Source organism: Janthinobacterium sp. GMG2 (genome assembly GCF_033949445.1).
Lineage (GTDB): Bacteria > Pseudomonadota > Gammaproteobacteria > Burkholderiales > Burkholderiaceae_D > Janthinobacterium > Janthinobacterium aestuarii.
Genome location: NZ_JAXAWA010000007.1, coordinates 57,672 through 170,477, shown reverse-complemented (window position 1 = coordinate 170,477; position 112,806 = coordinate 57,672). Strand labels below are relative to the sequence as shown.

The 112,806-nt window shown below is 62.6% G+C and carries 108 protein-coding genes and 2 riboswitches (2 of these 110 running past the window's edge); of the genes, 69 read left to right on the top strand and 39 right to left on the bottom strand.

Annotated features, from left to right (window positions below; translation table 11 throughout):
- From galU to SKZ59_RS23065, 6 genes are all read right to left on the bottom strand, one after another.
- A protein-coding gene (gene galU, locus SKZ59_RS23090; RefSeq protein ID WP_034752268.1) for a UTP--glucose-1-phosphate uridylyltransferase GalU crosses the window boundary here: on the bottom strand, positions 1-870 show its 5' portion. It extends 24 nt beyond the left edge of the window; 870 of the gene's 894 nt are visible here — the first part of the coding sequence; it begins with the start codon at positions 868-870; its stop codon lies beyond the left edge, outside the window.
- Positions 871-894: 24 nt separating this feature from the next.
- Entirely contained in the window at positions 895-3,246 is a 2,352-nt protein-coding gene (gene ligA / locus SKZ59_RS23085) for an NAD-dependent DNA ligase LigA (protein WP_319993053.1), read from the bottom strand.
- A 14-nt stretch (positions 3,247-3,260) separates the two neighbouring features.
- Positions 3,261-4,430 (bottom strand): cell division protein ZipA C-terminal FtsZ-binding domain-containing protein, encoded by a 1,170-nt coding sequence (locus SKZ59_RS23080; protein WP_219328422.1) that lies wholly within the window; start codon positions 4,428-4,430, stop codon positions 3,261-3,263.
- Complete coding sequence (gene smc / locus SKZ59_RS23075; RefSeq protein WP_319993052.1) at positions 4,427-7,954, bottom strand: chromosome segregation protein SMC; 3,528 nt, start codon at positions 7,952-7,954, stop codon at positions 4,427-4,429. Before smc ends, SKZ59_RS23080 begins: the two co-directional genes overlap by 4 nt.
- 184 nt (positions 7,955-8,138) lie before the next feature.
- Positions 8,139-8,774, bottom strand: coding sequence for a phosphatase PAP2 family protein (locus tag SKZ59_RS23070; protein WP_235194236.1), 636 nt, complete (start codon positions 8,772-8,774; stop codon positions 8,139-8,141).
- Between the two features lie 134 nt (positions 8,775-8,908).
- Positions 8,909-9,481, bottom strand: coding sequence for an ATP-dependent Clp protease proteolytic subunit (locus SKZ59_RS23065; protein WP_034752378.1), 573 nt, complete (start codon positions 9,479-9,481; stop codon positions 8,909-8,911).
- 169 nt (positions 9,482-9,650) lie between these two features.
- Positions 9,651-9,737, top strand: a riboswitch (glycine riboswitch).
- A gap of 27 nt (positions 9,738-9,764) precedes the next feature.
- Positions 9,765-9,870: riboswitch (glycine riboswitch) on the top strand.
- A gap of 74 nt (positions 9,871-9,944) precedes the next feature.
- On the opposite strand from SKZ59_RS23065, the gene gcvT reads away from it, so the two are divergent.
- From gcvT to gcvP, 3 genes are all read left to right on the top strand, one after another.
- The gene (gene gcvT / locus SKZ59_RS23060) at positions 9,945-11,066 is read left to right on the top strand and encodes a glycine cleavage system aminomethyltransferase GcvT (protein WP_319993051.1); all 1,122 of its coding nucleotides are present in this window, start codon (positions 9,945-9,947) and stop codon (positions 11,064-11,066) included.
- 73 nt (positions 11,067-11,139) lie between these two features.
- Complete coding sequence (gene gcvH / locus SKZ59_RS23055) at positions 11,140-11,520, top strand: glycine cleavage system protein GcvH (protein ID WP_034752282.1); 381 nt, start codon at positions 11,140-11,142, stop codon at positions 11,518-11,520.
- Between the two features lie 118 nt (positions 11,521-11,638).
- Positions 11,639-14,539 (top strand): aminomethyl-transferring glycine dehydrogenase, encoded by a 2,901-nt coding sequence (gene gcvP / locus SKZ59_RS23050; protein WP_319993050.1) that lies wholly within the window; start codon positions 11,639-11,641, stop codon positions 14,537-14,539.
- Positions 14,540-14,850: 311 nt separating this feature from the next.
- Here the strand turns inward: gcvP and SKZ59_RS23045 are convergent, their stop codons facing one another.
- The gene (locus SKZ59_RS23045) at positions 14,851-15,018 is read right to left on the bottom strand and encodes a hypothetical protein (RefSeq protein ID WP_319993049.1); all 168 of its coding nucleotides are present in this window, start codon (positions 15,016-15,018) and stop codon (positions 14,851-14,853) included.
- Between the two features lie 144 nt (positions 15,019-15,162).
- Here SKZ59_RS23045 and SKZ59_RS23040 point away from each other — a divergent pair, with 144 nt between their 5' ends.
- The 6 genes from SKZ59_RS23040 (at position 15,163) to SKZ59_RS23015 (ending at position 21,684) form a co-directional block, all read left to right on the top strand.
- Complete coding sequence (locus tag SKZ59_RS23040) at positions 15,163-16,380, top strand: Bcr/CflA family efflux MFS transporter (protein ID WP_070304004.1); 1,218 nt, start codon at positions 15,163-15,165, stop codon at positions 16,378-16,380.
- Positions 16,381-16,405: 25 nt separating this feature from the next.
- On the top strand, positions 16,406-17,023 hold the full coding sequence (locus SKZ59_RS23035; protein WP_319993048.1) for a helix-turn-helix domain-containing protein: 618 nt from the start codon (positions 16,406-16,408) through the stop codon (positions 17,021-17,023).
- Positions 17,020-17,679, top strand: a complete 660-nt coding sequence (locus SKZ59_RS23030; protein ID WP_070304002.1) for an Asp/Glu/hydantoin racemase — start codon at positions 17,020-17,022, stop codon at positions 17,677-17,679. The genes SKZ59_RS23035 and SKZ59_RS23030 overlap by 4 nt, the downstream gene beginning before the upstream one ends.
- 379 nt (positions 17,680-18,058) lie before the next feature.
- On the top strand, positions 18,059-20,743 hold the full coding sequence (gene mgtA / locus SKZ59_RS23025) for a magnesium-translocating P-type ATPase (protein ID WP_319993047.1): 2,685 nt from the start codon (positions 18,059-18,061) through the stop codon (positions 20,741-20,743).
- A 36-nt stretch (positions 20,744-20,779) separates the two neighbouring features.
- Entirely contained in the window at positions 20,780-21,121 is a 342-nt protein-coding gene (locus SKZ59_RS23020; protein ID WP_319993046.1) for a hypothetical protein, read from the top strand.
- Complete coding sequence (locus tag SKZ59_RS23015; protein ID WP_319993045.1) at positions 21,118-21,684, top strand: ribonuclease HI family protein; 567 nt, start codon at positions 21,118-21,120, stop codon at positions 21,682-21,684. The genes SKZ59_RS23020 and SKZ59_RS23015 overlap by 4 nt, the downstream gene beginning before the upstream one ends.
- Here the strand turns inward: SKZ59_RS23015 and SKZ59_RS23010 are convergent.
- The 3 genes from SKZ59_RS23010 to SKZ59_RS23000 all read right to left on the bottom strand — a co-directional run bounded on the left by SKZ59_RS23010 (position 21,681) and on the right by SKZ59_RS23000 (position 25,739).
- Positions 21,681-23,318, bottom strand: coding sequence for a methyl-accepting chemotaxis protein (locus tag SKZ59_RS23010; protein ID WP_319993044.1), 1,638 nt, complete (start codon positions 23,316-23,318; stop codon positions 21,681-21,683). The two genes, SKZ59_RS23015 and SKZ59_RS23010, sit on opposite strands and share 4 nt — an antisense overlap.
- An 83-nt stretch (positions 23,319-23,401) precedes the next feature.
- On the bottom strand, positions 23,402-25,009 hold the full coding sequence (locus tag SKZ59_RS23005; protein ID WP_319993043.1) for a methyl-accepting chemotaxis protein: 1,608 nt from the start codon (positions 25,007-25,009) through the stop codon (positions 23,402-23,404).
- Positions 25,010-25,247: 238 nt separating this feature from the next.
- On the bottom strand, positions 25,248-25,739 hold the full coding sequence (locus SKZ59_RS23000; protein WP_034752308.1) for a chemotaxis protein CheW: 492 nt from the start codon (positions 25,737-25,739) through the stop codon (positions 25,248-25,250).
- Between the two features lie 48 nt (positions 25,740-25,787).
- Here SKZ59_RS23000 and SKZ59_RS22995 point away from each other — a divergent pair, with 48 nt between their 5' ends.
- The 5 genes from SKZ59_RS22995 (at position 25,788) to SKZ59_RS22975 (ending at position 29,910) form a co-directional block, all read left to right on the top strand.
- The gene (locus SKZ59_RS22995; RefSeq protein ID WP_139143373.1) at positions 25,788-26,066 is read left to right on the top strand and encodes a hypothetical protein; all 279 of its coding nucleotides are present in this window, start codon (positions 25,788-25,790) and stop codon (positions 26,064-26,066) included.
- A 3-nt stretch (positions 26,067-26,069) separates the two neighbouring features.
- The gene (locus SKZ59_RS22990; protein WP_070303118.1) at positions 26,070-26,720 is read left to right on the top strand and encodes an HD domain-containing protein; all 651 of its coding nucleotides are present in this window, start codon (positions 26,070-26,072) and stop codon (positions 26,718-26,720) included.
- A 119-nt stretch (positions 26,721-26,839) separates the two neighbouring features.
- Positions 26,840-28,123, top strand: a complete 1,284-nt coding sequence (locus SKZ59_RS22985; protein ID WP_070303117.1) for a TCR/Tet family MFS transporter — start codon at positions 26,840-26,842, stop codon at positions 28,121-28,123.
- 100 nt (positions 28,124-28,223) lie between these two features.
- Positions 28,224-29,045, top strand: coding sequence for a substrate-binding periplasmic protein (locus SKZ59_RS22980; RefSeq protein ID WP_319993041.1), 822 nt, complete (start codon positions 28,224-28,226; stop codon positions 29,043-29,045).
- Positions 29,046-29,052: 7 nt separating this feature from the next.
- A complete protein-coding gene (locus SKZ59_RS22975) occupies positions 29,053-29,910 on the top strand; it encodes a DMT family transporter (protein ID WP_319993040.1) in 858 nt (285 codons plus the stop codon).
- Here the strand turns inward: SKZ59_RS22975 and SKZ59_RS22970 are convergent.
- Entirely contained in the window at positions 29,907-31,850 is a 1,944-nt protein-coding gene (locus SKZ59_RS22970) for a CocE/NonD family hydrolase (RefSeq protein WP_319993039.1), read from the bottom strand. The two genes, SKZ59_RS22975 and SKZ59_RS22970, sit on opposite strands and share 4 nt — an antisense overlap.
- 318 nt (positions 31,851-32,168) lie before the next feature.
- Between SKZ59_RS22970 and trpS the strand changes: the two genes are divergently transcribed.
- The 4 genes from trpS to SKZ59_RS22950 all read left to right on the top strand — a co-directional run bounded on the left by trpS (position 32,169) and on the right by SKZ59_RS22950 (position 36,960).
- Positions 32,169-33,245: a tryptophan--tRNA ligase gene (gene trpS / locus SKZ59_RS22965; protein ID WP_217494627.1), complete on the top strand. Its 1,077-nt coding sequence runs from the start codon at positions 32,169-32,171 to the stop codon at positions 33,243-33,245.
- Positions 33,246-33,364: 119 nt separating this feature from the next.
- Positions 33,365-34,954, top strand: coding sequence for a pyridoxal-dependent decarboxylase (locus SKZ59_RS22960; protein WP_319993038.1), 1,590 nt, complete (start codon positions 33,365-33,367; stop codon positions 34,952-34,954).
- 36 nt (positions 34,955-34,990) lie between these two features.
- Positions 34,991-36,232: a voltage-gated chloride channel family protein gene (locus SKZ59_RS22955; protein WP_319993037.1), complete on the top strand. Its 1,242-nt coding sequence runs from the start codon at positions 34,991-34,993 to the stop codon at positions 36,230-36,232.
- Positions 36,229-36,960, top strand: a complete 732-nt coding sequence (locus SKZ59_RS22950; RefSeq protein ID WP_319993036.1) for a class I SAM-dependent methyltransferase — start codon at positions 36,229-36,231, stop codon at positions 36,958-36,960. Before SKZ59_RS22955 ends, SKZ59_RS22950 begins: the two co-directional genes overlap by 4 nt.
- 8 nt (positions 36,961-36,968) lie before the next feature.
- Here SKZ59_RS22950 and SKZ59_RS22945 read toward each other — a convergent pair whose 3' ends face one another.
- Positions 36,969-37,526 carry an XRE family transcriptional regulator gene (locus tag SKZ59_RS22945; RefSeq protein ID WP_319993035.1) on the bottom strand — a complete coding sequence of 186 codons (558 nt, stop codon included), beginning with the start codon at positions 37,524-37,526 and terminating at the stop codon, positions 36,969-36,971.
- A gap of 51 nt (positions 37,527-37,577) precedes the next feature.
- On the opposite strand from SKZ59_RS22945, the gene SKZ59_RS22940 reads away from it, so the two are divergent.
- Positions 37,578-38,489, top strand: coding sequence for a DMT family transporter (locus SKZ59_RS22940; RefSeq protein WP_319993034.1), 912 nt, complete (start codon positions 37,578-37,580; stop codon positions 38,487-38,489).
- On the opposite strand, the gene SKZ59_RS22935 is transcribed toward SKZ59_RS22940, so the two are convergent.
- The 6 genes from SKZ59_RS22935 to SKZ59_RS22910 all read right to left on the bottom strand — a co-directional run bounded on the left by SKZ59_RS22935 (position 38,486) and on the right by SKZ59_RS22910 (position 45,887).
- Positions 38,486-39,433, bottom strand: coding sequence for a cupin-like domain-containing protein (locus SKZ59_RS22935; protein ID WP_319993033.1), 948 nt, complete (start codon positions 39,431-39,433; stop codon positions 38,486-38,488). The genes SKZ59_RS22940 and SKZ59_RS22935 overlap by 4 nt on opposite strands.
- Positions 39,434-39,485: 52 nt before the next feature.
- Complete coding sequence (locus SKZ59_RS22930; RefSeq protein ID WP_072454017.1) at positions 39,486-40,478, bottom strand: chemotaxis protein CheB; 993 nt, start codon at positions 40,476-40,478, stop codon at positions 39,486-39,488.
- Positions 40,479-40,724: 246 nt separating this feature from the next.
- Entirely contained in the window at positions 40,725-41,468 is a 744-nt protein-coding gene (locus SKZ59_RS22925; protein ID WP_034752328.1) for a DNA-binding protein, read from the bottom strand.
- Positions 41,469-41,610: 142 nt separating this feature from the next.
- Complete coding sequence (locus SKZ59_RS22920; RefSeq protein ID WP_083292699.1) at positions 41,611-42,228, bottom strand: LON peptidase substrate-binding domain-containing protein; 618 nt, start codon at positions 42,226-42,228, stop codon at positions 41,611-41,613.
- 66 nt (positions 42,229-42,294) lie between these two features.
- Entirely contained in the window at positions 42,295-43,533 is a 1,239-nt protein-coding gene (locus SKZ59_RS22915) for a DEAD/DEAH box helicase (RefSeq protein ID WP_070303106.1), read from the bottom strand.
- Positions 43,534-43,652: 119 nt separating this feature from the next.
- Entirely contained in the window at positions 43,653-45,887 is a 2,235-nt protein-coding gene (locus tag SKZ59_RS22910) for a TonB-dependent receptor (RefSeq protein ID WP_319993032.1), read from the bottom strand.
- Positions 45,888-46,127: 240 nt separating this feature from the next.
- On the opposite strand from SKZ59_RS22910, the gene asd reads away from it, so the two are divergent.
- Entirely contained in the window at positions 46,128-46,976 is an 849-nt protein-coding gene (gene asd, locus SKZ59_RS22905) for an archaetidylserine decarboxylase (RefSeq protein ID WP_319993031.1), read from the top strand.
- Between the two features lie 17 nt (positions 46,977-46,993).
- Here asd and SKZ59_RS22900 read toward each other — a convergent pair whose 3' ends face one another.
- Positions 46,994-47,899 (bottom strand): LysR family transcriptional regulator, encoded by a 906-nt coding sequence (locus tag SKZ59_RS22900; RefSeq protein WP_072454020.1) that lies wholly within the window; start codon positions 47,897-47,899, stop codon positions 46,994-46,996.
- A gap of 115 nt (positions 47,900-48,014) precedes the next feature.
- Here SKZ59_RS22900 and SKZ59_RS22895 point away from each other — a divergent pair, with 115 nt between their 5' ends.
- The 3 genes from SKZ59_RS22895 to SKZ59_RS22885 all read left to right on the top strand — a co-directional run bounded on the left by SKZ59_RS22895 (position 48,015) and on the right by SKZ59_RS22885 (position 50,640).
- On the top strand, positions 48,015-48,614 hold the full coding sequence (locus SKZ59_RS22895) for an FMN-dependent NADH-azoreductase (RefSeq protein ID WP_102294713.1): 600 nt from the start codon (positions 48,015-48,017) through the stop codon (positions 48,612-48,614).
- Positions 48,615-48,689: 75 nt separating this feature from the next.
- The gene (locus SKZ59_RS22890; protein WP_319993030.1) at positions 48,690-49,565 is read left to right on the top strand and encodes a pirin family protein; all 876 of its coding nucleotides are present in this window, start codon (positions 48,690-48,692) and stop codon (positions 49,563-49,565) included.
- Between the two features lie 118 nt (positions 49,566-49,683).
- On the top strand, positions 49,684-50,640 hold the full coding sequence (locus SKZ59_RS22885; RefSeq protein ID WP_072454023.1) for a cation diffusion facilitator family transporter: 957 nt from the start codon (positions 49,684-49,686) through the stop codon (positions 50,638-50,640).
- Positions 50,641-50,713: 73 nt separating this feature from the next.
- On the opposite strand, the gene SKZ59_RS22880 is transcribed toward SKZ59_RS22885, so the two are convergent.
- The 3 genes from SKZ59_RS22880 to SKZ59_RS22870 are packed head-to-tail and all read right to left on the bottom strand — an operon-like array spanning position 50,714 to position 54,285.
- The gene (locus SKZ59_RS22880; RefSeq protein ID WP_034752338.1) at positions 50,714-52,966 is read right to left on the bottom strand and encodes a RelA/SpoT family protein; all 2,253 of its coding nucleotides are present in this window, start codon (positions 52,964-52,966) and stop codon (positions 50,714-50,716) included.
- Positions 52,967-53,005: 39 nt separating this feature from the next.
- A complete protein-coding gene (locus SKZ59_RS22875) occupies positions 53,006-53,356 on the bottom strand; it encodes a RidA family protein (RefSeq protein WP_034752339.1) in 351 nt (116 codons plus the stop codon).
- Positions 53,357-53,403: 47 nt separating this feature from the next.
- Entirely contained in the window at positions 53,404-54,285 is an 882-nt protein-coding gene (locus SKZ59_RS22870) for an alpha/beta fold hydrolase (RefSeq protein WP_219328396.1), read from the bottom strand.
- A 248-nt stretch (positions 54,286-54,533) separates the two neighbouring features.
- On the opposite strand from SKZ59_RS22870, the gene SKZ59_RS22865 reads away from it, so the two are divergent.
- Entirely contained in the window at positions 54,534-55,871 is a 1,338-nt protein-coding gene (locus SKZ59_RS22865) for a dicarboxylate/amino acid:cation symporter (protein WP_235194238.1), read from the top strand.
- Positions 55,872-56,107: 236 nt separating this feature from the next.
- A complete protein-coding gene (locus SKZ59_RS22860) occupies positions 56,108-56,518 on the top strand; it encodes a DoxX family protein (RefSeq protein ID WP_070303099.1) in 411 nt (136 codons plus the stop codon).
- A gap of 53 nt (positions 56,519-56,571) precedes the next feature.
- Here the strand turns inward: SKZ59_RS22860 and SKZ59_RS22855 are convergent, their stop codons facing one another.
- On the bottom strand, positions 56,572-57,222 hold the full coding sequence (locus tag SKZ59_RS22855; protein ID WP_072454554.1) for a CoA transferase subunit B: 651 nt from the start codon (positions 57,220-57,222) through the stop codon (positions 56,572-56,574).
- Positions 57,223-57,243: 21 nt separating this feature from the next.
- A complete protein-coding gene (locus SKZ59_RS22850) occupies positions 57,244-57,942 on the bottom strand; it encodes a CoA transferase subunit A (RefSeq protein ID WP_034752348.1) in 699 nt (232 codons plus the stop codon).
- A 147-nt stretch (positions 57,943-58,089) separates the two neighbouring features.
- Between SKZ59_RS22850 and SKZ59_RS22845 the strand changes: the two genes are divergently transcribed.
- Positions 58,090-58,656 (top strand): PAS and helix-turn-helix domain-containing protein, encoded by a 567-nt coding sequence (locus tag SKZ59_RS22845; protein WP_034752350.1) that lies wholly within the window; start codon positions 58,090-58,092, stop codon positions 58,654-58,656.
- Here SKZ59_RS22845 and SKZ59_RS22840 read toward each other — a convergent pair.
- Positions 58,653-59,429 carry an SDR family oxidoreductase gene (locus SKZ59_RS22840; protein ID WP_034752351.1) on the bottom strand — a complete coding sequence of 259 codons (777 nt, stop codon included), beginning with the start codon at positions 59,427-59,429 and terminating at the stop codon, positions 58,653-58,655. The two genes, SKZ59_RS22845 and SKZ59_RS22840, sit on opposite strands and share 4 nt — an antisense overlap.
- A gap of 264 nt (positions 59,430-59,693) precedes the next feature.
- On the opposite strand from SKZ59_RS22840, the gene SKZ59_RS22835 reads away from it, so the two are divergent.
- The 9 genes from SKZ59_RS22835 (at position 59,694) to SKZ59_RS22795 (ending at position 71,750) form a co-directional block, all read left to right on the top strand.
- The gene (locus tag SKZ59_RS22835; RefSeq protein WP_175444538.1) at positions 59,694-61,370 is read left to right on the top strand and encodes an electron transfer flavoprotein-ubiquinone oxidoreductase; all 1,677 of its coding nucleotides are present in this window, start codon (positions 59,694-59,696) and stop codon (positions 61,368-61,370) included.
- A 240-nt stretch (positions 61,371-61,610) separates the two neighbouring features.
- The gene (locus SKZ59_RS22830) at positions 61,611-64,820 is read left to right on the top strand and encodes a tetratricopeptide repeat protein (protein ID WP_319993029.1); all 3,210 of its coding nucleotides are present in this window, start codon (positions 61,611-61,613) and stop codon (positions 64,818-64,820) included.
- Positions 64,820-65,971, top strand: a complete 1,152-nt coding sequence (locus SKZ59_RS22825) for a DegT/DnrJ/EryC1/StrS family aminotransferase (protein ID WP_319993028.1) — start codon at positions 64,820-64,822, stop codon at positions 65,969-65,971. The genes SKZ59_RS22830 and SKZ59_RS22825 overlap by 1 nt, the downstream gene beginning before the upstream one ends.
- Positions 65,971-66,699 carry an acetyltransferase gene (locus SKZ59_RS22820; protein ID WP_319993027.1) on the top strand — a complete coding sequence of 243 codons (729 nt, stop codon included), beginning with the start codon at positions 65,971-65,973 and terminating at the stop codon, positions 66,697-66,699. The genes SKZ59_RS22825 and SKZ59_RS22820 overlap by 1 nt, the downstream gene beginning before the upstream one ends.
- Positions 66,700-66,747: 48 nt before the next feature.
- Positions 66,748-67,347: an acyltransferase gene (locus tag SKZ59_RS22815; RefSeq protein ID WP_319993147.1), complete on the top strand. Its 600-nt coding sequence runs from the start codon at positions 66,748-66,750 to the stop codon at positions 67,345-67,347.
- A 192-nt stretch (positions 67,348-67,539) separates the two neighbouring features.
- Entirely contained in the window at positions 67,540-68,415 is an 876-nt protein-coding gene (locus SKZ59_RS22810; RefSeq protein WP_319993026.1) for a flagellin, read from the top strand.
- 243 nt (positions 68,416-68,658) lie between these two features.
- Positions 68,659-69,534 carry a flagellin gene (locus tag SKZ59_RS22805; protein WP_319993026.1) on the top strand — a complete coding sequence of 292 codons (876 nt, stop codon included), beginning with the start codon at positions 68,659-68,661 and terminating at the stop codon, positions 69,532-69,534.
- Positions 69,535-69,716: 182 nt separating this feature from the next.
- Positions 69,717-70,592, top strand: coding sequence for a flagellin (locus SKZ59_RS22800; protein WP_034757885.1), 876 nt, complete (start codon positions 69,717-69,719; stop codon positions 70,590-70,592).
- 57 nt (positions 70,593-70,649) lie between these two features.
- Positions 70,650-71,750, top strand: coding sequence for a hypothetical protein (locus SKZ59_RS22795; protein WP_319993025.1), 1,101 nt, complete (start codon positions 70,650-70,652; stop codon positions 71,748-71,750).
- Positions 71,751-71,802: 52 nt separating this feature from the next.
- On the opposite strand, the gene SKZ59_RS22790 is transcribed toward SKZ59_RS22795, so the two are convergent.
- The 7 genes from SKZ59_RS22790 to SKZ59_RS22760 are packed head-to-tail and all read right to left on the bottom strand — an operon-like array spanning position 71,803 to position 78,114.
- Positions 71,803-73,890 (bottom strand): flagellar biosynthesis protein FlhA, encoded by a 2,088-nt coding sequence (locus SKZ59_RS22790; RefSeq protein ID WP_034757882.1) that lies wholly within the window; start codon positions 73,888-73,890, stop codon positions 71,803-71,805.
- Positions 73,887-75,026: a flagellar biosynthesis protein FlhB gene (locus tag SKZ59_RS22785; RefSeq protein ID WP_034757880.1), complete on the bottom strand. Its 1,140-nt coding sequence runs from the start codon at positions 75,024-75,026 to the stop codon at positions 73,887-73,889. The genes SKZ59_RS22790 and SKZ59_RS22785 overlap by 4 nt, the downstream gene beginning before the upstream one ends.
- Positions 75,016-75,816, bottom strand: a complete 801-nt coding sequence (locus tag SKZ59_RS22780; protein WP_034757878.1) for a flagellar biosynthetic protein FliR — start codon at positions 75,814-75,816, stop codon at positions 75,016-75,018. The genes SKZ59_RS22785 and SKZ59_RS22780 overlap by 11 nt, the downstream gene beginning before the upstream one ends.
- Positions 75,817-75,825: 9 nt before the next feature.
- On the bottom strand, positions 75,826-76,098 hold the full coding sequence (locus SKZ59_RS22775; RefSeq protein WP_034757874.1) for a flagellar biosynthetic protein FliQ: 273 nt from the start codon (positions 76,096-76,098) through the stop codon (positions 75,826-75,828).
- Positions 76,099-76,101: 3 nt separating this feature from the next.
- On the bottom strand, positions 76,102-76,872 hold the full coding sequence (gene fliP / locus SKZ59_RS22770) for a flagellar type III secretion system pore protein FliP (RefSeq protein ID WP_070303090.1): 771 nt from the start codon (positions 76,870-76,872) through the stop codon (positions 76,102-76,104).
- Positions 76,869-77,234, bottom strand: coding sequence for a FliM/FliN family flagellar motor switch protein (locus SKZ59_RS22765; protein WP_034757866.1), 366 nt, complete (start codon positions 77,232-77,234; stop codon positions 76,869-76,871). Before SKZ59_RS22765 ends, fliP begins: the two co-directional genes overlap by 4 nt.
- A gap of 1 nt (position 77,235) precedes the next feature.
- Positions 77,236-78,114: a FliM/FliN family flagellar motor switch protein gene (locus SKZ59_RS22760; protein WP_070303089.1), complete on the bottom strand. Its 879-nt coding sequence runs from the start codon at positions 78,112-78,114 to the stop codon at positions 77,236-77,238.
- A gap of 552 nt (positions 78,115-78,666) precedes the next feature.
- Here SKZ59_RS22760 and SKZ59_RS22755 point away from each other — a divergent pair.
- The 17 genes from SKZ59_RS22755 (at position 78,667) to SKZ59_RS22675 (ending at position 92,363) form a co-directional block, all read left to right on the top strand.
- Entirely contained in the window at positions 78,667-79,005 is a 339-nt protein-coding gene (locus SKZ59_RS22755) for a flagellar hook-basal body complex protein FliE (RefSeq protein WP_034757853.1), read from the top strand.
- A gap of 60 nt (positions 79,006-79,065) precedes the next feature.
- Complete coding sequence (gene fliF / locus SKZ59_RS22750; protein ID WP_319993024.1) at positions 79,066-80,799, top strand: flagellar basal-body MS-ring/collar protein FliF; 1,734 nt, start codon at positions 79,066-79,068, stop codon at positions 80,797-80,799.
- Positions 80,777-81,817, top strand: a complete 1,041-nt coding sequence (locus SKZ59_RS22745) for a flagellar motor switch protein FliG (protein WP_034757846.1) — start codon at positions 80,777-80,779, stop codon at positions 81,815-81,817. The genes fliF and SKZ59_RS22745 overlap by 23 nt, the downstream gene beginning before the upstream one ends.
- Positions 81,814-82,503, top strand: a complete 690-nt coding sequence (gene fliH / locus SKZ59_RS22740) for a flagellar assembly protein FliH (RefSeq protein ID WP_319993023.1) — start codon at positions 81,814-81,816, stop codon at positions 82,501-82,503. Before SKZ59_RS22745 ends, fliH begins: the two co-directional genes overlap by 4 nt.
- A complete protein-coding gene (gene fliI, locus SKZ59_RS22735; RefSeq protein WP_230518675.1) occupies positions 82,500-83,810 on the top strand; it encodes a flagellar protein export ATPase FliI in 1,311 nt (436 codons plus the stop codon). The genes fliH and fliI overlap by 4 nt, the downstream gene beginning before the upstream one ends.
- A gap of 8 nt (positions 83,811-83,818) precedes the next feature.
- Positions 83,819-84,256 carry a flagellar export protein FliJ gene (locus tag SKZ59_RS22730; RefSeq protein WP_051991901.1) on the top strand — a complete coding sequence of 146 codons (438 nt, stop codon included), beginning with the start codon at positions 83,819-83,821 and terminating at the stop codon, positions 84,254-84,256.
- A gap of 88 nt (positions 84,257-84,344) precedes the next feature.
- Positions 84,345-85,757 carry a flagellar filament capping protein FliD gene (gene fliD / locus SKZ59_RS22725; protein ID WP_034757833.1) on the top strand — a complete coding sequence of 471 codons (1,413 nt, stop codon included), beginning with the start codon at positions 84,345-84,347 and terminating at the stop codon, positions 85,755-85,757.
- Between the two features lie 51 nt (positions 85,758-85,808).
- Positions 85,809-86,198 carry a flagellar export chaperone FliS gene (gene fliS, locus SKZ59_RS22720; RefSeq protein ID WP_034757830.1) on the top strand — a complete coding sequence of 130 codons (390 nt, stop codon included), beginning with the start codon at positions 85,809-85,811 and terminating at the stop codon, positions 86,196-86,198.
- A 67-nt stretch (positions 86,199-86,265) separates the two neighbouring features.
- On the top strand, positions 86,266-86,508 hold the full coding sequence (locus SKZ59_RS22715) for a hypothetical protein (protein WP_235194329.1): 243 nt from the start codon (positions 86,266-86,268) through the stop codon (positions 86,506-86,508).
- The gene (locus tag SKZ59_RS22710) at positions 86,505-87,668 is read left to right on the top strand and encodes a flagellar hook-length control protein FliK (protein WP_319993022.1); all 1,164 of its coding nucleotides are present in this window, start codon (positions 86,505-86,507) and stop codon (positions 87,666-87,668) included. Before SKZ59_RS22715 ends, SKZ59_RS22710 begins: the two co-directional genes overlap by 4 nt.
- Positions 87,669-87,679: 11 nt before the next feature.
- The gene (locus SKZ59_RS22705) at positions 87,680-88,144 is read left to right on the top strand and encodes a flagellar basal body-associated FliL family protein (protein ID WP_319993021.1); all 465 of its coding nucleotides are present in this window, start codon (positions 87,680-87,682) and stop codon (positions 88,142-88,144) included.
- Positions 88,145-88,177: 33 nt separating this feature from the next.
- Complete coding sequence (locus tag SKZ59_RS22700; protein WP_034757822.1) at positions 88,178-88,921, top strand: FliA/WhiG family RNA polymerase sigma factor; 744 nt, start codon at positions 88,178-88,180, stop codon at positions 88,919-88,921.
- Between the two features lie 56 nt (positions 88,922-88,977).
- Complete coding sequence (gene motA / locus SKZ59_RS22695; RefSeq protein WP_034757817.1) at positions 88,978-89,892, top strand: flagellar motor stator protein MotA; 915 nt, start codon at positions 88,978-88,980, stop codon at positions 89,890-89,892.
- Positions 89,819-90,880, top strand: coding sequence for a flagellar motor protein MotB (locus SKZ59_RS22690; RefSeq protein ID WP_051991897.1), 1,062 nt, complete (start codon positions 89,819-89,821; stop codon positions 90,878-90,880). The genes motA and SKZ59_RS22690 overlap by 74 nt, the downstream gene beginning before the upstream one ends.
- A gap of 16 nt (positions 90,881-90,896) precedes the next feature.
- Positions 90,897-91,187: a flagellar biosynthesis anti-sigma factor FlgM gene (gene flgM, locus SKZ59_RS22685; protein WP_034757812.1), complete on the top strand. Its 291-nt coding sequence runs from the start codon at positions 90,897-90,899 to the stop codon at positions 91,185-91,187.
- Complete coding sequence (gene flgN / locus SKZ59_RS22680) at positions 91,184-91,624, top strand: flagellar export chaperone FlgN (RefSeq protein ID WP_083292696.1); 441 nt, start codon at positions 91,184-91,186, stop codon at positions 91,622-91,624. The genes flgM and flgN overlap by 4 nt, the downstream gene beginning before the upstream one ends.
- Positions 91,611-92,363, top strand: a complete 753-nt coding sequence (locus tag SKZ59_RS22675) for a glycoside hydrolase family 73 protein (RefSeq protein WP_319993020.1) — start codon at positions 91,611-91,613, stop codon at positions 92,361-92,363. Before flgN ends, SKZ59_RS22675 begins: the two co-directional genes overlap by 14 nt.
- A 5-nt stretch (positions 92,364-92,368) precedes the next feature.
- Here the strand turns inward: SKZ59_RS22675 and flgA are convergent, their stop codons facing one another.
- Positions 92,369-92,989, bottom strand: a complete 621-nt coding sequence (gene flgA / locus SKZ59_RS22670) for a flagellar basal body P-ring formation chaperone FlgA (RefSeq protein ID WP_319993146.1) — start codon at positions 92,987-92,989, stop codon at positions 92,369-92,371.
- Between the two features lie 281 nt (positions 92,990-93,270).
- Between flgA and flgB the strand changes: the two genes are divergently transcribed.
- From flgB to SKZ59_RS22605, 13 genes are all read left to right on the top strand, one after another.
- A complete protein-coding gene (flgB, locus tag SKZ59_RS22665) occupies positions 93,271-93,633 on the top strand; it encodes a flagellar basal body rod protein FlgB (RefSeq protein ID WP_034758109.1) in 363 nt (120 codons plus the stop codon).
- 8 nt (positions 93,634-93,641) lie between these two features.
- Positions 93,642-94,058, top strand: coding sequence for a flagellar basal body rod protein FlgC (gene flgC, locus SKZ59_RS22660; RefSeq protein WP_034757795.1), 417 nt, complete (start codon positions 93,642-93,644; stop codon positions 94,056-94,058).
- 3 nt (positions 94,059-94,061) lie between these two features.
- The gene (locus tag SKZ59_RS22655; protein WP_034757790.1) at positions 94,062-94,715 is read left to right on the top strand and encodes a flagellar hook capping FlgD N-terminal domain-containing protein; all 654 of its coding nucleotides are present in this window, start codon (positions 94,062-94,064) and stop codon (positions 94,713-94,715) included.
- A 58-nt stretch (positions 94,716-94,773) separates the two neighbouring features.
- A complete protein-coding gene (locus SKZ59_RS22650; protein WP_034757786.1) occupies positions 94,774-95,952 on the top strand; it encodes a flagellar hook protein FlgE in 1,179 nt (392 codons plus the stop codon).
- A 26-nt stretch (positions 95,953-95,978) separates the two neighbouring features.
- Positions 95,979-96,707, top strand: a complete 729-nt coding sequence (locus tag SKZ59_RS22645; protein WP_034757782.1) for a flagellar basal body rod protein FlgF — start codon at positions 95,979-95,981, stop codon at positions 96,705-96,707.
- Between the two features lie 32 nt (positions 96,708-96,739).
- Positions 96,740-97,528 (top strand): flagellar basal-body rod protein FlgG, encoded by a 789-nt coding sequence (gene flgG, locus SKZ59_RS22640; RefSeq protein ID WP_167468652.1) that lies wholly within the window; start codon positions 96,740-96,742, stop codon positions 97,526-97,528.
- 11 nt (positions 97,529-97,539) lie between these two features.
- Positions 97,540-98,202, top strand: coding sequence for a flagellar basal body L-ring protein FlgH (gene flgH, locus SKZ59_RS22635; RefSeq protein ID WP_235194328.1), 663 nt, complete (start codon positions 97,540-97,542; stop codon positions 98,200-98,202).
- Positions 98,203-98,211: 9 nt separating this feature from the next.
- Positions 98,212-99,324 carry a flagellar basal body P-ring protein FlgI gene (locus SKZ59_RS22630; RefSeq protein ID WP_034757769.1) on the top strand — a complete coding sequence of 371 codons (1,113 nt, stop codon included), beginning with the start codon at positions 98,212-98,214 and terminating at the stop codon, positions 99,322-99,324.
- Positions 99,321-99,713, top strand: a complete 393-nt coding sequence (locus SKZ59_RS22625) for a flagellar biosynthesis protein FlgJ (RefSeq protein WP_413774590.1) — start codon at positions 99,321-99,323, stop codon at positions 99,711-99,713. Before SKZ59_RS22630 ends, SKZ59_RS22625 begins: the two co-directional genes overlap by 4 nt.
- An 81-nt stretch (positions 99,714-99,794) precedes the next feature.
- A complete protein-coding gene (gene flgK, locus SKZ59_RS22620; RefSeq protein ID WP_319993019.1) occupies positions 99,795-101,156 on the top strand; it encodes a flagellar hook-associated protein FlgK in 1,362 nt (453 codons plus the stop codon).
- Positions 101,157-101,166: 10 nt separating this feature from the next.
- Positions 101,167-102,078, top strand: a complete 912-nt coding sequence (gene flgL / locus SKZ59_RS22615) for a flagellar hook-associated protein FlgL (RefSeq protein ID WP_070303083.1) — start codon at positions 101,167-101,169, stop codon at positions 102,076-102,078.
- A 5-nt stretch (positions 102,079-102,083) separates the two neighbouring features.
- A complete protein-coding gene (locus SKZ59_RS22610; RefSeq protein ID WP_070303082.1) occupies positions 102,084-103,127 on the top strand; it encodes a hypothetical protein in 1,044 nt (347 codons plus the stop codon).
- Positions 103,128-103,277: 150 nt separating this feature from the next.
- Positions 103,278-104,378 carry a glycosyltransferase family 9 protein gene (locus SKZ59_RS22605; RefSeq protein WP_319993018.1) on the top strand — a complete coding sequence of 367 codons (1,101 nt, stop codon included), beginning with the start codon at positions 103,278-103,280 and terminating at the stop codon, positions 104,376-104,378.
- Here SKZ59_RS22605 and SKZ59_RS22600 read toward each other — a convergent pair.
- The gene (locus tag SKZ59_RS22600; protein WP_319993017.1) at positions 104,363-106,537 is read right to left on the bottom strand and encodes a putative bifunctional diguanylate cyclase/phosphodiesterase; all 2,175 of its coding nucleotides are present in this window, start codon (positions 106,535-106,537) and stop codon (positions 104,363-104,365) included. The two genes, SKZ59_RS22605 and SKZ59_RS22600, sit on opposite strands and share 16 nt — an antisense overlap.
- A gap of 108 nt (positions 106,538-106,645) precedes the next feature.
- On the bottom strand, positions 106,646-107,104 hold the full coding sequence (locus SKZ59_RS22595; RefSeq protein ID WP_034757746.1) for a hypothetical protein: 459 nt from the start codon (positions 107,102-107,104) through the stop codon (positions 106,646-106,648).
- Positions 107,105-107,286: 182 nt separating this feature from the next.
- On the opposite strand from SKZ59_RS22595, the gene SKZ59_RS22590 reads away from it, so the two are divergent.
- Entirely contained in the window at positions 107,287-107,754 is a 468-nt protein-coding gene (locus tag SKZ59_RS22590) for a PACE efflux transporter (protein ID WP_319993016.1), read from the top strand.
- Here SKZ59_RS22590 and SKZ59_RS22585 read toward each other — a convergent pair.
- Positions 107,730-108,611: a LysR family transcriptional regulator gene (locus SKZ59_RS22585; RefSeq protein WP_319993015.1), complete on the bottom strand. Its 882-nt coding sequence runs from the start codon at positions 108,609-108,611 to the stop codon at positions 107,730-107,732. The genes SKZ59_RS22590 and SKZ59_RS22585 overlap by 25 nt on opposite strands.
- 82 nt (positions 108,612-108,693) lie before the next feature.
- On the opposite strand from SKZ59_RS22585, the gene SKZ59_RS22580 reads away from it, so the two are divergent.
- Positions 108,694-108,897 (top strand): DUF3460 family protein, encoded by a 204-nt coding sequence (locus SKZ59_RS22580; protein ID WP_070303076.1) that lies wholly within the window; start codon positions 108,694-108,696, stop codon positions 108,895-108,897.
- Positions 108,898-109,029: 132 nt separating this feature from the next.
- Here SKZ59_RS22580 and SKZ59_RS22575 read toward each other — a convergent pair whose 3' ends face one another.
- A complete protein-coding gene (locus tag SKZ59_RS22575; protein ID WP_374106846.1) occupies positions 109,030-109,779 on the bottom strand; it encodes a YcbK family protein in 750 nt (249 codons plus the stop codon).
- A 99-nt stretch (positions 109,780-109,878) separates the two neighbouring features.
- Entirely contained in the window at positions 109,879-110,715 is an 837-nt protein-coding gene (locus tag SKZ59_RS22570; RefSeq protein WP_319993014.1) for an EAL domain-containing protein, read from the bottom strand.
- A 232-nt stretch (positions 110,716-110,947) separates the two neighbouring features.
- Here SKZ59_RS22570 and SKZ59_RS22565 point away from each other — a divergent pair, with 232 nt between their 5' ends.
- Positions 110,948-111,760, top strand: coding sequence for a class II glutamine amidotransferase (locus tag SKZ59_RS22565; RefSeq protein ID WP_319993013.1), 813 nt, complete (start codon positions 110,948-110,950; stop codon positions 111,758-111,760).
- A gap of 65 nt (positions 111,761-111,825) precedes the next feature.
- Here SKZ59_RS22565 and SKZ59_RS22560 read toward each other — a convergent pair whose 3' ends face one another.
- Positions 111,826-112,356, bottom strand: a complete 531-nt coding sequence (locus SKZ59_RS22560) for a GNAT family N-acetyltransferase (protein ID WP_034757728.1) — start codon at positions 112,354-112,356, stop codon at positions 111,826-111,828.
- A 301-nt stretch (positions 112,357-112,657) separates the two neighbouring features.
- Here SKZ59_RS22560 and SKZ59_RS22555 point away from each other — a divergent pair, with 301 nt between their 5' ends.
- Positions 112,658-112,806, top strand: the 5' portion of a protein-coding gene (locus SKZ59_RS22555; RefSeq protein WP_319993012.1) for a sulfate ABC transporter substrate-binding protein. The gene runs 907 nt beyond the window's last position; only the first 149 of its 1,056 coding nucleotides appear in the window; the start codon lies at positions 112,658-112,660; its stop codon lies off the right edge, out of view.

Genomic DNA, 112,806 nt, shown 5'->3' with positions numbered 1-112,806 from the left:
CAGTTCTTGCAAGTAAGTGCGGAAGGCCGCACCGGTTTCCGGATGTTTCATGCCCATTGCCGTCGTTGCCTTCAGATAACCCAGCTTGGAGCCGCAATCATAACGCTGCCCCTGGTAGCGGTAAGCCAGCACGCGCTCTTCGCGCATCAGGGCGGCGATGCCGTCCGTCAACTGGATTTCACCGCCGGCGCCCGTGCCGATATTTTCCAGGTGATTAAAGACACGGCTGGTCAGCACATAACGGCCCACCACGGCCAGGGTCGATGGCGCCTCTTCCGGCGAGGGCTTTTCCACGATGGCCGAGACCAGTTCCAGATCGGGCTGATAATTCTTTGCCGACACGATACCGTACTGCTTGGTTTCCGCGCGCGGCACGTCCTGCACCGCCAGCAGCGAGCAATTTTCATACTGGAAGACATCGGTCATCTGCGCCAGCACGGGGCGCACGCCCTCTTCCACGTCCATGAAGTCGTCGGCCAGCAAGACGGCAAACGGCTCGTCGCCGATCACGGGACGGGCGCACAGCACGGCATGCCCCAGGCCCAGCGGCGCCGACTGGCGGATGTAAATGCAGTTGATATGCTTGGGAATGACGTTTTGCACCATCTCGAGCAACTGGCGCTTGCCGGCAGCTTCCAGTTCCGACTCGAGCTCATAGGCCGTATCGAAATGGTCTTCGATGGCGCGCTTGTTGCGGCCCGTGATGAAGATCATTTCCGTGATGCCCGCCGCCACGGCTTCTTCCACCGCGTACTGGATCAATGGCTTATCAACGATGGGCAACATTTCCTTCGGTTGCGCCTTGGTCGCAGGCAAGAAACGGCTGCCCAGGCCGGCGACGGGAAAGACTGCTTTTCTGATTTTTTTCATGGGTCTTCTGTAATATTTAAATGATTAGTCTTGCGCGAGCAAGGCCAGCAAACCAGCCTCGTCGAGTATGGCCACGCCCAGTTCCTGGGCCTTGGCCAGCTTGCTGCCAGCATCCGATCCGGCCACGACATAACCGGTTTTCTTCGACACGGAACCGCTGACCTTGCCGCCGGCAGCCTCGATCAGCTCCGCAGCTTCGTCGCGGCTCATGTTGGGCAACGTGCCCGTCAAGACGAAGGTTTTGCCGTCCAGCTTGCCGCCAGCGGCTGGCATTTCAGGCAATTGTGACATTAATTCATTTCGCAGGGCGTCCAGTTGACCAAGCAGCTTGACATTGCTCTCATCGGCCAACCACTGCGCCAGCGCTTCGGCCACGGCAGCCGGCAAGCCCGCGTGGAAGCTGGCGCCTTGCGCCGCCAGGCTGGCCAAGGTGACGCCCCGCTCCACCAGTTGCTTGCTGCGCGGCTCCGTCAGTTTCGGGATGCCGATGGCCGCCAGCAATTTGGTTTCCTCAAGCTGCATGCGCAGCTTGGCGCTGGGCGCGTGTTCGCCCTGCGGCGTGACGCCAGCGTCCAGCAATGCCTGCAGCGCCTGCTGGTTCTTTTCTTCGGCAAAGAAATCGGCAATCGATTCCGCCACCGTGCCGCCGATATCGGGCAGCACGCGCAGCAAGGCCGCTGGCGCTTGGCGCACATAGGCCAGGCTGCCCAGCCACTCGGCCAGGGTCTTCGCCGTCGATTCTCCCACGTGACGGATGCCCAGCGCGAACAGGAAACGTTCGAGCGGCGGGCGCTTGCTCGCCTCGATGCCCGCCAGCAGGTTTTCCGCCCACTTGGTGGGAATCTTGCCTTGTTGCACAGTTTCTGGCGTCGAACCGTCACGTTCGTCGGCACGCAACTTCATTTCCAGCAATTTATCGAGGGTCAGGCTATACAGGTCAGCCAGGCCATGCACGTATTCGAGTTCGACCAGGGTATCGATATAACGTTCCCCCAAGCCTTCGATGTCCATCATGCGGCGGCCCGCGAAATGACGGAACGCTTCCTTGCGCTGCGCCGAGCAGAACAAGCCGCCCGAGCAGCGGGCGATCGCTTCGCCCTCTTCGCGCACCACGTGCGAGCCGCAGACGGGGCATGCTTCGAGCATCTTGAACGGCAGCGGCGCAGGTTCCGGGCGTTTTTCCAGTACCACGCTCAGCACTTCAGGAATGACGTCGCCGGCACGACGCACGACGACGGTATCGCCCACGCGCACATCCTTGCGCAGCACTTCATCTTCATTGTGCAAGGTGGCGTTCGTCACCGTCACGCCGCCCACGGAGACGGGCGCCAGGCGCGCCACGGGCGTCATGGCGCCCGTGCGGCCCACCTGGATATCGATGCCCAGCACCTGTGTCAGCGCCTCTTCGGCGGGAAACTTGTGCGCCAGCGCAAAACGCGGTGCGCGCGAGACAAAACCCAGCTCCTGCTGGTCTTCCGTCGCGTTCACCTTGTAGACGACGCCGTCGATTTCATACGGCAAGGCGGGGCGGCGCGCGCCGATATCGGCGTAGTAGGCCAGCAAGCCGTGCGCACCCCGCACCACCTTGCGCTCTTTTGACACGGGGATGCCCAGGGTCTCGTACCAGTCCAGCAAGGCCGAATGCGAGGCCGGCATGGCGGCGCCATCGAGGGCGCCGATGCCGTAGGCATAGAAACGCAGCTTGCGCTGCGCCGTGATGCGCGAATCGAGCTGGCGCAGGCTGCCGGCGGCCGCATTGCGCGGGTTGGCAAATTCCTTCTGCCCTGCCTCGCGCTGGCGTTCGTTCAGGCGGGCAAAATCGCCCTTGAACATCATGACTTCGCCGCGCACGTCGAGCAAGGCTGGAATCTTGTCGCCATGCAGGCGCAGCGGGATGCCGGAAATCGTGCGGATATTCGCCGTCACGTCCTCGCCCGTGGCGCCGTCGCCGCGCGTGGCCGCCTGCACGAACAGGCCGTTTTCATAGCGCAGGTTGATGGCTAGGCCATCGAATTTCACTTCGGCAGCATACGCGACGTCCTGCGCATCAAGGCCCAGGCCTTCGCGCACGCGGCGGTCGAAATTGACGATATCGTCATCGGAAAAACCATTGTTCAGCGACAGCATCGGCACCGTGTGCGTGACTTGCTCGAATTGCGGCAACGGCGCCGCGCCCACGCGCAAGGTGGGCGAGTCGGGTGTGCGCAAGTCGGGATGGGTCGCTTCCAGCACCTGCAGTTCGACAAACAGCTTGTCGTACTCGGCGTCGGGGATGATGGGATTGTCGAGCACGTGGTAGGCGTGCAGATGCCGATTGAGTTCGGCCGTGAGTGCCAGGACGCGGGCGGCGGCGTCCTGGTTGATCGGATCAGTCATTGTTGCGGGATTCTTCAGCTAAATAAACGCAGGGCGCGGGTGGAACCGGCCGGAATGTCGGCCGCGTCCATTTCCTGGTAAAACTCTTGCACCTGGCCCGCGATCTCGGCCAGCGCCGCATCGGACAGGGCCTGGTTGTAATCGTCGACGATGGTGGCGTCGAGGCGGCCTACCAGTGCCTTGGCGCAAGCGACCATGGCGCCGAAACCGTCGCGCGCGGGCGCCACGCAGGGCACGTCCAGCAGCAGCGTCAAACGGGGCGTCGTTTCCTCGGCCAGGGTGACATTCGTCGACAGCGAGAACAGATAGCCGCCTTCGCCGTCCGGCATGACGAAGCGGCCGTCCGGACGCACGTCAAAGCCCTGTTTTTCCAGCGCGAACAGCAAGGTGGAAATGGCCCATGGTGCGCCATTCGTGTGCAGGTTCACGCCCAGCTGGGCATCGTGACCGGCAACGAAACGGTGCAGATTGCGCGCTTCGGCCATCACTTCCATCATGTCCGGCACTTCCGGCTCGGCGCCGATCTCGTCCGCCACGCCACGCAGGCGCGTGACCAGTTCCGAGTATTCGAGTTCATTCAAGGCCGTGCTGCGGCTGGCCAGCTGCACGCCGCCCTGCATCTTGGTGTAGACACCGCCATGCGTGATCGGTTCCCAGTCGCCATTCACGTGCAAGCCGATGAAGTGGACGGGCTTGTTGCCCACCAGGCGCAGGGTTTGCAGCACGGGCAGGATCTTGTCGCCGCGCACGGGCGCTTCCAGCGACAAAGGCAGCAGGCAATCGATGAGCGGGTCGACCAGGCTGGTCGCCTGTTCGCTGGCGGCGCTGACTTCTTGCTGTACCGGCGCGGCAGGGGCCGCGGCAGGCGCTTCGATGCCGGCACCACCCAATGATGGTTCCGCATGCACGGGTGCGTCGGGCACGGGCGCCGCTGGCGGTGCGCCGAACGACGGTTCGGCCTTGGCGGCGGGCGCGGCGTCAAAGCGCGGCTCCTGGCGCAGCACGGGCTCCTGGGCTTCCACCGCAGGCGCATCGCCTTCGCGCATCAGCACGTCGTCATGGTCGGTGGAAAAAGCCCGTTCCACGCTTTTCTTGGCCTTGTATTCCTGCCATTTGTTGTACGAGAAAACGCCGACGATAAAGACGCCGCCGGCGCCGAACAAGGTAATTTGAAGGTCTGTCATGCTGCTTGTGCCTCGGTTGCAAAATTTGCGGCGGACTCCATGTCCACCGCCACGATGCGCGATACGCCCTGCTCCTGCATCGTCACACCGATCAATTGATGGGCCATTTCCATCGCAATCTTGTTATGCGAAATGAAAAGGAATTGGGTCTGGTCGGACATGCGCTTGACCATGCGGCAGAAGCGTTCCGTGTTCGAATCGTCCAGCGGTGCATCGACTTCGTCGAGCAGGCAGAACGGCGCCGGATTCAGGCGGAACATGGAAAACACCAATGCGGTCGCGGTCAGCGCCTTCTCTCCACCTGACAACAGGTGGATGGTGGCATTTTTCTTGCCGGGAGGCTGCGCCATGACTTGTACACCGGAATCGAGAATCTCGTCGCCCGTCATGGTCAGTTTCGCCTGGCCGCCGCCGAACAGGATCGGGAACAGCTCGGAAAAGTGATGGTTGACCTTGTCGAACGTGTCTTGCAGCAAGTCGCGCGTTTCCTTGTCGATCTTGTGGATTGCGTCTTCCAGCGTGTTGATCGCTTCCGTCAGGTCGGCATTCTGGGCGTCGAGGAAATTCTTGCGCTCGGATGCCTGTGCCAGCTCGTCCAGCGCGGCCAGGTTGACGGCGCCCAGGGCCGTGATCGCATTGGTCAGACGCGTGACTTCGCCCTGCAGATACGATGGGCGCATGTCCGGATGCAGTTTTTCCGTCAGGGCCGCTTCATCGGCGCCCGATTCCAGCAATTGCTGGGCGAATTGCTCCTGGTTCAGGCGCGCGGCCTGTTCCTTGAGCTGCATTTCCATGATCTTGTCGCGCTGCGGCTGCAAGCTGCGTTCCGATTGCGTGCGCGCATCTTCGGACAGGCGCAGCTGCTGCGTAATTTGATCGAGTTCGTGGCGCGCGTCGGCCAGCGCCCGCTCCTGCGTGGTGCGGCGTTCTAACAGATCCTGCAAGCCGTCGGCGGCCGCGCCGCTTTCCAGGTTGGCCAGTTCCAGTTCGCCCGCCTGCAGGCTGGCCGTCACTTGCTGGGCCTGCGTACTGGCCGTGGCGATATTGCGGCGCAACTCCTCAATCTTCGCGCGGTGGGCTTTTTCCGCGTATTCCGTATCCTTGGCGGCCCGCTCCAGGTCGCGCAAGGCTTCGCGCGCTTCGGCCAGGCGCTGTTCCTTTTGCAGGAAGTCCGTATGGCCGTCTTCGTGGGCTTCCTGCAAGTTGCCCAGTTCCATGTCCAGCTGTTCGAATTTCTCTTCCGATTCCGCCTTGATCTGCTGCTGTTCCGCTTCCTGTGCGGCAATCTCCGCCAGGTCGGCGCCGATCTGCGTGCTGCGCTGGTTGAAGCGCGCTTCCACTTCCGACAGTTTCACCACGTCCAGCTGCAAGGTATGCACGGAGGAAGTGAGCTGCTGTATGCGCAGGCGCAAGTCGGACAGGTTGCGCGTCAAGGTGGCGACGGCCGCGTCGGCCCGCACGGAACGGGCGCGCGCCTCTTCGGCCAGCAATTGCTGGGCGCGCAACTGTTTGCCGATATTCTCGATTTCCTGCTGGCGGCCCAGCATGCCTTCCTGCTCCGAATCGGCCGCATAGAAGCGCACGCTGGTGGCCGTGACCACGTGACCGGCGCGCGTGACGAAATAGCCGCCCGGCGGCAATTTACTACGTTCGGCCAGCGCTTCGGCCGCGTCTTCCACGGCATAGGCGTTGTACAGCCAATCCTGCAGCAAGCCGCGCAAGCCCGGATCGTTGAGTTTGAGCAAATTCAGGAAAGGCTTGAGGCCCGGCACTTCCGGTTGCGGCAGCGGCGCCACGGTCGACGGCGCGTACAGGGCCAGCTTGGCCGGCGGCGCATCGGCAAAGAAGGCCTTGGCCCAGTCGATGTTCGACAGTTGCAGAGCCGACGTACGCTCGCGCAAGATCGATTCCATGGCCGCTTCCCAGCCCGCTTCGATCTGCAGCTTTTGCCACAAACGCGGCAAGGTGTCGAGTTCGTGCTTTTTCAGCCATGGCTGAACCTTGCCCTGGGTTTGTACCCGTTCCTGCAATTGTTTCAAGGCGGAAAGACGCGCTTCCAGCTGGGCGTTGGCAGCCGTTTCGGCATTCACCTGCGCCTGCGCCTCCATCCGTTCCTGCTCAAGCTTCGGCTGCTGCTCCAGCGCTTCTTCCAGATAGAAACCCTGCTCTTCCAGGGTTTGCTGCTTTTCTTCCAGCTGCAGTTTCAGGTTTTCCAGGTGACTGCTGTCGGGCAAGCTCAGGCTGTTCTTTTCCTGCTGCAGGCGCTCGCGGCGCGTCAACAGGCTGGCCAGGATATTCGAGGCGTTGCGCTGGTGCGCCGATTCCAGTTCCAGCTGCTGCTGTGCCTGCATGATCCGCGCGCGCGATTCCGTGCTCTTGTTTTGCGCGGCGCGCCAGGCGGCGTCCAGTTCGGGCAATTGCTCGCCCTTCTGCTCGGCCATCATTTGCGACTGTTCCACCTTGGCAGCCAGTTCCTCGAGGTGGAATTCCGCCTCTTCGATCTGTTCCTGGTATTCGCTACCCTGCTGCGTCCACTGGTCGCGCTGGGCCGTCAGGGTGGCCAGCTGCGCCTGCAGGCGGGCGCGCGATTCGATGACGAACTTGATCTGCGCCTCCAGGCTGCCGATTTCCGCATTCGTCTGGTACAGATGGCCTTGCGCCGTATGCAGGCGGTCGCCCACGGCAAAGTGCGCCTGGCGCATCTGCTCGAGGGTCAATTCCACGTTGCGCAGCTTGGCCGTCTGCTCTTCCAGGTCCGTCTGCGCCTGTTCCACTTCGCGGAAATAGCGCGTCTGTTCGTTTTGGGCCTCGTTCTTGCGCAGCAGCCACAACAGTTTCTGCTTTTCTTCCTGGTCCGCCTGCAAGGCGTGGAAACGGGTGGCCACGGCCGCCTGCGCTTCCAGCTTTTCCAGGTTGGCGTTGAGTTCGCGCAAGATGTCTTCCACGCGCAGCAAATTCTCGCGCGTGTCCTGCAGGCGGTTTTCCGTCTCGCGGCGGCGTTCCTTGTATTTGGAGACACCGGCCGCTTCTTCGAGGAAAACGCGCAATTCTTCCGGGCGCGATTCGATGATGCGCGAAATCATGCCCTGGCCGATGATGGCGTAGGCGCGCGGACCGAGGCCCGTGCCGAGGAAGATATCCTGGATGTCGCGCCGGCGCACGGGCTGGCCATTGATGTAATAGGTGGACGTACCGTCGCGCGTCAGCGTGCGCTTGACGGCGATCTCGGCGTACTGGCCCCACTGGCCGGACGCCTTGCCATCGTTATTATCGAACACCAGTTCCACGGAAGCGCGCCCGGCCGGCTTGCGGTGGGTGGAGCCGTTGAAAATGACGTCCTGCATCGATTCGCCGCGCAATTCCGACGCTTTCGATTCGCCCAGCACCCAGCGCACGGCGTCGATGATGTTCGACTTGCCGCAGCCATTCGGCCCGACCACGCCCACGAGCTGGCCTGGCACCTGGAAATTGGTGGGATCGACGAAAGACTTAAATCCCGACAACTTGATGGAAGAGAGACGCACGTGTTTTAGAGTTCCTGGCCTATGCTGGCGGTTATATTATGGGTGAACCCGGTTCATATTCAGTTCAGATGCAGCATCGCGACGACTGTCTGGCCATGCACCGCAAAAAAAGTGGTTCATCATACCATTTCCTGATGCTTTTCTGGCCAAAAAACAGCGGCGCCAGGCGCCGGTTGGCAGCGGATCAGCGGGCAGGACGGCCATCCTGCGCCAGTTTCCAGTCCGCACGCGAAAAAACGCGCTCGTGCCCGGACAGCACCAGGGCCAGTTTTTGCAGCCATTGTTCGGTCGGCATGGGTTCGGCCTTGAAGCTCAGCACCACCATCAGCGCCAAGCTGGCCAGGGCCAGCGCATGGCTGACGGCGAAATTGACGGCGCCGCGGGCATTCCACATGAAGCCCAGCGCCACCGCCAGGCCCAGCACGCAGCCGCTGACGGCTTCCGACACGCTGTGCGCATGCACGACCACGCGGGAAATGGCCACCAGCACGGCAAAGGCCACGCCGACGAGCACGCCGGCATGGCGCCAGCGCGGCTCGGCCCGCTGCAACAGCACATACATCAGCACGGGAAACACAGCGCCGGCGCGCATGGCGTGGCCGCTGAAACCCGTAAAATCGAGCGTGCTGCTGCCCACGCCCCAGCTCATGAAGGCCAGCTTCGACAGCACCACGAGGGCCAGGCCGCCGCCGTACCACAAGCTCCAGCTGAGCACCAAACGCCACTGGCGCGACACGAGCAGCCACAGGGCAATCGCCACGCCAGCCGGCCCCATCACGGACATGTCGGCCGCAAAAGAAATCCCATTCCACCAAGTCATCGTGCATGCGCTTATTTCATGATCAGCTTGCACTATGCCACGACTCTGCCCTGTTCCGCGCGGCTTTTGCTGTGCTGCAGCGAAGAATTACATTCGATTACAAAATTTCCTCGTCAAGACCAGCCGCCTGGGCGTCAGATATTCGTCAGGCGCTTGCCCTTGGGCGGCGCAAAGTCGCGGATCGAGTCGATCATGCCCACGTCCAGCGCCTGGTCGGCCGTCAGGTGCAGGTCGGAATACGCATGCACCTGCCACTGCTCTTGCGTCAGGTTGACGTGGCCGCGCAGGATGCGCTCGGTGCGCATGTCGTCGGCGCGCAAGCCCTCGACGATGATGCTGAGCGCATCGGGACGCGAACCGGGCGACGCCGTCGCATGCGACTTGTGCACCATGAAGCGGGCCGTGTCGCTGGCGTGGCGCTGCCGCCCCGCCAGGAACAGGGTGACGGCGATGGACGCCACGGCGCCTGCGTTGTAGGTAATGATGTCGAGCGGCAACTTGCTGAGGAAGTTGTACAGACAGATGCCATCGCTGACATAGCCGCCGTTGGACTGGATCAAAATGTGCGCGGTGGTGAGCTTGTCTTCCGTGATGTCGGCCACGGCGTTGAAGACGCGCCGCACCATGTCACTGTTGACATCGCCCGAGAGGGTAAAGTAACCGTGCTGCTCGGTGTTGTTTTGTGTCTCGCTTTGTGTCGTGTTCATGGCAGGCACCCGCAAGAAAGCCAGGATTTCATCATAGCGCATTCCCGCGCGGCCGGGCGCCCTTTTGCACCGGGCCAGCGCCCCTCCCAGCCCCGCAAACCGGGGCTTTTGCTGCAATTTGGCAACGTCTTTTCAGATTGACAGAAACACCCTGCTGGCATATATTCCTCCCACTTGATCGGGAGAGGGCAACCCAGCGTTGCCGCCGAAGGGGCACTACCCAAAAACTCTCAGGCAAAAGGACCGATCAGGCGGACTGAAGCTGTTGCTTTGGCAACATCTTTAGCTCAACTCTGGAGAGCGGCCGCGGCTATTGCCGGCGGCCCACCGAAGGGGCGCACGGGGCAAGCCCCCGTAATCTCTCAGGTACAAAGGACAGGGGGGTCAGTGATCACGCTGGAAAGCCGTGTTTGGCTATTCTATGTTTTGTTAACTCCCCCTTTACCTTCGTCCCGAGGAATCCATGACGCTCAAAGCGACCCCACTCAACAACGCCCACCGTGCCCTCGGCGCCCGCATGGTCGATTTCGGCGGCTGGGACATGCCTGTCAACTACGGCTCGCAAATCGAAGAACACAACGCCGTGCGCGGCGACGCCGGCATGTTCGACGTGTCCCATATGTGCGTGGTCGATATCGAAGGTCCGAACGTGCGCGCCTTCCTGCGCGGCTTGCTGGCCAATAACGTCGACAAGCTGCAAGTGTCGGGCAAGGCCCTGTACTCGTGCATGTTGAATGCCGAAGGCACCGTCATCGATGACCTGATCGTCTACTTCTTCAATGAAAACTGGTTCCGCCTCGTCGTCAACGCGGGCACGGCTGAAAAAGACGTGGCCTGGATGCGGCAGCAAAATACTGGCACCAACAGCGGCCTGACGATCACGCAGCGCCGCGACGGCAATGACGCCATGGCCCTGGTGGCCGTGCAAGGCCCGAACGCGCGCGCCAAGGTGTGGCAAGTGCTGCCAGAAACGCAAGCCGCGTCCGAAGCCATCAAGCCGTTCAACGTCGTCATCGTCAAGGACACGGCTTTCGGCGAAGTCATGCTGGCGCGCACCGGCTACACGGGCGAAGACGGTTTTGAAATCGGCGTGGCCGCCACCCAGGTGGAAGCGCTGTGGAATGCATTGATCGCCGCTGGCGTCAAGCCGGCCGGCCTCGGTGCGCGCGACACCCTGCGTCTGGAAGCGGGCATGAATCTGTACGGCCAGGACATGGATGAAAGCGTCAACCCGCTCGACGCGGGCCTCGCATGGACCATCGACCTGGTCAGCGAGCGTGACTTCATCGGCAAGGCCGCCCTGCTGGCCAAAGGCCAGAACGCGCAATTCGTCGGCCTGATCCTGCGTGAAAAAGGCGGCGTGCTGCGCGCCCATCAAAAAGTCATCATCGCCGGTAACGAGCAAACAGGCGAAATCACGAGCGGCACCTTCAGCCCGACCATGCAGGAAGCAATCGCCCTGGCGCGCGTGCCCAACGGCGTCAACGTGGGCGACACCGTGCACGTGGAAATCCGCGGCAAGCAGCTGGCCGCCTCGGTAGTCAAGCTGCCTTTCGTGCGTAACGGTAAAATCCTGGCTGCGTAAGCGTATTTATAGAGCCGCCCGCAAGACCGTACAACCATAATCAATAACGAACATTTACCATCTGGAGCCACACATGAATATTCCTGCAGACCTGAAGTACACCGCTTCCCACGAATGGGTACGCCTGGAAGCCGACGGCACGATCACCGTCGGCATCACCGAGTACGCGCAGGACGCGCTGGGCGACATCGTCTTCGTCGAACTGCCTGACGTCGGCGCCACCTTCACCGCCGGCGACGACGCCGCCGTGGTGGAATCGGTCAAGGCGGCAAGCGACATCTATGCGCCGCTGTCGGGCGAAGTCGTGGCCGTCAACGACGACGTGGTCAATGCGCCTGAATCGATCAACGCCGACGCCTACGCCAACTGGCTGTTCAAGATCAAGCCAGCCGACGTGTCGGCCCTGGACGGCTTGCTCGACGCTGCCGCCTATGGCGCCACCACCAGCGCGTAATCGCGTTTGACTCACGGGCCGCGTTTGCGGCCCGTTTGCATTTAATTTTGTAGCTATGCCCCGGCGCCGCGCCCGCGCGCCGCATCCCGGTTTTTCAGTCTTTTTTGGCCTCTATATCATGACCCGCACCAGCCTGACCCAACTCGAAGCACGCGATGCCTTCATCGCCCGCCACATCGGCCCTTCCGCCACCGAACAGCAAGCCATGCTGGAGACCCTCGGCTATCCATCGCGCGCCGCGCTGATCGACGCCCTGGTACCGGCCAACATCCGCAACAAGGGCGCCCTGCCCCTGGGCGCGTACTCGCAGCCGATGCCGGAACAGGAAGCCCTGTCGCGCCTGAAAGCCATCGCCGGCAAGAACCAGGTGCTCAAATCTCTGATCGGCCAGGGCTACTACAACACGTTCACCCCTGGCGTCGTGTTGCGCAACATCTTTGAAAACCCGGCCTGGTACACGGCGTACACGCCTTACCAGCCAGAGATTTCGCAAGGCCGCCTGGAAGCGATTTTGAACTTCCAGCAAGTGATCACGGACCTGACCGGCATGGGCATCTCGAACGCCTCGATGCTGGACGAAGGCACGGCCGCCGCCGAAGCGATGACGCTGATCCAGCGCGTGGGCAAGTCGAAGTCGAACGTGCTGTACGTCGCCAACGACGTGCTGCCGCAAACCCTGGAAGTGGTGCAGACGCGCGCCCAGCCGATCGGCATCGAGGTGCGCACGTTCGACCCGGCTGAAATCGAGTCGCTCGACGCCTGTTTCGGCGTGCTGCTGCAATACCCTGGCGTGAACGGTGTCGTGCGCGACTACCGCGCCGGCGTGGAAAAACTGCATGCGAATGGCGCCATGGTCATCGTCGCAGCAGACCTGCTGGCCCTGACCATGCTCACGCCACCGGGCGAATGGGGCGCCGACGTCGTCGTCGGCAACAGCCAGCGCTTCGGCGTGCCGCTCGGTTTCGGCGGCCCCCACGCGGGCTATCTGTCCACGCGCGATGAATTCAAGCGCAATATGTCGGGCCGCCTGGTCGGCGTGACCGTCGATGCGCAAGGCAACAAGGCGTACCGTCTGGCCCTGCAAACGCGCGAACAGCATATCCGCCGCGAAAAAGCGACGTCCAACATCTGCACGGCGCAAGTGCTGCTGGCCGTGATGGCCTCGATGTACGCCGTCTACCACGGCCCTGCCGGCCTGCTGCAGATCGCCCAGCGCGTGCACCGCTTTACGGGCGTGCTGGCGGCCAACCTGAAGACGCTCGGTTATGGCGTCGTCAACGCGAGCTACTTCGACACCCTGACCATCAATGTCGCCGATGCGGCGCAGCTGCACGCAACGGCCATGCACCACGGCGTCAACCTGCGCAAGATCGACAACACCCATGTCGGCGTGTCGCTCGACGAAACCACCACGCGCGATGATATCGCGCTGCTGTGGAAGGTGTTCGCGCACGGCCTGGCCAACGCGCCTGCCGCCCCGGACCTGGACGCCGTTGAAGCTGGCGTCACCAGCGCGCTGCCGGCCAACCTGGCGCGCGAAAGCGCCTACCTGACCCACCCGGTCTTCAACAGCTACCACTCGGAACACGAAATGCTGCGCTACCTGCGCAGCCTGGCCGACAAGGACCTGGCGCTGGACCGCACCATGATCCCGCTCGGCTCGTGCACCATGAAGCTGAACGCCACGAGCGAGATGATTCCCGTCACCTGGCCAGAGTTCTCGAACATCCACCCGTTCGCGCCGGATGCACAAACGGTTGGCTACCGCGAAATGATCTCGCAGCTGGAAGAGATGCTGTGCGCGCTGACCGGCTACGCGGCCGTCTCGCTGCAGCCGAACGCCGGCTCGCAGGGCGAATACGCGGGTCTGCTGGTGATCAAGGCGTATCACGAATCGCGCGGCGAAGGCCACCGCAACATCTGCCTGATTCCATCGTCGGCACACGGCACCAACCCCGCATCGGCCAACATGGTCGGCATGCAGGTCGTCGTCACCAGCTGCGACGCCAACGGCAACGTGGATCTGGCCGACCTGAAAGCGAAAGCGGAAAAGCACAGCGCCAACCTGGCTTGCGTGATGGTCACCTACCCATCGACCCACGGCGTGTTTGAAGAAGGCATCCAGGAACTGTGCGAAATCATCCACTCGCACGGCGGCCAGGTCTACATCGACGGCGCCAACATGAACGCGCTGGTCGGCGTGGCCGCTCCCGGCTCGTTCGGCGGCGACGTATCGCACCTGAACCTGCACAAGACCTTCTGCATCCCGCACGGCGGTGGCGGACCAGGCGTCGGCCCGATCGGCGTGGGCGCCCACCTGGCGAAATTCCTGCCGAACCAGCGTTCGTCCGGCTACCAGCGCGATGCTGCCGGCATCGGCGCCGTCAGCGCCGCGCCATTCGGCTCGGCCAGCATCCTGCCGATTTCGTGGATGTATATTGCCATGATGGGCGCAGAGGGATTAACCGCAGCGACCGAGACGGCGATCCTGGCGGCGAACTATATCGCGCGCCGCCTGGCGCCGCACTACCCCGTGCTGTATTCGGGCCACGACGGCCTGGTCGCGCACGAGTGCATCCTGGACCTGCGCCCGATCACGGACGCCACCGGCATCAGCAACGAAGACGTGGCCAAGCGTTTGATGGACTTCGGTTTCCATGCGCCGACCATGAGCTTCCCCGTGCCGGGCACGCTGATGATCGAGCCGACGGAAAGCGAATCGAAAGTGGAAATCGACCGCTTCATCGACGCCATGATCGCCATCCGCGCGGAAATCGCCAAGGTCGCCAGCGGTGAATTCGACCACGACGACAACCCTTTGAGGAACGCGCCGCACACGGCACAAGTCTTGATGTCGGACAGCTGGGACCGCAAGTACAGCCGTGAAATCGCGGCGTACCCTGTCGCTTCCCTGCGCCAGCGCAAATACTGGCCGCCGGTCGGCCGCGCCGACAACGTGTACGGCGACCGCAATCTGTTCTGCGGTTGTGCTCCGATCAGCTCTTACGAGGAGGAATAACGCCAGACCAAACCTACTGCGCGTCGCGCTTTGCGGCCGGCGATGCTCACCGTACTAGAGTACGGTTGCGCTTCTCGGCCACAAATCACTGACGCTCGCTACGGTTTTGTCAGGCGTCGAAACTCGGTAATCAGGAATTAAAATCCTGGCGAAAACCGGGAGCATTAAACCAGAACGGCAGGCCGCAAGGTCTGCCGTTTTTTTATGCGCCGCCTACAGCTACGTAGGTCGGATTAGCGCGCAAGCGCGTAATCCGACATCACCACCGGCCTCGCCAACAATGTTGTCGGATTACGCTCCGCTAATCCGACCTACGCTAGCGGCAACGCCAGCAGGACGGCGCCCGGCAGCCCTAGGGTCGTGCCGAGTATCGTCAGCAATATGACGTCGCGCCGCTCGCAGCGGGTGCGGTGCGAGCTCCAGGCGGCAAACAGCAGCGCGACAGCCACGCCGCTGAGCGAAATTCCCATTTCCGTCATGCCAGCTCTCCCGTCATTGTCTCTTCCTTCATCGCTCTCATCCTTTTCATTGATTGAACAAGCTACCTATCGGTAGGCAGCAAGTGTACAATAAAAAACACGGCGGCGTCCATGCCCTGTTTTTTGACGATAAAAGGAATCGCAATGCAGCAGCAAACCACTCTCCCCGCCGCCAGTCTCGGGCTGGCGGCTTCCCTGGCTCTCGTGGCCGTGCTTGGTCCGGCAGGCATCGACATGTACCTGGCCTCGATGCCCGCCATGGCGCGCGAGCTGCACACCTCGTATGCGAATGTGCAGCTGAGCCTGACCGTCTTCCTGCTGGCACTCGGCGCAGGCCAATTGCTGTGCGGGCCGCTCACCGACATGCTGGGCCGGCGCCGTCCGCTCCTGGCCGGCATCGCCGTCTACATCGTGGCGGCCGTATGGGCGTCGCAGGCGGATCAATTGAGCACCTTGCTGCTGGCGCGTACCTTGCAGGGCCTGGGTGCGGCGCTGACCCTGGTCGTGGTGATGAGCATGGTGCGCGACGTGGCCGATGGGGTCAAAGCGGCGCAGCTGTTTGCCCTGTTGATGACCATCGTCGGCCTGGCGCCCGTGCTGGCGCCCGCCGTGGGCGGCTTGCTCGATGCGCACTACGGCTGGCGCGCCGTGATGCTGGCCCTGGCCGCGCTGGGCGCCTTGACCCTGCTCAATAGCGCGCTGTTCCTGCCGGAAACACTGCCCCGTGCCCGCCGCGTTTCGCCGCAAGGCATGCACCGCACCTATGCGCGCATCGCACAGGACCGCGCCTTCCTGCTGCCCGCGCTGGCCCTGTCAGCCACGTTCTTTTTCCTGTTCGCGTATATCGGCGGCGCGTCGCTCGTGTACCAGCGCGATTTCGGCCTGTCCGCCAGCAGTTTCGGCCTCGTCTTTGGCGCGACAGGCGTGGCCGTGCTGCTCGGTGCCATGGCCAGCGGCCGGATGGTGGAAAAGCATGGCGTGGCGCGCCTGAGCGTGGCGGGCAGCGTGGCCATGCTGGGCGGTGCGGCACTGGCCCTGCTGGGCGCGTGGGCGGGAGCGGGCATCGCCGCCGTCGTGCCGGGCATGTTCGTGGCCCTGTTTGGCCTGGGCATCGCGGAAGCGGCGCTGATGGCCATGGCCATGGGTTCGCAGCAGCGCGCACTCGGCTCCACGGCCGCCCTGCTGGGCGCCATCCAGATGACCTTATCGTCCTTGGCCACGCCGCTGGCGGCCAGTCTGTCCGAATGGGGGCCGCTGCCCTGGCTGCTGTTCTTGACCGTGGCCGGCCTGCTGGTATCATGGCTGACCCTGGCCACTGCGCGCATCCATCCGGTCCATGCCGGCAGCCTGGGAGCGCACTGACGCTTCACCCAATCACTACCCTCATATGAAGAAACGTTCGGCCTCGGCCGATAACATCTGCGCCGTCGCCGTCTTGCATTTTTCCGAACACGGCTACGACGCCTCGTCGCTCAGCTACATCGCCGAACAGGCGGGCATGCGCAAGGCTTCGCTGTATTCGCACTTCGCCGGCAAGGACGCCCTCTTCCTCGACGTGTTTGCCGACGCGCTGGCCGAGGAACAAGCGTTCATGGATAGCTGCTTCGCCGACGAAGCGGCGCTGACGGCGCCCGGCGGCCTGCAGGCCGGCGCCCTGTATTGCGACCGCATGGCGCAGCGCTACGCGGAGTCGGCCCACCTGCGCTTTTTGCTGCGCACGGCATATTTACCGCCCGCGCCCTTGCGCATCGAAGTCGGCACGGGCTATGAAGCCTTGCTTGCGCAATTGCAGCGACATTACGTGGCCAGCCTGGGCCGCATGGCGCCTGCCCTGGCGCCGCAGCGCGTCGACCTGTATGCGCAAGCCTACCTGGGCATCGTCGACAGCCTGCACGTGGAACTGATCTACGCGGGCGGCGCCGCGCTGCAGCAGCGCCATGCAGCCCTGTGGCAGATATTGTCCGATTCACTGGCGATGGCGCAAACGGCTACGCCTTCCTCATGACATCATTCATTTCCTTCCTGCACACGTCTCCCGTGCATGTGGCCAGCTTCGCGCGCCTTCTCGATACGCAGGCGCCAGGCATGGTCGCCGAACACCATGTGGATGAAGCGTTGCTGGCGGCGGCGCAGCAAGCCGGCGCCGACGAGGCCGCGCTGGAACGGCGCATCCACGCCGCCATGGCGGCTGCCGCTGCCAACGGGGCGGCCGTCGTGGTCTGCACGTGCTCCACCATCGGAGCCGCCGCCGAACGCACGCCGACCGGCGGACGCTACACCGCCATGCGCATCGACCGCGCCATGGCCGATACCGCCGTGCTGGCAGGCCCGCGCATCCTGGTCGTGGCGGCCTTGGCCAGCACGCTGGCGCCCACCACGCGCCTGTTGCAGGAATCGGCTGCCGCGCTGGACAGGCCTATCCAGTTGCAGTCGCTGCTGGCCGAAGGCGCGTGGACGCACTTCCAGGCTGGCGATCACGCGGCGTATATCGGCGCCATCACCGGCTGCATAATGACAGCCACGCCGGCGGCCGACGTGATCGTGCTGGCGCAAGCGTCGATGGCGCCGGCAGCGCAGGCACTGCAGGAACTGGGCGTGCCGGTGCTGTCGAGCCCATCGCTCGGTGTGGCGCGGGCGCTCGCGCAATTGCAGGCACCTTGACGTCAACATTACACTTTGGAAACCTAAGATTTCTTCAGTTGACACTCTTGCAGCCCATCCATAAGATGCCCTCATTATTCATTTACGGAGTCCCACGTGGGTACTTGTTCTAGTGACAGTAGCCGATCTTGTATCGGTGATTGCCTCGGCAGCTAAACAGCAAGCAACGCGGAACTCTCTTTCCTCCGTGCCTTGCTGAGCAAGGTGCGGTGTCTCGCGCGGCCAGTCCGGCTGCGCGCCTCCTCCCTCTTTCCGATCGCGACCGGCTACTGACCCGGATTGCCCGCCTGCGTCATGGTTCGCCATGTTGCGTCGGCGGCACGCAAGTCTTGCCTGCGGCTGCGCCGCCCGTCAACACCTCGCCGTGAAAGGAAGAGCCATGAATCTCTTCACCCGCTTATTCGAATCGTTCCTGCGCAAACGCCATACGGCCGGTCATTTCCGCCGCCGCGCCATGCCGCTGGAAAACAGCACGGCCCGCCCCGTGCCCGACCACCTGGCGCGCCAGCTGCTGGCCGCCGCCCATGAAGAGCTCGACAGCGCGCTGAACCGTCTGCACACACGCATCGAAGGCTTGCGCGATGCCGAGGCGCAAGTCATCGGCGCACAAACGGGGCCGAATGAGGTCGAGCATGAAAAGCCGCTGGCCTGGTACCAGCATCTGTGGCTGTGCTACAAGAATCCGTTCAACCTGCTGCTCACCGTGCTGGCCATCGTGTCCTACCTGACAGAAGATCCGAAGGCGACCATCGTCATCGGCACCATGGTGATTTTGTCGACCCTGCTGCGTTTCGTGCAGGAAGGCCGCTCGAACCGCGCCGCCGAGCGCCTGAAAGCCATGGTCAGCAATACGGCCACCGTGCTGCGCAATGGCCAGCAGATCGAGCTGCCGATCCGCCAGCTGGTGCAGGGCGACATCATCGTGCTGTCGGCCGGCGACATGATCCCCGCCGATTGCCGTCTGCTGTCCGCGAAAGACCTGTTCGTCAGCCAGGCCGCCATGACCGGTGAATCCTTGCCGGTGGAAAAGATGGCCGAGCTGGCCGACGCCCATGGCAAAGACCCGATGGACCTGGCCAATTTGCTGTTCATGGGCACGAACGTGATTTCGGGCGCCGCCACGGCGCTGGTACTGGCCACGGGCAACCGCACGTATTTTGGCACCATCGCCACGAGAGTGACGGCCACCGAGCGCACGCCGACGGCGTTCGAGGCGGGCGTGAACAGCGTCAGCTGGCTCTTGATCCGCTTCGCCCTCGTGATGGCGCCGCTCGTGTTCCTCATCAATGGCTGGACCAAGGGCGACTGGATGGAAGCTTTCCTGTTTGCCCTCTCTGTCGCTGTCGGCCTGACGCCGGAAATGCTGCCCATGATCGTCACCAGCACCCTGGCCAAGGGCGCCGTGAAACTGTCGAAAAAGAAAGTCGTCGTCAAGCGCCTCGATGCGATCCAGAACTTCGGCGCCATGGATGTGCTGTGCACGGACAAGACGGGCACCTTGACGCAGGACAAGATCGTGCTGGAGCGCCATACCGACGTGTTCGGCCAACCGTCCGATGAAGTGCTGCAATTTGCCTATCTGAACAGCCACTACCAGACCGGCTTGAAAAATCTGCTGGACCGCGCCGTGCTCGACCATGTGGAATTGCAGACGGAAATGCAGCTGGCGCGCGATTACGTGAAAGTCGATGAAATCCCGTTCGATTTCGTGCGCCGCCGCATGTCTGTCGTCGTCTCGGAACGCAACGATCACCATGAACTGATCTGCAAGGGCGCCGTCGAGGAAATTCTCGCCGCCTGCAGCCATTTGCGCCTCGGCGGCGTGAATATTCCACTCGATCCTGCCCTGCTGGACAAGGTGCTGGAAACCACGCATGGCCTCAATGCGGAAGGCTTGCGCGTAGTGGCCGTGGCCGTCAAGGAAGTACCGCCGCACAAAACCGTGTATGGCGTGGCCGATGAAACGGCGCTGACCCTGATCGGCTATGTGGCCTTCCTCGATCCGCCGAAGGAATCGACGGCGCCCGCCCTGCGCGCGCTGGCCGAACACGGCGTGACCGTGAAAGTCTTGACGGGCGACAACCACCTCGTGACGGCGAAGATCTGCCGCGAAGTGGGCCTGGCCGTGCATGGCGTGCTGCAAGGCCAGCAGCTCGATGACATGGACGACGCCACCCTGGCGCAGGCGGCAGAGGACAACACCGTGTTTGCCAAGCTCAGCCCGCTGCACAAGGAGCGCCTCGTGCGCGCGCTGCGCGGCAATGGCCATATCGTCGGCTTCATGGGCGACGGCATCAACGACGCGCCCGCCCTGCGCGCGGCCGACATCGGCATTTCCGTCGATTCGGCCGTCGATATCGCCAAGGAAGCGGCCGACATCATCCTGCTGGAAAAAAGCCTGATGGTGCTGGAAGAAGGCGTGCTGGAAGGCCGGCGCACCTTCAGCAACATGCTCAAATATATCCGCATGACGGCCAGCTCGAACTTCGGCAATGTGTTTTCCGTGCTGGTGGCCAGCGCCTTTTTACCGTTCCTGCCGATGCTGCCGCTGCACTTGCTGGTGCAAAACCTGCTGTACGACGTGTCGCAGATCGCCATCCCGTTCGACAATGTCGATGCCGAGCTGATCCAGCAGCCGCTGAGCTGGAATCCGCGCGACATCGGCCGCTTCATGGTGTTCTTCGGACCCATCAGCTCGATCTTCGACATCAGCACGTTTATCCTGATGTGGCATGTGTTTGGCGCCAATACGCCCGAGCAGCAAACCTTGTTCCAGTCCGGCTGGTTCGTCGTGGGGCTACTCACGCAAACCTTGATCGTGCACCTGATCCGCACGCCCAAGCTGCCGTTCATCGACAGCATCGCATCCGTGCCCCTGCTGGTGGCCACCACCGCCATCATGGCCGTGGGCGTCTTCCTGCCGATGGGTCCGCTGGCGACCTACTTCAAGCTGCAAGCCTTGCCACTCGGATATTTCCCATGGCTGCTGGGCATCCTCGTCTGCTACACGGCGCTGACAACGTTCATGAAGCGCGTGTATCTGCGCAAATTCGGCTGGCAATAGTATGATGAGCCGCTCTTTCTCCTCACAAAGGCACGCATGAGCGGCTCCCCCCTTTCCAAACGTAATCTCGCCCTGCTGTTGTCGGGTCTCGTGTTTCCCGGCAGCGGGCATTTTGTATTGAAACGCAAGGCGCGCGGCTGCCTCTTCCTCGTGCCGGCCCTGGTCGCGCTCGTGCTCGTATTACGCCAGATCATGGCACGTTTGGACCAGGTAATGGCACAGATCGACAGCGGCGCCCTGCCTCTCGACGTGCAGCTGATCGTGGAAAAGGTCGATGCGCTGTCCGCCAATGACGGCCCGGCCATGACAGTGGCCGTGGGCGTCCTGGTGGCGTGCTGGGTAGCCAGCCTCATCGACACCCTCCTGATCAAGCCATGACGGAAGAAGCGGTCGCGCGCAAAGCACGCAAGGAAGCCAAGATGCAGGCGCGCCGCGCGCAGCTGGCGCTCAGCCGCCAGGACCACGGCGGCCCGCTGGCCTGGCGCGGCTGGTTCGACGGTTCCGCCCACCCGAATCCGGGCAAACTGGGCATAGGCGCACTGCTGCTGGGGCCGAACGGCGAACGCATCGAAGTGAGCGAGTCGGCTGGCTATGGCAGCAGCAGCGACGCGGAATACGCGGCCCTGACGGCCGTGCTGCAAGCGGCACTCAAGGTGCGCCCGCCGCCCGTGCAGTTGCTGCTGTTCGGCGACAGCCAAGTGGTGATCAACGACGTGCTGGGAACGACGCCGGTCGGCGCCAAAGGACTGGAAACGCAAAGGGCCACCGTAGTGGCCCTGCTGGAACAATTCAATGAGGTCAGCTTGCGCTGGCTGCCGCGCCACCGCAATGGCGAGGCGGACAAACTGTCGCAGATGGCGGTCGATCGGGGGTCAGACCCGCCGGGTCTGACCCCAGCAGTTGATGTAGGGCCTAAGTCCCCCCGGCAACCATCAAATTAAGCAACGCGGCCGATCCGCAAGGCTTCTTGCTGCGCCTTGGCTGCCGGGCGCTTGGCACCCTTCAAACCGCTGACACTGGCCTGCTGCCCATTCAGTTTGAATACGCTGACGACTTGCGCCAAGTTATGCGCCTGGTGCTGCATCGATTCGGCGGCGGCGGCCGACTCTTCCACCAGGGCCGCATTTTGCTGCGTGACGGCATCCATCTGGCCGATGGCGCGGTTGATCTCGTCGATGCCCACGCTTTGCTCGCTGCTCGCTGCCGTGATTTCCGTGATGATGTCGCTCACGCGCTGCACGCTGTCGACGATATCGGTCATGGTCGAACCGGCTTGCGCCACCAGCATGCTGCCCGCGTTGACTTGCTCCACGGATGCGCCGATCAGGGTCTTGATTTCTTTCGCCGCTGAAGCGGAACGTTGCGCCAGGTTGCGCACTTCGGACGCGACGACGGCAAAGCCACGGCCCTGCTCGCCGGCGCGTGCCGCTTCCACGGCCGCGTTCAGCGCCAGGATATTCGTCTGGAAGGCGATGCCGTCGATGACACTGATAATGTCGACGATCTTGTTCGACGAAGCGTTGATCGATTCCATCGTGCCCACCACCTGCGCCACGACTTCACCGCCCTTGACGGCCACTTGCGCGGCCGATGCCGCCAACTGGTTGGCCTGGCGCGCATTGTCCGCATTCTGTTTCACGGTCGACGTCAGCTCTTCCATCGACGACGCTGTCTCTTCCAAGGAACCGGCCTGCTCTTCCGTGCGGGAAGACAGGTCCTGGTTGCCGGCGGCGATTTCCGTCGACGAGGTGGCGATGCTGTCCGTGCCCGTACGCACTTCGCTGACGATGTTCAGCAAGCTCGTGTTCATATCCTTCAACGCTTGCAGCAATTGCCCGGTTTCATCGTTGGCGCTGGCGTCGATTTGCGCCGTCAAGTCGCCATCGGCCACCTTGCGGGCAATCTCCACGGCTGTGCGCAGGGGACGCACGATGCCCATCGTCAACAGCCAGGCGCAGACGACGCCAAAGCCCAGCGCCAGCACGGCCAGGGTCAGCAGCAAGTTGCGGCTCGTCTTGGCGACCTCGTCGATCTCGCGCGCGGTTTTATCGATGCTGGCACGCTGGTGCTGCAGCATGTCGTTGACCACTTTCAGGTACTTCGTCGAACCGGGCACGAAGATGCCCTGGAACGCTTGCTCCGCTTCCGCTTCCTGTCCATCCGCCTTCAGCTTCGATACTTGCGCGCGCGAATCGAGGTAAACCTTGCGCTGTTCGCTCACCAGGCGGAACAGTTCCTTTTCTTCCGGGCTGGAAATCAAGGCTTCGATTTTCTTTTGCAATTCGCCCGAGACCACCGACGATTGCTTGGCCTCTTCCGCAAAATACGCGCCCAAGGTCGTGTCGCTGCTGCGCGCGATGGCCGTGGTGCGGCGCACGCCGCTGTCGATTTTCGCGTACCAGTCGGAAATATAGCGTTCCTTCGTCAGCGGCAATTCCATCATGGAACGCGTGGCCGTGGCCACGTCATGCAAGCGCCACACGCTGATGCCCGTGATGAGCATGGAAAACAGCAAGATCACGGCAAAACCCAGGCCGAGGCGCACACCAATACTGACGTTTCTTAACAAATTCATGTGAATATCCTAAAAAAGCGGAACCAGACTATATAAAAAAGGGGAACAGCAGAAAGCGGCTGCACGAGGCAGCCGCGGCGCCATCAGCGTGTGCCGATGCGCAAGGCGGTTTGCGGCGCTGCCGGGCGTTTCAGCGCCTGCAGGCCATTCAATTTAAAGACGCTGACCACTTGCGCCAGGTTATGCGCCTGGTGCTGCATCGACTCGGCGGCGGCGGCCGATTCTTCCACCAGCGCCGCGTTTTGCTGCGTGACGGCATCCATCTGGCCGATGGCCCGGTTGATCTCGTCGATACCCACGCTTTGTTCGCTGCTGGCCGCCGTGATTTCCGTGATGATGTCGCTCACGCGCTGCACACTGTCAACGATATCGGTCATGGTCGAACCGGCTTGTGCCACCAGCATGCTGCCCGCGTTGACTTGCTCCACGGAAGCGCCGATCAGGGTCTTGATCTCCTTTGCGGCAGAAGCTGAACGCTGGGCCAGGTTGCGCACTTCGGACGCCACGACGGCAAAGCCGCGGCCCTGCTCGCCGGCACGGGCCGCTTCCACGGCCGCGTTCAACGCCAGGATATTCGTCTGGAAGGCGATGCCGTCGATGACGGAAATGATGTCGACGATCTTGTTCGACGACGCGTTGATCGATTCCATCGTGCCCACCACCTGCGCCACGACTTCCCCACCCTTGACGGCCACTTGCGCGGCCGATGCCGCCAACTGGTTCGCCTGGCGCGCATTGTCCGCATTCTGTTTCACGGTCGACGTCAATTCTTCCATCGATGACGCTGTTTCTTCCAGCGAACCGGCCTGCTCTTCCGTGCGGGAAGACAGGTCCTGGTTACCTGCGGCAATCTGTGTCGACGAGGTCGCGATGCTGTCCGTACCGCTGCGCACTTCGCCGACGATGTTGAGCAGGCTCGTGTTCATGTCCTTCAACGCTTGCAGCAATTGCCCCGTTTCATCGTTGGCGCTGGCGTCGATCTGCGCCGTCAAGTCGCCATCGGCCACCTTGCGGGCAATCTCCACGGCCGTGCGCAGGGGGCGCACGATGCCCATCGTCAACAACCAGGCGCAGACGACGCCAAAGCCCAGCGCCAGCACGGCCAGCACCAGCAACAGGTTGCGGCTGGTAGTGGCGACGGCGTCGATCTCGCGCGCCGTCGTGTCGATGCTGGCGCGCTGGTGTTCCAGCAAGTCCAGCACCATCTTCTGGTACTTGGCGGCGGCCGGCACAAAGGTCTTTTCAAACACCTCGTTGGCGGCATCGACCTGCGCTTCGCCCTTCAGCTTGTAGACCTGGTCGCGCGAACTGATGTACACCTTGCGCTGTTCCAGCAAGCCCGCGAACATGACTTTTTCTTCCGGCTTGTCGATCAGTGCCTCGATCTTCTTTTGCAGCTCGGCCGAGCTGGACGACGACACTTTCGATTCTTCGGCGAAATAGCCGCTGAGCGAGGTATCGCTGCTGCGGGCAATGGCGATGGTACGGCGCACGGCGCTGTCGATGCGGCCATACCAGTCGGAAATATAGCGTTCCTTGGCCAGCGGCTGCTCCATCATGACGCGCGTGGAACTGGCCACGTCGTGCAGGCGCCAGACGCTGATGCCCGTAATAAGCATGGAAAACAGCAAGATCACGGCAAAACCGAGTCCGAGGCGGACGCCGATGCTGACGTTGCGTAATACATTCATGTGACTATCCTAAAAAGCCCTGATGCAGCGCGCCGAACGGCTGATGGCATCCCTTGAAGCGCTGCGTGGCTGCGCTATCAAGGCGGGCATGAAAAGTGAAACCAAAGTGAAACTGGCGCACGGTTCGGCTGAACCGTGCGCCAGGAAAGGCGCTAGCGTGCGCCCTGCAGAAAAAGCAAACAATGCTTGGGGTCAATTGTTTCCGACAAAGCCGATCAAAATGACAGGCGGGGGAAAATCAGGCGGCCAATTTTTCGATCAAGCCCATATCGGCGCTAGACATCAGCTGGTCGATATCGACCAGGATCAGCATGCGCTCGTCGATGGTGCCCAGGCCGATCACGTATTCCGTGTTGATCGAACGGCCCATGTCCGGCGCCGGCTTGATCTGCTCGGGCATCAGGGTGGTGACGTCGGAAACGCGGTCGACGACCATGCCGACGACGCGGTTGCCGATGTTGAGGATGATGACGACGGTGAACTGGTCATAGCTGGGCGTGCCCAGGTTGAACTTGATGCGCATGTCGACGATCGGCACGATGATGCCGCGCAAGTTGACCACGCCCTTGACGAACTCGGGGGCGTTGGCAATGCGGGTCGGCGTTTCATAGCTGCGGATTTCGCTGACTTTCTGGATGTCGATGCCATATTCTTCCTGGCCCAGGGTAAAGGCCAGGTATTCGGCAGCCTTGGCAACGGTTGCGCCAGTATCGCTGGAATTGGTGTTCATGATAATCCTTTCGTTAACTCGCCTGGGGCGCAGGCCAGGGCGCGCTGCATGCAAGCCCTGGATGTGACGCGCCAAGCACGATGGAATGGCTGTCACTTGTATGTTTTTGCAAATACTTTCTCGCAATTAGCTTATGCTTCTAATTTCCGTGCGGCAATGTTACCTCATGTAAATTTTACATGCACTAAAAAAGAGCATTCGTCTGACCAGTGCTTTTCAAAAATACAATTTATGTGGCAAATACGGCACGCCGAAGTGCCGGGCGCCCCGCCCCACGCGGCGGCGTTTTATGCCACACTGGCGGCCCCTGCTTTTTTACGACTTTGAACCATGCATTCTTTGCTTTCCCAATGGCAACCACGTCTGCTGGCGCTGGCCACGGCCGGCCTGGGCGATGACAGCGCCCACGACATCAACCATCTGCACCGTGTCTGGCGCAATGCCAGCGTCCTGCTGGAAGAATATGCGCAGGCCGACGCCCTCACCGTGATGGCAGCGTGCTACCTGCACGACCTGGTCAACTTGCCGAAAAACCATCCCGAGCGCCATCTGGCCTCGCGCCAGGCGGCAACGCTGGCTTGCCGCCAGCTGGCGGAACTGGAGTTCCCGGCAGAAAAATTGGCCGGCGTGGCCCACGCCATCGAGACGCACAGTTTTTCCGCCAACCTGCCGCCGCACACGATCGAAGCGCAGATCGTGCAGGACGCGGACCGCATCGACGCGCTGGGCGCCGTGGGACTGGCGCGCCTGTTCTATACGGCCGCGCGCATGGATAGCGCGCTCGCGCACGGCACGGATCCGCTGGCCGCGCATCGCCCGCTCGACGACAAGGCCTACGCGCTCGACCATATCGTCACCAAGCTCGACAAATTGCCCGGCAAGATGCAGACGGCGGCGGGCCGCGCGCTGGCCGAACAGCGGCTGGCCGTGCTGACGGATTTCCGCGCCGCCTTCGCGGACGAATGGGGAATGAGCACATAAGCCTGGTGGCGATAGCCAGCAGCACGCATGCTATCTATAATGCAAGCCTCAGCTATCGCGCCGCGCGTCAGCAGAAAACTGCAAGACGCCGGCGCAATACCAACGCGCCGAAAGCATGCATGTCCGATCAAACCAGCCCCGACAGCCATTCCCCGTCATCGCCCGCCGCGCCCGCGCGCGCCGGCAACCTCAATTTCATCCTCGTCTGCGTCTTCATCGACATGCTGGGCATCGGCCTCGTGGTGCCCGTGCTGCCCATCCTGATCGGCAATTTTGTCGACGGCAAGGATGCCCAGGCATTCTGGTACGGCATCATGGCGGCCCTCTTCGGCTTGCTGCAGTTCATCTTCATGCCCATGCTGGGCGCCATCAGCGACCGCGTGGGACGCCGTCCCGTGCTGCTGTACTCGATGGCGGGCATGGGCATCAACTTTCTCGCCACGGGCTGGGCGCCGAACCTGGCCTGCCTGTTCATCGGCAGGGTCATCGGCGGCGTCTCGTCGGCCAGCATGTCGGTCGCGTCCGCCTATGCCTCCGACGTTTCCACCCCCGACAACCGGGCCAAGAGCTTCGGCAAAATCGGCGCCGCCTTCGGCCTGGGCTTCATTTGCGGGCCCATGCTGGGAGGCCTGCTGGGCGAAATCGATCTGCGCCTGCCGTTTTACGTGGCGGCTGGCCTGTCGGCGGCCAATTTCATCTACGGCTATTTCTGTGTGCCCGAATCGCTGCAGCCGGGCCCGCGCGCACCGTTCACCCTGGCCCGCATCAACCCGTTCGCCGCGCTGCTGAAACTGGTGCGCCGCGTGGAAATCCGCGGCCTGGTGCTCGCCTTCGGCCTGATGACGTTTGCGCAAATGATGCTCAACACCACGTGGGTGCTGTACACGCACTTCCGCTTCGACTGGACGCCGCGCCAGAACGGCATCGCCCTGTTCTGCGTGGGCCTGTGCGCAGCCGTCGTGCAGGCGGGCTTGCTGGGCATACTCATCAAACGCTTTGGCGAAGTGCGCTTATCCCTGCTGGGCATGGCGTCGGGCGCCCTCACCTACCTGCTGTACGGACTGGCCACGCAAGGCTGGATGATGTATGCGCTGATCCTGTGCAACCTGCTGGCCTTTGCCGCCGGCCCGGCCCTGCAAGGCATCATCTCGAAATCATCGAACGCCAGCGAACAGGGAGAACTGATGGGCTCCCTGCAATCGATCAGCAGCCTGGGCATCATCCTCATGCCTTTGCTGGGCAGCATGATCCTCGGCGAAGTGAGCCATTTGCCGCCGCAGGACTGGCGCATCGGCAGCACCTTCTACCTGTGCGCCATCATGCAAACCCTGGGCATCCTCGTGGCCTGGCGCTACTTCAAGGCGCAGCGCCTGGCCAGACTTGCGGTTTCCACCACAAAGTAGCCGCGGGGATAATATTGTATTTGAGAAATAAATAGGCGAGAATGGGATAATCAGCGGGGCGTTACCGACGCCCGGCATTCGATGGCAAGCAAGGATGGGTATGACTGACTTTTATTCCAGCGCCTGGCGCCGAACCATGGCCATGCTGGCGCTGGCGCTGCCGTCCCTGGCGGGCGCGCAATGCTCGCGCGACATCCAGGTGCCCGTCTCGGCGATCGGCGCCAGCGTGGTCGTCAGTGGCGCCACGATCAGCGGCATCTATCCCGACTTGCTGCGCAGCATGGGCGCCAAGCTCGGCTGCAACTTTGTCTTCACGGCCGTGCCCCGCGCGCGCCTGGAAGCGATGTTCGAAGCGGGCAAGGCCGACTTGCTGATCCCGGCCAGCAGCACGCCGCGGCGCGACCAGCATGGCCTGTTCATCCCGCTGATGGGCAGCCGTCCGCTGCTGATCTCGCTGCAGGGCACGCGCGCACCCATCAACACCATGCAGGAACTGATCGACCGGCGCGAATTGCGCGTGGCGCTCGTGCGCGGCTACGACTACGGCGCACCGTACCAGGCGCTGGCCAAGGAATTGAGCAGCCAGGGACGCCTGTTCTACGAAGTCGACGCGCTCTCCGTGGCGCGTCTGATGCAAAGCGGCTTCATCGATGCCACCATCATGGCCCCCACCATCCTCGCCGGCGTGGCGCAAAACGATGCGCGCGTGTATGGCCTGGCCGACCGATTGCGCCTGGAAGCGCTGCCGGAATTGCCGTGGGGCATGAGCGGCGCCTACCTGTCGCGCAAGGCGCTGACGGCGGAAGACCAGGCCACCTTGCGCGAACTGCTGGAAAAAGCGGGCCGCTCGGGCGTCCTGATGGAAGGTTTCCAGCGCCACCACCGCCAGGAATTGTTGTCGCAGAGCATACGCCCCCGCTAAGGCCCGCATGTCCGGTCTGGTCGTCGCCGTCGTCCTGTTTGCCGCGCTGCTGCACGCCAGCTGGAACGCCATCGTCAAGTCGGGCAAGGATACCTTTCTCAGCACGGTGCTCGTCTCCGTGGGCGCGGCCCTGATCTCGCTGGCCGTGCTGCCCTTCGTCACCTCTCCCGCGCCCGCCAGCTGGCCCTATTTGGCCGCCTCGGCCGTGGCGCAGCTGGCCTATTATTCTCTGCTGGCGGCCGCCTACAAGGCCGGCGACATGAGCCATGCCTACCCATTGATGCGCGGCAGCGCGCCGCTCATCGTGGCGCTGGCCAGCTGGCCGCTGATCGGCGAGCGCCTGTCCGCCATGCAAATGGGTGCCGTCGCCTGCATCTGCGCGGGCATCCTCGGCCTGTATGTTGCCGCGCGCCGGCCCGCCACGGCTGGCACCACGAAACAAACAGGGCGCGCCACCGCCTTTGCGCTGGGCAACGCTTGCGTCATCGCCAGCTATACCCTGATCGACGGCATCGGCGTGCGCCTTTCCGGCGCGCCGGCCGCCTACACGATGTGGATTTTTGTCTTGAACGGAACGGGACTGCTGCTGTGGACGGCGTTGCGCCGCCCCGCCGACTTGCTCGCCTATGCGCAAACGCAATGGCGCCTGGCCGCCTTTGGCGGTTTCGGCACGCTCGCTTCGTACGGCCTGGCCCTGTGGGCCATGACGCAAGCGCCCGTGGCCGCCATCGCGGCCCTGCGCGAAACATCGATCCTGTTCGCCATCGCCATTGCGGCCCTGTTCCTGCGCGAAAAAATCAGCCCCCGCCGCTATCTGGCTATCGCCCTGATCGCGGCAGGCGCCGTGCTCATGCGAATGGCCTAGCGGGCGTCGAGCGGCGCGATCGGCAACTCGATGGCGCTGGCCGCCCCTGCCGCGTGGTACACGCGCTGCGTCGCCTTTTTATAATCGCCTGGCTGGGCCAGGAAGATATTCGGCACGAAGGTTTGCGGATTGCGGTCGTACAGGGGGAACCAGCTCGACTGCACTTGCACGGCAATGCGGTGGCCGGGCAGGAAGACGTGATTCGCGTTCGGCAAGGCGAAACGGTAGCGTTCGACCTTGCCGGCTGGAATGGCCGTCGGGTGCTCGAGGCTGTCACGGTAGCGGCCGCGGAAGATGTCCATCGCCACGCCAAGCTGGTAGCCGCCCATGGCCGGCTGCGACGGCACTTCGTCCGGATACACGTCGATCAGCTTCACCACCCAGTCGGCATCCGTGCCGCTGGTGGCGGCAAACAGGTTGACCATCGGCGCGCCGGCGATGCGCACGGCCGTCTTCAACGGTTCCGAGACATAGCTGAGCACATCCGTACGGTCCGCATAGCCGCGCTGGTCGCTGACCAGCCATGGCTTCCACACGTCTGCATCGTTCAGGCGCACGGGACGGGTTACGAAAGGCACGGGTTTCGCGGGATCGGCCACGTATTCATCGAACGCGCCGCTGGCTGCATCGGCTGTGGCCGATGACGCGGCAAAGCCCAGCTTGTAGCCATCCTGCAGATAGATCGGCGTCAGCTTGGTGTCGCAGGTCTCGCAGGCCAGCGGCCACTGCTGCAGGCGCTGCCACTGGTTCGTGCCGCTCTGGTACGACACGACGGGTGCCGTATTCGCTTCCGGCGCGCCATCCTTCAGGTATTGATTGAGGAATGGTTGCATGACTTTTTCACGGAACTGGCGCGCCGTGTCGCCGTCAAACTTCAGGGCCCCCAGGCTGGAACCTTCGTAGTTGACGCCGCTGTGGCGCCACGGGCCGATGGCCAGGTAATTGAGGTTGTTGCGCGTGTCGCGCCCTTCCATCGCCCAGTAGCTGGCGTAGGGGCCATAGATGTCTTCCTGGTCCCACTGTCCCACCACGTGCATGGTGGGCACGATCAGCGGACGCTTGGCGAGGATCTTGTCGAGCGCCTGTTCTTGCCAGTAACTGTCGTAAGCCGGGTGCTCGAACAGCTTTTTCGTATAGGTCAGCTTGTCGATGCCGAATTTCTTTGCAAAGTCGCCGGCCGAGCCGATGCGCAGATACGCTTCGTAATCGTCGTAGGCGCCCAGCACGGGCGCCTCGCCGCTGCCGCGCACGCTCGTCTGCCACGCCAGGTAGGATAAGCTCGGCATACGGAAGGCGCCGTTATGGAACCAGTCATCGCCGCGCCAGCCATCGACCATGGCGCTCATGGGAATGGCCACCTTCAGCGCCGGATGCGGGTCGACCAGGGCCATCAGCACCGTATGCCCTTCGTACGAGGAACCGAGCATGCCCACCTTGCCATTGCTTTCCGGGATATTCTTCGACAGCCAGTCGATGGTGTCCCACGCATCCGTGACATTGTCCACTTTGGTATTGTTGAGCGGGCCGCGCACGGGGCGCGTCATCACGTAATCGCCTTCCGAGCCATGCTTGCCGCGCACGTCCTGGAATACGCGGATGTAGCCGTTTTCCACCAGGGTGTCGTCGCCTTGCGGCAAGGTGGCCAGCATGCTGGCGCTGGTGGCGCGCTGGGCGCGGCGGGCAGCGTTATAGGGCGTGCGCGTGAGCATGATAGGCGCCCGTTTGGCGTCTTTCGGCACGACGATGACCGTGTACAGCTTGACGCCATCGCGCATGGGAATCATCACCACGCGCTTGACGTAATCATTCACGTCGGGCATCACCAGCTTGGCGCCGATATCGGGCGCCATCGGCGGAGTTTGCGCCATCGCGGGCGCAGCAAACAGGGAACTGATAACCAGGGCCAGGCCGGTGAGCCGGACGGGGGACGACACGCGCATACTGTTCTCCAATGGATTCATGCCACGCAAAAGTGGCCGAATGGCAATAATACCCGGAAAGCAAGTTCCACAGTAGGCTAGCCTCTGACGCAGCACAGCAGATAAATCGGGCCGCAAACTTGACAGAACGCGCCCAAACTGCAACCATAACGCCATGAAATTTATCCCTTCACAACACGCCTGCTTGAATTGGTGGTCCCGCTCACTTTCGCGCGGCCACTGTATAGTGATGTGAATTAGATCCACGCCGCCTCGATCGGTGGCGTAACAGGCTCAGCCTGGATCATCCCCGATGCAGGCGGCTCAAAAGGAAACTTGATGAGCTTGCCGAACACCCCAGATACCCAAGACCAGAATGACGCACCGGCAGCACCGCTGTCGCCCGCCGCCATCGCTTCGCAATCCGTGATCCTGACGGGCGACCGCCCGACCGGTCCCTTGCATCTGGGCCATTACGTGGGCAGCCTGCGCGACAGGGTCCGCTACCAGAACAGCTACAAGCAATTCATCATGCTGGCCGACGCGCAGGCGCTGACGGACAATATGGACGACATCGACAAGGTGCACCGCAATGTCGTCGAAGTGGCGCTCGACTACCTGGCCGTCGGCATCGACCCGACGAAAACCACGGTGTTCATCCAGTCGCAAATCCCGGAACTGGCCGAGCTGACCTTTTACTACCTGAATATCGTCACCGTGGCGCGCCTCGAGCGCAATCCCACCGTCAAGGAAGAAATCCGCCTGCGCGGCTTCGAGCGCGATATTCCAGCGGGCTTTTTGACCTACCCTGCCAGCCAGGCGGCCGACATCACGGCCTTCAAGGCAGGCGTGGTGCCTGTGGGCGAAGACCAGATCCCGATGATCGAGCAAACGAATGAAATCGTGCGCCGCTTCAACCGCATGTACAACCGCGAAGTGCTGATGGAATGCAAGGCGCTGGTACCGGACATCGGCCGCCTGCCCGGCATCGACGGCAAGGCAAAGATGAGCAAGTCGCTGGGCAATACCATCAACCTGGGCGCGACCTCGGCCGAAATCACGGCCGCCGTGAAAAAAGTCTATACCGACCCGCTGCATCTGCGCGTGGAAGACCCGGGCCACCTGGAAGGCAATATCGCCTTTACCTACCTGGACGCCTTCGATCCGGAAAAAGCGGCGCTGGCCGAAATGAAAGCCCATTACGTGCGCGGCGGCCTGGGCGACAGCATCGTCAAGAAGCGCCTGGACGTGGTCTTGCAGGAAATGCTGGCACCGATCCGCGCCCGCCGTGAAGAGTTCGCCAAGGACAAGGGGCAAGTCATCCAGATGCTGAAAGAAGGCACGTTCAAGGCACGCGAAGTGGCGGCCCGCACGGCCGATGAAGTCAAGTCGGCGCTGGGCCTCAACTACTTCTGATCACAGACAGTCAGCAAACTGATGCGCTCAGGCGGAGTCGGGTAAAATCCCGCTTCCGCCTGGGCGCGATGCATTTGTGTCACCGTGGCACCAGCAATCCGTAGAGAAGACAACGCGCCATGACCGATACCCCTATCGAACAGCTGCTGCAGCAGCATTTTTCCATCGATGCGCTGCAGCAGGCACCCGCGCCCCTGCAGCAGGCGCTGGGCATGCTGGGCGGCTGGCTGGCCGCCGAACGCGACACGCCCTATCCGCACACGCCGTATGCGGAACTGCTGACGCAATTGTCCGACACCTGCCTGCCCGCGCACGGCATGCCCGTGGCGGATTTCCTGCAAGAACTCGACACCACCGTGCTGGCCAATACGGCCCAGCTGAACCACCCGCAATACATCGGCCACATGACGCAGGCCCTGCCGTGGATCAGCGTGCTGGCCGAAGCGTTTACAGCCACCCTGAACCAGAACCAGGTCAAGATCGAGACGGCGTACGTGTCGACCCTGATCGAAAAACAGATCCTCGGCTGGCTGCACCGCCAGGTCTACCAGCAGCCCGATGCCGTCTACACGCAGGCCATGGCCGCCACCAGTGGCGCGCTGGGCAATGTCGTCAACGGCGGCACCATGGGCAACTTGACGGCGCTGGCCGTGGCGCTCGAGCAGCAGCTGCCCGGCACGCGCAAACGGGGCCTGTTCGCCGCCATGCAGGATTCTAGCCATGCGGGGCTGGCCGTGATCGGCTCGGCGCGCAGCCATTACTCCGTGAAAAAGGCCTTGGCAACCCTGGGCCTCGGCGAAAACGCCTTGCAGCTGGTGGCCGTCGACCGCGACAACCGCATCGACGTCGCCGCGCTGGAAGCGACCATTGCCGATTTAAAACTGCGCAAGATCAAAGTCGTCGCCATGATCGGCATCGCCGGTACGACGGAAACGGGCGCCATCGACCCGCTGGCCGCGATGGCGGCCATTGCCGCGCGAGAAAGCATCTGGTTCCACGTGGATGCGGCCTGGGGCGGCGCCCTATTGATCGCGGAACAGTACCGCGCGTTGTACGACGGGATTGCGCTGGCAGACTCCGTCGTCATCGATGGCCACAAATTGCTATGGGTGCCGATGGCGCAAAGCATGGTGCTGTTCAAGGATAGCGCCAGCCTGAACTTGCTCAAGCACAATGCCAACTACATCTTGCGCGACAACTCGGGCGACTTGGGCCAGACGTCGCTGGAAGGCTCGCGCCGCTTCGATGCCTTGAAACTGTGGACCTCGTTCAAGGTGCTCGGCGTGTCCGGCTACACGACCTTGCTGCAGCAGGCGGCCACCCTGTCCGGCCAGTTGCAGGATTTATTGGCCGACCAGCAGGATTTCGAACTGGTCACGCGCTCCGATACCTTCATTCTCACCTACCGCTACGTGCCCGTGCACTTGCGCCAGCGCATGGAGGCCTTGCTGGCCGGCGGCCAGGTGGAGGCTGCCACCGAACTGAACAAGCAACTGAACACCTTGAACGCCAAGCTGCAAAACCGGCAAAAGGCGCAGGGCCACAGCTTTGTTTCGCGCACGGTGCTGGAATCGACGCGCTACCCTGGCCCGACCAACGTGCTGCGCGTGGTCATGACGAATGTCAAGACGCGCCCCCACCACTTGCGCGCGATTTTGGCCGAACAGCGCGCCATCGGCCAGGCGCTGGTGGCGGAACTGGGCCTGTAAGGAATCCCCCACCCATCAGTTTTGAATGGATGCACGATGCAGCGTCTTAGCGCCCTCACCGATCTACTACAGCATCTGTTGAAATGGCTGCTGCTGGCCTTGGTCGTGGCCGTGCTGGCCGGCACGGCTTCGGCCGGCTTCCTGTTCGCCCTTGAATGGGCAACCGCTACGCGCCTGGCGCACGCCTGGCTGATCTGGCTGCTGCCCTTGGCGGGCTTTGCCGTCGGCTGGCTGTATTTGCGCTATGGCAGCAGCGTCGAAGGCGGCGCGAACCTCCTGATCGATGAAATCCACGACCCGAAAAAAATCATTCCGCTGCGCATGGCACCGCTGGTGCTGGGCGGCACCGTCATCTCGCATCTGTTCGGCGCCTCCGTCGGACGCGAGGGCACGGCCGTGCAGATGGGCGGCGCGCTGGCCGACCAGCTCACGCGCCTGTTCCGCCTGAACAACGAAGTCCGCCGCATCATCCTGATGGCCGGCATCAGCGCCGGCTTTGCCTCCGTCTTCGGCACGCCGCTGGCAGGCGCCATCTTCGGCCTGGAGGTGCTGGCCATCGGCCGCCTGCGCTACGAAGCCATGCTGCCCTGCCTGGCTGCCGCCGTCATCGCCGACCAGGTGGGCTTGCTGTGGGGAGTCCACCATACGCATTACGCCGTGCCATTGATCCCCGCCCTCTCCGCCTGGACCTTGTGCGCCATGGTGATCGCGGGCGTGCTGTTCGGCGTGACCGGTAAACTGTTTGCGCAAGCCACGCATGGTTTGAGCGGCCTGATGAAGCGCTGGATCGGCTACGCCCCGCTGCGTCCGCTGGCCGGCGGCGTGATCATCGCCATCGCCGTGTGGCTGATCGGCACGGACAAGTATATCGGCCTGGGCATTCCCACCATCGCCGACGCGCTGAAGGAACCGCTGCCCGCCTGGGATTTTCTCGGCAAGATGGCGTTTACCATTGTTTCACTGGGCACAGGTTTCAAGGGCGGCGAAGTGACGCCCTTGTTCTACATCGGCGCGACCCTGGGCAATGCGCTGGGCCCGCTGTTGCACCAGCCCGTCACCCTGCTGGCGGCCATCGGCTTTGTCGCCGTCTTTGCGGGCGCGGCCAACACGCCGATCGCCTCGACCCTGATGGCCATGGAACTTTTCGGCGCCGAGATCGGCGTGTACGCGGCCATCGCCTGCGTCGTGGCCTACCTGTTTTCCGGCCACGCGGGCATTTACCGGGCGCAACGGGGCGGGCATGCCAAGCGCATGCCCCCCAAGAACATCGACGCATGACACAGAATATCTACGACAACGACGCCTTCTTCACGGCCTACAGCCAGCTGCCGCGCTCCGTCGGCGGCCTCGACAGCGCACCGGAATGGCCTGCCCTGCGCGCCATGCTGCCCGGGTTGCAAGGAAAAAGCGTGCTGGACCTGGGCTGCGGCTATGGCTGGTTCTGCCGCTGGGCTGCCGAGGCTGACGCGGCGCGCGTGCTGGGCGTGGACGTATCGGAAAAGATGCTGGCGCAGGCAAGCGCCATGGGAGAACACCCGACGGTCAGCTATGCGCGGCTTGATCTGGAACAACTGGCCTTGCCGCCAGCCAGCTACGACCTCGTCTACAGTTCGCTGGCGTTCCACTACATCGAAGGCTTCGACACCCTGCTGGCCGCCATCCGCCACGGCTTGAAGCCTGGCGGCAAGCTGGTGTTTTCCATCGAGCACCCGATCTTCATGGCGCCGCGCCAGCCCGGCTGGCTGACGGATGCGCAAGGCCGCAAGACCTGGCCCGTCGACAACTACCAGCTACAAGGCCCGCGCGTGTCGGACTGGCTGGCGCCCGGCGTGATCAAGCAGCACCGCACCCTCGGCACGACCTTGAATGCTTTGCTACGCGCCGGTTTCCAGCTGGACCACGTGGAAGAATGGGGTCCCAGCGACGAACAGCTCGCGCAGCAACCGGCCCTGGCCGAAGAGCGCGAGCGGCCGATGCTGTTGCTGGTGGGGTGTGGCCTCAAGTAACCGCGCCGTCAGCTGGCCACATTGCGCGTAAAGCGCAAGGTCGACGCGCCCGTATTCACGTAGGCATACGCTTGCGCGCTGCTGAACACAAAAAATTCGCCCGTAGCCAGTTGCCTGGTTTCCGCCGCCAGCACGAGCTGCAGCGTTCCTTCCAGCACGTAGAGCATTTCACTGAAACCGGTCGGATCGGCTTCCGCATCGTAGCGCTCGCCTGACGCCAGGGTCCACGACCACAGTTCCACCTGCCGGCTGGCGGGCGCCGCGCCCAGCAGCACGGCCTGGCTGGCCTGCGATGCGCTTTGCCACATCAGCACGCGCAGGCTGTCGTGCGGCTGCTGCGGCGGCTGGACGAGGTCGACAAAGGCCACGTTCAAGGCGGCCGCCACATGGTCGAGGTTGGCCAGGCTGATATTGGTGCTGCCCGCCTCGACGCCGTTGACCATGCGCCGGCTCAGGCCAGACTGGCGCGCCAGTTCCTCCTGGCTGAGGCCCGCGGCAAGGCGCAAGCGCCGCAGATTGGTGGCCAGGTGTGCCAGCACGCCACCGGCCTCGGCTTGACTGCGCAATATATTGCTCCTATGATGATGGGAAATATTTTGCTCATAGCATAGCGTCCCATGAAAACACACGCAAGTCCCCCGCCCGCCTTTGGCATGCCCGAACTGGCCCTGATCGCCATCACCTTCATCTGGGGCGGAACGTTTCTCGTCGTGCAACATGCCGTGACGGTCAGCGGCCCGCTGGCCTTCGTGGCCGCCCGCTTTGCCGTGGCCGCCAGCATCGGCGCCCTGATTTGCCGGGACCAGTTGCGGCACTTGACGAAGGCGGAGTTGCTGACGGGCATGGCCATTGGCGTGAGCATCTTTGGCGGCTACGCGCTGCAAACCTATGGCTTGATGCATATTTCCAGCAGCAAATCGGCCTTCATCACGGCCTTTTATGTGCCCATCGTGCCGCTGGTGCAGTGGCTGGTCTTCAAGCAGCGGCCCCACCCTGCCGTGTGGGCAGCTGTCGTGCTGGCGTTCGTCGGCTTGCTGCTGCTTACCGGCACGGATGGCTTGAGCATGGCCTTCGGCACTGGCGAGCTGATCACGGCCGTGGGCGCCATCGCCATCGCCCTGGAAATCATCCTCATCAGCCGCGTCTCGCCGCAGCTGAACATCTTGCGCGTGACCATCGTGCAACTGGCGACGGCGTCATTGATCGCCCTGCTGCTGATGCCCGTCATGGGCGAAGCGCCACCTGTCATCAGCAAGACGTTCATCCTCAGCGTGCTGGCCCTGGGCTGCGCCAGCGCGCTGATCCAGTATGTGATGAACTGGGCGCAAAAGCGCATCTCCGCCACCAAGGCGACCTTGATCTATGCGGGCGAGCCTGTCTGGGCTGGCGTGATCGGGCGCATCGCCGGCGAACGGCTGCCGGCCCTGGCCATCGTCGGCGCGATATTGATCATTTGTGCGGGCATCCTCAGCGAGTGGCGGCCGAAACGCCTGCGCGCCGACGGCAAGGCCATCGTGCCATCAGATTAAGCGTCGGTACGCCGCAGCGCCGTATCCCCATGCAAGGCCAGCGGCACGGCCCTGGCCCAGCGGTTCGAGGACAGCGAAAACGTCAGCGCACGCACTTGGTGGTACCAGCCGGCGGGCACATACAGCATGTCGCCGGGCTCGACGATGCATTCGATCATCGTCGCCTGGCGTGCCAGGGGAAAACGCTGAAAATCGGGGGCTTCCGGGTCGAAAGGCGAACCGAACAGGATGGCGTTCGCTTCGCTAGGATAAAGAAAAGCGTCGTGGTGCGGCGGCGACAAAAAGATGCGCTTGCGGCCCCACACCTGGGCGAAGATATTGTCGTCGTAATCGCAGTGCAAGGGCGTCACCGTGCCGGCCGGCCCCACCCAGAAACGCGGCGGGCCCATCTTGTCGAAATACGTGGGCCAGTGGCACAGGCGGTTCAGCTCGCGTAATTCCAGGTTGCCCAGGTAGGGCGGCAGCACATACTTGCCCTCTGCCACCAGATCCAGATATTGCCCCATCGACATATCCTGCATGGCGCGATCGGCAGCAAAGGCCGTGTTGATGTAGTCGCCTACCCGTGCGCGCACGGGCACATGGCTGAACTGCTCGCGCAAGACTTCGGGACCCAATGCCGACAGGGGCCAGCGCCGCACCAGCCCGCGCATCAGGAAAGGCAAGCCCTGCGCGGCGCGCGCACGAAAGGCGGCGGCGTCCAGCATGGCCAGGCGCGGCACCTCGGTGATGGCAGGCAAGTCGCGCGCCCCCTGCTTGATAGCCTCGCGCATGGCGTCGATAGAGGTAACACCGCGCACCTGCGCATCCTTGTCTTCGCGCGCCTGCTTGCGGGCCAGGGCCGCTTCAGGCGAACTGAATTCGGCTGGCGGCCTCGGCGGCAGTGCACGTGGCAATACGGGGGCTGCCGCAAGCGGGAGCGGCTCTTTTTTTTCTGCGGACATAAACCTTCTTTGCGATCAGGCGCCGCGCGGCATGGCGCGACAGTGCGCTATTTTAAGCCAGCAAGGCCCGTTTCAGCATATCGGCCTGCTCGCCTGCCTGACGCGCCTTGGCTGCATACTCGCTGGCCGTGCCCGGATGCAACCAGGCCTGGGCCTTGGCGGCCAGGTTCAGGTACAGTTTTTCTTTTTCCTGCAGCGCCCTGACAGCGGCCCAGATGGCGTCTTCCGCCTTTTCATGCTGCAACTCGCCAAGCGTCTGCGCCGTAAAACTGTGGCCCGTATGGCAGCGAAAACGCTGCGGCTTCTGGCCATGCAGCTCCCACAGCGTGCCCTGGCATTCGGGACAGGTGAACGTCGATGGCGTGGCAATTTTTTCCAGTTGCTCCATATTTCCCACTCCCCGCGCAAAACGGTTTTCCACGGCAACCCACTGGGGCACGGGCGGCAAGGACTGTGCAGCGACGGCTGGCGCCGGCGCGCCGCTGGCCAGCGCCAGCAGGGCCGGCCCGATCTCGGTGGACGGCAGGCACCAGTCCACTCCGGCATGGTCGATCGCGCTTTGCGGCATGGACGGCGCCACCGCGTCCTGCGGCTCCTGCACCAGCGCCTTGCCGCCGCAGGCCTTGATAGCCTGCAAGCCCGCCGTGCCATCGTCGAGGTAGCCGCTGAGAACCACGCCCACCACCTTCGGCCCAAAAGCGGCGGCGGCACTGCGAAACAGGGGATCGATGGCGGGACGCGTATGGTTTTCCTTCGGACCCCGGGTCAGCTCGACCATCGCCTGGCCGGCCAGGTTGGCAACGAGCATGTGCCGGTCCGGCGGCGCCAGCAGGATGCGCCCCGCGCGTACGGGTTCGCGCTCTTCGGCAAAGCGCACGGGCAAGGCGGAGGTCTTGCCGAGGATCTCGGGCAGCACGCTGTTGCGCGCCCCCACATGCATGACGGCCAGGATTGCCGCGGGCAGGTCCGCCGGCAAGGTGGCGAAGATAGTGGACAGCGCGCTTACGCCGCCCACCGAGGCCCCCATGACGATCAGCGTTTCCATGCCTGCCCCTTTCGCGCCCGGATCACTGAACTATTTTGCCGCGCCTAGTGACAAGATTCCGTGCGCCGACTAACACTGTACGCAGCGTTAGGTTAGAACAGAGACGTAACGACACCTGACAAAACCGTCGCGAGCGGAAGGGAGAGGTGGCCGAGAAGCGCAACCGTACTTTAGTACGGGGGCGCCGAGCCGGTGAGCATCGAAGGCCGCAAAGCGCGACGCGCAGCAGGTTTGGTCAGGGTGTCTTCAAACAGGTGTTTTGAATATCGGATCGACGATGAACTGCTGCGCCTTGATGCGCAAGGTGCGCTCTTCGTCCAGCTCGGCGCGCGTTTCGCCCAGCTCTTCGCGTTCCGCTTCCAGTTCCAGGCGCGCGGCCGCCAGTTCCGTTTCCACGCGCGTCAGGCTTTCCAGCTTCAGCTGGGCCTGGATCAGTTCCGCGCGGGCGGCTTCGGCGGCCTCTTCCAGGCGCGGGATGCCTTCGAGCTTGAATTGCGCCTTGGCCAGGTCCATGCGGGCCTGCTCTGCCGCCTCTTCCAGGCGCGGCAAGCCTTCCAGGCGCAGCTGCGCCTTGGCCAGGTCCGTGCGGGCCTGGTTCGCCACTTGCCGCTCGCGCTCGAGTTCCTCGCGCAAGGTTTCCAGCTCGCCCGCCTGCAGGTCGAGCAGTTCTTGCTGGCGCTCGTTCTCGCTGGCCAGGTCCATCAATTCCTGTTGATTGTCGTTCATCTCGGCTTCATGCGCGCTGTGGCTGGCGCTTAATTCCTGTCCTACATAATCGAGGATGGCTTGCTGCAGCACGGGCGACAGTTCGGCGGCGGCAGCGATCTGGCGCTGCGCACCGGCCTTGCGGCGCTGCAATAGCTTGCTGATGGTGCCCAGACAGGCGCCGTTGCCCAGCCGTTCGCGCAAGGCGCGCACCGTGATGGACTGGCCTTCGCCGGCCATCGCTTCCATTGCCGCATTGATCTGTTCCGCGCTTACTTTTGCCATGTCGTGTGCTCTTGAATGTTGCCCAGGGCAATCTTGCCCAGGGGCATTATCTTATGCCAGCGGCGGCAAAGCGTAAAGTATTTCTCAATAGTGATTGCAATTGCACAACAGAACGTTGTGCAAACATGCGGCCCGGGATGTTTTACTCTTCGAGCAGACCATTTTCCGTGAGCATATCCTGCACCAGTTCCAGGCGCAGCACGGGATTGTCCTGGCTCAGCAATAGTTGTTTTTGCATGGCGCTCAGAGACAGCAGCTCGCACCAGCGGTTCGCCACCCAGCCGCACTCGTCGAGGCGGTATGGCGGCTGCAGGGGCATTTGATCGGGCGGGATCTTTTGCTCCTGCAGGGTACGGATCAGGGCGCCGAGCGCGTCGGCTACATTCTGCTGCTCTTGCGGGATGGGGATGGTTTTATCGGGCGCCAAGGTGTCGACCTGCGCCATCCACAAGCCGTGCTTCAGCTGTTCGCTGGAGACGATGTGGAAGCGCTGCATGCCCATGCATTTGATTTGCAGCAAGCCCGACAGGGGCGCGGCCCAGTCGACGACGCGCGCCAGGGTGCCCACGGGCGCCAGGGTCTCTTGCTGGCCCGGCTTGCGCACTTCCGCACCGTCCAGCAGCTGCACCACGCCGAACGGCTGCTCGCCCATGATGCACTGACGTATCATGTCCAGATAGCGTACCTCGAAGATCTGCAGGGGCAGATAGCCGTCGGGATACAGCACCGTATTGAGCGGGAACAAAGGTATCGAGGTCATGGCGCATGATGGCACGAATGGCATATCCGTGCAGCGCGCTTTGCCTTGTCAGCTTAACTGCGCCGATTATTTGTAGAAGCGCCTTTTCTTGGCTCGCTCCGCCGCTTTCGGCGCCAGCACTTTCACGGCCTTTTTCTGGATCGTGCCGCCGGCGGACGTGCCCGGCACGCGGTGCTCGGCTTCGTAACCGGCTTCCTCATTGCGTTTCAGGGTTTGCCGCGTCAGCGCTTCGACGGCCGACAGCAACTCCACCTCGTCGGCGCAGACGAGCGAGATCGCTTCGCCCGAGGCGCCCGCGCGGCCCGTGCGGCCGATGCGGTGGATATAGTCTTCCGCCACGGTGGGCAAGTCGAAATTGACGACGACGGGCAATTGGTCGATATCGAGGCCACGGGCGGCCACGTCGGTAGCCACCAGCACTTGCACTTCGGCGGATTTGAAACGGGCCAGCGCGCGCAGGCGGTTGGGCTGCGTCTTGTCGCCGTGAATCGAATCGGCGCGCACGCCCTGCTCCAGCAAAGTATTCACCAGCAGCTCGACACCCTTGCGCGTCTTGACGAAGACCAGGACCTGGCCCCAGCGCTTTTTCTTCAGCAAGTGCAAAAACAGTTCCGGCTTGCGTTTCTTGTCGCACACGATCACCGATTGCTTGACGGCCTTGACCGTGCTGTTGCGCGCGCTCACCTCCACCGAGACGGGATCCTTCAGCATGGTTTTCGCCATGGCGCGGATGGCGTCCGAGAAGGTGGCCGAGAACAGCAGGGTCTGGCGCTGCTTGGGCATGGTCATCAGCAATATATCGAGCTCGCGCTCGAAGCCCAGATCCAGCATGCGGTCGGCCTCGTCCAGCACCAGGGTTTGCACTTGCTCGAACTTGACGGCGCCCTGCGTCTGCAAGTCCAGCAAACGGCCCGGCGTGGCCACCAGCACGTCGAGGCCCTTGCGCAATTTGCTGATCTGCGGCTCGATGGGCACGCCGCCATACGCGACAAAGCTGCGCAGCGGCAAGTTGCCGCCATAGCTGCGGAAGCTGGCATAGACTTGCTCGGCCAGTTCGCGCGTGGGCACGAGCACCAGCACGCGCACGCACTGGGGCGCCACCACGCCTTCCAATGTCAGGCGCTGCAGCAGCGGCACGGCGAAACCGGCCGTCTTGCCCGTACCCGTCTGGGCGGCGGCCATCAGGTCGCGCCCGGCCAGCACGGCAGGAATCGCTTGCGCCTGCACGGGCGTGGGCTTGGCATAGCCGAGCTCGTCAAGTTTGCGGACCAGGGGATCGATCAGGCCGAGGGAGGAAAACGTCATGGGGAAAGCAATCTTGGCAAAGTAAAAGGTGGCGCGCACGGACTGACCGTGCGCGCAATTGCCGAGATTATAGGCCAGCGGGGATGCCGGCCGGGGTTTTCAGTATAGAAACAGCGCGCTCAGAACTTCATTTCCAGGGTCGCGCGCGCCTGCGGCGAACTCGGCGAAATGCTGTTGCGGGCTATCGTGCCGCTGGCGTCCGCATACGTGGTGGTGCTTTCGAAGTCTTGCGCCAGCAAGTTCGACACGGCCAGACGCAGCTGGTTCTTTGCATCGAATTTCCACAGCGCATAAATGTCGACGTCGCGCCGCGGCGAGGTGTAGGCGCTCTGGCGCTCGGTGATGCGCACGGGGCCGCCATTGCGGAAGTTGAAGCTGCCACCCGTCGTCAGCACGCCGTCCGGCGTCTTGTAATCGAGGCCGAAGTTGCCGCTGACGGGGGTCTGCTGGTCGAGCCGGTTGTTCGGTCCCGGCACCTGGTCCACCTGCGACCAGTTGCGGCTGATGCTGGCGCGCAAGTCGATGGCTGGCACGGGCGCGGCCATCACGGCGCGCAGCGGGAACTTCGCTTCCAGTTCCAATGTCTGAGTATTGGCGCGGCCATCGTTGACGGGCGTCGATACCCAGCGGTCATTGATGAACAGCAAGCCTTGGCGCGTGTAGCCATCGATGCGGCGGGCCGAGGCGCGCGCGCTGAGCAAGGCACCTTCGGCCCAGTAGTGCTCGTACGAGGCGTCGATGCCCAGCGCCAGCTCCGGTTTCAGGTAGGGATTGCCTTCGCGGTCAGGGTCCGTCTGGCTATTGTTGGTCGAGGTATTGCGGCGCGGAATCAGGCTCGCCGTGGGCTGCGCCTTGTAGGTGCGCGTCAGGGCCAAACGTACTTGGTCGCCCTTGGTATCGGGCAGCTTCCACAGGGTCTGCAGCAGCGGGCTCCACACGCTGGTGCGCTGGTTCACTTCGTCATAGGTATCGCCCGCGCTGCGCGTATCGATGCCTTCCCAGCGTACGCCCGCATACATCGACCAGCGCGGCGTGATTTCCCAGTCATCCTGCACAAACAGGGCCAGGCGCTTGATGGTGGCGTCGAAACCTTCGTCGCTGTTGACGGGCGGACGCGCGCCCAAGGCAGCCAGGGCCGCTTCGCGCTGCCGGCGCGTTTCGTCGCGCTCCGTGTAGGCGCCATCCCAGCCCATCGACAAGGCATGGCCGGGCAGCAAGGGCGACGAATATTTACCCGTCGAACTGACGCCGTTTTCCGTCGCCTTCACGCCCACCTTGCGTTCGAGCGCCAGGCCGCTGCCATCGACAAAGCCTTGCTGCAGGCTGTCGGACGTATTGCGGGCGGCCGAGGCGCCGATTTTCAGTTCCAGTCTGGCGCCGCCGGCCAGCTTGTGCATCCACGTCAGGTCGCTGCGGCCGAAGGCGTTGTGGTTGCTTGAGCTGCCCGTATTGGTGTCGTAGTCGGGGCGCACGCCCTGCTCCGTTTCGGCCCGGCTGAAGTTGCGGTGATTCGAGCGCCCGCCATTGAAAAAGAATTGCGCCGTCACATTGTCGCCATTGGCCAGCACCCAGTTCAGGCGCGGCGACAGATTGATGCCTTCCGGACGGCCATCGCCCGTGCCATTCGTGCGGCGCAGCAGGTTTTGCCGGCCATCGGGCGCGTAGCCCAGTTCCAGGCCGGGATTGTCGTAATGGTAGTCGTAGCGGAACAGCGAACCGGCCATCGAGTACGAAAAATTACCGTCGCGGTCGGACAGCTGCACGTTGACGCTGGGCGAGAAGCTCACGTCGCTGCCCTGCACGCCCAGCTTGAGCTCGCGCTGCGCCGTCTTCACAGCTTTCTTGAGCACCACATTGATGGTGCCGGCGATCGACTGCGTGCTGTATTCGGCGCTGGCCGCATGCAGAATCTCGATGCGTTCGATCACGTCCGGCGACAGGGTGTCGAGCGAGAAACCGGCCGGCGCCCGCTCGCCATTGAGTAGTATCTGCGTGTAGCCGCTACCCAGCCCGCGCATGCGGATTTCTCCGCCCGAGCGCCCGGCCGCGCCGGAGACGGTAATGCCGGGCAAGCGTTTGAGCACGTCGGTGACATTCGTGTCGCCATACTTGAGGATTTCCTCGCTGCCCACGACCATCTTGCTGGCCGTATCGTCGCGGCGCGGATCGTAGCCGCTCCCCTTGACTTCGACGGTTTGCATGGCCGGTGCGGCGGGCTTTTCAGCCTTCGACGGCGCAGTGGTGGCGGCAGCGGCCGTGTCGGCTGGCGCTTCGGATTGCTGGGCCTGGGCATTCCAGGCAAGTAAAACGGCTGAACAAAGGACGGTAAGGCGGAGGCAACGGCGTGGCATCATGACCTGGCTGAAAAAAGTTGGCTGAATAAAAATGGCTAAAAGCTAAAAAACAGGCCGCCGTATTGTGCTGCAATTTTTTCCGAGTGGCGCAGTTTCCTGAAAATATTTCTTACAGCAAATTAAATTCGGCGGCGGACTGCGATACGCACCCTTGCATACGGCGCATATCATTGCGCGCCACATCGCCGCTATAATGCGTTTTCACCATTGTTCCCATCATCCCGTCAAAGGCTTCCCATCGTGTCTGACCGTCTTGCCGTCCTGCCTCAATATCTGCTTCCAAAAGGAGCGTTGACCAACTTTGCCGGCCGGATCGCCGGCGCCAAAGGCGGCGCCATGACCACGCGTTTGATCCGCTGGTTCGTCGGTCGCTACAACGTCAACATGGATGAGGCGCTGGACCCGGACATCACGCACTACACGAGCTTCAACGACTTTTTCACGCGCGCGCTGCGCCCCGATGCCCGTCCGCTGGCCCAGGCCGACTACATCTGCCCCGTCGATGGCCGCATCAGCCAGTTCGGCACGATCGACAAGGACCAGATCTTCCAGGCCAAGGGCCATAACTTCAGCACCACGGCCCTGGTCGGCGGCGACGCGTCCCTGGCGGCCCAGTTCGAACACGGCAGCTTCGCCAATCTGTACCTGAGCCCGCGCGACTACCACCGCATCCACATGCCGTGCGACGGCCGCTTGACGCGCATGATCTATGTACCCGGTGAACTGTTTTCCGTCAACCCGACGACGGCGCGCGGCATCCCCGGCCTGTTCGCCCGCAACGAGCGCGTCGTCTGCGTATTCGACACGGCCAACGGCCCCTTCGTCATGACCCTGGTCGGCGCCACCATCGTCGGCAGCATGGCCACCGTCTGGCACGGCGTCGTCAACCCGCCCCGCACCGGTGATATCCGCGACTGGAGCTATGCGAACGACAATGTCGTGCTGAAACAGGGCGAAGAACTGGGCCGCTTCCTGCTCGGCTCTACCGTCGTCATGCTGTTCCCGAAAGACACCGTGCAATTCAACGCCAGCTGGCAACCGGCCGGCCCCGTGCAGCTGGGCGAAGTCATGGGCAACCTGCCCAAGTAAGGCATCCGGACGCGCGCCTACACGGGCGCGTCCGTGCGATACATCTCCTCCATTAGATCGAGAAACGCGCGCGTCTTGGCCGGCATCAAACGCCGGCCGGGAAACACGGCCCAGCCCGTGACCAGCGGAAAACTCCACTCCGGCAGCACGCGCACCAATTCCCCCGTCGCCACATAAGCCTTGGCAAAGCGGTCCGTGCTGGCCGCGATGCCCACGCCCGTGCACGCCATGCGCACCAGCAATTCCGGCGAATTGGCCAACAGGCGCACGGGCAGATCGCGCTCCCACGTGGTCTTGCCGCGGATCAAAGTCCAGTGCACGAGGCCATGCACGGCGCGCGGCAAGCTGAGCAGATCGTGACCGTACAGATCGTCGGGATGCTCGGGCAAGCCGTGCACGCTCGTGTATTTCGGCGAGGCATACAACGCCAGGGTGCTGAACGCCACGCGGCGCGCTGACAGGCTGGCGTCGTCGGGCAAATTGCCCATGCGGATGGCCAGGTCGAAGTTCTCTTCCAATAAATCCACGCGGCGCGCCGACAAGTCCAGTTCCAGCGAAATGGCCGGATAGCGGCGCACGAACTCGGCAAGCACCTGGCGCATCAGGGTGTCGCCGAAATCGGCCGGCATGGAAATGCGCAGCAAGCCGCTGGGCCCCGCCTGGCGGTGCTGTGCCAGGGCGCCGGCCGCCTCCGTTTCCTCGACCACCTTGCGCGCATGCTCGAGCAGGCTGGCGCCAAACTCCGTCAGCGCCAGCTTGCGCGTCGTGCGCAGCAGCAATCGTTCGCCCAGTTTCGCTTCCAGCAGCGAGATGCGCCGCGACAGGGTCGATTTGGGCAAGTCCACGCGCACGGCGGCGCGACTGAAACTGCCGCATTCGACGACTCTGGCAAACAGCAGCAAATCTCCGGGATCGATATCCATAAAACCTCATTGTTCCATTGGTGGATTAATGTTATCCATTTTAACGGCTTCCGCATCAATTTTGGAATTGCTATAGTTCATCCATCGCAAGACACCTCACAACGGAGAAAACAAGATGAACATCCTGCAAATCAATTCCAGCGCCCGCAGCACCGGTTCCGCCTCGACCCGCCTGGCTGACGCCATCGTCGCCCGCGTACAAGCGGCCAACCCTGGTGCCGCCCTCGTCCGCCGCGACCTGGCTGCCGCACCGCACCCCGTGCTCGACGAACCGACCCTGCAAGCGCTGTTCACGCCGGCCGACAAACGCACGCCGGAGCAAGCGGCCCGCATCGCGCTGGACGACGCGCTGATTGCGCAAGTGCAAGCGGCTGACGTGATCGTCATCGGCGCGCCGATGTACAACTTCGGCATTACCGTGCAACTGAAAAGCTGGTTCGACGCGATTGCCCGCGCCAACGTCACCTTCAAGTACACGGAAAACGGCCCAGTTGGCCTGCTGAGCGGCAAGAAAGTCTATGTGGGCCTGTCCCGCGGCGGCTTGCACCGCGACAGCGCCAACGATAGCCAGGTGCCTTACCTGAACACCATGTTCGGTTTCCTGGGCATGACCGACGTGCAATACGTGTATTCGGAAGGCATGGGCATGGGTCCGGAAGCCGTGGCCAAGGCGCAAGCCCAGGCGGACGCCGAGATCAACGCGATCCTGGTGTAATAGCTGACTGCCGCAACAAGGGGTCAGACGGGGACGCCGAGTTCCGGCGGGTCTGACCCCAAACAGGAGAACACAATGAGCGATATCACCACCGTCAACAAGCCACGCGCCGTCGAGCGCGTGATCGCCGGCCAGGCCGTCATGGATGGCGCCGGCGTGAAGATCAACCGCGTGCTGACGCAGCAGCTGCAGCGCCGTCTCGACCCGTTTTTGATGCTTGATAACTTTGCCAGCGACAAGCCGAACGACTATATCGCCGGCTTCCCCGAGCATCCGCACCGCGGCTTTGAAACGGTCTCGTACATGATCACGGGGCGCATGCGCCACAAGGACAGCGCGGGCAACGAAGGCTTGCTGACCTCGGGCGGCGTGCAATGGATGACGGCCGGCAGCGGCGTGATCCACTCGGAAATGCCGGAGCAGGAAGAAGGCGTGATGGAAGGTTTTCAGTTGTGGCTGAACCTGCCCGCGCGCGACAAGATGCGCACGCCGTGGTACCGCGATTTCACGAGCAGCGAGATCCCCCGCTACACGACGGACGCTGGCGTGGCCGTGCAAGTGATCGCCGGCGAGAGCCATGGCGTGACGGGCGCCGTGCAGCGCGAACTGACGGAACCGTTGTACCTCGATATCGACTTGCCGGCCGGTGCCAGCTTCGAACAACCCTTGCCGCCAGGCCATAATGCTTTCATCTACACGTTTCGTGGCGAAGTGCAGGTCGACGGCAAGGCCGTGCCCGCCCTGCGCATGGCGATCTTTGCCAACACGCCGGGCAGCGACGGCGTGCGCATCGAGGCGCCCGAAGGCGGCCGCGTGATCTTCGTCGCCGGCCAGCCCTTGAATGAACCGATCGCGCAATACGGCCCGTTCGTCATGAATACCCAGGCGGAAGTGTTCCAGGCCGTGCAGGATTTCCGCGAAGGGAAATTTGGCGAGACGGCGGCACAGTAAAATTTATTTGCTCCAGGTAAAACCTGCAGTGCCTCGCGGCCTGCAGGTTTTTTTACGCGCCGACTGTTTTGTTGCTTTTCAATTACACTGACGACAAGATCATTCCACAAAGCATTCCATGCATCCCACGCACGACAACACCGAACACGACGCCACCCATTTGCACGCCCACCTGAAAGGCGACGCCAAGCACACCCACTCATTCGAGGGGCGCAGCCAGAGCATCCTCGCGTGGGCGCTGGGGCTGACCCTATCGTTTGCCGGCATCGAGGTCATCGCCGGTTTCCTGTCCAATTCGCTGGCCCTGATTTCCGATGCGGGCCACATGGTCACGGACGCGGCCGCGCTGGGCCTGGCCCTGCTGGCGCAGCTGATCGCCCGCCGTCCGCCGTCGCCGCGCCACTCGTTCGGCTTTGGCCGCGCCGAAGCGCTGGCTGCCTTCGTCAATGGCCTGGCCATGCTGTGCGTCGTGGGCTGGATCTGCTATGAAGCCGTGCTGCGCTTTTCCGCCCCGCAAACCGTGCAAGGCGGCATGGTCTTCATCGTCGCCTTCATCGGCCTGGCGATCAACCTGGTGGTGGCGTGGGTCTTGTCGAAAGACAAGCAAAGCGTGAACACGCGCGCCGCCCTCGTGCACGTGATGGGCGATTTGCTGGGCTCGGTCGCCGCCATCGTCGCCGGCGCCGTGATTTACTTCACGGGCTGGATGCAGATCGACCCGCTGCTGTCCGTGCTGGTGTCTCTGCTGATCCTGAAATCCACGTTCGGGGTATTGAAAGAGTCGTACCACTTCCTGATGGAAGGCGTGCCCATGCACATCGACTACGTCCAGGTGGGCGCGGACGTGGAGCAGGTGGACGGCGTGATTTCCGTGCACGACCTGCACGTATGGGACATGTCGCCCGGCCAGCCAGCCCTGATCGGCCACGTGGAAATCGAACACCTCGACCATTGGCCGAAGGTATTGCGGGCGATCAAGAAGATGCTGTTAGCCAAGCATGGGATAGACCACATCACTTTGCAGCCGGAGACGGCGGCGATGGCGGGGTTGCATGCGGGAGACAAAACCCACTAGCAAGGACTGGGGGCGAACGGGGACGCCGAGTCCCTCAGGGTACGACCCCGGCATCAGCCTTTGGGTTCCAAGACTAACTGCGCCTTGCCTCAAGAACACCGCTCACATCCTTGATCACATTCAGCGCCTTCAACAACTGCGCCGTCGAACTGATCTCGGCCGTAAAGGTCATGCGGGCCTGGCCCTTGGCGCTTTGGGTGTTGACGCCGATGACGTTGATTTTTTCGCGCGAAAAGATTTCGGAGATGTCGCGCAGCAAGCCCTGGCGGTCGCCGGCGAGAATAAAGATGTCGACCGGATACACCGTGTCGTGCCCGCCCGTGCTGCCCCATTCCGTGAAGATCACGCGCTCGGGCGACTTGGCGCGCATTTCCTCGAAATTCTTGCAGGTGGCGCGGTGGATCGAGACGCCCTTGCCGCGCGTCACAAAACCGACGATGCTGTCCGGCGGCGCCGGCTTGCAGCACTTGGCCAGCACGGTCATCAAGCCTTCGGTGCCCACCACCAGCACGCCGGATTTGGCGCCCTGTTCCACGCTGGAAGCGCGGCTTTTACCGACCAGCACGGCGTCTTCCGGCACCACCACTTCGCCATTGTCGTGCAGCGCCTGCTCCACGTGGCGCAGGCTGAATTCATCCTTGCCCACCGACAGGAACAGCTCGTCGACTTTCGCAAAGCCCAGCTTTTGCGCCAGCGCTTCCAGATTGACGGCCGTCTTGCCTTCGCGCTGCAGCGACTTTTCCACCAGCGCGCGGCCATGGGCCAGGGTTTCCTGCATGTCGATCGCGTGGAACCAGGCGCGGATTTTCGAACGCGTGCGCGTGCTGACGGCGTAGCCGGCGCTGAGCCAGTCGCGCGACGGCCCGGCCGTGCCCGGCGCGCCCTTGGCCGTAATGATTTCGCAGGTCTGGCCGTTTTTCAGCTGGGTATTCAAGGGCACCATGATGCCGTCGACCTTGGCGCCCCGGCAGCGGTGGCCCACGTCCGTGTGCAGATGATAGGCAAAATCGACGGGCGTGGCGCCCACGGGCAATTCCAGCACGCGCGCTTGCGGCGTCATGACGAAGATGCGGTCGTCCAGGGTGGCGGACTTGAGCTTTTCCACCCATTCGCGCTGGATTTCTTCCTGACCCACGACGGCGTCGGCCACCTCCGTTTTCCAGGCCAGCAGCTGGCGCAGCCAGGCGATCTTTTCGTCGTATTTCTGGCCGGCAAAGTTCGAGCCGCCCTCTTCCTTGTAGCGCCAGTGCGCGGCCACGCCGTATTCGGCAAAGCTATGCATTTCATTGGTGCGGATTTGCACTTCCAGCGGACGGCCATCTTCGGCCGTCACCACCGTGTGCAGCGACTGGTAACCGTTCGGTTTCGGCCGCGAAATGTAATCGTCGAATTCTTTCGGGATGGGGGTCCAGATATTGTGGACCACGCCCAGCACCGTGTAGCAGGTTTTCACGTCGGCAACGATGACGCGGAAGGCCCGCACGTCGTACAGGGCCGTGAAATCGAGCTCCTTGCCGCGCATCTTGTTCCAGATGCTGTAAATGTGTTTCGGACGGCCAAATACTTCCGCCTGGATACCGGCCGAAGCCAGTTCCGTCTGCAGGCGCAAGATCGCCGAGGACACGAAGCCCTCGCGCATCATGCGCTTTTCTTCCAGCATCTTGGCGATGCGTTTATACGCTTCCGGTTCGATGAAGCGGAACGACAAGTCTTCCAGTTCCCACTTCAGCTGCCAGATGCCGAGGCGGTTGGCCAGCGGCGCGTACAGATCCAGGGTTTCCTTGCCGTACTCACATGTCATTTCGTTGAACAGCTTCAAGTCGGCAAAGTAACGCAAGGTCGTCACGCAGGCGGCCAGGCGCACCAGCACGACACGCATGTCGGAAGCCATCGCCAGCAACATCTTGCGCAAGGTTTCCACCTGGGCCACGGCTTGCTGCGCCGCATTCTTGCCGCGCCCGCCAGCGCTGCCGTGCTGCGCCTGGGTCAGCGCGCGCAAGCGGATCAGCTGGCGCACGCCGGTGGCCAGGTCGCACACCTGCTTGCCGAAGCGCGGTTCGATGTCGGCCGCCGTATCGGGTTCCAGCAGGGTCAGCTCGAACATCAGGCCGGCGATGCGCGTTTCCGCATCGCTGCGCAGGAAAGCCAGGGTGGTGGCCACGCCGATGGCGAACTCCAGCGCGGAGCGGCCGGCAAAGGTCTGCTTGTCGCCATATGCTTCGGTGGCATACGCGAGCGCGTCCAGCACGCGCGCGCAGTCCGGCGCACTCAAGCCCTCTACCAGTTGTTCCGATGTGGCGCTATTCGGGGCCGAGATGGAAACCATGTATTACCTTTAAACTTAATGACTGAACAACTTGAAAACTTAACGTTCTGCAGCGATGACGACGATTTCAACCAGGCATGCCGGATTGGCCAGCTTCGCTTCCACCGTGGCGCGCGGCGGCGTGTGGCCGGAGGCGACCCAGTCATCCCACACTTCATTCATGCCGGGGAAATCCTTCATGTCGGCGATGTAGATCTGGCACGACAGGATGCAAGTCTTGTCGCTGCCCGCTTCCATCAGCAAACGGTCGACGTGGCCCAGCACTTCGCGCGTCTGGCCGACGATGCCTTGCGTGGTGTCTTCGGCGATCTGGCCAGCAAGGTAGATGGTGTTGTTGTGTATCGCTACTTCGGAGAGGCGTTTGCCTACGTGCAGTCGTGTAATTTCCATGCTTCTTCTTTCGGTTGTTTCAAAATCTGTACAGCGTATTACCTGTGTTACTTGCCCAGCAAAAATTTGCGGGCGATGGCGATCTGGTCGTCGTGGACGAAAGTGGGCGCATGGCCCACGCCGGCGATTTCCACCAGTTCCGCCTTCGGACCGCGACCGAGCATGCGCGTGGCCGTTTCGTGCGACAGCAAATCGGATTCCGAGCCGCGCACCAGCAGAGTCGGGCAGCGCACGGCATCATACGCGGCCCACAGCATGGCTTCGTCGCTGGCCGCCGATTCCGGCGTGGCCGAGCGGAACGGCATGGCCAGTCCCATATCATAGTGGCGGCGCCAGTGGCCATCCTTGTCTTGCCGCAACACATCCACCGCCAGTTTATGCCATTCCGCATCCGTGTGCGGGCCGAAGCTGGCGGACACGTCGCGCACGAACTTGGCGCCCTGCTCGAACGTCTCGAAACGCAAGTCCTGGCCGATGTAGTCGCCGATGCGCTGCAAGGCTTCGGGCGCCAGGGTCGGGCCGATATCGTTCAGGACCAGCTTGCTGATCGGGCTGTGCGGCAGCGATGCCAGGCCCAGGCCGATCAAGCCGCCCATCGACGTGCCGAACCAGTCCACCGTCTGGCGCTCGCCATTGGCCAGCACGCGCGCCAGCAGGGTCACCATGTCACTCACATATTGCGGCACGCGGTAGAACTGCGGATTGGCCAGCCAGCCCGAGCGACCGCGGCCCACCACGTCGGGGCAGATCACGCGGTAATCGCTGGCCATGGCGCGCGCCAGGTTGTCGAAGTCGTCCGCCACGCGCGTCACGCCGTGGGCGCAGACGAGCACGTTCGGATTATCGGCAGCGCCCCACTCCTTGTACGACATGGTATGCAAGCCTGCGGGGGAGATGCACTGCACGGATTTGATGCTCGCTTCGATCATGCGATTCCTTATAACACCGGAGCTACGGTTTTGTCCGGCGTCGTTATTTGGTAGTAAAAAACAAAGAAACCGGCGATTTGCCGGTTGCCTCGCGCGCGACGCTACGGCAGTGTAGCGCAGCGCGGGCAATGCTCCAAGCGCGCGCCTGAAATGCTGCGCCGCAGCACGCCCGCCATGGCGCAATACCCGATATAGCGAAAATGCATATCTGCGGTTATCCACAATTGAGCCGGCCTGGCAATGCGCGGATGATCGCAGCATCAACCCGCAAGAGGAGACCACTCGTGAAAAAACCATTCTATAAAATCCTGTACGTACAGGTGCTGTTCGCCATCGTGGCCGGCGTGCTGCTGGGGGTGTTCTACCCCTCGAACGCCGTCGACATGAAACCGCTGGGTGACGGCTTTATCAAACTGATCAAGATGATCATCGCCCCGGTGATCTTCTGTACCGTGGTCTCCGGCATCGCCGGCATGCAGGACGTCAAGAAAATAGGCCGAGTGGGCGGCAAGGCGCTGCTGTACTTTGAAGTGGTCTCCACCTTCGCGCTGGCCATCGGCTTGCTGGTTGCTAACATCCTCAAACCGGGCGCCGGCTTCAACGCCGATCCGGCCCACCTCGACGCCAAGTCGATCGCGCAATACACGCATGCCGAAGGCATGTCGACCATCGACTTCGTGATGAACATCATCCCGAAGACCTTCGTCGACGCTTTCGCCAAGGGCGACATCCTGCAAGTGCTGCTGATCGCCATCCTGTTCGGCTTTTCGCTGTCCCTGCTGGGCGAGCGCGGCCGTCCGGTCACCAAGCTGATCGACGAACTGTCGCATGCCATTTTCGGCATGGTCAACATCATCATGAAAGTCGCTCCCATCGGCGCGTTCGGTGCGATGGCCTTTACCATCGGTAAATACGGCCTGGCTTCGCTGATTCCGCTGGCTAAACTGATGGGCTCGTTCTACCTGACCTGCTTCCTGTTCGTCTTCGTCGTGCTGGGCCTGATCGCCAAGTACACGGGCTTCTCGATCGGCCGCTTCCTGCTGTACATCAAGGAAGAACTGCTGATCGTGCTCGGTACCAGCTCGTCGGAATCGGCCCTGCCGGCCCTGATGAAAAAACTTGAGCGCCTGGGCTGCTCCAAGCCAGTCGTCGGCCTGGTCGTGCCTACCGGCTACTCGTTCAACCTGGACGGCACCAATATCTACATGACCATGGCCGCCCTGTTCGTGGCGCAAGCGACCAACACGGAACTGACCATCTGGCAGGAACTGACCATCCTGGGCGTGGCGATGCTGACCTCGAAAGGCGCATCCGGCATCACAGGCGCCGGCTTCATTACCCTGGCCGCGACCCTGGCCGTGGTGCCGACGATCCCTGTGGCCGGCATGGCGCTGATCCTGGGCATCGACCGCTTCATGAGCGAATGCCGCGCGCTGACGAATTTCGTCGGCAACGGCGTGGCCACCATCGTCGTGTCGAAATGGGAAAAAGAACTGGACATGGACAAGCTGCATAGCGAGCTGGCCCACCCCACCCACCCGACGGACGACGCGTATGTCGCCCCGGCCGTAAATATCGTCAAGTAAGCCGTACTACTCACCATTGAAAGCCCCGCAGAGCGATCTGCGGGGCTTTTTTCATTGCGCGTGGGATTCTCGCATCATCAACATACAGTAAATCATGCATCAATATTTATTACGATGATCAATGAATGAAAAACTATTACAGTACTGTCACCTGTTCGCCGTCAAGCTCCCGCATAATGACATTGCGTTAATGCAAGCCTGACACCGAACCATCCTCACTTTTGAATGGAGCACGCATGTCCCTCTCGCCCGCCTTTTACGCCACCTGGAGCCCACGCCTGCTGGGCGTGCTGCGCATCATCCTCGGCTTTCTCTTCCTGCAACACGGCACGGCCAAGCTGTTCGGCGCGCCGCACGTGGCCATGTTCGACGGTTTGCAACTGTTTTCCGTGATGGGCGCGGCCGGCGTCATCGAGCTGGTCGGCGGCACCTTGCTGCTGGTGGGCCTGTTCACGCGCCCCGTCGCCTTCATCCTGTCGGGACAGATGGCGGCCGCCTATTTCATGGCGCACGCGCCCGCCGGTTTCCTGCCGATCCTGAACGGCGGCGAAATGGCCGTGATGTATTGCTTCACTTTCCTGTACTTCGCGGCAGCGGGCGCCGGCGCCTACAGCCTGGACGCGTTGCGCGGCAAGGCGAGCGCATAAAAAAAGGGCGGACATCGCTGTCCGCCCTGCTTCGATAAGACGCTACGCCTGGCTTACACGGCGGAGACGTCCAGTTCCGCGCCCGTGGCCGCCTGCACCTGCTCCTTGGTCACGCCCGGCGCCAGTTCCACCAGCTTCAAGCCGTTTTCCGTCACGTCAATGACGCCCAGGTCACTGATGATGACGTCAACCACGCCCACGCCCGTCAGCGGCAAGTCGCACTGTTTCAGCAGCTTGTGCGACGTCGTGCCATCCTTGGCCGTGGCCACGTGTTCCATCAGCACGACAACGCGCTTGACGCCGGCGACAAGGTCCATCGCGCCGCCCATGCCCTTGACCATCTTGCCTGGAATCATCCAGTTCGCCAGGTCGCCCTTTTCCGACACTTGCATGGCGCCCAGGATGGCCAGGTTGATCTTGCCGCCGCGAATCATGCCAAACGAATCGGCCGAGCTGAAGTAGGCGGCGCCTGGCAAGGCCGTCACCGTCTGCTTGCCAGCGTTGATCAGGTCGGCATCGACTTCCGCGTCGGTCGGGAACGGGCCGATGCCCAATAACCCGTTTTCCGACTGCAGGAATACCTCGATGTTGTCCGGCACATAGTTGGCCACCAGGGTCGGCAAGCCGATGCCCAGGTTCACATAAAAGCCATCCTGCAATTCCTTTGCCGCGCGCGCGGCCATTTCGTCACGTGTCCAAGCCATAATCATCTCCCAATCTTGTATTTAGTCGGCGCGCACGGTGCGCTGCTCGATGCGTTTTTCCGGGTTCGCGTTGACCACGATGCGGTGCACGAAGATGCTCGGCGTGTGGACCTGGTCCGGGTCGATCTCGCCCACTTCGACCAGTTTTTCCACTTCGACGATGGTGATCTTGCCGGCCATCGCCACGTTCGGGTTGAAATTGCGCGCCGTCTTGCGGTAGACCAAATTGCCCGCGCGGTCGGCCATGTAGGCTTTGACCAGCGCCACGTCGGCCACGAGGCTGCGTTCCATCACGTATTGCTCGCCGTCGAATTCGCGGAGCTCCTTGCCATCGGCAACGATGGTGCCCACGCCCGTCTTGGTAAAGAAGGCCGGGATGCCGGCGCCGCCGGCGCGCAGTTTTTCGGCCAGGGTGCCTTGCGGCGTGAATTCCAGTTCCAGTTCGCCGGCCAGGTACTGGCGCGCGAATTCCTTGTTTTCACCCACGTAGGAGGCGATCATTTTCTTGATCTGGCGCGTGGTCAACAGCTGGCCCAGGCCGAAGCCGTCCACGCCCGCGTTATTCGAAATGGCGGTCAGGCCCGTCACGCCCGAATCGCGCAAGGCGCCGATCAGGGCTTCGGGAATGCCGCACAGGCCGAAGCCGCCGACGGCGATGGTCTGGCCATCTTGGACGATACCGGCCAGCGCCGAGGCGGCGTCAGGATAAACTTTATTCATGGGTGTCCCTCTATCTTTTGTTAAGCTTTGGTCTTGAGTCCATGACTCAGGCAGCGACTCAGCATAAAATACGCGAGTGGAAAGTACAATACCGTAGAACTACCGGCGCCGTGCCGGCAATCCCCCTGTGAGAGTGATACGTATCAGATGAACGCCGCGTCAGCCATCGATTATGAAAGCATCTTCCTGCACGCGCCCGTGGGCATGTGCATGTCGGAAAACCGTATCATGCGTAGCTGCAACGAAGCGCTGGCGGCCATGTTCGGCTATGCGCGCGCCCAGCTGGACGACCAGTCGTTCGAGGTACTCTACCCCACGCACGACGAATTCCTGCGCACCGGTGACCGCATCATCCCCATCATGAACGCCAGGGGACGCTATTCGGACGAGCGCATCATGCGCCGCAGTAATGGGGAATTGTTCTGGTGCCACGTCACGGGCCACGCCATGCTGCCGCAGGAACCGCTGGGACCGGGCATCTGGACGTTCGAGGATGTCAGCGAGAAACGTCCCGTGACGGCGGAACTGACCCCGCGCGAGCGCGAAATCGCCGCCCTGCTGGTGGAAGGCAAGACCAGCAAGGTCATCGCCCGCCAGATCGACCTCAGCCCCCGCACGGTGGAAATGCACCGCGCCAAGCTGATGCGCAAGTTCGCTGCATCGACATCATCGGAGCTCGTGCACAAGCTGGTGGGACTGCAGCTGCAGCGCTAGAAGGTACTCATGCCACCGTCAGCGGAAATGATGGCGCCGTTGATGAAATGCGAATCCTCGCCCGCCAGCAACAGCAGCAGGCCGTCGAGGTCTTCCGGCTTGCCCGGACGTTTATTCGGCAGCATTTCGATCAGCTTCTTGCCCTGCTCGGTGGCAAAGTAATCTTCATTGATTTCCGTGGAAATATAGCCGGGGCAGATGGCGTTCGTGTTGATGCCGTATTTGCCCCACTCCACGGCCATGGCGCGCGTCATGTGCACCATGCCCGCCTTGCTCATGCAATACACGCCGATCTGCGGCAACACCTGCAAGCCCGCCATCGAGGCGATATTGATGATGCGGTGCTGTTTCTTCGGGTCGCCCTTGGCGCGCGCGATCATGCGCTTGGCCGTTTGCTGGGCCACGAAGAACGAACCGCGCAGATTGGTGTCCATCACGAACGAGTAATCTTCGGGCGTGACGTCGACCAGGCGTTGCGTGGTGGAGACACCGGAATTATTGACGAGGATATCGATGGGGCCCGCTTCCGTTTCCGCGTGCGCGATGGCCGACTTGATGCTGGCGAAGTCGGTCACGTCGAGCGACACCACGTGCGCGGCGCCGCCGTCCGCTTCGATTTCGGCGCGCAATTCCTTCAGGCGTTCGGTGCGGCGCGACGCCAGCACGACCTGTGCGCCGGCCTGGGCCAGCACTTTTGCAAAGCGCGCGCCGAGGCCGCTCGATGCGCCGGTAATCAGGGCAATCTTGCCCTCGAAATTGACTTCTATGCCCACGAGCTACTCCTGTTTTATTTTAGACAACACTTTACGCCGTGCCTATGGCAATCGGGCAAATTCCCCCGCAGCGCACTCGAGCAAAAGTAAACGCCATCATTACACAAAATGGCCGGATTTAGATTGCGGCGAGGGGCAATGTCACGCAAAATGGCGCCAAAGTTGCAATCCTCGCCAAAAACAAGCACACTCGTGCTTAAATTTCCCCGATGATGCTTTATTCCCTATCCTTGCTACCTAATTGAGTGACTGACAATCGAGACCATGACACAGCCTAATAACTTAGTTGAACAGTACGGACCGCGCGAAACCATGGAGTATGACGTGGTGATCGTCGGCGGTGGCCCCGCAGGCTTGGCCGCGGCGATCCGCCTGAAGCAGCTGGCCGCTGAAAAGAGCCAGGAAGTGTCCGTCTGCGTGCTGGAAAAAGGCGGCGAACTGGGCGCGCATATCCTGTCGGGCGCCATCATGGACCCGAAAGCGCTCACGGAACTGATTCCGAACTGGAAAGAACTGGGCGCGCCCCTGAACACGGAAGTGACGGAAGACCGCATCCTGTTCCTGACCGAAACGAAAGCGTATAAAACGCCAGGCTTCGCCGTGCCGGCCTGCTTTGAAAACCACGGCAACTACATCGTCTCCCTGGGCAATGTGGTGCGCTGGATGGGCCAGCAGGCGGAAAACCTGGGCGTGGAAATCTTCCCGGGCTTCCCTGCCGCGGAAATCCTCTACAACGACGACGGCTCCGTGAAAGGTGTAGCGACCGGCAATATGGGCGTCAAGCGCGATGGCGAACCGGGTCCCGACTTCCAGCTGGGCATGGAATTGCACGCCAAGTACACACTGTTCGCCGAAGGCGCGCGCGGCCACCTGGGCAAGCAATTGATGGCCAAGTATGACTTGAATGCCGGCAAGGATCCCCAATCGTACGGCATCGGCATCAAGGAATTGTGGGAAATCGACCCGGCCCAGCACAAGCCTGGCCTGGTGATCCACTCGAGCGGCTGGCCGCTGGACACGAAAACCTATGGCGGCTCCTTCCTGTACCACCTGGAAAACAACCAGGTGATGGTGGGCTACGTGGTGGGCCTGAACTACGAAAACCCGTATTTGTCGCCGTACGAGGAATTCCAGCGCTACAAGACGCATCCGGAAATCCGCAAGTTCTTCGAAGGCGGCAAGCGTATTTCCTACGGCGCGCGCGCGATCGCGGCCGGCGGCCTGCAATCGTTGCCGAAACTGGTGTTTGCCGGCGGCGCGCTGATCGGCTGCGATGCGGGTTTCCTGAACATGAGCCGCATCAAGGGCAGCCACGCGGCCATCAAGAGCGGCATGCTGGCGGCGGACGCGGCGTTTGGCGCGCTGGGCGAACAGCGCCAGCACGACGAACTGACGAGCTACCCTGTCGCCTTTGAAAAATCCTGGCTGCATGAAGAGCTGCACGTGGCGCGCAACGTCAAGCCATGGCTGTCGAAAGGTCTGTACCTGGGCAGCCTGATGACGGGCATCGACCAGCTGATCTTCCGCGGCAAGGCGCCGTGGACCCTGCACCACTCGCATGGCGACCACGAATGCCTGAAACCGGCAGCCCAATCGAAAAAGATCGTGTATCCGAAACCCGATGGCAAGCTGACCTTCGACAAGATGTCGTCCGTGTTCATCTCGAACACGAACCACGCGGAAGACCAGCCTATCCACCTGACGTTGAAGAACGCCAGCGTGCCCGTCGACGTCAACCTGGCCACGTATGCGGGTCCGGAAGCGCGTTACTGTCCCGCCGGCGTGTACGAGTTCGTAAAGAACGACGACGGCGCCGAACGCCTGCAGATCAATGCGCAAAACTGCGTGCACTGTAAAACCTGCGATATCAAGGATCCGACGCAGAACATCGTGTGGGTGACACCGGAAGGCGGCGGCGGGCCGAACTATCCGAACATGTAAGCCACGCTACTCATGCACGGCGACAACGTTGCCAAGTGACCCGAAGACAGCGCCCTACCCCTGCGGTAGCGCGCTGTTTTTTTATTAAAAACATCATATATCCTCCACGCTTTGACCCGTCAGCAACACCTCGTTTGCATTGCGACAGCATTCCTGGATAAATTCCACCTGGAAAGTTTCTCAGAAGCACTTCCACCAGTTACAATTCCCTTTGCTAACTATTTCCCCTTCCGCCCGCCCATGAACGCAAACGCCCTCCCCGCAGTGCCCCTCGACGCCGAATTGCAGCAAGCAATCACCGAACATCAGGCTGGCCGTTATGCCGAGGCGGAAGAACTTTACCTGGCGATCTTGCAGGCGCAGCCGTATCACGCCATCGCCAACCACAATATGGGTTTATTGGCGGGACAAGTCGGGCAATACCAAGCAGGCTTGCCGTATCTGCACAAGGCGCTGTCGGTGAACCCCGACGAAGGCCAGTTCTGGCTGTCGTATGCGGATGGCTTGCTCAAGGCGGGCGAACGCGAACAGGCGCTGGAGATCGTCACGGCGGCCATCGCGCGCGGTCTCGACAACGAACAGTCGCAAGGCTTGCGCAGCCGCATCGAAACGGCGATCGCCAACACGCCGACAGCTCAGGAAACGCAGCACGTCATTGCGCTGTATCAAGCCGGCCACCATGCCGAACTGGAAGTGGCCAGCCACGCCCTGACGCAGCGCTATCCCGACTCCGATTTTGCCTGGAGTGTGCTGGGCACCGCCCTGCAATTGCAGGGCAAGGATGCGTTCGAGGCCCTGCAAAAAACCACGCAATTGGCACCCAACGATGCCGAAGCGCATGGCAACCTGGGCACCGCATGGCAGGAACGGGGCATGTACGACCAGGCGATCGACAGCTATGCCCGGGCGCTGGAACTGAATCCGGATTTTGTCGAGGCGCATGGCAACCTGGCGGCGGCCCTGCAGGCGCAAGGCAAGCTGGAGCAGGCCGAGCAGGCATACCGGCAAGCGCTGGCGCTGCGTCCCGATTACGCCAAGGGCCATTTCAATCTCGGCAATACACTGCAAGCGATGCAGCGCAGCGCCGAAGCCATCGCCTGCTATCAAAGCGCGCTGGCCCTGCTGCCGGGCGACGCGGAAATCTATCTGAATCTGGGCAATGCCCAGCTCGACCTGCGGCAATGGCAAACGGCCATCGTCAGCTACAGGGCTGTACTGCAACTGGCGCCCCACACCAAAGGTGCACATGCCAATCTTGCCGCAGCGCTGCACGAGGCAGGAGAATACGACAGCGCAGCAACCGCCTGCCAATCCGGCATTGAGTTACATGCGGACGACGCCAAGCTGCACAACAACCTGGGACGCGCGCTTCAGTGGCTGGGCCGGGCCGAGGAAGCCATCGCCGCGTATGAACAGGCGATCGCGCTCGATAGCGACTTTTCCCAGGCGCTGAGCAATCTGGGATTACTTCAGTGCAAGCAGAAGAACTACGCTGCAGCCATCGAGTACTGCATACGCGCGCATCGCCTGCAACCTGACGATGCGCAAACCTGCGCCCAGCTCGCCATCGCCTACGGCACCGCCGAAGACCGGGACAATGCGCTGAAGTACTTTCAACAGGCCATCGACATGGCGCCTGAAAACGCCGCAATGCACAAGCATCTGGGCGACTACTACAACTCCATCAAGCGCTTCGAGCAGGCCGCGGTGTCCTACCGCCAGGCACTCAAGTACGAGCCAGACAATAGCGAGACGCATAACAACCTCGGCGTCGTTCTACAGGAATTGAAAGCATACGACGAAGCGACCGCTGCCTACGCGCGCGCGCTGGAATTGAATCCGAAAAACACCTCGGCGCTCATTAACCTGGGTTCCACACAGCAGGCGCAGAATCAAATCGAACAGGCCAAGCAGACTTATCTGGCCGCGCTCGCTATCGACGCCGAATTCGATCGCGCGCATTTTGCACTCGGCAATTGCCACGTGATCATGAGTGAACCGCTGCTGGCCCTCGAGTGCTATCACAAAGTATTGGAGATCAATCCCGACTATCGCGATGCCTACGTCAATATCAGCGCCACTTTCAGCAATATCGGCCGACTAGACGAAGCGATTGAAACCTGCCGCAAGGGGCTGGCCGTTTGTCCACTATGGGAAACCCTGTTCAGCAACTACCTGTTCTTGCTGTCGCATAGCGCCAACATTGATGCCGAGACACTATTTGCCGAACATCAGCGCTTTAGCGACACGTTCGAAAAACACGTTATCCAGAACCCGCTCCCGTACAACAATACGCGCGACCCGCTGCGCACCCTGAAAGTGGGCTTCGTGTCGGGCGATCTGCTCAATCATCCGGTGCCGCACTTCCTTATTCCGATACTGGAAAATATCGTCGATGGCGACCAATTGTCACTGTACGCTTACCACAATAATCCGCAAAATGACGATGTGACCGAGCGGCTGCAGGAGTTTTTCCCCCACTGGAGGCAGGTCGAACACCTGTCCGACCCCGAACTGTCGCAGCTGATCCGCGACGATGGCATCGATATTCTGATCGATCTGTCTGGTCACACGGGCAAGAATCGTCTGCTCATGTTCGCTGCAAAGCCTGCACCTGTCCAGGCAAGCTGGATAGGCTATCCGCTCACCACAGGACTGCAGGCGATAGACTACTACCTGAGCGACCCGTTTTTTTCGCCACCCGGCGAATTGGACAGCCAGTTCACCGAGAAACTGTTGCTGCTGCCGGCCTGCGTGCCCTTCCTGCCATCCCTATTTGCACCCGCCGTTCAGCCCGCACCAGCCCTGACAAATGGCTATATCACCTTCGGCAGCTTCAATCGTCTGAATAAAATCAATCGCCAGGTGGTCGCGCACTGGTGCAAGCTGCTGCGCGCCCTGCCGGATTGCAGAATGCTGCTCGCCGCCATGCCAAAATCCGAAGCGCCAGAGCAACTGCGGGCCTGGTTCGAGGAAGAAGGCATCGCGCTTGAGCGACTGACCTTTGAAGGGCGTACCGGCATAACGCAATTCATGGCCATGCATCACCGCGTCGACATCTGCCTCGACACCTTCCCCTACGGCGGCGGCACGACGACCTTCCATGCGCTGTGGATGGGCGTGCCCACGCTCACGGTGGCTGGTCCCACGTTCCCCAGCCGGGCCGGCACGATGATCCTGCGCCAGATCGAACTCGAGGAATTCATTGCCATCGACGATGACGATTTCGTGCGCAAGGGCGTGGCCATGGCGGCCAACCCGATGTTGCTGGGCGCCTACCGCTTCAGCATGCGGCACCGCCTGGAACGCTCGACCATGGGCAAGCCCAAGCTGATTACGGAAGGCCTGGAAAATGGCCTGCGCATGGCTTGGCAACGCTGGTGCGAAGGCTTGCCGCCCATCTCGTTTGAAGCACCCGTGGCCGTACCCAACCCGCCGATCGGATTATGATGAGCGCTCAAAAAAACAAACCCGTGTATGTCACCCAGCCCCTGCTGCCGCCGCTGGAGGATTTCCTGCCGTATCTGGAAACGATCTGGAACAACAAGATCCTGACCAATGGCGGCCCGTTCCACCAGCAACTGGAACAGGCGCTGTGCGACTACCTGGGCGTCAAGCACATCTGCCTGTTCGCCAATGGCACCTTGGCATTGATGACGGCCTTGCAGGCGCTGCGCATCAACGGCGAAGTCATCACGACGCCGTATTCGTTTGTCGCCACCGCCCATTCGCTGCTGTGGAATAACATCAAGCCCGTCTTTGCCGACATCGAGCCGCACAGCCTGAACCTCGACCCGAGCAAAATCGAGGCGGCCATCACGCCGCAGACCACCGCCATCATGCCCGTGCATTGCTACGGCCGACCATGCGATATCGAAGCCATCGAGAAAATTGCCGACAACTACAACCTGAAGGTGATCTACGATGCGGCGCATGCGTTTGGCGTGCGCCACCGGGGCGGCAGCGTGCTCAATCACGGCGACCTTTCCGTGATCAGCTTTCACGCCACCAAGATCTTCAACACCTTCGAAGGCGGCGCCATCGTCTGCCCCGACGCCAAGACCAAGCAACGGATCGACCACCTGAAAAACTTCGGCTTCGTCGATGAAGTCACGGTCGTGGCCGCCGGCATCAATGGCAAGATGAGCGAGATCAATGCCGCCTTCGGCTTGCTGCAGCTCAAGGGCATCGACGGCGCGCGCCAGAAGCGCAAGGCGATCGATGCGCATTACCGCCAGCAGCTGGCCGGCATCGATGGCATCACCTGCGTGCAGCAAGGCGATGCCGAGGCGGCCAACAATGCGTATTTCCCCATCCTCGTCGGCCCCGGCTACCCGCTGTCGCGCGATGCCCTGTTCCAGCTGCTGCGCGACCAGGAAGTCTACGCGCGCCGCTACTTTTACCCGCTCATCAGCGATTTCCCCATGTACCGTGGGATGCCGTCGGCGGCGCACGCCAACCTGCCCGTGGCACGCCTCGCGTCGTCGCAGGTGATCTGCCTGCCCATCTATCCGGATCTGGAGATGGCCACCGTGGACGCCATTATCGCCATGATCGCCGCCCCCGCATTGCAACAAGAAGTGATACGGAACATCGCCTGATGCACATTTCCACCGAAACCAATTTTTCCGGCGTGGCCGAAAACCATCCCTGGTCGGCCCAATTCACGGTGCTGGGCTACGACGATGGCGCCATCAGCACACTGCCCCATCAATTTTTCCGCGACTGGCTGGACCAGGAACCGACAAGCGGGCACTTCTACATCGGACGTGGCTCCGGCTTTGGCGTCGGTTCGCTGGTGAAATATGACAGCGGGCAGCAAAGCCTGTGCGTGGGACGGTATGTGGCCGGCGGTTCACGCCTGCGCTTCCTGCTCAATGGCCAGCACGAGATGCGCACCATTTCCACGTACATGCTGTCGATCCTCGGCGGCGGCTTGAAAAATACCCCACCGCCTCAGTATGCCGACACGGTGATCAGGAACGATGTCTGGATAGGCGACGAAGTGATGGTGCTCGGCGGCAGCATCATCGACAACGGCTGCGTCATCGGCGCCCGTTCACTGCTGCCGCCGAATTTTCGTTCGGAACCGTATGGTATCTATGCGGGCTCGCCGGCGCGCCTGATACGCTACCGCTTCCCTGAAAAAGTGCGTGCCGCGCTGCTGGAACTGGCATGGTGGGACATGCCGCTGGCCTGGGTGCGCGACAACAATGCCATGTTCCTGGAGGATATGTGTGCCGATGAAGCGAAGGCATTGCTGGTCATCGACATCCTGAAAAGCAGCCGCAAACAATGGGAAGAAATGCATGGCAGCGCAGTTGCCTGAGTCTGGCAAGCCCGGCAATGCTATCCCGACCAATTGCAAGGAGTGACCATGAGTGAATTGTTTAATCCCGGCTATTACACGGAAGACGACTTGCAGCATGCCGGCTTCCGCCATGTCGGCAGCAACGTCCGCGTCGCAAAAAACTGTGTCATTGTCGGCATGGAAAATATTTCGCTCGGCAACAATGTCCGTATCGACGGGTACAGCACGCTGGTGGCTGCGGGCGGCGGCCACATCCGCATCGGCAACCATGTGCATATCGGCGGCTACTGCTTTCTCTCGGGTGCGGCGGGCATCACGCTGGACGACTTCTCGGGCCTGTCGCAAGGCGTACGCCTGTATAGCAAGACGGATGACTACAGCGGGGCCAGCCTGACCAATCCCACCGTACCGGAAGAATTTACCAATTGCAAAAGCGGTCCCGTGCATCTGGGCCGCCACGTCATCATCGGCTCGGGCAGCGTCGTCTTGCCTGACATAACAATAGGCGACGGCGTGGCCGTAGGCGCTCTCAGTCTGGTCACCAAATCCCTGCAAAGCTGGGGTATTTATGCCGGCACACCGGCAAAGCGTCTGAAAAACCGAGCGCGCGACTTATTGGCCGCAGAAACATTGCTAATGGAGAAACTTTCCAGTGCGGACAGATAGCCGAAGCCGCATGCCTGCACAGGCACGCCATACGCAGAAGCATGCTTAAAAAAACACTTTTTCAGCTAAACATGGCATCTACAAAAAATTTCCATACGGCATTTAATAAAGTGAAATGAATGGTCGTCTTGTACTGGTAGGAGCAGATAACCCGTCGCTCCTCACCGTAACCACCCAATTAGGAATGACACCATGCTGAGCCTTCACACCAACGCTGCTTCCCTGTCGGCACAAAATTCGATCTCGAATACCCAATCCAAACTGTCGACTTCGATGACGCGCCTGAGCACCGGCTTCCGCATCAATTCGGCCATGGACGACGCTGCCGGCCTGCAAATCGCCACCCGCCTGAAAGCACAAACCAGCGGCATGACCGTTGCGATGAACAACACGCAAAACAGCACCTCGATGCTGCAAACGGCTGAAGGCGCTTTCGCCGAAGTCACCAACATGCTGGTGCGCATGAAAGACTTGGCTACCCAAGCTTCCGATGCTTCGTCGACCGCCGCCGACAAGACCGCCATGCAAGCCGAATACAACGCACTGGGTCAAGAGCTGTACAACGTCATGACCAACACCACGTTCGGCGGCACCAAGCTGCTGGGCAAAGGCAGCGCCGCTGCTGACGGCACGCTGTCGACCTCGATGACGTTCCAGATCGGCGCCAGCTCGACCGAAAAAATGACTTTCGACGTATCGGCTAACCTGAGCTCGCTGAACGCAGCCCTGACCGGCCTGAGCGCAAACTTCTCGAGCGCCGCCGCAGCTGGCGCAACGGAACTGACGTCCAACGCCAACGCCAATATCGGCCTGCTGGCTACCGCCATCGACAGCGTCAGCACCGTGCGTTCGGCACTGGGCGCGACGGCTAACCGTCTGGACCACGTCAACACCAACTTGTCGAACATCGCCACCAACACCAAAGCCGCTACCGGCCGCATCATGGACACCGACTTCGCTACCGAAAGCTCGAACATGACGTCGTCGCAAATGCTGCTGCAAGCTGGTACCGCGATGCTGAAACAAAGCAACAGCATGTCCTCGATGGTCATGTCCCTGCTGCAATAATATCGGCTTGGCCGCTTGCGGCCAGTCTCTCGAAGCCAGACTCCGGTCTGGCTTTTTTTTCGTCTGCAGCTGACACAAACATGCCGCAACACCAGCAAAACGGGGCGGCGAAGCAAGAAACAGCATTTATTTTAAAAAATTTCCTTAAAGCATTTAATTAAGGTGGCGGCACGGTCGTCTTGTACTGATAGGAGCAGATAAATCGTCGCTCCTCACCGCAACCACCCAATTAGGAATGACACCATGCTGAGCCTTCACACCAACGCTGCTTCCCTGTCGGCACAAAATTCGATCTCGAATACCCAATCCAAACTGTCGACTTCGATGACGCGCCTGAGCACCGGCTTCCGCATCAATTCGGCCATGGACGACGCTGCCGGCCTGCAAATCGCCACCCGCCTGAAAGCACAAACCAGCGGCATGACCGTTGCGATGAACAACACGCAAAACAGCACCTCGATGCTGCAAACGGCTGAAGGCGCTTTCGCCGAAGTCACCAACATGCTGGTGCGCATGAAAGACTTGGCTACCCAAGCTTCCGATGCTTCGTCGACCGCCGCCGACAAGACCGCCATGCAAGCCGAATACAACGCACTGGGTCAAGAGCTGTACAACGTCATGACCAACACCACGTTCGGCGGCACCAAGCTGCTGGGCAAAGGCAGCGCCGCTGCTGACGGCACGCTGTCGACCTCGATGACGTTCCAGATCGGCGCCAGCTCGACCGAAAAAATGACTTTCGACGTATCGGCTAACCTGAGCTCGCTGAACGCAGCCCTGACCGGCCTGAGCGCAAACTTCTCGAGCGCCGCCGCAGCTGGCGCAACGGAACTGACGTCCAACGCCAACGCCAATATCGGCCTGCTGGCTACCGCCATCGACAGCGTCAGCACCGTGCGTTCGGCACTGGGCGCGACGGCTAACCGTCTGGACCACGTCAACACCAACTTGTCGAACATCGCCACCAACACCAAAGCCGCTACCGGCCGCATCATGGACACCGACTTCGCTACCGAAAGCTCGAACATGACGTCGTCGCAAATGCTGCTGCAAGCTGGTACCGCGATGCTGAAACAAAGCAACAGCATGTCCTCGATGGTCATGTCCCTGCTGCAATAATATCGGCTTGGCCGCTTGCGGCCAGTCTCTCGAAGCCAGACTCCGGTCTGGCTTTTTTTTCGTCTGCAAGTTCCTGGTCTTTCCAGCATATTGAACTAAATTGCCATCACGTTTAACGATGTTGCCGGCATAGTCGCCTATACAAGGTAGAACACCGAACAATCGCCTACTGGAGCCGCCGCGTGCTGAGCATTCATACCAATACTGCCGCACTGTCAGCCCAGCGGGCCATGGGCTGGGCACAGCAAATGCTTTCGACGTCGATGACGCGTCTCTCCACGGGCTTTCGCATCAACTCGGCCATGGACGATGCGGCCGGCCTGCAGATCGCCACCCGGCTGAGCGCCCAGACCAGCGGCATGGCGGTGGCCATGCGCAACACGCAAAACAGTACTTCCCTGCTGCAGACGGCCGAAGGCGCGTTTGGCGAAGTCACCAGCATGCTGGTGCGCATGAAGGACCTGGCCACCCAGGCAGCTGACGCCTCGTCGAACCAGAAGGACCGCGAGGCCATGCAGGGCGAATACGATGCGCTGGGCGCCGAACTGTACAACGTCATGACGAACACCCGCTACGGCGGCACTTTATTGCTGGGCAACGGCAGTGCCGGCATGGGCACCCTGTCGCAAGCCCTGACGTTCCAGATCGGCGCCACCGGCAGCGAAACCATGCAGTTCAGCGTGGCGGGCGACATGGGCGCGCTCAACGCGGCACTACAGGCGATCTCCGTCAATTTCGCGCCAGGCGCCACCGCCGGCAGCGAATTTGCCAGCAACAGCAGCGCCAACGGCATGATTGACATGCTGGCGGCCGCCGTCGACAAGGTCGGCAGCGTGCGCTCGGCACTGGGCGCCACCGCGAACCGGCTCGGACACATCTACAATAACCTGTCCAACATGGTCACCAACACCAAGGCCGCCATCGGCCGCATCATGGATGTCGACTACGCGGCCGAAAGCGCCAACATGACCTCGGCGCAAATGCTGCTGCAAGCAAGCACGGCCATGCTCAAGCAAAGCCAGAGCATGAGCAAGCTGATTCTTTCTTTACTACAATAATTACCGGCAGGGCGCGATGGCAAATCGGATGAATATGTATCAGCAGGAAGCAATGGCATGGCGATAGACCGCATTGCATCGGGCAATCCGGTGCCCCTGATTACCCAGCGCTTCGACGTCAGCCCCGCTACGCCGATGGTGCCGGGCGTGGTCCAGCCGCTGGTGCCTATCGGCCCCTACATGGCGCCCGCGCCCGACGCCGGCACCCTGCCCGCCCAGCTGCAGCAGAAGGGACAGGACAGCCTGGCGTCCCTCATCAAACCCAATGCCGATGGTACGGGCGGCGCCCTGCCGCGCGACAGCAGCGCCATGCAGGTCAACCAACTGTTCTTCACGCGCCAGCTGATATGGCAGCCGCCCGACGCGGCGCAGCTGGCCGCGTCGTGGCGCGTGATGGTCAGGACCTATGGCGAACAATATGCGGCCCTGCAGGAACAGGCGCGCGGCCAGCATGTGCCGGGCAATCTGTTCATGGCCGAGCAGCAGCCGGCCCTGCTGCGCGAAGGCGCACGTCCGCCGTTGACGGTCGACAGCGAAGCGTGGCGCTTTGCCGTGTATGGCTGGGGCGGCCAGCGCCTGCTGCTGCGCGTGCTGGCCAGCGACGAAGACGAAGATGCAACGCCAAGGCGGCGCGGCAAGGTGGCGCTGCGCGTCGAACTGATCATCATCGGCATCGGCCGGGTCGTGATCCAGATGGAACCGTCCGGCGACGGCGTCCTGCTGGAACTGGCCGCTGACGAGGAGGCGGCATTGCGCCATTTGCGCCTGGCCCTGCCCGAGATCGCCGACGCCGTGCGGCGCGCGGGCCTGCGCCTGGTGCGCTGCCGCCTGAACCGCCAGCTGCATGCGCAGCGCGTGCACGGCAACTACCCGATGCAGGCGGGCGCCGCCTCGCTGTCGCTGCCCCTGTTCCGTGCCATGGCCGAAGTGGCCCTGCTGCTGACGCAGCCGGAAGCGGAAGCGGCGGCAGATCCCGATGCGCCCCAAGCCCCCGCCGCCGAAACCGAGGAGGAGCCCGTCATCGTCTCGAAGGAAGTGGCGGCGCCGTTCGGTTACGACTATGGCGACGAGGAAGACACGGCGCCAGGCGCCACCGTGCTGCTGCTGGCCGATGGCCAGGAGCACGAGCTGCTGCCGCCCATCGACGAGCATGATTGACGCGGCATAAAAAAACGGCGCCTGAAGCGCCGTTTTTTTTCGTTCCAGCAATTTACCCCACCGTGCCGATGATGCTCACTTCGCGGTTTTCCGGGATTTCATTGTACGACAGCACGTGCAAGCCAGGCGCGAACAGGCGCGCATAGCGGGCCAGCAGCGGGCGGATCTGCGGCAGCACCAGCAGCAGCGGCGGCGTAGCCTGCTGCTTCATCTGCTCGCGCGCCACCGGCATGTTTACTTGCAGCTGCGACAGCAGATGCGGGTCGATCGGATAATTGTCCAGCGTCACCTTGCCCGACTGGCGCGCCTGGTTCAGGGAACCAAGCAGCATGTTTTCCAGTTCGCCGCCCAGGTTAAACGCCTGCATTTCCATCTTCTGGCCGAACAGGCCGCTGACGATCTGGCGCCGCAGCGCACAGCGCACTTCGGCCGCCAGCAGGATCGGATCCTTGGTCGTTTCCGAACTGTCGAGCAAGGTGGTGGCGATGGGTACGATATCCTTCAGTGACACATTTTCCGCCAGCAAGACGCGGAATACGCGCAGCAGCTGCGTATGCGTCAGCGCCTTGTCCAGCGCGCCGGCCAGTTTCGGCGACAGGGCCGTCAGACGCTCCATCATGTTCGACACGTCTTCGTGGCGGAACAGTTCCGGCAGGTATTCGCGCACCATCTTCGACAAGTGCGTGGCGATCACGCTGGGCGCCTCGATGACCTGGTAGCCGAGGCCCAGCGCATGCGCCTTTTCGCCCGGTTCGATCCACGTGACGGGCATGCCGTAGGCCGGCTCGATGCCGGGAATGCCGTCGAGCTGACCATACACGTTCGGCGACGGGATTGCCATCAGGCGGTCGGCCTGCACTTCCGCCTGCGCCACCACGGTGCCCGACAGCACGATCGCGTACTGCGACGGCTTCAGGGCCAGGTCGTCGCGCACGCCGATATTCGGCAGCAGCAAACCCATCGATTCGGACAGGCTCTGGCGCACACCCTTGACGCGCTTGTTCAGCGGTTCACCCTGGGTCTTATCCACCATGCCGACCAGCTTGTAGCCGAGCATCACCATCAGCGGCTGCACGGCCGGCAATTGCTGCCATTCCAGTTCAGCCGGCTTGTCATCGCGCAAGGCCGCCTCGATGGCCGCCATGCCGGCCGCATCGGGCCCCTTCACGCGCTTGGTCAGGCGCCAGGCAACAAAAGCCAGCACGCCGGCAAAGGTCATGAACATGAACCACGGCATGCCCGGAATCAGGGCCAGCGCCACCATCATGCCGGCCGCGCTGTAGATCACCGTTGGCGAGGTCAGCACCTGGCCTGCCACTTGCTGTTCGAAGTCGCCCGAATCGCTGATACGGGTTACGAGGATGGCGGCCGCGGCCGACAGCAGCAGCGCCGGGATCTGCGCCACCAGGCCATCACCGATGGTCAGCAGTGCGTACTGGCGGAAAGCGTCGCCGAACGACAGGTCGTGCATCAGCGAGCCGATGGCCACGCCGCCGACCATGTTGATGATCAAGATCAAAATACTGGCGACGGCGTCGCCGCGCACGAACTTCGACGCGCCGTCCATGGCGCCATAGAAATCCGCTTCGGCGGCCACGTCCTTGCGGCGGATCTGGGCTTTTTCCTGGTTGATCAGGCCGGCGTTCAGGTCGGCGTCGATCGCCATCTGCTTGCCCGGCAAGGCATCGAGGGTAAAGCGCGCCGACACTTCCGAGATACGCTCGGCGCCCTTGGTGACGACGGCGAAGTTGATGATCATCAAGATCACGAAGACGACGATACCGACGACGAAGTTACCGCCGATCACCACGTTACCGAAGGCCTCGATCACCTTACCGGCCGCGTCCGCGCCCGTATGGCCGTGCAGCAGCACCACGCGTGTGGACGCCACGTTCAGGGTCAGCCTGAGCATGGTGGTGGCCAGGATCACCGTCGGGAAGACGGAGAAATCGAGCGGCCGCTTGGCCGAGACGCTGACGAGGATGACGATCAGTGCCAGCACGATATTGAAAGTGAACAAGATATCGAGCAGCACGGGCGGCAGCGGCAGGATGATCATCGCCAGGATCACCAGCAGGAACAGCGGCGTGGCGAACTTGTGGCGGCGCATTTCGGCAACCAACCGGTTCAGGAAATTCATGAAGGTACTACCTCGCTCAAATGAGATGGCACGACCACCTCGGTGGGAAATGGGGGCTGGGCAGCGCGCTGCCCAGTACGGAATGCTTTCAGCTGCAGTATGTAGTTGAGCACCTGCGACACGGCCTGGTACAGCTGCACGGGAATCTGCTGCTGCACCTGGCTGGTGTTGTAGATGGCGCGCGCCAGCGGCGGCAACTCCAGCGTTTCGATATTGTGTTCCTTCGCCACTTGCCGGATATACAGCGCCATCTCGTCGACGCCCTTGGCAACGACGAACGGCGCCTCGGCGCGGTCCTGGTCATACTTCAATGCGACGGCGTAATGCTCGGGATTGACGATCACCACGTCGGCGTCGGGCACGGTCTTGCGCACGCTGCGCCGGCCGATCTGCTGCTGCAGCTGGCGGATGCGCTGGCGCACTTCGGGCCGCCCCTCGCTGCTTTTATGTTCTTCCTTGACGTCCTGCTTGCTCATGCGCTGGTTGCGGGCAAAGAAAAACGCCTGCGCCGGCACGTCGATGATGGCAAACAGCACGAAGACGGAAATGAGCGCCATCAGGCCGTCGAGCATCAGCGCCGAGCCATCGAGCATGGCCTGCTGCAGGGGCCGGTGTTGCAAATCCACGTACTGCGTCAGGCTGGAGCGGCTCACGTGCACGAGTACCATGCCCAGCACGGCGGCCTTGGCGATCGACAAGCCGAATTCAAAGCCGTGCTTGGGCGACACGAGGCGGCCCAGATTCTTGGCCGGACTCAGGCGCTCCATCTTCGGCGCCCAGTTCTTCGTGCTGATGACCCAGCCGCCAGGGATCAAGGAACCGAGTACAACAAACAAAGGCACGCAGAACAGCGGCACGATCATCTTGATCAGCAAGCCCACCGACGTGGTAAACGCCATCGACATGGCATTTTCCAGCGCGCCCTTGCTGTCGAGCGGCATGAAGGACATGGCGAACAGTTCGCGAAAGCTGACCAGATAACCGGGCAGCAGGTAAATGAAGACCTTCATGCTGATCAGGATGCCCAGCGCCGTCGACAGGTCGCGCGAACGCACCACCTGCCCTTCCTGGCGCGATTTCTTCAGCTTCTGTGCTGAAGCCTTTTCTGTTTTGTCGCCCGTGCTGCTATCCGCCATGGGCCACCCGCATTTGTTCCTGGATCATGTCGAGCACGCGGTTCGTCATGGCGACATAGTGCTCCGGGATAAAGCGCACGATCTGTATCAGCATCAGCAGGCCGAACATGGTGATCATGGAAAAACCCAGCGAAAACAGGTTCAGCGACGGCGCCACCCGGTTCAGGAAGCCAAAGCCCAGCTGCACCACCATGGTGGAAAAGACGATGGGCAAGGCCAGCAGCATGGCGGCGGCAAAGATCCACGCCACGTTGTACGCCACCGTCTGCAGCAGCAGCGGCCCGTAGCCCTGCCCCACGGGCCAGGCCGTGAAACTGGCGCCGATCACGCCCGTCAGCACGAGGTGGCCATCGATGGCGAAAAACACGATCATGCACATGATGGTGAGCAAACCCGTGATCACGTCCGATGAAGTGCCGTTGAGCGGATCGTTCATGACGGCCATGGAAAAGCCCACCTGGCTCGACACGAGGTAGCCGAGCACCGACATGACGGACATGGCGAAGTGGAAAGCCAGGCCCAGGACGAAGCCGATGATGGCCTGCTCCAGGGTGGCGACGAGGGCGTGCAGGGAAAACGGATCGATCTTCAGCAACTCCTGCGACACGCCAGATGCCTGCATCACGGGCAGCATCAGGATCGCCAGCACCAGCGACAGCAGCACCCGCACGGGAACGGGCACCATCGCGTCGCCGATCACGGGCGAGGCGCTGAGCATGGCCAGGATGCGGCAGAACGGCCACCACACGGCCAGCAGAAACGGCAGCACCTGATTGAAAATCTGATCCATGGCGCGGTGCTATCCGACCAGGGTGGCGGCGCGCTGAAAAATGGACACGCAATAATCCATCAGGTAACCGGCCATCCAGCGTCCGGCCAGGATCAGGGCCAGCAGGGTGACCAGCAGGCGCGGCAGGAAACTCATGGTCTGTTCATTGATCGATGTGGCCGCCTGCACCAGCGCGACCAGCAAGCCCATGAGCAAACCCGGCACGACCAGGATCACCACCAGCAGCATGACGACATGCAATGCTTCGATGATCAGGTCGACGGCGACTTCAGGGGTAAACATCGGTCAATAGCCCTGTATGCTGGTAACTAAGGTGTTGACGGTCAGGGTCCAGCCATCGACGAGCACGAACAGCAGCAGCTTGAACGGCAGCGAGATGACGAGCGGCGACAGCATCATCATGCCCATGGCCATCAGCACGGACGCCACCACCAAGTCGATGATGAGGAAGGGGATGAACAGCATGCAGCCGATCTGGAACGCCGTCTTCAGTTCGGACAATACAAACGCGGCCAGCTTGACCGTGAAACTATGGTCTTGCGGACGCATGCTCGACGGTTCGCCGGCCAGGTGCGCGATCTGCGCCAGCGCGGCCTTGCTCGTCTGCGCCAGCATGAAGCGCGAAATGGGCACTTCGGCAATTTTCAAGGCTTCCTGCATGCCGATCTGGTCGCGGTCGTACGGCACGAACGCTTCCTTCCACACCTGGTCGCCGATGGGACGCATGACCAGCAAGGTGAGAATCAGGGCGATGCCGGTGACGATACGGTTGGGCAAGCCCTGCTGCAGGCCGAGGGCCTGGCGCAGCAGCGACAGCACGATGACGAAGCGGGTAAAGCTGGTCATCATCATGACCATCACGGGCAGCAGCCCGAGCAGGGTCATGACGACGAGGATCTGCATCTTCACCGACAGGTCGGTCTTCGCGCCCGGCACCACGCCGGCGAGCAGGTCCTGCGCGCCGGCCGCGCCGCAGCACAGCATCAGAACAGGGACAGCCAGCGCGGCAGCCAGCGCGCCGCGGCGCCGGCTCAAGCCGGGTACCGCCAGCTTCATGCTGTCATCAGGTCGAGATTGAGGCCGTCGAGGTCGATGACTTTCAGGCCATAGTTCTCGCCGGCCACCACCACTTCGGCACGGCCGATCGGTGTGCCGTTGACCTTGATCACCAGCGGTTCGCCGGCCAGCATGTCGAGTTCGATCACGCTTTCCGGGCCGATGGCCATCAACTCTTCCAGCGAGATGCGGGCCGAGCCCACTTCCAGGGTCAGAGTGACGGGAATCTTGCGCATCATTTGCGGAATGTCGCGGCGCGCGCGGGTGCTGGCCACGTCGGAGACGTCGCCCTGGTCGATGATCATGTCATCGCCCAGGTCTTCCAGCAGGGTTTCGCTCTGGTTGGTATCGGTGATATTCATATTATTCGACATCTTCAAATGAGGTTAAACAGAGCTTGCCCTTGTGTTCGGAAACAGCCGCTGTAAATAAACGGGAGTCGTCAAGCATGACGTCGGTACGGCTCAGGCTGACTGGAATCACGTCGCCCACGCGCAGGTCGAACAAGGCGCCCAGCTGCACCTGCTTGCTGACGAGCCGGCCTTCCAGGGTCACTTGCAGGCGCGAAGCGAGCGGGCGTACGCTGCCGCGCAAGGCTTTCTTCGCTTGCGCGCGCTCGGGCAGCAGGCCGCGCAGCACGTCGGCCATCAGGCGCTTGTCCAGCGAGAACCAGAACTGGCCGCTCTGCCCCGCTTCGACGTCGCTGAGCGCCACGGTGACGATCCAGCTGCCGCGTGCCGGATGCACGCCGGACTGCACGGCGACCTCGGCAGTGGTGTCGATGTCGCTGCTCTTGCCCAGGGTTTGCAGGTTCTTGTGGATGCGGGTGAACAAACTGTGGACCAACTGTTGTCCCAGCACCACAGCGAGGCGCTCTTCCGTTGCCGTCACGCGCACTTGCGCCGGATCGGGCAGCGCGCCCTTGGCGCCGGCACTACCGTAGCGATAGTTCAGCACGCTCAACAGTATCTGCCGTTCGAGCGCAAAGCCCGGCTGGCCGGCCGGCGTGGAAAAACTCAGCCAGCGGTTCACGCTGTCTTCGTTCTCCACGCGCGACAAGGTCACGGCGTCGATCTGGAAATTGCCCCAGTAGCGACGGCTCATCGGCTGGCGCAGGGCCACGGCCAGGTCGTCGCGCAGCTGTGCGCCGAATACATGCAGCAAATGGACAGGGCGTCCAAGCAGACAGGAATCGAGGACTTGATGGCGCACAGTTTGATCTGTCTTGGTAATGATTGTCATGTAGTGGTCATGTCGGTATTGCGGTGGCAGAACAAATTATACGGATCGCCCGAAATTAAATACAGCATCATCTTGGCCTTGCCGACAGGTCTGCAAGCAAACGATTGCGCATCGTATCGCATGCTCGATGGCTACGGTGCTGAACAATACATGAAAAAGCCAAATATTGCCATGTATCAATATTCCTTGAGGCAATCCTCTCTTTACTTTATAGTTGCCCCGAGGTAAGCTTATAGCGAGAAAATAGTGATTTGCAGTGCGCCATTCCGCTTACCTGATTCCGGTTTTTATGGCAGTTCCCAGCTCCTCTTATTGCCACCAGAAGAAACTTTTATCAGATAATCATTAGTTGTCATGGCCATGTAAATCATGTCGGCGCAGGTCTGCCGGGTTTGTTTGAATCTGCTGAGCGGATGGTGTGGCAACTGATAAAACTGATGGGCCCAATTGAAATCGGGCCGGGCAAGATGGCATTCAATGTAATGCCTGCCGGAATGGCAAACCAGTAATTTCTGATTGATACGTCACCGCATATTGAAAGTAGAGGGCAAGATGAGCAACGAACTCGCAGGTCTGATCAAGGCCGATCTGGCAGCACTGAGCAATGACGCGCGCGCCCTGGGCGCCAGCATCGCTCCCGCCGCCCAGTTCGGCGCACCGGAACAATCCGGCTTCTCGTTTGCGCAAAGCATGAAAGACGCCATCGGCAAGGTCAACGGCGACGACCGCCTGGCCGCGCAGAAAATGAGCGACGTCGACAGCGGCAAGAGCGACGACATGGTCGGCGCCATGCTGGCCAGCCAGGAAGCGAGCCTGTCCTTCTCCATGTTGATGCAAGTGCGCAACAAGGTCATGGGCGCTGTCGACGAACTCATCAAACTGCCTCTGTAATCTTCACGTCCTGATCCACGCCCAGCCTCCCAGCGAAAGTTACCCCAAGTGATTACCACCATGAAGTCCGCATTTGCGCGCTGGCGCCCTGGCGCCCAGCCCGCCATCCCGCCCGCCCTGCTGAAAAACCTGGTTCCCATCGTCGTGCTGGCCATCGGCATCACCACCATGGTGACCATGTACGCGTGGCGCGACCAGGCCAACTACAAGCCGGTGTTTGGCGCGCGCGAAAAAGTGGCCGTGACGGACATGATGGCCACCCTGGACGCCGAGCACATCCCCTACCGCCTGCATCCGGACAGCGGCCAGGTGCTGGTGCCCGACGCCATGCTGGGCAAGGTGCGCATGCTGCTCGCCTCGAAAGGCGTGACGGCGCAGCTGCCGGCCGGCCTGGAGCTGATGGACAAGAATGACCCGCTGGGCGTGTCGCAGTTCGTGCAGGACGTGCGCTTCCGCCGCGGCCTGGAAGGCGAGCTGGCGCAAAGCATCATGACGATGGACGCGATCGCTTCGGCGCGCGTCCATCTGTCGATTGCCAAGTCGACGTCGTTCGTCGCCAGCGATGGCGACAAATCGTCGGCCTCCGTCGTCGTGGCGCTGAAACCGGGCCGCACCCTGGCGCCGGAACAGATCGCCGCCGTCATCAACATGGTGGCCGGCAGCGTCGCCAGCCTGGCGCCTACGCGCGTGAGCCTGGTCGACCAGGGCGGCAACCTGCTGTCCTCGCACGTCGACCTGACGGACGGCTTCGACGCTTCGGCCGCCGGCAATGAAGGCGCGAAACGCTTCCAGGATGAGATCCGCCGCAACGTCACGGGCTTGCTGGGTCCCGTCATCGGCGAAGACAACTTCAAGCTCAGCGTGACGGCCGCCGTGAACAACGACCGCGTCGATGAAACGCTGGAAAAATACGGCGAAGCCCCGAAAGTGACGAGCGAGGCGATGCGCGAAGAGCAGGAACGCAACCGCACCGTGGCCGGCATTCCCGGCAGCCTGTCGAACCGTCCGCCAGCGGCCGCCGTGCCGGCACCGGCCGACGCCGCCGGCGCCGCACCGGCCGATGGCGCACCGAAGCCGTCCGACGATGGCACGGCCCGCAAGAACGCCACCACGCGCCAGTACGCGTATGACCGCAGCATCACGCAGATCAAGCGCAGCCGTGGCCGCCTGGAAAAACTCAGCGTCGCCGTCGTCCTCAACAGCGCCGCCGCACCGAATCCGAAAACAGGCTGGACCCCTGCAGAACTGGGCAATATCGAAAAAATGCTGACCAGCGGCCTGGGCATCAACGCCCAGCGCGGCGACAGCCTGAGCCTGACGGCGCTGGCCTTCCCTGCCAAGCCACCTGTCGCGCAATGGTGGGAAGAGCGCGACACCGTCGTCGATTTCAGCAGCTGGCTGCTGTACGCGCTGGGCGCCGTGCTCGGCTACTTCCTGATCTTGCGTCCGCTGCTGCGCCTGCTGACCTCGCGCCTGGCGCCGCCGCCACTGAAACAGCTCGATCCAGCCCTGGCGCTGGGCGGCAGCCCCGCCGCCGCCAGTGCCAATGGCGCAGCCGTTGCCGCCGCGCCGGCCCTGGGCGTGAACGGCAACCCGCTGGCGCTCGAAGGCGAGGCCGGCGCCGGCAACATGCCGGTCGTGCCGCTGCTGGAAAACTATGACTTGCCGCCGCCAGGCTCGGCGGTCGACGTGATGGTCGACCACCTGAAAGTGCTGGCGGAAAAAGAACCCGAGCGTGTCGCCGAAGTCGTCAAACAATGGATGCAGAAAAATGGCCGAACTCAACAACAGTAATCCCTCCGACGGCGCCGAATACGAAAGCGCCAGTCTGACCCCCGTGGAACAGGCCGCCATCGTGCTGCTGAGCATCGGCGAAGAACAGGCCGCCAACGTGCTGCGCTGCCTGTCGCGTGAAGAATTGCTGGAAGTCACGCAAGTGATGTCGCGCATGAGCGGCATCAAGGTCGAATCCGTGAAAACGGCCATGCAGACCTTCTTCGACGACTACCGCCAGCAAAGCGGCGTGCATGGCGCCTCGCGCAGCTACCTGAAGCGCTCGCTGGACATGGCGCTGGGCAGCGATATCGCGAATAGCGTGCTGAACAATATTTATGGCGATGCGATCCGCCCCAAAATGGCGCGCCTGCAGTGGGCCTCGCCGAAATGGCTGGCCGAATACATCGTCAACGAGCACGTGCAGATGCAAGCCGTGTTCCTGGCCTTTTTGCCACCCGCGCTGGCCGGCCAGATTCTCGACGCACTGCCCGTCGAAGGCCGCGACCTGGTCTTGTTGAACCTGGCGCGCCTGGACGAGATCGACCGCGACCTGCTGGTCGAGCTCGACGAACTGGTGGGCCGCTGCCTGGGCACGCTCGACACGCAAAGCACCAGCGTGGAAGGCATCCGCCAGGCGGCCGAGATCCTCAACCGCATGCCGGGCAACCGCGCCGCGCTGGTCGAACTGCTGCGCGCGCACGACCCGGACGTCGTCTCGGAAATCGAACTGAGCATGTACGACTTCCTGATCCTGGCCACGCAGAGCGATGTCACGCTCACGCGCATCCTGGAAGACGTGCCGATGGAACAATGGGCGATCGCCCTCAAGGGCGCGGAACCGTCGATCCGCGACGCCGTGCTGAAAACCATGCCGCGCCGCCAGGCACAGAGCTTCGAAGACATGATGCGCCGTTCCGGCCCCGTGCCGCTGTCGCGTATCGAACAGACGCGCCAGGAAATCATGGCCACCGTCAAGGGCCTCGCCGATGCGGGCGAGATCGAAGTGCAACTGTTTGCTGAAGCGGTGATCGAATGAAACACTTCCGCTCGTATCGTTTCCCGCCGCTGTCGCAATTCATCGCCGCCGGCCAGCGTGCCTCCAACGAGGACACGGATGGCCAGTGGCAGGCGTCCGTCTCGGAAGGTTTCGAGCAGGGCCAGCGCGACGGCTACGAAGTGGGCCTGATGCAAGGCCAGCAAGACGGCTACGACACCGGACGCAACGATGGCATGGCGCAGGGCCGCGAAGAAGGCCGCAATGAAACCCTGGTGGCGCTGGACCGCCTGGCCCGCCCCGTCGACGCCATCTTGCGCGACCTGAAAAAAGTACGCGCCGATTACCGCGAAGCGCAGCGCAAGGAAGTGGTCGACCTGGTGGCCAAGGTGGCGCGCCAGGTGATCCGCGCGGAACTGGCGCTGCAGCCGGTGCAATTGCTGGCCCTGGTCGACGAGACCCTGGCCTCGATGCCGCCCACGCGCGAGGAAATCGACGTCTTCCTCAATCCGGAAGAATTGAAACGCATCAGCGAACTCGATCCGAAGCGCGCCAAGCGCTGGAACCTGATCGCCGACGCGCGCCTCGACGCAGGCGAATGCCGCATCAAGGCGGGCGACAATGAAGTCGACGCGGGCTGCCATCAGCGCCTGTCGGCCTGCATGGAGCAGGTCAGCAGCCACCTGGCGCTGGCCGCCGAACACGCGGATCAAGGCGCGCCTGCATGATCGCCGACACGCTGCGCAGCTTCGAGATCGGCGATATCCCGGTCGCGACACCGACCGGCCGCCTGGTCGGCGCTTCCGGCCTGCTGCTGGAAAGCGCCGGCTGCCGTCTGCACACGGGCCAGCGTTGTCAAATTGAAACTGTGAACGGCGAGTGGCTCGACGCGCAAGTCGTCGGTTTCCGCGAAAAACTGTCTTACCTGATGCCGTTCAAGAAGGCGACGGGACTGACCACGGGCGCCAGGGTCCTACCCCTGCCCGACAAGGCCAGCCTGCAGATCGGCCCGTCGTGGCTGGGCCGCATGGTCAATGGCCTCGGCGAGCCGATCGACGACCTGGGCCGCCTCGGCGGCGAACACATCCTGGAAGTAACGCCACCGAAGGTCAATCCCCTGAAGAAACAACCGGTGGTCGAACCGCTCGACGTGGGCGTGCGGGCCATCAACAGCATGCTGACCCTGGGCAAGGGCCAGCGCGTGGGCCTGATGGCCGGTTCCGGCGTGGGCAAGAGCGTGCTGCTCGGCCTGATCACGCGCCAGACGGTGGCCGATGTCGTCGTCGTCGGCCTGATCGGCGAGCGGGGCCGCGAAGTGCGCGAATTCGTGGAAAAGTCGCTGGGCGCCGAAGGTCTCAAGAAGGCCGTGCTGGTGATCGCGCCGGCCGATGAATCGCCGCTGATGCGCATCATGGCAACCGAACTGTGCCACTCGATCGCCGCCCATTACCGCGACCAGGGCAAGCACGTGCTGCTGCTGGTCGATTCGCTGACGCGCTATGCGATGGCCTTGCGCGAAGTGGCGCTGGCCTTGGGCGAGCCGCCGGCCACGCGCGGCTATCCGCCGTCCGTCTTCTCGAACTTGCCGCAACTGGTGGAAAGCGCCGGCAATGGCGCCCACCCGGAAGGCAGCATGAGCGCCATCTACACGGTGCTGGCCGAAGGCGACGACCAGCAGGACCCGGTGGTCGACACGGCGCGCGCGATTCTCGACGGCCACATCGTGCTCACGCGCGAACTGGCCGAGCGGGGCCACTACCCCGCCATCGACATCGCCGCCTCGATCAGCCGCTGCATGGCGCAGGTGATCACGCCCACCCACATGCAGGCGTCGCGCGCGCTGAAAGCGTCGATGGCGCGCCATGCGCGCGTGCGCGATCTGATCCCGCTGGGCGCCTACGTGCCCGGCGCCGACCCGATCACCGACCGCGCCGTGCAGCTGCACGCGCCTATCGAAGCGTTCCTGTGCCAGGGCACCAAGGAAGAAGCGCCGATGGCGCCGTGCATCGAACAACTTGAACAGATCATGGGCTAGGAGCATACGTGAGCAACGCGCATACCATCCGCAACCTGACCACCCTGGTCGGCCTGCGCAGCACCGAAGTGGAACGCCTGCAAAGCGAAATGGCGGCGCAGACGGCCGTGCGCGAGCGCTACCAGAAAAACCTGGAGCGCCTGACGGGCCTGTACACGGATAGCGGCCCCAGCGGCGCCCTGCCCCTGGCCCTGTCCGTCAATTGCGGCAACTTCAAGCAAGCCGTCATGCAGATGGCCGACCAGCATCGTACCGACTTGCATTTGCACGAAGCCAACATGGCCGTTTCGCAACGCGCGCTGAATACGGCGTGGGCCAAGCGCGAGGTACTGGACCAGGTGCTGACACAAAAACAAAAGCATGTTGCAAACGAGCAACAACGTGTCGATGCCAAGCGACAAGACGAACTGGCGACGCAATTCTGGTTCCGCGGACAGGTAAAATGAGTTTGTGTAAGTTTCTTTCAGGAAAACTTCACGAAACGGGAATGGGGGTCGCCTTGTACCGGTATATCCCTTTATTCAGGAGTCTGGCATGGCAAACGTAATTACTGCACCGCAATACGATCCGATCGTCACCGCAAAAAATCTGGCGACCAAGTCGGTAGCGGCGCAACAGGCCGCCCTGGCTGCGCAGACCGCGCTGGCCAGCAATACCTCCAGCGCGCTGGGTAACCTGAAATCGGCCATCTCGGCATTCCAGCTGGCGATGTCGTCCATGACGTCCAGCAAATCCGTGCTGAGCCAGTCCGCCACCTTCAGCAATACCGCGTATGGCACGGGCACGGCCGGCATCAAGGCGGCGCCGGGCAGCTACGCATTCTTTGTGGAACAACTGGCCACGGCCGGCCAGACTTCGTATGGCGGCTTGAGCAACACCATGCCTGCCAACGGCGGCGCCATGACCATCCGCATCGGCGACCCGCTGGCCGCCGTGACCGCCGACAACGCCTTCGACATCGACCTGGCCGCCGCCAACAAGGATGGCGACGCCTATTTGACGCCGCAGGAAATAGCCGCCGCCATCAATGGCAACAGCAAGAATAATGCGCGCGTCACCGCTTCCGTCATCAATATCGGTAACCAGGCGCAACTGGTGCTGACGTCGACGCTCACCGGCGCCGCGAATGCCGTCTCGATCGACACCAGCAGCGTGACGGATTCGGGGCTGCAGACAGCGCTGCAGAGCGACAAGAAAACCCTCGTCGAGCCCAAGGATGCCATCGTCTGGCTGGGCGCCCAGGGCACCGGCACCAAAATCACCCAGGCATCGAATACCTTCACCAACGTGCCCGACGTGAAAATGACGTTCACCAAGGCCATGAGCGCTGGCGAGAGCCCGGTCACCGTGACCGTCGGCACCGATAGCACGGGCACCATCGCCAATGTGCAAGCCTTCGTCGACGCCTACAACAAGCTGAAAAGCGTGATGGATGGCCTGGCCAGTCCCGGCAATCCGGAAAAGAACATCGCCGCCGGCCTCTTTGCCCACGACTCCGGCCTGAACGCCCTGCGCTCGAGCATGGGCGATGCCCTGCGCCTGAGCGTCGATGGCGTATCGCTGGTGGCGTATGGCATTACCGCCCAGCGCGACGGCACGATCAGCCTCAATACCGCCAAGCTGACGGCCAAGCTGGCGGACAATCCTGGCGGCCTGGACAAACTGTTCGGCAATAACAGCCTGTCGGCGCCAGCCGGCGTGCTCGGCGGTCTGGACAAGGTGCTGGGACAGTGGAGCAATGTCACCAAAGGCCAGATCACCCAACGCATGGCAGCGACGGACAAGTTGCAGAAAAGCCTGGCCCAGAGCAGCGAGCGCCTGACCAATCAGTACAACACGGCGTACAACCGCTTCCTGGACCAGTTTTCCCGCCTGCAGGTATTGCAAGAGCAAATGACGCGCAATTCCGACATGTTCGATGCCATGTTCGGCAACGACAAATCCTAAGGCGAGCGTGCCTGCAGCACCGCGCCACGTTAACATAGCGAGAAGATAACAATGTTGAACAATGAAGCTTACGGCAGCTACCACGCCGTCAACCTGGATTCCCAGACCGCCCGCGCCACACCGGTCGAGCTGGTACTGGTGCTGACGGACGGCCTGCTGGAAGAACTGGCGCGCGCGCGCGGGCACATCGTGGGCAAGCGCTACGAGCAAAAGGCCATCAGCCTGGACAAGTGCACGCAAATCATCAACGGTTTGTCGAGCTCGCTCGATTTCGACAATGGCGGCGAAGTGGTCGTCAACCTGGCGCGCCTGTACGACTATTGCGTGGCGCGCCTGTACACGGCCGGCATCAAGCTGGACCCTACCCTGATCGACGAAGTGACGACCTTGATGACGACCATCAAGCGCGGCTGGGTGGGCGTCCAGGCCAACAATGCCTAGGCGCGCGGCGCTGCAGCAGCTGAGCCGGCAATTGAGCGCGGCAGTCGCTCAGCCGGACTGGGATGCGATGGAAAAACTCTCGGCCAGCCTGGCGAAAAACATCCCGCTGCTGGCCGAACGTGGCGCATGGAATGCGCTGGAACAAACAGAATTGTTGCATTTGCGCAAAATTCACGCGCAAGCGGTTAAAATTTGCTCTGAGGAAAAAGAACGCCTGGGTCAACACCTGGGTGCATTACAGGCAAATAAGGAAGGTTGGGTCGCCTACGCCGCGCTCGGCGAATACGACTCGGACGGGAATCAAGCATGATCATGAACTTCAACAAGGCACCGGCCGCTCCGGCACCGGCGGCCCCTGCGGCATCCGCACCAGCACCGGCGCCAGCGCCGTCACAAGCCGCTGCCTTGCTTGGCACGCCAGGCTATGCCGCCAATGGCGCCGCCCCTTCCGCCCTGCCCCTGTTTGCGCAGGTGCTCGATGTGACGGGCGGGGAGACGGCCGACGCCGGCACGCCCGCGCCCGCCAAGGACGGCGATAGCGATAGCCAGACCGACAGCAGCCTGCCAGCCATGGCCGCCCCCGTCATCGGCTTGCCGGTGAGCATGCTGCCGCCGGCGGACGCCGCCGCGGCCGAAGCACGCGCCTACGCGCAGGCGCAAGTACAGACTCAAGCACAGGCACAAGTGCAGGCAAATGTGGCGCAAGCCAACCCTGCGCTCAACATCAGCTTGCATCCGGCGGCGATCACCTTGAACGCGCCGGCAACGGCGCCAGCGCCAGGCCGCGACACGCGCGAGCCGCTGGCCGCCGCCAATCCGGCGGCGCCCGCCAAAGGCAGCGCGCCGGCACAGCCGTTCGAATCGCTGCTGCAGCAAAGCGCTCCGGCCACGGCCGTCGCCGCCCCTGCCGTTGCCGCGCGCGAAGGCGAACGTGGCGCCGCGAACGTGGCGCCAGCCACGCCCAACCTGGGCCTGGCGGGCGCGGTCGGCAATACGGCCACGGCGGCCGCGGCCGGCGACACCATCAAGCTCAACGGCCCAGCCCAGCAATGGCAGGAACCGCTGCGCGAAGCGCTGGGCGAACGCCTGCAGACGCAGATCGGCCGCAACAGCGAACACGCGACGATCCGCCTCGACCCGCCCATGCTGGGACGCATTGAAATTTCCATCCGCCACACGGCCGGCGCGCTGCAGGTGAACGTCACGGCATCGAACTCGGAAGTGTTGCGCCAATTGCAAGGCATCGGCGAAAACATGCGCAGCGACCTGGCGCAGCGCCAGTACACCGACGTGGCCGTCAATATCAGCGCGACCCCGCGCAGCCCCGCCGCCCAGGCGTTTGCCGAGGGCGATGCGCGCGGCCAGCGTCAACCGGGCCGCCAGCACGATGATGCCGAGCCGGGCCGCGCCCTGTCCGACGGCAGCACTGCCGCCACCACTTACGCCATGCACGAGCGAGAGAGCGCCTGATGAATATGAAAATGAAACTGATAGCCGGCTTTGTCGGCGTGGCCGTGCTGGCCGCTGGCGCGGCTGGCGGCGCCATGTGGTATCTGGCCAAGCCGGTCGCCGGCCATGCCGATGCCGCCGAAACGAAAGCCCCGCCACCGCCGGCCACGGGCAAGAAGGCGCGCAAGTTCCTCACGCTCGACAAAGTCATCGTGATGCTGCGCCGCGGCCCCGGCGACGGCGAAACGCATTATCTGTCGGCCGACCTGGTGATCGCCACCACCGAGGAAAAGGAAAAACTGACGAAGGACCATTTGCCGCTGATGCGTTCGATCGCCGTCAGCACCCTGTCGAGCTTTCCGCTGGACAAGGCGCAGACCATGACCGTGGAACAATATGCCGAGCAGATCAACAAGGCCTTCAACGTCAGCTACGAGCGCGAACAGATGGAAAAACCGTTCACCGAAGTCATGGTCGGCAAGCTGATCATTGAATAAGCCAACACGCCAGCCGACCTAGTGGGAGATCCCTTGGCCTATGTAGAGCAATACCAGGAAGCGTACGGCGCCGGCGAATATGCCGCCGCCAGCGCTTGCGCGGCCGTGCTCAGCGTTGCTGAAGAGCAACAACATCTGGTGGCATACTCCCCTCTGGTCAAACGCATCGTGCGCCAGCTCAATTCGCAGGTGTCGGGCGCCATCGACCGCGACGACATGGAACAGATCGGCCTGATGGGCTTGCTCGAAGCCTTGCGCCGCTACGGCGTGCCGGACCAGTCTTTCGGCAGCTATGCCAGCCTGCGCATCCGTGGCGCCATCCTCGACGAACTGCGGCGCCAGGACTGGCGTCCGCGCGCCGTGCGCCAGGAAAGCCACCGCCTGCGCGACAGCGTGCGCGCCCTGACCCGCCGCCTGGGGCGCGAGCCGCTGGAAGCGGAAATCATGGCCGCCCTGAAGCTGACGCCGGAAGCCTTCCAGGAATATCAATTGGCGGAAAACGCCGAGCTGATCGCCAGTTTCGACGAGGTGCTGCAGGAAAGCCTGGGACAGGCCGACAGCGCACCAAGCCCGGAAGAACAATTGATGGTGCGGCGCAGCCTGGAGCAGGCCTTGCGTGCGCTCGACGAACGCGAGCAGCGCGTGATCCAGATGTATTACGAATTCGAACTGAGCTACAAAGAAATAGCCGCCGTACTGGACCTGAGCGACGCCCGCGTCTGCCAGCTCAACAAGACGGCGCTGGGCAAGATGAAAGCCATGCTGCAAGACGCATAAGTTTCAGCACTATCCATCAAATTGACGCAGCACAATGACGCAGAAAGGCAGTTGACATGGTAATTATCGGTATCTTAATCGTGATGGGGTGTGTATTCGGAGGCTTCGCCCTGATGGGCGGCACCGTCCACGCGATCTGGCAACCGGTCGAGTTGATCATCATCATCGGCGCCGCCGTCGGCGCCCTGGTGCTGGGCAACCCGAAGCATGTACTCGGTGAAATGCTGCACCAGATGCGCAAGATCGTCACGCACAAGAAGCAAGGCTCGGAATTCCAGCGCCAGTTGCTGCTGCTGATGTATGAACTGCTGCAAACGGCCGCCGGCGGCCTGAAGGCGCTCGACGCCCACGTCGAGGCACCGCGCGAAAGCGCCCTGTTCCAGCGCTACCCGCTGGTGCTGGAAGAGCCGAAGCTGCTGGCCTTCATCGTCGACAACTTCCGTTTGATGGCGATGGGCAAGATCAACGCGCATGAACTCGAAGGCGTGCTGGAGCAGGAACTCGAAGCCATCCACGATGAATTGCTGCAACCGTCGAAGTCCTTGCACAAGATCGCCGAAGCGATGCCTGGTTTCGGTATTCTGGCCGCGGTTCTCGGTATCGTGATGGCCATGAATTCCGTGGCCGATGGCGCCGATGCGGCGGAAATTTCCGAAAAAGTGGGCGCCGCCATGGTCGGTACCTTCATCGGTATTTTCTTCTGCTACGGCGTGCTCGATCCGATGTGCAACATGATGAAGCAGCTGGTGGGCGAGGAAGGCTCGACCATGGAATGCGTGAAGGTCGTGCTGGTCACGCACGTGGCGGGCAAGCCCCCCCTGCTGGCCATCGATGCGGGCCGCCGCCTGGTGCAGCTGAACATCAAGCCGAGCTTCGCCCAGCTGGAAAGCTGGATCAATGCGCTGGAAGATGGCGGCGCCGAACAAGAGCAAGGCCAAGGCCGGGGAGGCCGCCGTGCTAAAGCCGCATGAGAAACATGAACAGGCCATCATCAAGCGTGCGGGACGCAAGCACGACGACGATGGCCATGGCGGCGCCTGGAAAGTAGCGTTCGCCGACTTTTGCCTGGCCCTGCTGTCGCTGTTCCTCGTGCTGTGGCTGATGGCCGCGCGCGAGCAGCAGGCGATGAAGGAAATCATGATGGATGCGTCGGCCAGCAGCCGCCAGGGCGAAGGCCAGGGCGTCATGCCGGAACAGAGCGGCGGTCCGCGCGGCAGCCTGATCGAGCGCTTCCCCATGCCCCGCAAGGGTTCGGGCGACACGCGCACGGAAGGCAAGCAGATGCAGGACGGCAAGGCCGGCGCCGCGCCGCAAAACCAGACCAAGGTCAGCTACCAGTCGCCGGAAGACTTGCTGTCGCTGTCGCGCGCGCTCGACAAGCTCAGCGACGAAGCGGGACTGAAGAGCAACCTGCAATCGGTAATCACGCCGTACGGCTTGCGCGTCATGCTGCACGATACGGACAAGCAAGGCATGTTCGTGCGCGGCAGCGCCGTGCCGACCGACCGCTTCCGCAAGCTGCTGCGCCAGATGGGCCCCGTGTTTGCGCAAATGGAAAACCAGATGCTGATCGTCGGCCACACGGACTCGATGCAATACGCCAATACGGGCTATGAAGGCTTTTCGAACTGGACCCTGTCGGCCAACCGCGCCATGTCGGCACGCGCGCAATTGTTGATCGGCAGCATGAGTCCGGACAGCGTGCTGCAAGTGGTGGGCATGGCCGACCGCGCGCCGCTGGACGTGAAAAATGCCAGCGCCGGCATCAACCGCCGCATCGAACTGTTAATATTGACGCGTGGCCAGGCAGACAGCATCGCCGCCATGTTCGGCATGGCAGGACAAAAGCCGCAAGGCGACGAATTGCAGGTGGGTGAACCGGACTCCGGTACCCTGCAGCGGCTGCGCGAAAAACTGGGCCTGCCCGCAAAGAAAGATCGGGACGAGCATGCAAATTAAGGGCAAGGGACAACGTATGAAAATCTCCTCCGGCAATACCGGTGCTGCCGTGCGCAGCAGCGCCGTCGCGCCTGCCGAGGCGATCGCCGAGAACGCGGGCGCCGCTGGCGCCATGGGTGGCTCGTCGGCCGGCGCGGAACTGCAATCGGCCGTGCTGCAACCGGCCATGGCCGCCCTGCGTGCCATGCCCGAGATCGACCATGAAAGAGTGGCCATGCTGCGCGATGCGCTGGCCAAGGGTGAATTGCCGTTCGATCCATCGAAACTGGCAGGCTTGATCCAGCGTTTCCACGGCGGTGAATCGTGACCGCGCCGCGCAAGGGCATCACGCGCCAGGAAGCCGTGCGCCGCGTGCTGCTAGGCATGACGGAGGACCGCGCCGGCTATGCGGCACTGCAAACCTTATTGGAAGAGCAATTCCAGGCCACCTTGCACCACCAGAGCGCCCGGCTGACGGCGCTGGCCGACCAGGTCATCGCCGCTGTCGAACCGCTCGATGCGCGCCGCCGCCAGCGGGTCAGCCTCGTCACTGCCCTGCTGGGCCCGCAAGGCGATATGGCGCAATTGTTTGCACTGTTGCAACAAGACGCGCGTACGACCGCCCAGCGCGACTGGGCCGCGCTCGAGCAGATGGTGCTCGAATGCAAACGCCTGAATGCCCGCAACAGCGATTTATTAACAGAGCAGTACAGCATCATGCAGCGCGTGCTGCATGGCGAGGAAGATACGTATGCGCCAGGCTGATTTCCTGACCACCCGCGCCACGACGGCGACGCCATCGACGGCGGCGACAATGGCCGTGCAGAGCAATATGCACGCTACCCCTGCCACGGTGGCCACTGGCAGTTTTGGCAGCGTGTTCAAGCAGGTGCAGGGCGAAGTGACCCGCTTCATCGAACAGGGCGGCGGCAACGCCACCAGCCTGAGCCCGCAAGGACGCGCCTACCTGGAGCAAAGCCAGCCCGTCAATGTGCTGGGCAGCATCAACCAGGGCGGCGAGATCGGCGAGACACAGCAGCAATTCCTCGCCTCGATCAAGCCATGGACGCAAGAAACGGGCGCGCGCCTGGGCGTGGCGCCGGAAATCGTCGCCGCCCACGCGGCGCTGGAATCGGGCTGGGGCCAGCGTCCGCTGCGCCAGGGCACGGGCGCGGACACGAATAATCTGTTCGGCATCAAGGCCGGCGGCAAATGGCAGGGCGACGTGGCCAGCAATGTCACCACCGAATACGAGGCGGGCAGCGGCACGGCCCTGAAGAAAACCGAGCGTTTCCGCAGCTACCCGGACCAGGCCAGCGCCTTCCGCGACTATGCGCAAGTGTTGCTCGACAACCCGCGCTACCGCGCCGCCCTGAACACGGGTGCCGACGCGGGCGCCTTCGCGCAAGGCCTGGCGCGCGGCGGCTATGCCACCGATCCCAACTACGCCGCCAAGCTGACACAGCTGGCGACACGCCTGCAGCGCACGGCCGCCGCAGACTGATCTCCTCAACGGCCGGCAATATCGGCCGGTTCCACCACGCCCGCATCGACCACCCTGGCACGTATCACCGTGCCGCTGGTGGCGTTACGCACGCGGATCACTTCGCCCAGCGCGCCCGGATCCATCGCTTCGCCTGCCATGCTCACTTCCACCTGCTCCTTGCGCGCCACGATGCTGACCGCACTGCCCCGCTTGATCAGCACGGGCGACGCCAGTTGCCCCTGGCGCAGCACTTCGCCGGCACGCAAGCTGCGCCGGCTCGACAGGCCTATCGCGCCCGGCAAGGCAGAAATACTGTCCGGCACCATCGTCACGTCGCGCCGTGCCAACGTCACGTCGCCCGATTGCAACGGCGTATTGGCCGTGACGGGCACGCTGGTGACGGCCACCTGGGCCGTGATACTGCCACGCGCCAGCATTTCGTAACGCCAACCGTTGCTTCCAGGACACACCGCGACAAAGCGCATGCGCTGCGCCGAGCGGCTATCCGCCATCTCCAGCGCGACGGGCGCCGCGCACGCCGGCACGGGGCGCGTGCTTTTCACGACGGTCACCTGAAACTGCGGTTCCAGCAGTCCCGCCGTGGCCGCCTGCTGCGCCAATTGCTCACGCGCCAACTGTTCCACACGTGAAAATATATTGTCGGCTGGCAATTCTGCGCGACCTGCACTACTATATAGGCTGGCCAGGAAAAAGATGCCTGGAAGCAGTATTTGACGACATTGCGCCTTGTTCCACATCACGGAATAGTTCTCAAAGTAAATCATTGCTAACCTTAATCAAAGATACTGAAGCGGCATGACCTTACCATGCGTCAACATGACCTGGCTGGGATTTTACCTCTGCACCACCTGTTTTCTGGCCCGAACCGCAAAAAGCACGATCGAATTCAACACAAAGGATGACCATGGGGATTAATTTCAAGGATGCGCTGGGTGTGCACGCCGATGCACTCGCACTGCGTGCCGACCGTACGCGCGTGCTGGCGGCCAACATCGCCAATGAAAACACGCCCGGCTTCCAGGCCATGGACATGGATTTCGGCAGCGCCCTGCAGCAGTTGCAGGACAACGAGGCCGGCCTGCTGTCGACCGATGACGATGCCAGCGCCCTGTACCGCGTCCCCTACCACCCCAGCCGCGACGGCAATACCGTCGAAATCGGCGTCGAACAGGCGGCGTTCTCGCAGAATGCCACCGACTTCCAGACCAGCCTCACTTTCGTCAACATGAAACTGAAGGGTCTGTCCAAGGCCATTTCCGGACAATAAGGATCAGCATGAGCTTCCAGGATATTTCCAAGATCGCCGGTTCGGCGATGGCGGCGCAAACCGTGCGCCTCAATACCATCGCCAGCAACCTGGCCAATGCCGATTCCGTTGCCGGTTCCGAAGGCGAAACCTACCGCGCGCGCAAACCCGTGTTTGCGGCCGTGATGGATGGCCCCGGCGCCAGCGGTGCCGGCGGAAGAGTACAGGTGCTCGACGTGGTGCAAAGCGACGAGCCGCTGCGCAAGGTGTACGAACCGGGCCACCCGATGGCCAATGCCGACGGCATGGTGTTCTACCCCAACGTCAACCAGGTAGCCGAAATGACCGACATGATGTCGGCCTCGCGCGCCTTTGAAACCAATGTCGAAGTTCTGGGCCGCATCAAATCGATGCAGCAATCGCTCCTCAAATTAGGTGAAGCATAATCCATGGAAACCAATCTCTTTACAAACAATACCAGCGGCAGCGGCAGCAGCAACAATGCCGTCAAGTCGCAAAGCAATGCCACCCAGGATATGTTCACCAAATTGCTGGTCGCCCAGATCAAGAACCAGGATCCCCTCGCACCGACCGACCCGAGCCAGTTCGTCAATCAATTGACGCAGCAGGCGCAGACGGAAGCGATGCAAAACCTGTCGTCGCTGACCAGCGCCAATGCCAGCGTGTTGCAATCGATGCAAGTACTGGCCCTGGGCGCGCAAGTGGGTTCCGAAGTGATGGTCAACAGTGAAACGGTGCAGCTCGACAAGAGCAAGGTCAGCGGCAGCATCGCGCTGGCCGCCAGCACCACCAAGACCACGGTGACCCTGAAAGGGCTGGACGACAAGGAATACAAGATCGAACTGGGCGCCAAGTCGGCCGGTACGGTGCCGTTCAGCATCGATCCCGTGGCCTTGGGCTTGCCTGCCGGCACCTACAGCATGAAGGTCACCACCAGCGGCGCCGAAAAACCGACGGTCGACATCGCAGGCAAGCTTAACAGCGTGCGCCTGTCGTCCGGCGGCAGCATGATACTGAGCGTGTCGAACCTGGGCGAAGTCAACCCTGGCGCGATCACCGGCTTTAACGGCAAGACGGCCTGATCCGCTCGCCCCTTCGTTTCCTGCACACTAATCTCGTCCTTCACTAAAGGAAATCAACATGAGTTTCGACATCGCCCTGTCCGGTATCCAGTCCATCAACCAACAGTTGAACAGCACCAGTAACAATATCGCCAACGCCGGCACCTACGGCTTCAAGAGCAGCCGCGCCAACTTTTCGGCCATGTACGCCGGTTCGCGCGCCACGGGTACGGAAATCGGCTCGATCACGCAAAGCATGTCGCTCAATGGCGGCGTGCTGAACACGGGCCGCGCGCTCGACGCAGCCATCGACGGCCGCGGCTATTTCGTCGCACGCGATGCGCAAAACACCATGAGCTACAGCCGTGTCGGCATCTTCTCGGCCAGCAATGAAGGCAAGCTGATCGATTCGAACGGCCGCCTGGTCCAAGGCTACGCCGCCGTCAAGGGCAGCACCACCTTGGGCACCATGGGTGACATGATCATTCCGACGGGCCAGATTCCCGCCGTGGCGTCGACCAAGCTGGCGTATGCGGCCAACATGTCGTCCGAATGGACCATCAAGGCTGTGCCCTTCAACAAGACCAACGAACTGAGCTACAACAGCGCCAAGACCTCGATCGTCTACGATTCGCTGGGCGCCAAGCACTCGCTGGGCCAGTACTTCGTCAAGACGACAACGGGCGTGGACGTGCACTACACCTTCGACAACGCCGATGTGACACCGGTGACGAGCATGACCTTCGACACGAACGGCAAGCTGGTGACCGGCACGGCCGCCGCGCCAGCGCTGCCGACGCCGGCTGGCGCCGCGGCACTGGCGATCGCCATCGACTACACGGGCACCACCCAGTACGCCGGCGAAGCGACGACCTCGACCGACCGCGCCGACGGCTATTCCTCGGGCACCTACACGGGCGTGGAACTGGCCGATGACGGCTCCGTCGTGGCGAAATACACGAATGGCCAGAAGCAGAGCATCGGCGTGATCGCCTTGGCCACCTTCCCCGACGAAGGCGCGTTGACGGCCGTCAACGATACCAGCTGGGTCGCCTCGACCACGTCCGGCACCCCCATCTATGACCGTCCGGGCGTCGGCATGGCCGGCAAACTGGTAACGAGCTCGCTGGAACAGTCGAACGTCGACATCACCTCCGAACTGGTGGGCCTGATGACGTCGCAGCGTAACTACCAGGCCAACTCGAAGGTCATCTCGACCGAGAACGCCATGCTGCAATCGCTGATGCAAGCGCTGTAATCCACGATACGCAAAGGTAAAGAGCAATGGATGCGCTGATTTATACCGCCATGAGCGGGGCCGACCGTGCCCTGCGGGCACAGCAGGTACACGCCAACAACCTGGCCAATATCGAGACGGGCGGCTTTCGCGCCAACCTGGAAGTGTCCACTGCCCAGCCGCTGCAAAACGGCTATGGCTACGACGACCGTCACATGACGCAGACGCAGTCGAGCGCCATCGGCACGCGCACGGGCGCCATCAAGGAAACCGGGCGCGAGCTCGACGTGGCCGTCACGGGCCCCGGCTTTCTCGCGGTGCAATGGCAAAACGGCGAAGCCTACACGCGCGCCGGCGCCATGGACCTCGATGAAACGGGCGCGCTGACCATCAACGGCCGGCCCGTGCTGGGCGAAGGCGGACCCATCACGATTCCCGAGCACACCAGCCTGTCGATCGGCGGCGATGGCACGATTTCCATCCAGGTGCCGGGCACCGCGCAAATGCAGACCGTCGACAAGCTCAAGCTGGTCAATGCGGAATCGGGCGAGCTGACGAAGAACGAAGCGGGCCTGATCGTGGCGCGCAGCGGCGAAGACTTGCAGGCCGACCCGGCGGTACGCATCCGCGACCGCCACCTGGAAGGCAGCAACGTCTCGGCCGTCGAGGAAATGGTCGCCACCATGAGCCTGAATCGCAGTTTCGAGATGCAGATGAAAATTTTCAAGGCCAGCGACGCGATGACTGAATCCGGCAACCGCCTGCTGGGCGCCTAAGCCCAACGCCAACCAATTACCAGGAGTAAATCATGAATCCAGCAATGTGGATCAGCAAGACCGGCGTGCAGGCACAAGATGCCAAACTGCAAGCCATCGCGAATAACCTGGCCAACGTCAATACCGTTGGTTTCAAGCGCGACCGCGTCGTCTTCGAAGACCTGTTTTACCAGGTCGAGCAGCAGCCGGGCACGCAGCGCGCCGACAATACCCTCTCGCCATCGGGCGTACAGCTGGGTAACGGTACCCACATGGTGGGCACGCAAAAGGTGTTTACCACCGGCAGCCTGCAAACGACGAGCCGCGAATTCGACGTCGCCATCACCGGCAACGGCTTTTTGCAAGTGCTGCGCCCGAACGGCGAAGCGGCCTACACGCGCGCCGGCCAGCTGGGCATCAATGAAAACGGCGTGATGGTCAACGCCCAGGGCTTGCCCCTGGTGCCGCAGATCACCGTGCCGAACAATGCCACGGCGATCACCATCGGCGAAAACGGCATGGTCACGGCCACCGTGCCGGGCAATGTCGCCGGTACCGAACTGGGCCAGTTGAACCTTTCCAGCTTCGTCAACCCGACGGGCCTGCTGGCACTCGGTGAAAACCTGTTCCAGGAAACGGCATCGAGCGGCACGCCGACGGAAGGCCGTCCCGGCGAAGGCGCCCTGGGCAAGCTGAAACAGTTCGCGCTGGAAGGCTCGAACGTGCAGGTGGTCGAAGAGATGGTCGACATGATCGCTGCCCAGCGCACCTATGAAATGAACACCAAGGTGCTGTCGGCCGCCGACAATATGCTGCAATACCTGGCGCAAGCGGCACGCTGATGACAGCCGCCATGAAAGCCACGGCCGCCATGCTGCTGGTGTTGATGGCCGGTTGCGCCAGCCAGCCGATGGCGCCGCTGGCGCCCAGCTTTTCCGATACGCCGCTGCCCGTGGCGCCGCGCAGCGCTGCGCAAGGCGGCGTGAGCGGCGGCGTCTTCAATCCCGACGCGGGCCTGGCCCTGACTTCCGACAGCCGCGCCTTCCGCGTCGGCGACGTCGTCACCGTGGCGCTGCAGGAAACCACGCAGGCCAGCAAGAAGGCCGGCACCTCGTTCAACAAGGGTTCGTCCGTCGGCGTGCAGGCGGCCAACATCCTCGGCAAGACCTTCCCCAAGACGGGCATCGACCTGTCGGCCGACCGCAATTTCGCCGGCGACTCGACCAGCACACAGCAAAACGCGCTGTCCGGCGCCATCACCGTGATCGTGCAGGAAGTGCTGCCGAACGGCTTGCTGCGTGTGCAAGGCGAGAAAACCCTGACCCTGAACCAGGGCGAGGAATTCGTGCGCCTGCGCGGCTACCTGCGCGCGGCCGATATCGATTCGAACAACCAGGTGTCATCGTTGCGCATCGCCAATGCGCAGATCGCCTATTCCGGCCAGGGCACCCTGGCCGAAGCCAACAAACCAGGCTGGCTGACGCGCTTCTTCGTCGGCCCATGGATGCCGTTTTAAGGTGAGCTCATGAAATTTCGTTCCGCCCTGCCCCTGGCAGCCATGCTCGCTGCGCTGTCCGGCTTTGCCCTGCCCGCCAGCGCCGCGCAAGTGCTGCGCAACCTGGTCAGCATCGAGGGCGTGCGCGACAACCCGCTGGTCGGCTACGGTCTCGTCGTGGGCCTGAACGGCAGCGGCGACACCACCCAGGTAAAATTTTCCAGCCAGTCCGTGGTCAACATGCTCAAGCAGTTCGGCGTGAAGATGCCGGACGGCGCCGAATCGAAAAGCAAGAACGTCGCCACCGTCATGGTCAGCGCCGTGTTTCCCCCAGGATACCGCCGTGGCCAGGCCATCGACGTCACCGTCTCGTCCCTGGGCGATGCGAAAAGCTTGCGGGGCGGCACCTTGTTGCTGACGCAATTGCGCGCGGCCGATAATGAAACGTATGCACTGGCGCAAGGCAACGTCGTCGTCGGCGGCTTGAACGCCACGGGCAAGAGCGGCTCGTCCGTCACCGTCAACACGCCCACCTCGGGCCGCATTCCCAACGGCGCCAACATCGAGCGCGAAATCCTCAGCGATTTTTCGACCAAGCCGACTGTCACCCTGAACTTGCGCCACCCGCATTTCGAGACGGCCATCAATATCGTCGAAGCCGTCAACCGCCGCTTTGGCGCCGTCGCCACCACGCGCGACGCCACCAGCGTGGAAGTGCTGGCGCCGGAAAACCCGACCCAGCGCGTGGCCTTCATGGCCAAGCTGGAAGCGCTCTCCGTCGATGTCGGCGTCGATACGCCGAAAGTGGTGTTCAATTCGCGCACCGGCACCGTGGTCATCGCCGAAGGCTTGCGCGTAAAAGCGGCCGCCGTCACGCACGGCTCGCTGAAAGTGGTCATTTCCGAAAGCTCGGCAGTGAGCCAGCCGGCGCCGTTCGGCCGCGGCCAGACCACCGTCACGCCGCAATCGAAGGTGTCCGTCGACCAGGGCAACGGCAATATGTTCAAATGGCCGGCCGGCGCCAAGCTGCAGGCCATCATCGACGTCGTCAACAGCCTGGGCGCTTCGCCCGACGACATCATGGCAATTCTGCAAGCCCTGGACCAAGCCGGGGCCATCGAAGGCGAACTGGTGGTCATATGATGAATATCAACGACAGCAGCAGCGCCCTGCCTTCGGCGCTCGACGACAAGTCCCCTGCCGCCGCCACGCCGGCCGATCCCCGCTATGCGGCCAAGGCCACCGAGGCTGCCGTCAAGTTCGAAGCCTTCTTCATCTCGCACATGCTGCGCCAGATGCGTTCGGGCACGCGGGAGATGGCGGGCGAAGACAGCGTCTTCAAGGATCCCGTCAACAGCGACATGCTGGAAATGGCCGACAATCTGGTGGCCGACAAGATGGCCGGCCAGCGCGCCTTCGGCATCGCCGACGCCATCCTGCGCCAGCTGCTGCCGGCGGCCGGCGCCCCCGTGGCAGCCAAAAGCGCCGTCAAGACCGACAATATCGCAGCGCCGCTTAATAAATCCGTCTGAAGCGTCGCCTGTACAAGGTAATATCGATTCAATGCCTGCCCACCCGCACGCGCCACACTCTTCACGAAAGAAACTTGCCCAATGAGCATCATCAGCAATGCATTGTCAGGCAGCATCGCCGCCCAGGCCGCACTCAATGCGGCCAGCCAGAACATCGCCAACCTGCAAACGGCGGGCTACACGCGCCAGGGCGTACTGTTGTCCTCGCTTGGCGCAGGCGTGGGCGTGCGCTCGGCCGGCAATGGCGTGGAAGTGTCGGCCCTGCTGCGCTTTGCCGATGCTTATAAAAGCCAGCAAATGTGGCGCGCCGCGTCCGACCAGGGCGCCCGTTCGCAGACCCAGCCTTATCTGACCCAGCTCGAGCGCGTGATGGGCGACGATGCGTCGAGCATCAGCAATGGCATCGACGGCTTTTTCGCCGCCCTCAACGCCTCGGCCGTCGACCCGACGTCGACGCCGCTGCGCCAGCAGATCGTCACCTCCGCCGACGCCATGGCGCAGCGCTTCAACAGCATCAGCACCGTCATGGGCAACCAGCTGCTGTCGTTGCAGCAGCAACGGGCAGCGATCGTGCCGCAAGCCAATACCGCGCTGGCCAATATCGCCGCGCTGAACCAGCGTATCAGCACCTCCACGGCCGCGGGCACGAATGTGTCGTCGCTGATGGATGCGCGCGACCAGCTGATCGATAGCCTGGCCGCGCAAATGGGCATCGAGGTGCTCGACCAGCCGGACGGGTCGCGCAATGTCTCGCTGAAATCGGGCCAGCCGCTGGTCATCGGCAGCATGGCAGGTACCCTGAGCAGCAACATGACGAACACGGGCGAGCAAACCCTGAGCCTCGATTTCGCCAAGTCCTCGTACAAGCTCGACCCGGTCACCATCGGCGGCCAGATGGGCGGCCTGGGCGAGTTCGAGCAAAATACCCTGAAACCGCTGCAGCAGTCGCTGCAAGACATGGCGACCCAGTTGACCAACAAGGTCAACGCGCAGCTGGCACTGGGAAAAACCATGGCCGGCGCGCCGGGCGGCCCCCTGCTGGTGTATGCGAATGGCAAGCTGAGCATTACCCCCGGCTTCAACGCCAAGGATCTGGCCCTGTCGCTGACGGGCCAGGCCGGCGATAGCGGCAACTTGCAAAAATTAATCGAGATCAAGAATCAACCGATCACCGTCAGCTGGGTCGGTTCCGTCCTGATGAGCGACGCGGACACGCAGCTGGTCGGCAAGCTCGGTATCTACAGCCAGCAGAACCAGGCCCTGCTGAAGACGGCCAACACGGTGCGTTCGCAAGCGATCGACGACTGGAAGTCCACCAGCGGCGTGAACAAGGACGAAGAAGCGATGAGCCTGGTCGAATTCCAGAATATGTATCAGGCAAACATGAAAGTCATTTCCGTGGCGAATAGCCTGTTTGACGCCACTTTGCAAATGATGGGTTAAGGAGAAGATCATGCGTGTCGCCAGCAGCCAGTACCAATCGCTGATCAATATTTCGCTTCAGCAAAACCAGGAACGCATCAACTTCCTGACCCAGCAGATGTCGTCGGGCCTGCGCATCCAGCTGCCATCGGACGATCCGATCGGCAACGTCCGCATTTCGCGCCTGACGCGCGAGCAAGCCATGGTCACCCAGTACCAGGACAATATCGCTACGGTAAAAGTGCGCCTGCTGAAGAACGAAAACTACCTGTCGAGCATGGTTACCGACATGGGCCAGGCGCGCGACCTGCTGGTGTGGGCCGCCGACGGCAGCAATACGCCCGGCGACTTGAACGCGATGACGCAATCGCTGACAGCCATGCGCGACAGCGTGCTGTACACGGCCAACCTGAAGGACCAGGAAGGCCGCTACATGTTTTCCGGTACCGCCACCGACCAGCCTGCGATCAAATACGACCCGGCGGCAGCCGTCGGTTCGCGCTACAGCTACGTCGGCAATACCGACACGCAGACCGTCGTGGTCGGCAATGGCGTGACGCAGGCTGCCAACGTCGACGTGAAGAACCTGGAAGTGTGGCTCAACAAGATCGACCAGGTGGTCACCACCCTCGGCACGCCGGGCGTCAACCCGAATGACCCGGCCGTGCGCGCCATCGTCAACGATGGCCTCGGCGGCACCGACGATGGCATGGATTTGCTCTCCGGCAAGATCGCCATTTTCGGTGGCGCGCAAAACATCCTCACCACGCTGTCGGGCAACCTGTCGAATGTCTCGCTGTCGAACAATTCGGCCCTGCTGGACCTGAAAAAGACCGACATGGGCGCGGCGGCCATCGAACTGACCGGCTACCAGACGGCCCTGCAGGCAACATACAAGGCATACGCCAAGGTGGGCACCCTTTCCCTGTTTGATCTTCTCTGACCATCATGCAAATCGTTCAGACCTCCTCCTCTTCCGGCGTCAATGCCAAAGGCGCTGGCACAGCCCGCGTCGTCGATGACGCATCCGCCGCCATCAACGGCAGCGCCAGTGCGCGCAGCGAGGCGCCAGCGGCGAAGAGGTCGACGGCGAGCCTGCAGCGGGGCCTGAGCAACTGGGATCACCAGCTGCAGGGGGAGATTTCCAACGCGCAACAAACACTCGACTACCTGGAACGCAGCAGCAGCCAGCTGCAAGCGCTGAAAAGCGAGCTGGCAGCCAAGCTGGCCGCGCGACAGGGCCGCGAAGGGCAAGTCGAGGCCAGAGTACGCCAGTTCAGCAATACCTGGCGCCAGCGCGCCAGCGCCTCGGGCGGCACGCTCGACGCACAGCTCGGCTATACGAGCCCGCAGGCGGCGCAGCAGAACTTCAGCATCCGCGGCCTGACCATGGCCAGCCTGCAGGAAGGCCCGCAGGAAGTGCTGGCGTTTTCCGTCGGCGGCGCGAACCAGGCCTTGCGTTCGGTCAATATCGAACCTGGCCTGAGCGCGAATGAAATCGTCTCGCGCTTCGACCGCGCCTTGATGCCATCAGGCATCGGCGTCAAGCTGGGCGAGAATGGCGAACTGGTGTTCAGCACATCGGAAGCGGCCTGGGCCAACGTGCGCGACAGCCTGTCCGTGCGCGGCAGCGGCATCCGCTACCCGACCGGCCAGATGAGCCGCGTGCGCACGGATGCGGAACCGGCCGCCATCGCCCCGGAAGAATGGAATACGGGCGACGTGGAAGCCCTGCGCGCCACCTTGCAGCAAGTGGTGCAGGCGCTGGCGCAGTTGCAGGCGGCGCGCAGCTCCGTCAGCCTGGCCCTGGCGCAAGCGACGGGACGGGTTGCCCGCGCGCAACCGGTGCAAGTGAACGTCAGCATGGATACCCTGGCGGAAAACTTCACGCAAAAGGCCAGCGAACCTGGCTATGAATCGCTGCTGGCGATCAGCTCGGCATTGGTCGGCATCAGCCGCGAGCGCGTTGTCGCCCTGCTGGGCCTGGAATAACCGCTTCCCGTGCGTGCGCCGCCCTGGCGCACGCGGCAATAAAAGGGGCATGCCCCCTAGCTCAGGACGGTGGAAATCCGTAAGATGCTGCTGTCGCTTGCCGATTCACCACTACGCCGGCGCATTTCGTCATCCACCTCCGGAGTTCCCTTGATAAAAACCGCCGCCCGGCTGATCAGCTACGCCCTGCTGGGAAAATCCGGCAAGCAGCCCCTCGACATCGCCAAGGTGCGCAAGGTGCTGATTTTGCGCAACGACAAGATCGGCGACATGATCGTCACGTCGGCCCTGCTGCGCGAGCTGAAGAAAAACTATCCGCACTGGCAGATCGATGTGGCCGCCAGCAGCGCCAACCGCGATGTCATCGCCGGCAACCCGCATGTGAACGAGATCCTCATCTGGGACAAGCAGCCGCTGCTGCGCGACTTGCGCACCACCATCGCCGACCTGCGCCGGCGCCGCTACGACGTCATCTTCAACCCCTACAACCGCTTTTCGATTCCCTTGCTGCTGCGTATCAAATGGCTGGGCGCCCGCTACCTGACGGGCTTTGCCATTCCCAAGTACGGCACTTCGACGGCGAAGCTGGGCATGTTCGACCATACGGTGCCCTGCGACCGCAGCCGCCACATCCTGCACAGTTTTTTCGCCACGTTCGAGGAGTTTGGCCTGCGCGACATCGATATGCGCTATGAACTGTTCGGCGTGGACGCGCACGCGGCACGGGTCGACGCTGCCTGCGACAGCCTGCTGCGCGCCCATGATGGCTTGTTCTGCCTCAACTTCCAGGGCAGCAATGCGCAACGCACGGTCAGCGTGGCCGATGCACAGCGCTGCTGCGCCGCCCTGGCGGCACGCTATCCGCGCCATGCGCTGCTGGTGATCGCCGCGCCGGGCACCGAGGCGCGCGCCGCCGAGATCGTGCGCGGCGCCGGCCATGCCAACGTGATGAGCGCGCCGCCCACCGGCCACATCCTGGAGCTGGCGGCCCTGATACGCCGCTGCGACCTGGTGCTGTCGCCCGACACGTCGGTGATCCACATCGCCTCGGCGTATGACAAGAAAATCGTCGGCTACTACATCCGCACCGACAACTACCGCTGGTTTTACCCGGCCAGCAGCCATTACCGCGTCATCCTGGCCCCAGGCCTGACCCTGGCCTCGGTCAGCGATGCCGAGACCCTGGCCGCCGTGGAAGACCTGATGGAAGGCGCCGGCCAGGCGCAGGAGACGCTTCAGGCCGCCGGCTGAGACGCCAGCAGGCGGTCCATCTGCCCCACCGGCAGCGCGCGGGAAAAGAAATACCCCTGCGCATAGTCGCAGCCGGCGGCACGCAGCAGATCGCGCTGCGACGCCGTCTCCACGCCCTCGGCCACGACTTTCAAGCCCAGGCGCTGCGCCAGGGCAATGATCGCCTCGCACAGTCCCTGCCCCGCGCCATCGCTTCCCAGTTCGCCGACCAGCGAACGGTCGATCTTGAGAAAATCGATATCGGCCTTCTGGATGCACGCGAGCGACACCTGGCCGCTGCCGAAATCGTCGAGCGCCAGCGCCAGGCCCATGGCGCGGAACTGGCGCAGCCGGTCAACCACCTGGCGCGCTTCGTCGAGCAGCACCGCTTCCGTTGTTTCGATGACGATGGCGCCCGGCGCCAGGCCGTGGCGCGCCAGATGCCCGCCCCAGTCCTGGTACAGCGCGGCGTCGCAGCGAAATTCCACGGCCGACTTGTTGATGCTGATCTGGAACGCGGTGCCATGCTCGTCCTGCCACTGCCGCGCCTGGCGCACGACCTGGCGAAACACCCACTCGCCGATATCGATGATCAGGCCGTTCGCCTCGGCAAAGCCGATGAAATCGGCCGGTGCCAGCAAGCCGCGCAGCGGATGGCGCCAGCGCAGCAGCGCCTCGGCCCGCTCGATGCTGCCATCGCACAGGCGAATGATGGGCTGGTAATGGACTTCGAACTGGTCCTGCGCCAGCGCCAGGCGCATTTCGCGCACCGTGCTGCGGCGCAATTCGGCCGCCTGCTGCAATGCCGGTGTGAAATAACTGTAGCCGTTGCGCCCCGCGCTCTTGGCCGCATACATGGCCTGGTCGGCATGCCGCAGCAAGGTGTCCGGCGACTCGGCGTCGGCCGGATACAGGGCCACGCCCACGCTGGCCGACACTTGCACCGTGTCGCCGTCGAGCACGAACGGCAGGGCCAGCGCGGCCGTCAGTTCCTGCAGCACGCGCTCGATGCCGCCCAGCTGCCCCACGCCAGCGAGGATGACGGTGAACTCGTCGCCGCCCAGGCGCGCGACCGTATCGGTGGCGCGCACGCGCTCGCTGATGCGCCGCGCCACCTGGCGCAGCAGCATGTCGCCCTTCTCGTGGCCGAGGCTGTCATTCACCTGCTTGAAATGGTCAAGGTCGATGAACAGCAGGGCCAGGCAAGCGCCCTCGCGTTTGGCGTGGGCCGCCTCGTGCTGCAAGCGGTCGAGAAACATGTGGCGGTTCGGCAAGCCCGTCAGCTGGTCGAAATTGGCTTGCCGCCAGATGCGCTCGGACGCGGCGCGCTGCGCCGTGATGTCGCTGACCAGCGCCAGCGCGCCCAGGTAGGTGCCGCTGGAGTCGAAGATGGGATTGGTGGCCAGGGTGGCCCACAAGGTGCTGCCGTCGCGCCGCAGGAACTTGAATTCGTGGCGCTCGACGATGCCGTCCTGGCGCCGCGCGATGTTGCGCTCGAGGATGGCGCGCCCCTCCTCATCCATGAAGGCCGCCAGCGGCTGGCCCAGCATATCCTCGATCTGGCAATCGAGCATGTGCGCCATCTTCGGATTGACAAAGCTGGTCAGCGCCTGCGCATCGATTTCCCAGATGCCCTCCTCGGCGCTGTGCACGATGCGCCGGAAGCGCTCTTCGCTGCGTTCGAGCGCGGCCAGCTTGCCCTCGGCCTGCTCGAGCACCAGCCGCAGCGCCTGGCCGTTCGGATCGGCGCTGCCCAGCAGGCTGACGGGCAAGCCCGCCTCGCGCACGCCGGGACGCGGCGGGGGCAGCTGCACCTGCAGCTGGATGCGCTCGGGCTCGCTGCTATTGAGCACGCGCTCCACGAACTGTTCGTAATCGCGGCGGAACGCCTCGTGCACAAAAGAACGGAACAGCACGTGGCCGGGACGCCCGCGCGCCAGGCCGAACAGTTCGGCCGCCACCAGGTTGACCTGCAGGATCACGCCATCGAGGCCCAGCACGAAATAGGCGACGGGCGCCAGCAGGTATAAATCGTTGAAATACGCTTGTTCGCGTTCGGCCTTCATCCGTTCCGGACTGAAGACGCCATCGTCAAGCAGGGGCGCGACGTGCCGCGGCACGCCGTCGTAGCCGGGCGGGGAGGAATCCAGAGCAGGTACCGCTTGCGGTGGTGTATCCATGGCTGTCCTTGGCACGGCCGCCCTGGAAAACAGGTGGGTGCAGTAGCGAGACTAGCACGCGCCACGCGCAGTGTCGAGCCATGGATGCCGTTTCTGCAACAGGGCCGCTCAGCGGCCCATGCCCATACGGTGGCGGCGCAAGCCGAAATCATGGCCGACCACCAGCAAGGTGCTGGCCACCAGGCTCGACAGCCCCACGATCAGCTGGATCAGCTTATCGTCGGGCAAGACCCACAAGGACGAGTCCGGCGCCTCGCAGCCCGTGGCCGCGCTGATCAGCGGAGATACCCAGGCCGCGTCCGGCGTCACGTCGAGCACGACGGCGCCGTCGGCGCTCGTCTGCATATAGATATCACCCCCTTCGGCCAGGGTAAAGCAGATACCCACGCCCGTTTCCGTGGCGCGGATATTGTCCTGCATGCTGCGGTTATGTTCCTCGATCCACACTTCCACGTCGTATGGCGTTTCCAGGTGCTCCCATGGACGGGGACGGAAACGGGGACGTTCTTCCGGGCTAGCGGGGGTGTCGGGAACGTCGGGGATATTGCTGTCTGCTGCGCCTTGCATGCTCGTTGACCTTTTCTGCGGTGATGCGGCGGGACCGGTTGCCCGCCAGCCGCCATTATCCACCGTTCACGGCGCGCATGGTATTCCCACACCGAATCAATCAGAAAAACTGACAGCTATCGACTTCAAACATCAGCACACCTGACTTAAAATAGCCGCCATCTCTTCTTTACAGGCTTTACATGCAAGGCATCAAACGCAAAATCGTCTACGTCACCGCCTTTGAAATCATCGGCATGGCCATTTCCACGGCCTGGCTGACTCTGCTTTCGGGCGAATCGCCCACCAGCACGGGACCGCTGGCGATCATGATCACCACCATCGCCGTGATCTGGAACCTGCTCTACAACACGGCGTTCGAATACTGGGAAATCCGGCAAGTGTCGCGCACGCGCACGGTCTGGCGCCGTATCCTGCATGCGATCGGCTTCCAGATCACCCTGGTCATCTACCTGATCCCGCTGATCGCCTGGTGGCTCAACATCAGCCTGTGGCAAGCGTTCGTGCTCGATTTCGCGCTGATGCTGATCATCCCGTGCTACAGCTTCATCTTCAACTATTTCTTCGACGGACTGTTCGGCGTGCCCCTGTCGGCGCAGCAGCCGAAGGAAGAGCCAGCGAATGTTCAGGCCACTTCGCTGAGCAACTGAAGAAAGGACCGCGCCGCCATGCCCAGCGGCCGGTCCTTCATCCACACGAGGTGGATGGGCACGACGAGACCATTGCCCGTATTCTTGAATGCCACGCAGCGCACACGCCCTGCCGCCAGCGAATCCTTGATGGCCGAGGCGGCAAAGTTGCCCCAGCCCAGTCCCGCCTCCACCATCGCCAGCGCCATCGGCAAACTGTCCGTGCGCCAATAGGACAGTCCCACCACAGGGCGCGCATCGGCCAGGTCGAGTTCGCGGCTGGCCACGATGATCTGGCGCAAGTTCACCAACTCCTCGATATACAGGGGCCGGCCCGCCGCGTCGGGCGGATGCTGGGTGGAGATAATCGCCAGCAAGGCATCGCTGCCCACCAGCTGGAACTGTTCTTCGTGATTGATGCGCCCGCCAGCAAAAGCCATGCAGGCGCTGATGCGGCCCCGGTGCAGCATGTCGAGCACATCGTCCTGCGGCGCCGTCAGCACTTCGATGTCGAGCAGCGGATGGCGCTGCGACAGCGCGCGCACGGCGGCCAGGAAGGGCGTATGGTCGAGCTCGGCCGCGATGCCCAGCGAAATGCGGCTTTCCAGTCCCTGCGACAATTCCTGCACGTGCAGGTGCAACTGCTTCAACTGCTCAGCGATCAGGCGCGCGTGGGGAAGCAGCGCCATGGCGGCCGGCGTGGGCACGGCTTCGCGCGCGCCCCGGTCGAACAGGGCGATACCCAGTTCCGCCTCGATATTGGCCATCGCCATGCTGACGGCCGATGGCGCCCGCCGCAAGGCGCGCGCGGCGGCCGAGAACGAACCGCCATCGACGACGGCCAGGAACAGTTCGATGTTATGGCTGGACAGTTTCATGGGGAATATGGAAAGTGCGGTGGAAAGTGCGGCACTTTTGCGCGCCAGGGCGGTCAAAAGGAAAAACCATGGGAGGACGCGCATGCGCCATCGACTACCGTACCGCCGCAGCGGCTATGTCTCGGACTTTACCCGCTTTATCGACGGCTATCTGCAGACACACCCGGAAGTACTGGAAAACCAGCGGCGTGGCTGGCGCATCTGGTGGGAACGCCCCGCCAAGCTGCGCGAACTGGAACTGATCCACGCCGACAGCGTGCCGGAGCCGCCCTACCACTACGACTAAAAACGCCTGACCAAACCTACTGCGCGGTGCGCCTTGCGGCCTGCGATGCTCGCCGTACCTTCGTACGGCTGCGCGTCTCGGCCACAAATCACTACCGCTCGCGACGGTTTTGTCAGGTGTTTAATCTTTCGTTTAACCTTTCCAGACGCGCTGGAGGCCCGTATCCGCATGGATCCAGCCGCCGCGCGGGCCATTGCGGTAATAAAAGCCCACGCCGCCCTGCTTGAAGCTGCGCACGAGCGAACCGAGCACTTCCGCGTTCAGATTCGCCACGCGGATGTCGGCGGCGCGGCCCGAGATGTGCAGCGACTGGCGCGCGGCCGGCACGCCCGCTTCGCGCAGGCGGCTGTTCGACTCGGCCGTGCGGTAGCCCGACAGGATCTCCAGTGGCTGCTCGATGCCGTAGCGAGCCACGAACGCTTGCGTGCCCCACAGGGTTTCCAGCAGTTTCGGGTCGATCGGCGCCGTCTTCTTGCCGTTCACGTCGCGCAGCAAGTGGCACAGTTCCTGGTAAGCCGAATCGATGACTTCGCCATCTTTCCAGTACAGCAATTTCGCCTTTTCATTGCTGGCCGGGCGCACCACTTCCAGGGTGCGGGGCTTGAGCCAGAATTCCAGGTCCAGCGCCTGCGCGTCGAAGATGTCGGGCGGCGGTTCCATCTCGGTGATGGCCTGGCGCGACTGCGACGTGATCGAGCGGTCGACGCTGGCCAGTTGCGTCGGCTGGGGCGGCACGGCCGTGCGCGGTGCGCGCGGCTTGGCGCTGGCCGAAGCCGAGGCCGGAGCGGCCGTGCGCGAGGCGCAGCCGATGAGAGGAGTGGCTACCAGGCCCAGCGCGGCCAGGCCCATACCGTGATGTAGAAAATTTCTGCGCGATGCCATAGTCAGTCCAATTTAACGATGGGAATACTATAGCGTATTGTGCTGCGAAGAAAAACCCTCAATGCCTATCGTGTCACCCTCATTTTGGTATTGGGTGCCCTATGCGGCGGCCGCGCTGGCCGCCACGTGGCGGCTTGCCTGCGCCAGCGCCGTCAACGGCTTGTCCAATAAATATCCCTGGGCCACGATGGGCAAGCCCGTGATGGCGGCGACCCGCTGCAGCGCGGCCAGCGCCGGCGGCGTGTCGAGGCGCTTGAAAATGACGCGGATCTTCGCCGCATGGCACAGAGTAACGAAGCTGGCGACGGCCTGCTCGTCGCTGAGATTGCCCGCGTCGAGCTTGAACGCATGCGGGGACAAGCGCTCCAGCATGCCGGTCGCCTCCTGCACGCTGGCCACATTGATGGCCAGGCGGAAACCGTTGCGCCGATAATTGTCGGCCACGTAATTGAGCAGCCAGCCCTGGTTAGTCGTGGCCGTCGGCAATTGCAGCACGATGCGCTCGATGGGCAAGCCAAGCGCGTCGAGGATGCGCTGGAAAGCGTGGCCGTGATTGCTGCTGACGGCGCTCAGCAGGCGGTCATGCACGTTCAGGTACAGGTCCGACTGCTCCGCTTCGCCCTGGCGAAAGAAATTGATCGCGTGCAGCATGCGGCACAACCGGTCCAGCTCCACGGATTCATCGTCGCTGGCTGCGTGGTCGAGCAAGCGCCACAGCGACAAGCCCTCGTCCGCCTTCGACACGCTGCGCGCCAGCCCTTCGAACGCCACCAGCTTGCCGCTGTCCAGTTCGCGCAGCGGCTGGAAGGCGCTCGTCATGGTGCAATTGAAAAAGCGCCCCAGCGCCCTGCCCTCCCCGTCGAGCCAGACGCTGGTGCCGGCCTGGGTTTGGTGCGACAGGCGGGCCAGGTAATTTTTCAGGACGGGAAATGGCATACGTGCTCCTTCATCGGGCTGCGCCAGCTGCCCTCATGGGGAAGACGGCGCCAAAGTGTGCAGAGTAAGGCAGCGCCAAGCAAAGGAGAACGAATGGTTTCGCCATTTGATATGCGCCGAGCACATAAGGATTGCGACGGCCAGCGCATAACGATAGTCGGAAACATTCGTTCCCGCCCCCGGCGCCCGCCTTTACTGTGGACATGTACCGATACCATCAGGAAGGGCCACCATGTGCCAGTTACTCGCAATGAACAGCAGCAAACCGGCCGCGCTGGGATTTTCCTTTGCCGGCTTTGCCGAGCGGGGCGGACGCACGGACGAGCACCGCGACGGCTGGGGCATCGCCTATCATTCCAGTAGCGGCTGCACCCTGCTGACGGATCACCTGGCCGCCATCGATTCGCCGCTGGCGGCCCAGGTACAGCAGCATCCCGTGAAAGCGAAAAATATCGTCGCGCACATCCGCAAGGCTACGCAAGGCCGCATCGCGCCGGAAAACACCCACCCGTTCGCCCGCGAACTGTGGGGCAAGACCTGGTCATTTGCCCACAATGGCGACTTGAAAACGTGGCGTGCGCCCGCCAATGCGCACTACCGCGCCAGCGGCGACACGGATAGCGAGCAGGCGTTTTGCCATTTGCTGGCCACCCTGCGCACGCAGTTTCCCCTCGGTGAACCCGCGCGCGCCGACTTGCGCGCCGCCATCGCCGAGGTCGCCAAGGACATCGCCGCGCACGGCACCTTCAATTTCATCCTGTCGGACGGCGAGCTGCTGTTTGCCCACTGCTCTACGCATCTGCACTATGTGATACGCGAATACCCGTTTTCCGTAGCGCAACTGATCGACTGCAAGCGCAGCATCGACTTTCGCCAGCACAACCATCTGGACGACCGCATCGCCGTCATCGCCACGCATCCGCTGACGCAAAACGAGGACTGGCTGGCCTTCGCGCCCGGCGAACTGAAACTGTTTGCCGGCGGCACCTTGCTACCGGCAAACGATCGCGCGCAACAAGGCGTGTATATCCAGATCAGTTATTGAGGGGAACTATTCAAAGGAAGGAAAGGCCCGCCGCCGGATGGGCGGGCTGAAGGACAAGCTAGCCGTCAGGCCGAATTGCAGTTGCAAAAGCGCTTGCGCTTGGGATCCCCACTGGCAATGCCTGCGGGATCAATCTGTTTCCAGCAAAAAATCGTTTCCACGCCATATGGCGAACGCACATTGCCCGCCTCGACATAGCCCCGCTTGACGAAAAAGGCCTGGCTGCTGGCAGTGCTGTGCAGCTGCAGGGCCTTGATGCCCCACTCGCGCGCCTGCGCTTCCAGCTGCTCCACCAGCGCCTTGCCCGCGCCGCGGCCTTGCGCCTCGGGCAGCAGGTAGCACAGGGCCAGCTTGCCGGCGCGCGTCAGCAAGCCGACGCCGACCACGGCGCCCGCCTCGACTGCGACCAGCGAAAAATTGGTGGGCGACGCGAACCAGCACGCCACCATCTGCGGTGTTTTATTGCCCAGCCAGGCTTCCAGGATGGCCGGATCGTCCCGATGATCGAGGCTGCAGCATTCGACGATGGAGCGTCGTAATACGTTGCACGCCTCGAAAGCGTCGGTCGATGTTGCAATACGAATTTCAAGACTCATGTACGCTCACAAAATATTCCAGTTGCCGATGCAGGCGGTTTTACCCCTGTATCGTGCGATTCGACTATACACCAAGCGGCGCAATCGGGTTTTTTGCCGCACACCACAGACCGGTTTTGCCTATGGCGCCATGCCTGCAGACTAAGTGCTGGTGCGCGCCTTGCCCACGAATGTTTCCAAAAATCGATATCTGTTTTTTAGCGTAAACGGGAATCAAATCTAAGCATATTACGAAAAATTCGTTTCTTTTCCGGCCGGAATTTTAGACTATGTCTATCTATTCTCACAACAAGAGTTCAACATGACCCATTCCAACGCCGTATCGACCACCACAGCGACGCTCACCCAACGCTCGCGCCGCTGGTTCCTGGCCAGCGCCCTGGCCGCGTCCGCTGCCGCCATGAGCCTGCCCATGGCGGCCAGCGCCGCCGAACCCGTGGTCTTGCTGAA

What these genes read in the sequence shown, in the direction of transcription:
- fliP (WP_070303090.1), bottom strand. Translation starts at nt 76,872, where the DNA reads ATGAAGCTGGCGGTACCCGGCTTGAGCCGGCGCCGCGGCGCGCTGGCT.
- SKZ59_RS22765 (WP_034757866.1), bottom strand. Translation starts at nt 77,234, where the DNA reads ATGAATATCACCGATACCAACCAGAGCGAAACCCTGCTGGAAGACCTG.
- SKZ59_RS22815 (WP_319993147.1), top strand. Translation starts at nt 66,748, where the DNA reads ATGAGTGAATTGTTTAATCCCGGCTATTACACGGAAGACGACTTGCAG.
- SKZ59_RS22580 (WP_070303076.1), top strand. Translation starts at nt 108,694, where the DNA reads ATGCGCCATCGACTACCGTACCGCCGCAGCGGCTATGTCTCGGACTTT.
- gcvH (WP_034752282.1), top strand. Translation starts at nt 11,140, where the DNA reads ATGAATATTCCTGCAGACCTGAAGTACACCGCTTCCCACGAATGGGTA.
- SKZ59_RS22595 (WP_034757746.1), bottom strand. Translation starts at nt 107,104, where the DNA reads ATGCAAGGCGCAGCAGACAGCAATATCCCCGACGTTCCCGACACCCCC.
- SKZ59_RS22960 (WP_319993038.1), top strand. Translation starts at nt 33,365, where the DNA reads ATGACCGATACCCCTATCGAACAGCTGCTGCAGCAGCATTTTTCCATC.
- SKZ59_RS22780 (WP_034757878.1), bottom strand. Translation starts at nt 75,816, where the DNA reads ATGGATCAGATTTTCAATCAGGTGCTGCCGTTTCTGCTGGCCGTGTGG.
- fliD (WP_034757833.1), top strand. Translation starts at nt 84,345, where the DNA reads ATGGCAAACGTAATTACTGCACCGCAATACGATCCGATCGTCACCGCA.
- SKZ59_RS22805 (WP_319993026.1), top strand. Translation starts at nt 68,659, where the DNA reads ATGCTGAGCCTTCACACCAACGCTGCTTCCCTGTCGGCACAAAATTCG.
- SKZ59_RS22755 (WP_034757853.1), top strand. Translation starts at nt 78,667, where the DNA reads ATGAGCAACGAACTCGCAGGTCTGATCAAGGCCGATCTGGCAGCACTG.
- SKZ59_RS22705 (WP_319993021.1), top strand. Translation starts at nt 87,680, where the DNA reads ATGAAACTGATAGCCGGCTTTGTCGGCGTGGCCGTGCTGGCCGCTGGC.
- SKZ59_RS22835 (WP_175444538.1), top strand. Translation starts at nt 59,694, where the DNA reads ATGACACAGCCTAATAACTTAGTTGAACAGTACGGACCGCGCGAAACC.
- SKZ59_RS23000 (WP_034752308.1), bottom strand. Translation starts at nt 25,739, where the DNA reads ATGAACACCAATTCCAGCGATACTGGCGCAACCGTTGCCAAGGCTGCC.
- SKZ59_RS23045 (WP_319993049.1), bottom strand. Translation starts at nt 15,018, where the DNA reads ATGACGGAAATGGGAATTTCGCTCAGCGGCGTGGCTGTCGCGCTGCTG.
- SKZ59_RS22830 (WP_319993029.1), top strand. Translation starts at nt 61,611, where the DNA reads ATGAACGCAAACGCCCTCCCCGCAGTGCCCCTCGACGCCGAATTGCAG.
- SKZ59_RS22845 (WP_034752350.1), top strand. Translation starts at nt 58,090, where the DNA reads ATGAACGCCGCGTCAGCCATCGATTATGAAAGCATCTTCCTGCACGCG.
- SKZ59_RS22590 (WP_319993016.1), top strand. Translation starts at nt 107,287, where the DNA reads ATGCAAGGCATCAAACGCAAAATCGTCTACGTCACCGCCTTTGAAATC.
- SKZ59_RS22560 (WP_034757728.1), bottom strand. Translation starts at nt 112,356, where the DNA reads ATGAGTCTTGAAATTCGTATTGCAACATCGACCGACGCTTTCGAGGCG.
- SKZ59_RS22855 (WP_072454554.1), bottom strand. Translation starts at nt 57,222, where the DNA reads ATGGCTTGGACACGTGACGAAATGGCCGCGCGCGCGGCAAAGGAATTG.
- SKZ59_RS22875 (WP_034752339.1), bottom strand. Translation starts at nt 53,356, where the DNA reads ATGGAAATTACACGACTGCACGTAGGCAAACGCCTCTCCGAAGTAGCG.
- SKZ59_RS22710 (WP_319993022.1), top strand. Translation starts at nt 86,505, where the DNA reads ATGATCATGAACTTCAACAAGGCACCGGCCGCTCCGGCACCGGCGGCC.
- SKZ59_RS22625 (WP_413774590.1), top strand. Translation starts at nt 99,321, where the DNA reads ATGATGAATATCAACGACAGCAGCAGCGCCCTGCCTTCGGCGCTCGAC.
- SKZ59_RS22775 (WP_034757874.1), bottom strand. Translation starts at nt 76,098, where the DNA reads ATGTTTACCCCTGAAGTCGCCGTCGACCTGATCATCGAAGCATTGCAT.
- SKZ59_RS22880 (WP_034752338.1), bottom strand. Translation starts at nt 52,966, where the DNA reads ATGGTTTCCATCTCGGCCCCGAATAGCGCCACATCGGAACAACTGGTA.
- SKZ59_RS22970 (WP_319993039.1), bottom strand. Translation starts at nt 31,850, where the DNA reads ATGCGCGTGTCGTCCCCCGTCCGGCTCACCGGCCTGGCCCTGGTTATC.
- SKZ59_RS23040 (WP_070304004.1), top strand. Translation starts at nt 15,163, where the DNA reads ATGCAGCAGCAAACCACTCTCCCCGCCGCCAGTCTCGGGCTGGCGGCT.
- SKZ59_RS22675 (WP_319993020.1), top strand. Translation starts at nt 91,611, where the DNA reads ATGCGCCAGGCTGATTTCCTGACCACCCGCGCCACGACGGCGACGCCA.
- SKZ59_RS22865 (WP_235194238.1), top strand. Translation starts at nt 54,534, where the DNA reads ATGATCGCAGCATCAACCCGCAAGAGGAGACCACTCGTGAAAAAACCA.
- SKZ59_RS23005 (WP_319993043.1), bottom strand. Translation starts at nt 25,009, where the DNA reads ATGAATGTATTACGCAACGTCAGCATCGGCGTCCGCCTCGGACTCGGT.
- SKZ59_RS22920 (WP_083292699.1), bottom strand. Translation starts at nt 42,228, where the DNA reads ATGACCTCGATACCTTTGTTCCCGCTCAATACGGTGCTGTATCCCGAC.
- ligA (WP_319993053.1), bottom strand. Translation starts at nt 3,246, where the DNA reads ATGACTGATCCGATCAACCAGGACGCCGCCGCCCGCGTCCTGGCACTC.
- flgK (WP_319993019.1), top strand. Translation starts at nt 99,795, where the DNA reads ATGAGCATCATCAGCAATGCATTGTCAGGCAGCATCGCCGCCCAGGCC.
- flgL (WP_070303083.1), top strand. Translation starts at nt 101,167, where the DNA reads ATGCGTGTCGCCAGCAGCCAGTACCAATCGCTGATCAATATTTCGCTT.
- mgtA (WP_319993047.1), top strand. Translation starts at nt 18,059, where the DNA reads ATGAATCTCTTCACCCGCTTATTCGAATCGTTCCTGCGCAAACGCCAT.
- SKZ59_RS23070 (WP_235194236.1), bottom strand. Translation starts at nt 8,774, where the DNA reads ATGACTTGGTGGAATGGGATTTCTTTTGCGGCCGACATGTCCGTGATG.
- SKZ59_RS22760 (WP_070303089.1), bottom strand. Translation starts at nt 78,114, where the DNA reads ATGACAATCATTACCAAGACAGATCAAACTGTGCGCCATCAAGTCCTC.
- SKZ59_RS23015 (WP_319993045.1), top strand. Translation starts at nt 21,118, where the DNA reads ATGACGGAAGAAGCGGTCGCGCGCAAAGCACGCAAGGAAGCCAAGATG.
- SKZ59_RS22790 (WP_034757882.1), bottom strand. Translation starts at nt 73,890, where the DNA reads ATGAATTTCCTGAACCGGTTGGTTGCCGAAATGCGCCGCCACAAGTTC.
- fliF (WP_319993024.1), top strand. Translation starts at nt 79,066, where the DNA reads ATGAAGTCCGCATTTGCGCGCTGGCGCCCTGGCGCCCAGCCCGCCATC.
- SKZ59_RS23010 (WP_319993044.1), bottom strand. Translation starts at nt 23,318, where the DNA reads ATGAATTTGTTAAGAAACGTCAGTATTGGTGTGCGCCTCGGCCTGGGT.
- motA (WP_034757817.1), top strand. Translation starts at nt 88,978, where the DNA reads ATGGTAATTATCGGTATCTTAATCGTGATGGGGTGTGTATTCGGAGGC.
- fliI (WP_230518675.1), top strand. Translation starts at nt 82,500, where the DNA reads ATGATCGCCGACACGCTGCGCAGCTTCGAGATCGGCGATATCCCGGTC.
- SKZ59_RS23080 (WP_219328422.1), bottom strand. Translation starts at nt 4,430, where the DNA reads ATGACAGACCTTCAAATTACCTTGTTCGGCGCCGGCGGCGTCTTTATC.
- SKZ59_RS22935 (WP_319993033.1), bottom strand. Translation starts at nt 39,433, where the DNA reads ATGTCCGCAGAAAAAAAAGAGCCGCTCCCGCTTGCGGCAGCCCCCGTA.
- SKZ59_RS22795 (WP_319993025.1), top strand. Translation starts at nt 70,650, where the DNA reads ATGGCGATAGACCGCATTGCATCGGGCAATCCGGTGCCCCTGATTACC.
- SKZ59_RS23030 (WP_070304002.1), top strand. Translation starts at nt 17,020, where the DNA reads ATGACATCATTCATTTCCTTCCTGCACACGTCTCCCGTGCATGTGGCC.
- gcvT (WP_319993051.1), top strand. Translation starts at nt 9,945, where the DNA reads ATGACGCTCAAAGCGACCCCACTCAACAACGCCCACCGTGCCCTCGGC.
- SKZ59_RS22570 (WP_319993014.1), bottom strand. Translation starts at nt 110,715, where the DNA reads ATGCCATTTCCCGTCCTGAAAAATTACCTGGCCCGCCTGTCGCACCAA.
- SKZ59_RS22910 (WP_319993032.1), bottom strand. Translation starts at nt 45,887, where the DNA reads ATGATGCCACGCCGTTGCCTCCGCCTTACCGTCCTTTGTTCAGCCGTT.
- SKZ59_RS22715 (WP_235194329.1), top strand. Translation starts at nt 86,266, where the DNA reads ATGGAAAAACTCTCGGCCAGCCTGGCGAAAAACATCCCGCTGCTGGCC.
- SKZ59_RS22690 (WP_051991897.1), top strand. Translation starts at nt 89,819, where the DNA reads ATGCGCTGGAAGATGGCGGCGCCGAACAAGAGCAAGGCCAAGGCCGGG.
- SKZ59_RS22825 (WP_319993028.1), top strand. Translation starts at nt 64,820, where the DNA reads ATGAGCGCTCAAAAAAACAAACCCGTGTATGTCACCCAGCCCCTGCTG.
- SKZ59_RS22650 (WP_034757786.1), top strand. Translation starts at nt 94,774, where the DNA reads ATGAGTTTCGACATCGCCCTGTCCGGTATCCAGTCCATCAACCAACAG.
- SKZ59_RS22990 (WP_070303118.1), top strand. Translation starts at nt 26,070, where the DNA reads ATGCATTCTTTGCTTTCCCAATGGCAACCACGTCTGCTGGCGCTGGCC.
- fliH (WP_319993023.1), top strand. Translation starts at nt 81,814, where the DNA reads ATGAAACACTTCCGCTCGTATCGTTTCCCGCCGCTGTCGCAATTCATC.
- SKZ59_RS22955 (WP_319993037.1), top strand. Translation starts at nt 34,991, where the DNA reads ATGCAGCGTCTTAGCGCCCTCACCGATCTACTACAGCATCTGTTGAAA.
- SKZ59_RS22975 (WP_319993040.1), top strand. Translation starts at nt 29,053, where the DNA reads ATGTCCGGTCTGGTCGTCGCCGTCGTCCTGTTTGCCGCGCTGCTGCAC.
- SKZ59_RS22565 (WP_319993013.1), top strand. Translation starts at nt 110,948, where the DNA reads ATGTGCCAGTTACTCGCAATGAACAGCAGCAAACCGGCCGCGCTGGGA.
- SKZ59_RS22810 (WP_319993026.1), top strand. Translation starts at nt 67,540, where the DNA reads ATGCTGAGCCTTCACACCAACGCTGCTTCCCTGTCGGCACAAAATTCG.
- SKZ59_RS23020 (WP_319993046.1), top strand. Translation starts at nt 20,780, where the DNA reads ATGAGCGGCTCCCCCCTTTCCAAACGTAATCTCGCCCTGCTGTTGTCG.
- SKZ59_RS22940 (WP_319993034.1), top strand. Translation starts at nt 37,578, where the DNA reads ATGAAAACACACGCAAGTCCCCCGCCCGCCTTTGGCATGCCCGAACTG.
- SKZ59_RS22860 (WP_070303099.1), top strand. Translation starts at nt 56,108, where the DNA reads ATGTCCCTCTCGCCCGCCTTTTACGCCACCTGGAGCCCACGCCTGCTG.
- SKZ59_RS22645 (WP_034757782.1), top strand. Translation starts at nt 95,979, where the DNA reads ATGGATGCGCTGATTTATACCGCCATGAGCGGGGCCGACCGTGCCCTG.
- SKZ59_RS23035 (WP_319993048.1), top strand. Translation starts at nt 16,406, where the DNA reads ATGAAGAAACGTTCGGCCTCGGCCGATAACATCTGCGCCGTCGCCGTC.
- SKZ59_RS22655 (WP_034757790.1), top strand. Translation starts at nt 94,062, where the DNA reads ATGGAAACCAATCTCTTTACAAACAATACCAGCGGCAGCGGCAGCAGC.
- SKZ59_RS22915 (WP_070303106.1), bottom strand. Translation starts at nt 43,533, where the DNA reads ATGACGTTTTCCTCCCTCGGCCTGATCGATCCCCTGGTCCGCAAACTT.
- SKZ59_RS22585 (WP_319993015.1), bottom strand. Translation starts at nt 108,611, where the DNA reads ATGAAACTGTCCAGCCATAACATCGAACTGTTCCTGGCCGTCGTCGAT.
- trpS (WP_217494627.1), top strand. Translation starts at nt 32,169, where the DNA reads ATGAGCTTGCCGAACACCCCAGATACCCAAGACCAGAATGACGCACCG.
- flgB (WP_034758109.1), top strand. Translation starts at nt 93,271, where the DNA reads ATGGGGATTAATTTCAAGGATGCGCTGGGTGTGCACGCCGATGCACTC.
- SKZ59_RS22950 (WP_319993036.1), top strand. Translation starts at nt 36,229, where the DNA reads ATGACACAGAATATCTACGACAACGACGCCTTCTTCACGGCCTACAGC.
- SKZ59_RS22885 (WP_072454023.1), top strand. Translation starts at nt 49,684, where the DNA reads ATGCATCCCACGCACGACAACACCGAACACGACGCCACCCATTTGCAC.
- SKZ59_RS22630 (WP_034757769.1), top strand. Translation starts at nt 98,212, where the DNA reads ATGAAATTTCGTTCCGCCCTGCCCCTGGCAGCCATGCTCGCTGCGCTG.
- SKZ59_RS22980 (WP_319993041.1), top strand. Translation starts at nt 28,224, where the DNA reads ATGACTGACTTTTATTCCAGCGCCTGGCGCCGAACCATGGCCATGCTG.
- fliS (WP_034757830.1), top strand. Translation starts at nt 85,809, where the DNA reads ATGTTGAACAATGAAGCTTACGGCAGCTACCACGCCGTCAACCTGGAT.
- SKZ59_RS23065 (WP_034752378.1), bottom strand. Translation starts at nt 9,481, where the DNA reads ATGAACACGACACAAAGCGAGACACAAAACAACACCGAGCAGCACGGT.
- SKZ59_RS22870 (WP_219328396.1), bottom strand. Translation starts at nt 54,285, where the DNA reads ATGATCGAAGCGAGCATCAAATCCGTGCAGTGCATCTCCCCCGCAGGC.
- SKZ59_RS22820 (WP_319993027.1), top strand. Translation starts at nt 65,971, where the DNA reads ATGCACATTTCCACCGAAACCAATTTTTCCGGCGTGGCCGAAAACCAT.
- SKZ59_RS22745 (WP_034757846.1), top strand. Translation starts at nt 80,777, where the DNA reads ATGGCCGAACTCAACAACAGTAATCCCTCCGACGGCGCCGAATACGAA.
- SKZ59_RS22995 (WP_139143373.1), top strand. Translation starts at nt 25,788, where the DNA reads ATGCAAGCCCTGGATGTGACGCGCCAAGCACGATGGAATGGCTGTCAC.
- SKZ59_RS22985 (WP_070303117.1), top strand. Translation starts at nt 26,840, where the DNA reads ATGTCCGATCAAACCAGCCCCGACAGCCATTCCCCGTCATCGCCCGCC.
- SKZ59_RS22890 (WP_319993030.1), top strand. Translation starts at nt 48,690, where the DNA reads ATGAGCGATATCACCACCGTCAACAAGCCACGCGCCGTCGAGCGCGTG.
- SKZ59_RS22575 (WP_374106846.1), bottom strand. Translation starts at nt 109,779, where the DNA reads ATGGCATCGCGCAGAAATTTTCTACATCACGGTATGGGCCTGGCCGCG.
- flgG (WP_167468652.1), top strand. Translation starts at nt 96,740, where the DNA reads ATGAATCCAGCAATGTGGATCAGCAAGACCGGCGTGCAGGCACAAGAT.
- SKZ59_RS22900 (WP_072454020.1), bottom strand. Translation starts at nt 47,899, where the DNA reads ATGGATATCGATCCCGGAGATTTGCTGCTGTTTGCCAGAGTCGTCGAA.
- SKZ59_RS22925 (WP_034752328.1), bottom strand. Translation starts at nt 41,468, where the DNA reads ATGGCAAAAGTAAGCGCGGAACAGATCAATGCGGCAATGGAAGCGATG.
- flgM (WP_034757812.1), top strand. Translation starts at nt 90,897, where the DNA reads ATGAAAATCTCCTCCGGCAATACCGGTGCTGCCGTGCGCAGCAGCGCC.
- flgC (WP_034757795.1), top strand. Translation starts at nt 93,642, where the DNA reads ATGAGCTTCCAGGATATTTCCAAGATCGCCGGTTCGGCGATGGCGGCG.
- SKZ59_RS22850 (WP_034752348.1), bottom strand. Translation starts at nt 57,942, where the DNA reads ATGAATAAAGTTTATCCTGACGCCGCCTCGGCGCTGGCCGGTATCGTC.
- SKZ59_RS22930 (WP_072454017.1), bottom strand. Translation starts at nt 40,478, where the DNA reads ATGGAAACGCTGATCGTCATGGGGGCCTCGGTGGGCGGCGTAAGCGCG.
- SKZ59_RS22785 (WP_034757880.1), bottom strand. Translation starts at nt 75,026, where the DNA reads ATGGCGGATAGCAGCACGGGCGACAAAACAGAAAAGGCTTCAGCACAG.
- flgH (WP_235194328.1), top strand. Translation starts at nt 97,540, where the DNA reads ATGAAAGCCACGGCCGCCATGCTGCTGGTGTTGATGGCCGGTTGCGCC.
- SKZ59_RS22895 (WP_102294713.1), top strand. Translation starts at nt 48,015, where the DNA reads ATGAACATCCTGCAAATCAATTCCAGCGCCCGCAGCACCGGTTCCGCC.
- SKZ59_RS22610 (WP_070303082.1), top strand. Translation starts at nt 102,084, where the DNA reads ATGCAAATCGTTCAGACCTCCTCCTCTTCCGGCGTCAATGCCAAAGGC.
- gcvP (WP_319993050.1), top strand. Translation starts at nt 11,639, where the DNA reads ATGACCCGCACCAGCCTGACCCAACTCGAAGCACGCGATGCCTTCATC.
- SKZ59_RS22600 (WP_319993017.1), bottom strand. Translation starts at nt 106,537, where the DNA reads ATGGATACACCACCGCAAGCGGTACCTGCTCTGGATTCCTCCCCGCCC.